Origin of the sequence: Planomicrobium stackebrandtii (assembly GCF_030814955.1) — a bacterium.
GTDB classification, from domain to species: Bacteria; Bacillota; Bacilli; order Bacillales_A; family Planococcaceae; genus Planococcus; species Planococcus stackebrandtii.
The window spans coordinates 115,344-230,686 of record NZ_JAUSWB010000004.1 but is presented as its reverse complement, the minus strand read 5'-3'; the positions used below and the strand labels follow the sequence as shown (position 1 = coordinate 230,686).

The following is a 115,343-nucleotide window of genomic DNA, read 5'->3' as shown; positions in this document are numbered from 1 at the left end:
CCTGGATTTTCTGGCGCAGGTCGGCGATTGAATTTTTCAATTCCAGCTCCTTCGCTACTTTCCTTAATATATCCGAGCTTGTCGCAAAGCTTGCATAAGCCTCAATAATCTGTGAATCTATCCGATTGCTTTCCACTGCCCGATGTACAGTCGCCGGTGCTGACTCTTCAATGAGTATTTGGCTTGATGCCTGATACTCCGGATCAAGAATAAAAGCAAACACAGCCCATACTGCCAGCATAAGAAAAAGTGAGATTGAGACAGCAAACCTGAATTGATTGTTATTTTTTTGATATACCTGTTTTTTTGCTTTCGTGCCAATCATCCGGCCACTCCTCCTTTCATCACGACAGATGGATTTTTAGAATTTATTTCTAAAAATTCAGATTATTATAGTTCATTTATATCATAGTTTTTTGGTTCAATCTACACTTTTAAGGATATTTTTTTAATTATTCTCAAAAAACATAAGTCCTTAGTCTGCATTATAAAAAAATATTATAAATAAATCCTTAAAATTAGTATTTTATACCTAATTAAACTTTTTGCATGTCTAGCCTTAAGGCACACTTAATCTTTGTTAGTATTATGACAGCAACTTTTCACTAAAACTGATCAACTTTCTATAAATTCCTATTTATTTAACACCTGCGCAATATTAACAAAATAAAAAAGCATTTCTCATTTTAATGAAAAATGCTTCTGGCGCGAACCATTCCTAAGCGACCGCAACGAGTATTTCTACACACAAAAAAAGACTGCAGCCCTCCTCGAATGAATCGAGGTTGTCTACAGCCTGAGCATTTCTCATTTTACTGAGAAATGCTCTTTTTGTTATTCTTTCCACAAACCGATAATACCATTTCTGCGATAAATTATTTCTTTCGACTCAAGCGTCTTTAGTACTTTAGTTAAAGTTTGATGTGAGATATTGATGTCCGTCGTGATTTCCTTGATAGTTTTAAATAAGACACCTTCTGGTGAAGCATTTTTCATAAAATACTGCATGAATCTTTCTCCAATTTCCGCTGTTTTTTCAGTTTCTGATGAAAAATATTCACGACATTCATTTAGAATTTTCTCTTCGGAAAAGATTTTTGTATTTCTGCTCACTCGATTTTCCATTACTTTCATCTAACCACCTCCAAAAATTACAGCTCTTTAAGGCATGCTTATAATTTATATACCCTTTCTTTTTAAAAATATACATAGAATTTCAATAAATACTGATAATTCCAATATTAATTTTTATTATCCAGTTTAAGGGTTTTATTGTGTATTAAAGCCGGGATCTTAAAAATAAAAAAAACAGGAAAAACGTTCTTTTCCTGTTTTTCGTATTTTTTTATTTTTTCATTGCATCTTCAATAAAATCCTTCAGTACATGAATGCCTGTTATACAGTCATTTAGCGAAGACCACTCTTTCGGATTATGGCTGATGCCATCCTTGCTTCTGACAAATAGCATGGCCACTGGAATAAAGCGTCCGAGATTCATGGCATCGTGACCTGCCCCGCTTGGAATATAAATCGGCGAAATCCCAAATTTATTCAGCGAAGAAGCTAAGCGATTCTGCAGGTCTTCAGCGATCGGTACCGGCTGAATACGCGTATTCAGTTTAATATTGCTGTGGATCTCATGTTTCGCAGCAACTTTTTCCGCCTGTTCGATCACCTGATCGATGAGACGGTCTCTCGGTTCTTCCTTGATGTCCCGAATATCAACAAGCATTCTTACTTTCTCTGGTATGACATTCGCTCCATTCGGATAGACATCCATCTTTCCAACAGTTGCTACGGCTGTATCGCTGATTCCTTTTGGAAACTCAGGAATTGACTGGAGAAAGTCTGCCGCTGCTACGAGGCAATCCTTCCTGCCGATCATCGGTGTATTGCCAGCGTGTCCGGCTTCTCCTACAAATTCCACTTCGAGCCAAGCTGGTCCAGCGATGCCACTGACGATTCCGACTGGTTCATTTGCTTTTTCCAATTTCTTTCCTTGTTCAATATGCACTTCCACGAACAATTCCAGCTCGCTTATATCTCTTTTAGCTGCTCTAAAAGCATCCAGCGTACTGCCGTAATGCGCTAGAACCTGTTCGAGGGTCTCTCCGTTATAATCCCGCAGCTGTGCCATTTCTTCTTCTGAAATAGCTCCGGTCATTGCTTGGCTTCCTGTTAATCCACTGTTGAAACGAGAGCCTTCTTCATCCGAAAAAACAATGATTTCATATGGTTTTTCAGGGATATACCCAGTTTCCTTCCAGGATTCCACGACTTCAAGAGCCGATAAAACTCCAAGAGGCCCATCAAAATTCCCGCCATTTGGAACACTGTCAACATGAGATCCAGATGCGATTGCCGCCCCTTCGTTCTTGCCTTCCAACCGAGCCGTGATATTGCCTGCTCCATCTTCAGAAACCGCTAAACCCGCACTAGCCATCCATTTTTTCACCAGTGTTTTTGCTTCTTTTTCTTCATTAGAAAAGCCTGGCCGTTTCACACCGCCAATCTGGACAAATCCAATCTTGGATAATTCGAACAACCGTTTTGCAATACGCTCTCCATTGATGCCCGAATGATCAAGGCTGTTATCATAGTCTTTCATTAAGTCTTCATATAAAGGATTGTCATTGTCTACTGGCATAGTTTCCTCCTTGATTTTGGCTATCTTATTTAGTTAAAAATGACCATGCATACTGGGCGTAGAGTTCTGCACCTGTAGCCATTGCATCTTCATCAATATTAAACTTTCCGTGGTGATGTGCCCATTCGGTATCTTTTTCCGGATTTCCGCTTCCTACCAATGCAAAGCTGCCTGGCACTTCATCGAGATAAAATGAAAAATCCTCTCCACCCATAGTCGGTTTTTCATCATAAATCGAATCTGCACCAAATGCCTCAATTGCCACTTGCCTTACCAATTGGGCACTTTCAGTACCATTAATCACAGCTTGCGTTCCTCTAATGTATTCAACTTCTGCAGTTCCGCCATATATTGCAGCAGTATGGTCAGCATACACCTTTAACTGCTTTTCAATATGGTCGCGGATGGAAGGGTCAAAACATCTGACAGTGCCTTCAATTTCCGCATTTTCCGCGATGATATTAAAACGGGTTCCAACGACCATCTTCCCAACGGTTACTACCGCCGACTGCTGAGGATCAATTGTGCGGGAGACCACCGACTGCACATTCATAACGAATGAGGAAGCGATAATTGCTGCATCGATGCAGGCTTGCGGCATCGCTCCGTGACCTCCCTGCCCTTTAAAATGCACCTTAAAAATATCTGCCGAAGCAAATGAAGCTCCAGGATTGCAGGAAACCGTGTTCGAAGAGCTTTGAGACCAGATGTGAATGCCGAAAACATCATCAACACCTGCTACTGCACCTTGCTCAACCATGGCCTTAGCTCCAGTTGCAACTTCTTCGGCAGGCTGGAAAATAAACCGGACATTTCCTGGAATCTCTTGCTTCACACTAACTAAAGCTTTTGCTGCAGCCAAGAGCATCGAAGTATGCGCATCGTGTCCACAGGCATGCATCTTCCCTAGTTCTCTTGATTTGTATGGCAAATCTACATTTAATTCCTCAACAGATAATGCGTCCATATCGGCACGAAGTGCGACCGTCTTTCCTGCTTTTCCACCCTTTAGTTCTCCGATTACACCGGTTGGCTCTGTTTTGCGTGCTTCAATTCCAAGTTCCGTTAAATAATCGTAAACAAATTGAGAAGTTTGGAACTCTTCCCACGATAACTCCGGTTCACTGTGAAGCTTGCGGCGATTTTGAATCATTTCTTCGTTGTTTTCTTTAATGGAATTTTTTATCGTTTGGTTAATCACGTTGAATTCCCTCCAATTCTATAGGAAGCCGACGAATATGCCGGCCAATATAACAGAAACGATGGTTACGGTGATAAAACCTGCCACAAGCATTGGCGGCAGCATATGGCTAGTTAAAACTTCGCGTTCTTCTTCGTCTTTTGTCAACGAATTGATCACTTCCACAGTGATGATATAATCTGCAGGGAATCCATAAAGTGCAGTCAAAGAAACCGCAAAGGCCATTTCTTTGCTGACTTTAAGAAGTTTTCCAATAATAAATGAAAAGATGTACATGCCGACTACACCAATAACGATACAGCCGATTAATGGATAAAGAATTTCCAGCATCATGCTTGGAGTTGCATTTTTTAAACCGTCGAAAATATAAAGCAACAAACCCATAATTGCAAACCCAAAACCGTTCGCTTTCTGAAGCGGGTGGCGTTCCAAAAAGCCGATGCTGCGAGCAATAACACCAAACAGCAAACATAGGACAAACGGGCTGATTTCTACAATTGGTGCAGCAAGCGTCGATGTCAGGTAAGCCAGGTATCCAACCAATGCCAACCGGAAAAACTTAAAGAAATCGGTATTATACTTTTCCGGCATATTCGCAAACATGCGCGGTTCCTTGACAGTTTTGCCAGTTGCCCCTTTTTGTTCACCAGGCAATTGTTTTGCGGTCAGTTCATTGTTTCTGTATTTGTTTAGTAAGTTTTGCCCTTCTTTTTTCAGCATGATCGAAGTCAACGGATATCCAGCAAATCCTTGCACCACATAAATTACGATTGCAAAGACTGCCAAAGTTGGAAGACCTGCGGCAGCTGCTCCCTCTGACATGATTAGCGCAGATACCAATCCACCGACTAACGGCGGGATTGCCACTACAACTGTATTAAAATCGAACAGCAAAATCCCGATACTGAATAATGCTGCAATAATTCCGAGTATGCCGGCTAAGGCAATCAAGATGGTTTTCCACTGATTTTTCAGTTCTTCTAAAGATAACAAAGTACCCATATTCGTAATTAATAAATAAATGAGCATGACGGCTACCGCAGGTGGAATACCTGCGATTGCAACGATTTCAGGAGGAAAGAACGTCCAATATCCCAGTAGGAACAGAACCCCACTGACAAAAATGGAAGGAATCCAAGCTTTGGTGCGAGTAGAAATTGCCTCGCCGATAAATAATACAAGAATCAAAATTGTTAACGCGAGCATCTGAGCCATGTTTTGTTCCTCCTCTTTCTTTCTCAAATAGCAAATACACTATTCTCTTCAAAGCTTTATATTGAAGATTTTAATAATGTTGCAATAGTAGCACAATATCGCAGCATAATAAATAGAATAAAACGACTATTTTGAAATAACATTAAATTGAATAATCATTCATTTTCTGGCGTTTTTAGTTTTTCACTCTGATATATGGCTTGTCCTTACTTCCTAAAAAACTTTATAGCTCTTTTCCTGGCTGTACCTCAAACGTTTACTTGCCAGACATTAGAGGTATTTATTAGGATAAGTGAAAACTCAAAGGAGGAGTCAAGCAAATGAATGGCAAACACTATATCAATGGCGAGTGGACAGAAACAGGCGACGGAAAGATTGAAGTAACGAATCCGGCAACCGGCGAAATTGTGGGTTCAGTACCTAATGGGGGCGAGGAAGAAGCTACAGCAGCAGTTGAAGCTGCTGCTGCCGCCTTTCCGGAATGGTCGAAGACGACAGCCTATCACCGCGCTGAACTTTTGATGAAATGGCATGATCTGTTGCTAGAACATAAAGAAGAGATTGGAGAAATCCTGACAAAGGAAATGGGCAAACCTTTAGCCGAAGCTATCGGTGAAATCGAGTATTCAGCTTCATTTGTCTCCTGGTTTGCAGAAGAAGGCAAGCGCATGTATGGCCGGACCATTCCAGCCAGCAAAGAAGGAAAACGGATTCAAATCAACAAACAGCCGGTCGGTGTTGTGGTATCCATCACGCCATGGAATTTCCCTGCCGCAATGATGGCCAGAAAAATGGCACCCGCTCTTGCTGCTGGCTGTACATTTGTTGCCAAACCGGCAAAAATGACTCCATTAACTGCTGTTAAAATGTATGAGCTTGCAATTGAAGCTGGATTTCCTAAAGGTGTCATCAATCTGGTGACGGGCAGTGCCAGCAAAATCGGCAAAGTATTTACCAGCCATCCGGATGTCCGAAAACTGACCTTTACCGGATCGACTGAAATCGGCAAGGAACTGATGAAGCAGGCTTCAGAAACCATGTTGAACCTGTCTCTTGAGTTGGGCGGACATGCTCCAATCATCGTTTTGGAAGATGCAGATATGGACCTGGCGGTTGAAGGAGTCATGGCTTCAAAATTTCGGAACGCCGGACAAACCTGCGTTTGCGGAAACCGGATTTATGTGCAGCAAAGCATCGTTAAAGAGTTTTCACAAAAGCTCCAGAAGGCAGCTGGCAACTTAAAAGTCGGCAACGGATTGGACAAAGGTGTCCAAATCGGACCACTGGTTGACAAGGACGGCTATGAAAAAGTCGAAAAGCATGTCAGCGATGCAGTCGAAAAAGGAGCTACCGTTCTGGTTGGCGGCGACGGCCGTTCAGAGAACAATGCCTATTTCTACAACCCGACAGTTTTGGTGGACGCCACTTCGGATATGCTGGTCATGAACGAAGAAACTTTCGGCCCTGTCGCTCCGATCATGTCTTTTGAAACAGACGAAGAAGCTGTCAAACTGGCAAATGATACGCGCTTTGGCCTGGCAGCTTACTTCTTCACCCAGAGCATGTCCCGCGGCACTTATTTATCCGAGAATCTCGATTATGGAATTGTCGGATGGAATGACGGAGCCCCATCTACAGCACAAGCTCCCTTCGGCGGAATGAAAGAAAGCGGCGTCGGGCGTGAGGGCGGACAAGAAGGCTTGGATGCATTCCTGGAAACGAAATACATTTCTATAAAAGTATAAGGAGAACATCTGCAATTTAAAACAAAAAGAAGCGATCCGGATAGCTCGGATCGCTTCTTTTTCATTTATACAACTGTTTCACCAAGTTTAATGCCTGTAGAAGAAGGTTTGGTAGCAAGACTTTCGTAGAGCGGGAATTTTTCTGCCAATTGTGCAGCAATCCTGATTTCCTGCCCTTTTTTTACTGCGATGAACAGGGATGGCCCTGCTCCGCTGATTGCCGATCCATAAACGCCCAACTCACGGCAGCTCCTTTGGATCGCATCAAATTCAGGGAACCTGTCTTTGCGGTAGGGTTCGTGAAATAAATCTTTCTGCATCATTCGCCCTGCTGTGTCCCAGTCCCCTTTTGCTAAAGCCGCTGCCATAACATTTCCAGCTGCACTGCCGCGTATGGAGGTTTTATACGCCAAAACTTCCGGCAGCAAATTCCGGGATTCCACTGTCAGAAACTCGGTCGGTGGAACAAGAATGACCACTCCGATCTCCACTTCCGATACATGGACGATCTCCAAATCTTCTTCATCAAAATAGGAGATTGTCAAACCGCCAAGCAGGGAAGCAGAAATGTTGTCGGGATGGCCTTCCATCTCTGTGCCGATTCTCAGCTTTTCCTTCATAGATAGCTTTAACCCGATCAGCCGGTCTGCAATTTCAATGCCCGCAGCGATTGCTGATGCACTGCTGCCAAGGCCACGGCTCAAAGGAATTTCTGTCTCCACCACCAATTTCGCGCTGGGCAGCGTACGCTCGTATTTGTCTGCAACGGCTTGCGCAGTGGCGACAATCAGATTGTCCTTGCCGCTGGCAATTTGCTGATAGCCGGAATCTTTGTACTCGACCAGCCAATCAGCAGCAGGCGATGCGTGAACAAACATATGGAGATCCAATGCCAGACCGATGGAATCAAATCCAGGACCGAGATTGGCCGTTGAAGCGGGCACAGTCACTGAAAACTCTTTCCAGCTCATATCTTCACTCCTTTTTTTAAATCCTCCCAGAAACGTTCCATGTCTTCCGGAACAAGAAGCGCTTTATGCTGATTGACTGAAATCGCTGTTTCAGGATCTTTTAAACCATTGCCTGTCAGTACAGCAACCACTTTCGACCCTTTTTCGAGCATGCCGCTTTCCACCTGTTTTTTGATTCCTGCAATGGAAGCGCACGATGCAGGTTCAGCGAATATGCCTTCGGTTGATGCCAGCAGCTGATATGCTTCCAGAATTTCTTCGTCTGTTGCCGCTAAAATGGTGCCGTTTGATTCGTCGAGGGCGTTAAGCGCAAGCTGCCAGCTTGCCGGATTGCCGATGCGGATGGCAGTTGCTACTGTTTCCGGATTTTCTACGACTTTATTGTTGACGATTGGTGCTGCCCCGGCGGCCTGGACACCTAAAAGTGTCGGACGTTTTTCGCCAGAGCGTTCTGCATATTCCGTGAAGCCTTTCCAAGACGCAGAGATGTTGCCGGCGTTGCCGACTGGCAATGCGAAGATGTCCGGTACTTGGCCAAGCTGGTCAATTACTTCAAAAGCGATGGTTTTTTGTCCTTCCAGACGATACGGATTGACGGAATTGACGAGCGCAATGCCCGCTTCCTGGCCTACCTCACGCACTATTTGCAGTGCTTCATCAAAGTTTCCTTTAATTTCGAGGATTTCCGCTCCGTACATTTTTGCCTGAGCCAGTTTCCCAAGCGCAATGCGCCCTTCAGGAATGACAACGATAGTCCGCATGCCGGCTCTTGCACCATAGGCAGCTGCTGAAGCAGATGTATTGCCAGTTGAAGCGCATATCAATACCGTTTTGCCTTCTTCTTTGGCTTTTGCAACAGCCATCACCATGCCACGGTCTTTAAACGAACCGGTCGGATTTGCTCCTTCCAGTTTTACGTAAAGGTCAATTCCCCATTTATTTGACAAACTCTCCAAATGCACCAGTGGCGTATTGCCTTCCTGCAATGTTAGTGAAGGCGTATTTTCTGTAACCGGAAGCCACTCTTTATGTTCTTCGATCAGTCCTTGCCATCTCATGCGGTTTCCTCTCCTTCTATGCGGTAATGGCTAATGACGCTAGCCGTACCTTCCAAATCATTTAATACATCTAAATGCTGCTGGCGTGAAATTTGGTGAGTCAGCAGCACCAATTCGGCTTTGTCATCATCTGCTGCCGGTGACTGCATCACCGATTGGATACTTGCCGCGTGCTTGCTGTAAATGGAAGTCATTTTTGATAAGACACCGACTTCGTCATTCACCAGCAGGCGATGGCAATATTTCGCAAACCGTTTCGACTCCGGTTTTATGACTCGCTCATGCTGTGCAGCATGTGCTCGTTTACCGTTAACGCCCAGCTGCAAGTTGCGGCAAGCAGCGATAATATCGGAAACCACTGAAGTCGCAGTCGGCAATGAACCGGCCCCAGGACCATACAACATCGTCTCGCCTACAGCATCACCATATATGTATACTGCATTGAATTCATTGTTAACAGAAGCTAGCGGATGCGAATTTGCCAGGAAGATCGGTTCTACCGAAACTTCGATTCCATCTTCATCTTTAGTTGAAGAACCGACCATTTTCATGGTATAACCAAACTTATTCGCAAGCTCCAAATCGCCATCGCGAATTTCTTTCATGCCTCTGACCAGCACATCATCCAGGTGAACTTCTGTCGAAAATGCCAGAGAAGACAAAATGACCATTTTCCGCGCTGCATCAATGCCATCGACATCTGCAGACGGATCTGCTTCGGCGTAGCCCAGTTCAGTGGCTTCAGCCAACGCAGCTTCATAAGTCATGTTTTCTTTTTTCATTTTTGTCAAAATGAAATTTGTCGTGCCGTTGACAATCCCCATCAAACTGGAGATCCGGTCAGAAGCCAAGCCATCTTCAAGCGTACGAATAATTGGCACGCCCCCGGCAACACTTGCTTCATAGAAAAGGTCGCACTTTTCAGCATCTGCCAATTTCAACAATTCGTGGCCATATTCCGCCATGACATCTTTATTGGCAGTAACGACCTGTTTGCCCGCTTTTAGCGCTTTTTCGATAGCAGATTTGGCTCCGTCCATGCCGCCCATCACTTCAACTATGATATCGAGAGAAGAATCATTCAATATTTCTTCTATATCCGTCGTGAATACACTCGGATCTAAACTGGAGAGCCGGTCTTTTTTTGCATCTCTGACCAACACTTTCCCGATTGAAACCTGGGCACCTAATTTATGATGCAAATCCTGCTGATGCTGCTGGATGATTTTAGCAACTCCGCTGCCCACCGTTCCAAGGCCTAATAATCCGATTGAAATTTCATTTTTCATTGACGATTCCTCCCATGGTGTGTACACTGTGAAAAAACAGTTGTTTTTGTCATAGGGACATTATAGTATTATATCTTAGTTAAAACAACCCTTTTACAGACTATTAAAAAAGATGGGACTTGATTGGATGAAAGTGAGCAAATTTGGAGGTACTTCAGTAGCTAGTGCACAACAGATAAAAAAAGTCGCTGCAATCGTGAAAGCAGAGCCTTCCCGCAAGATTGTCGTCGTCTCTGCTCCAGGCAAAAGATTCGATGGTGACGTAAAAGTGACAGATTTGCTGATCCAATTATCAGCAGCAGCACTTCGTGATGAACCGACCGAAGCTGCTCTTGCCAAAGTTGTGGGACGATATTCGGAAATTGCGGATGAGCTGGAGCTTGGCAATGATATCAAAAAGATCATCGAAACAGACCTCATAAACCGTCTTCAATCGGATAAAAGTTCTCCCCCTCTTTTTGCTGATCTGATTAAAGCGAGCGGCGAAGACAACTCTGCAAAATTGATTGCCGCTTACTTGACATCCATCGGCCTCATTGCCGAATACGTCAACCCGTTCGACGCTGGTTTGTTCGTCAATGGATTGCCAGAGCGGGCTCAAGCTCTTCCTGAAGCCTACGATCTTCTGGCCGACCTGCGGCATAAAAAAACAATTACCGTCTTCCCTGGATTTTTTGGTTATACAAAAGAAGGCGTACTGCGGACATTCGAACGCGGCGGATCAGATATTACCGGTTCAATTCTTGCAGCTGCAGTCAAGGCGGAGCTCTACGAAAACTTTACTGACGTTGACTGTGTTTTCGCAGCGAACCCGCGTGTCGTTGAAAATCCGGTCGAAATCGAACAGATGACATATCGCGAAATGCGCGAACTGTCGTATGCCGGATTTGCCGTGCTTCATGACGAAGCCTTAATGCCTGTTTTTAAAGCAGCTGTTCCTTTATGTATCCGCAACACCAATAATCCGTCCGCTCCGGGTACAATGATTGTCGCAGAGCGTGACCATTCGCTGCGACCGGTGACAGGAATTTCAGCCGATAGCGGCTTCTCGACATTATATGTCAGCAAATACCTCATGAACCGTGAAATCGGTTTTGGGCGCAAACTTCTGCAAATACTGGAAGATGAAGAAATTTCCTATGAACATATCCCGTCAGGCATCGATAATCTGTCTGTTATTCTGCGCAGCCACCAATTGACGGCTGTCAAAGAGCAGCGCATCGTAGAACGTGTAAAATCGGAACTGCAAGCGGACGATGTTCACATTCGCAATGATTTCTCAATGATTGTATTGGTTGGAGAAGGCATGAATAATTCAAAAGGCCTCACTGCCAGAGCAGCAAATGCGTTCGCCAGAACCGGCGTTAACATTGAAATGATCAATCAAGGTTCTTCTGAAGTAAGTTTGGTTTTTGGCATTTTAAAAGAAGATGAGCAAAAAATATTAAATGAATTGTACAAAGAATTTTTTGAACCGGCTATGGTCCATTAATCTGCACTCCCATCTCCAGCTCTTGAGCCTACCAGCTCAGGAGCTTTTTTAAATGCCTCTATACCATTATCTGAAAATTGTGATATTATGGAATTATTCTGAAAGGGGGAAAATTGATGACTGGTATTATCAAGCCAAATCCAAAGCTTTACGTAATGGACAATGGCACATTAAGTATGGATAAGAATTACATGATTTCAATGCACAACCCGGCAAGTATACAAAACCCGAATCCGCCGGGAGAGATGGTGACATTTCCCGTCTACACAGTATTGATCGACCATCCGGAAGGCAAAATTTTGTTCGACACGGCCTGCAATCCAAATTCCATGGGTGCAGAAGGCCGTTGGGGCCAAGTGACCCAATCCCTGTTTCCAATTGACATGCCAGAGGAATGCTATTTGCATCACCGGTTAGAGGAACTGAACGTCCGGCCAGAAGACATCAAATACGTAGTGGCTTCCCATTTGCATCTGGATCATGCCGGCTGCCTTGAGCTGTTCACCAATGCGACAATCATCGTCCATGAAGATGAATTGAATGGCGCCTTGCAAACTTATGCCCGGAACACCAAAGAAGGGGCTTATATTTGGGGAGACATTGATGCATGGATCAAAAATAATCTGCAATGGCAAACCGTCAAACGGACCGAAGATGGGCTTCAGCTTGCCGAAGGCATCAAAATCCTGAACTTTGGCAGCGGCCATGCGTGGGGAATGCTCGGACTGCAAATTCAACTTCCGGAAACCGGGGGGATTATACTTGCCTCTGACGCCATTTACACAGCAGAGAGCTTTGGGCCGCCAATCAAACCGCCAGGCATTTTATATGATTCCGTTGGCTATACTTCAGCTGTCGAAAAAATCCGCAGAATCTCAAAAGAAACCAATTCCGATGTCTGGTTTGGTCATGATGCCGATCAGTTTAAGACATTCCGCAAATCGACTGAAGGCTATTACGAGTAATTAATAAAAGCAGGAGTTTCATAACTCAAAAAGCCCTTCGCCAGGGACTGGCAAAGGGCTTTTACGGGTTCTATGTCCACTTTTCGATAACCGGCCCTTCGGTGCCGAAAACGGGATCGTTTTTTGGCAAAGGCGTGTTTTGGATATCTTCCAAAACATAGGGGCGTTCTCCCGGTTCACCGGTCTTTAAGTTATAGGAGACACCGCCTGGATAAGCGCCGACAATTTTAAAATCTTTGCTGGCTTCCAGTTTCTTGTGTCCTGTCCCTGCCGGCAGCAGCACAACATCACCTGCTGCCACGGCCAACTCTTTCCCCTGCTCTCCGCCAATCTGCAAAGTCGCAGAGCCGCTCTGTACACCCAGCACTTCGTGCGTGTTGCTGTGGTAGTGGTGGTATTCGAAAACACCGCCAGTCCAGCTGTTTGTCCAGTCATGACTGTTGAAGACCGTTTCAATTTCTTGCGGATTTTCTTTAAAAGCAGCTGGATAGACTATCACTTCAAGTGAAGGGTTATTTGGAATCGCTCCATCATCTTCAAACCGGTAAAACTGTGAATTTTCCATGCCGTTCAACTCCTTGTCGTTTAAGGAACTTTACCCGCATGATCATAGATTAAATCACAAATATAAATTGAGCTGAGTAAAACTGGCCACTGCACTACGCTTCGGCCGCTTTGGGAAGAGTTTTCGCAAGAAGCGATTCCACATCTTCACACTGCATTAAAAAGATGTAGAGCAGGCCAACAGAGACTCTAAACAATCCATTAATCAGTTAAGCTATGAACAAACTTCTCCAATCGATCCATACCTTCTTCAAGTACGGGCATGCTGTAGGCATAAGATATCCGTACAAACCCTTCTCCGTATACAGTGAATGCCGAGCCTGGCACTGCAGCCACGCCCCCTTCTTTCAATAAACGCACAGCAAATTCATAGGAAGTCATGCCGAACTTTTCAATTGAAGGAAAAATATAAAATGCGCCTTTGGGCAGTACGACATCAATGCCCATTGCGGTTAAGCGGCTGTAGACAAAATCTCTCCGCTGAACATATTCTTTATTCATTTCAGCGGGAATGTGGCGCTGATTCTTCATCGCTTCGAGTGCTGCAAATTGACCCGGTACAGAAGCGCAGATGGCATTATACTGATGAACCTTCAAGACGTGCTTCATATACATTTCCGGCCCCAGAACAAAACCAATTCTCCAGCCTGTCATCGAATGTGATTTCGACAAGCCATGGACTAAGAATGTGCGGTCGCGCAATTTTTCAAAGCGTGCAAAAGTAGAATGTTTTTCGCCGTATGAATTTTCACTGTAAATTTCATCGGTAATAATAAAAACTTCATGTTTCTCAAGTACTGCTGCAACTTGTTCGAGTTGAGCAGACTCCATTGTGACACCCGTCGGATTGGATGGGAAGTTCATCAAAACCGCTTTTGTGCGGTCGGTGATCAAGCTTTCCAGGCGCTGTGGATCTGGCTGAAAGCCGGTATCCGAAGTATCCAGATAAACCACTTTCCCGCCGCACAAGTTGATGATCGGCTCGTACCCTGGATAAGCGGGTGCAGGCAAAATGACTTCATCGCCTTCTTCCAGAATAGCCCGGAAAAGAGAATCCAATCCTTCACTTGCCCCATTGGTGACAATGATTTCCGTTTTGGAATTGTAGTCCAATCCATACGAATCGCGGAAAAATGATGCGATTTCCGCCCGCAGCTCCAATAATCCTGCATTATGTGTATAACTGGTCTGGTTGTTTTTGATTGCCTCGATTGCTGCTAGTTTGACAGCCTCGGGTGTAGGAAAATCGGGCTGCCCGATTGTTAAGTTAATGGCATCCGGAAAATCGATCAATTGATTGGCAAACTGGCGTATGCCTGAAATCTCAATGGACTCGATCCGGCTATTAATTGAAATGCTCATGAGTGACAACCTTTCTCTAATTATAAATCTTCGCTATTCATAAAGTCCTGGCAGCCATAGGGAGAGAGCCGGAATAAATGTGATGATCAGCAGACAAATAACCATCGACAGCAGGAACGGCAAAACCGCATAGGCGATTCGCTCAAAGCGGACACCGCCGACACTTGAAGCCACAAAGAGGTTAACCCCTAATGGCGGAGTAACAAAACCGATTGCCAGGTTGGCCACAAGGATAACGCCAAAATGGATCGGATCGACGCCTACAGTCACGACAATCGGCAACAGAATCGGAGTCAGGACAACCAATGCCGAAATAGTATCAATGAACATGCCAACTACAAGCAGCAGTAAATTGATTGCCAGTAGAATAACCAGTGGATTAGTCGATAAAGCCGTCAAGTAATCGGAGATTTCACCTGGAATCTGTTCGATGGTCATAAAGTACGCAAAGGACACTGACAAACCGATGATGATCATTGTGGTGGCATTGATGACGATTGCCTGTCTGAAGCTTTCATATAGCCCCTGCCAGGATAATTCCTTATAAACGAATTTGCCAATAATTATAGCATACACCACTGCTACAACGGCTGCTTCTGTCGGAGAAAAAATACCACCATAAATTCCGCCGAGAATAATGACTGGGATCAGCAGAGCCCATTTCGCATCCCAGAAGGTCTTCAGCACATCTTTGAATTCAAATGACGCCGCTTCTCCAGGTTCTGGCTTATATCCGCGCTTTCTGGAAATAATGTAAGCTGTAATCAATAGTCCGCCTCCGATGATCAACCCCGGAATGATCCCCGCAAGGAACATGCTGCCGACTGACACCCCTCCGATAACGCCATAAAGCACAAATGGAATACTCGGTGGAATAATAACACCGATAGATCCGGCAGAAGCTGCGACTGCTGAAGCAAAACCGCCATCATAATTCCGGGCAATCATCGCCGGAATCATGAAACCGCCGATAGCTGCGACAGTTGCCGGGCCTGAGCCTGAAATTGCCGCAAAAAACATACAGGCCACAATCGTCACCATACCCAAACCGCCGGTCATCCAACCAACCAAAGCAGAGGCGAACGCCAGCAGCCGTTTGGAAACACCGCCTTTGCCCATGAGGATCCCGGCAAGCATGAAGAACGGAATTGCCAGCAAAGGGAAAGAATCGAGTGAAGTAAACGCTTTTTGAGTGATGATGCTCAGAGGCAAAGTCGTGCCGAAATAGATGGCTGTCAAAGCAGAGACGCCCAGCGCAATCGCAATCGGAACGCCAATCAATAAACAAATAAATAAAGTGCCGAATAATAGAGCTATTGTCATACCGGAAGGTCCCCTCCCTTATGCATCTCGTAATCGCCTTTCCAGATTTTAAACAGCTGCTGAATCAGCCTGATGCACATTCCGATCCCGCCCAATGGAATGGCTAAAAATGGAATCCACATCGGCAGCTGCATCGCTGGAGTAACCTGCCCATTGGAAATGCTGCTCAATACTAGATCTGTTCCAAAATAAGCCAAGAACAAAGCCATCGTGAACCAAATTGCCAGCGTAATCGTTTCCAAAATTTTTCTCGGCAATCCTTTAAATCGGGTAATGAATGCTTCCACGCGTATATGTTCACGTAATTTCACGGCATAGCTGGCACCTATCCATACCTGAAAAATATGGATATAGCGCGCCATTTCTTCTGTCCAGCTTGGTGCATCAGAAAAAACATAGCGTCCAACGACCTGGCCAAAGATCAAAACTACCATGACTACTAATGTCAGAACCAGAAAGATTTCTTCTGCTTTTTCAAACTTCTTGATCATCATGCCACTTCCTTTCACAAAAAAACTTCATTAGAATTAGTTTCATTCCTACTAATTGCTAAAGCCGAATAAAATGAAAAATCAAGGAATTTCTCCCTTGATTCTTCAACTGGTTTTTAAATTATTCTTCGTTTGCTGCCAAGGCTTGATCGATAACATCTTTGCCGATCACATCCTCGTATTCTGTATAAACAGATTCGGCCGCTTCGCGGAATTGATCGCGCTGTTCATCCGTCAAATCGTTGATCTGCATGCCTTCTGCTTCCAGCTGCTCAAGGAATTCAGCATCTTGCTGCTGAGCCATTTCACGTTGCTCCGTGCGGAATTCTTCGGAAGCTTCTGTGATAATGCCTTGAAGGTCTTCCGGAAGGCCGTTATAGAAATCGTTGTTCACTAATAACGCAGTTGCTGCGTATACATGTCCCGTCAATGTCAGATAATCCTGTACTTCATAGAATTTATTGGTGTAATAAAGAGAAATCGGACAATCCATCGCATCATAAGTGCCTTGTTGAAGTGCGGTGTAAAGCTCTCCAAATGCGAACGGAGAAGCATTTGCGCCAAAAGCATTAAAAGTGTCCGTATGCAAAGGGCTTTCCAATGTACGCATCTTTAGCCCTTCCATATCTTCCGGTGATTCAATAGGCCCTTCATTGTTGGAAACATGGCGGAAGCCATTTTCACCAAAAACGAGACCTTTCATACCGTTGTTCTCAAGGTCAGCCAATAGCTCCTGGCCAAGTTCACCGTCCAGCGCCCGGTATGCTGCTTCATTGTTGTTAAACAGGAAAGGCAAATCAAACACTTGGAACTTTTCGTTAAATGACGCCATTGCCGCTACAGCTGGAATCGTCATCTCAACATTTCCAAGCTGAACCGCTTCAATCGCTTCACGGTCAGATCCATATAACTGGCCGTTCGGATAGAGCTCAACTGTTAAGCGGCCATCCGATTCAGCTTCAAGTTTTTCCTTAAAAGCTACTGCCGCAACATGGGAAGATTGCTCTTCCGGCACTAAATGGGCCAAACGGATTGTGAAGGTTTCTTCGCTGCTTTCACCGCCTTCAGAAGTCGTCGTCCCACTATCCGGTCTGCCGCAGGCAGAAAGAATAAACAATCCAATAAGAAATAGTCCGAGTAGTTTTTTCATAGTTCCTCCTGTGTGATGTATTTCAGCAGCCGGCTTTCAATATTGTCCAAATGGATGGCCAACTGCTGCTTGGCTTTGATCAAATTTCCCTCTTCAATTGCATGGAGAATGGCAAGATGTTCTTCATACGCTTTTTTTGCGCTGTCAGCAGCTGTATCCGAAAGCAGCAAAAATGCTCTGCTGCCGCCGCTGTTAATGCCTTTTATCATTTCTTTCAAACGGTTGTTAGTGTGGTTTTGATAAAGGAAAGAATGAAATTCCTGGTCCAAATCCATAAACTCCACAACCCTCTTTGCCTCTACAGCGAGCAATTGGCGATTTACATTTTCCTTAATTCGCTGCATGACAGGCTGTTGATCTGCTTTCGACAGATTTTCAAGCCCGTGGATTTCCAATAGCCTGCGAAGCTCCATAATCTCGATGACGTCTTGATAAGTAAAAGCTGCAACTACCGCAGGCTTTGGTTTTCTTAACTCGATAAGCGCATCAACAGCCAGTCTTTTTAGTGCTTCTCTTAAGGGAGTGCGGCTGATGCCAAGTTCCAGGGCCAGCTTTTCTTCAGGCAATTCCTGTCCCGGTTTCAGCTTTCCGGTAATAATCATTTTCTTAATGTATTCATATGCTTGATCCGCCAATGTGGCTTGTTTTACGATTTTCTCCATAATTCCTCCTCTCTACATACTTAATGGATACAGTGTATACTGTATACAGAAAGTATAGAATAGACAGATTCGTTTGTATAGTTAAAATTATAATTTTCTAATAATTTATCATGCAAACTCTTTAAGCCGAACTAATAATCTTTAGCAGCTACTATTTCTCAAAACAGGGGCGTTGTGTTTAAAATAATTCGGAATTTTAAGGTATGCACCAGCAGGATTTTTTTATCTGCAACATCCTTTCCTATATGATTATTCCGGACACCCAGCAGATCTTTTCCCTACTTACCTAACTGAAAATTCCATATTAAAAAACCAAGAATGGCTTCTTGGTTTTTTGTTTCCTTATTCATTTGCTGCCAGCGCGCGGTCGATCAGCTCTTTGCCGATTTGGCTTTCGTATTTGTCATAAACAGATTGTGCGGCCTGGCGAAATTCATCGCGCTGTTCAGCCGTCAGATCGTTGACTTGCATCCCTTCAGCTTTTAGCTGTTCTAAAAATTCAACGTCCTGCTGCTGAGCAAGTTGGCGCTGCTCATCCCGGAATTCCTCAGAAGCTTCCGTGACCAATTCTTGAAGGTCGGTGGGCAGGCTGTTATAAAAGTCGTTGTTAGCCAAAACGATTGCTGCTGCATAAACATGGCCAGTCAAGGTCAAATAATCCTGGACTTCATAAAATTTATTTGTGTAGTAAAGGGAAATCGGACATTCCATTGCATCATATGTTCCCTGTTGAAGAGCAGTATAAAGCTCTCCAAAAGCAAACGGTGAGGCGTTTGCGCCGAATGCTTTGAACGTATCTGTATGGAGCGGATTTTCTAAGGTCCGCAATTTCAAGCCGTCCATGTCTTCCGGTGATTCGATCGGCTTCTCATTATTGGAGACGTGGCGGAAGCCATTTTCGCCAAATGCCAGACCTTTCAAATCATTTTGCTCTAAACTGTCCAACAATTCCTGTCCCAAGTCTCCATCCAATGCGCTATAGGCCGCTTCGTAGTCATTAAAAAGAAATGGCAGATCGAAAACTAAAAATTTTTCATTGAATGAGGCTAACGGAGCTACTGCCGGAATGGTCATTTCCAAGTTACCCAGTTGCACTGCTTCAATCGCTTCACGGTCAGAGCCGTATAATTGGCCATTGGGATAGAGTTCAACTATTAATCGCCCATCGGATTCTTCTTCCAGTTTTTCTTTGAATTTTACTGATTGGATATGTGCGGAATGCTCTTCCGGCACCAGATAGGCCATTCGGATGGTGTAAGTTTCTTCCCCTTCACCTTGCTCTGTTGAGGTGGATTGATCATCGGGCCGTCCGCAGGCTGCCAGCAGAATCAAAAGAATCAATATAAATGCGATAGTTTTTTTCATAGTCCCTCCCTGTTTGATTTTTTAGTTTCTTTACCCCCATTTGAATTTATGTTAAACCTGCACAGAGATGCAGAAATTTTTCAGCACGTACATTTTATTTAAAGGAGCCTGTTTACATGACAAAAGACTGGATTACCCAACTACAAAATACTTTAAAAGCAGATCAATGCTCAACGAGCGCCAGTGAATTATATCGGCATAGCCACGATGAATCCGACCATGCACCTGTGGAACCGGAAATCGTCTGCTTTCCGGAGTCGACAGAAGACGTAAAAGCTATCATGCATATCGCTCGTGAAGCTTCCGTAGCCATTACGCCATTCGGTGTTGGTTCAGGTCTCGAAGGCCAAGTAATTCCTTTGAATGCCGGCATTTCAATCAACTTTGAACGCATGAACCGGATAGTGAAGTTTTCACCAGAGGATTTATTGGTTACAGTCCAGCCGGGTATTACGCGCCTGCAATTAAATCACATCATTAACCGGCACGGCCTTCAATTCCCGATTGATCCCGGCGCAGATGCATCAATCGGTGGCATGGCAGCCACCAATGCCAGCGGCACGACCGCAGTCCGCTACGGGGTCATGCGCGATCAAATTGTCGATTTGGAAGTCGTATTGGCCGATGGCACCTTGCTGCATACCGGTACAAAAGCCAAAAAATCGTCTTCCGGCTATCATTTGACCGGATTGTTCACAGGATCAGAAGGCACGCTTGGCGTCATAACAGAAATCACGTTAAAACTTCATGGAATTCCGGAACACACCATCGCAGCCAGCTGCACATTTGAAACTCCGCACCAATGTGCAGAAGCGGCGCACACAATCCTTTTGAGCGGCATCCCAGTCCAGCGAATGGAATTTGTGGATGCATACAGCATCGCGAAAGTCAACGTCTATGGAAATTATGGACTGCCCGAGAAGCATTCGCTGTTCTTTGAGTTTGCTGGCATGAAAGGCGCAGCTGAAGAAGAAGCTGCCATGGCTAAGGAACTGCTGACTGACTTGGATTGTGAAAACTGGCGGGTTGCGGCCGATTCAGAAGAACGCGCATTGATTTGGAAAGCCCGCCACGAAATGGCCTACGCTTACCGTCATCAGGCCGGAATGACGATTACTGGCGGCGACGTTTGCGTCCCCATCTCAAAGCTGCCCGAATTAATTGATTATGCACGGGAGCTAATTGCTGAAAGTGGACTAGAAGGCGGCGTTTTGGGACATATTGGCGATGGCAACTTCCATACTTCGATTGCCTATGATGCCAAAGATCCGTCCCAGCAGCTAGCCGCTGAAGAAATCAATGAACAGCTTGCCTACCGCGCAATCGAATTGGAAGGCACTTGTACGGGTGAACACGGCGTCGGCCTTGGCAAGATGAAGTATCAAAATGCTGAACATGGTGCAGCCGTTGCTGTCATGAAAAATATGAAACGGATGCTTGACCCCAATAACCTGCTCAATCCCGGAAAAATTTTTCCATAAAAAGACCAGCTGGAAGGATTCCAGCTGGTTTTTTTGTATGATGAATGCAATCAAAAGCCTAGCCGTTCTCTGACGCTTGCTGCATAATTTTGGCTGACCGGCAAAATCGAGCCGTCTCTTAGCGTCAACTGGTAATTTGAAGCGATGTCTCGGGATATTTCTTCTATATAATTGATATTGACGATATAGGAACGATGAATCGGCAAAAAACTGTCCGGCAATTGATGCTTCAGGTTTTTCAAGGTATGAATGGAACAATAGGTTTCATTGTCCGTGTAGAACCAGGTTTTCTTCTGGCTGCTTTCGATATGGGAAACTCTATCCACCGGAACGGGCCGCCATGTTTCATCAAGCTTACCAGTCAGAAATCGGATTGGCTGTTTTTTGCGGACAAGGTAATCCGGCGGAAGGATGATCACTAATACCCCTCCTTTATCGCCAAGCCTCATGGGATATCCAATACCGTAATAAGCTGTTCCCAAAATCGACTCTTCGACAAACATTTCAATCCGGTGCCCTTCCTTTTTGGCGCGTGCAGCAATGCTGCCGGGAAGCACCGGCTGGCCTTCCTGAATCTGCAGATCATGGACACCCGCTTTATAGTAGATGTAGCGGTCCTCCACAGCAATAGCAATTGACGCTTCTTTTGGAATCCAGTCCCCAATGATAAAACCCATTTGCTCCAGCACATTGTTTTCCATGCCCCAATTCCCCTTCCAGATGTATTTATCACCAAATAATCGCTCCTATCGCTGAATATTCCTTTCCATCCTCTTTGCAAGACAGTTTGCCCTTTCTGTTATATATTAATATACAACAAATAAAACTGTATTAATACAGTTGTAAAAAGTTTTTTTAGAAAGGGATGATTCGTTTGTTAACGAAATCGACTGTAACCATAAAAGGTGAAGAAATACTGGGAATGGAATCCATACTTACTCCCGAGGCGCTGGACTTTATTGAAAAACTGCATACGACTTTCGATAAGCGGCGTGTCAAGCTTCTTGAAAAACGCCAAACGCGCCAAAAAGAAATCGATGGTGGAAAAAAACTGGATTTCCTGCCTGAAACCAAACATATCCGAAACAACGATTGGACCATCGCCCCTCTCCCGGAAGATATGAAAGACCGCCGAGTTGAAATCACCGGACCTACCAATCGAAAAATGCTGATCAACGCATTAAATTCCGGCGCCAAAATGTTCATGGCAGACCTGGAAGACGCGACCGCCCCTAATTGGTTTAACGTAATCGACGGACAAATCAATTTACGTGACGCGGTTCGCCGCCAAATTGATTTTGAAGCGCCCGAAACCGGAAAGAAATACGCATTGAATGAAAAAACTGCCGTACTGATGGTGCGTCCTCGTGGATGGCACTTGATGGAAAAGAATATCCATATTAACGGTCAGCCGATTTCCGGCAGCCTTGTCGATTTCGGCTTATACTTTTTCCACAATGCACAAGAATTGATGGACCGCGGCACCGGCCCTTATTTCTATCTTCCCAAGATGGAAAGCCATTTAGAGGCCCGCCTGTGGAACGACGTTTTCATCTTTGCACAGGATGAACTGGAGATTCCGCAAGGCACAATCCGCGCAACGGTATTGATCGAAACCATTCTCGCCGCATTTGAAATGGATGAAATCCTGTACGAACTGCGTGACCATTCTGCCGGACTGAACTGTGGACGATGGGATTACATCTTTAGTGTCATCAAGCGGATGCGCAATCTGCCCGAGTATATTTTTCCGGACCGCTCACAAGTAACGATGACCGTCCCGTTCATGCGGGCATATACCCAGCTGTGCATCAAGACCTGCCATCGGCGCAATGCACCGGCTCTTGGCGGCATGGCTGCCCAGATTCCAGTCAAAGGAAACGACGAAGCAAATGCTGCGGCATTCCAAAAAGTTGCGGAAGACAAACGCCGCGAAGCGATGGACGGCCACGACGGAACATGGGTGGCGCACCCTGGCATGGTCGCAATAGCAATGGAGCAGTTTGATGAACATATGCCGGCGCCGAACCAAATTGATAAAAAGCGCGAGGATGTCCAAGTGACTGCCGAACAATTGGTGGCAGTGCCAACGGGTACGATTACCGAAGAAGGCCTCCGCTCCAATATTTCAGTCGGCATCCAGTATATTGCTTCCTGGCTGTCTGGCAATGGTGCCGCTCCAATCAATAACCTGATGGAAGACGCGGCTACTGCTGAAATTTCCCGCTCTCAAGTGTGGCAATGGATCCGCCATCCGAAAGGCATTCTGGAAGATGGCCGGAACATTGATGTTTCTTTGTTCCATGAAGTCATCGCAGAAGAAACAGCCAAAATCCAACAGGCGGTCGGCGAAGCAAACTATTCGTCTGGAAATTACGTGGAAGCCCGCGAGTTGTTTACAAACCTTACCTTGCAAAGTGATTTTGCTGAATTCCTGACACTGCCTGGGTATGAAATACTAAACTAAGCGATTGGAGAGGATTATGATGAAACTCACACAGCCTTATGAAACTCGCTCAAAAAAGGAATGCCGGGAATGCGGATGCGAAATTAAGGAACAGCGCGAATCGATCATTTATGAATGCGAACGCTGCATGGGGAATAAAGAAGAATAATATTGAGTAGAGGGCGATCCGTTAGCGGGTCGTCCTCTTTTTTGGGAGAAGGTTTAAATAAATTATATCTATTCATATCAAAACCGCCCAAACAGGATCCGGGCGGCTGCTTTTATTGCTGATCCGATGATTCAAATCGGTAGCGGGTATCTTCTTCGAGTTTATTGAAAACCTCTATATAGCGGGTACCGCCCTGTGCCGTTTCAGTGGGTGCTTCATCTCCATCAAGGATTTCGGCAAGTGGACGTGCATCAGGCTCAATGATCACCGAATCGAAATCTTCCATCAACCCTTGAAGCTCGCTATAGTTTTCAATATCTTTGTCCTTTTTTACTTCCTGAAACAACCGGTCCGACTCTTCCTGTGTCAATTCGACATATCCAACTGTAATGCGCTGCTTTTCCATTGTAAAACCTCCTGGGGCTTAATTATTCATTTCTGTTTCTATACCCTTCAGTAGAAATCACATAAACCTGCAGCTGCCATTCGCTGGAAGCGGACTCCAATTTCCGTTATGATGGTTGCAGCAGAAAAATTTGAGAAACCGGAGTTGATCGCCTTGCGCGTAGCCATATTTGATTTTGATGGAACCTTGTATTCAAAAGAAACTTTCCAGCTGATGATGGATCACTTAAAGAACCATCCTGAACACAGCAGACGCTACCGCCAGTTTTACCGTGCCATCATGCCGCCATATATCGGCCATAAGCTGAAAATCTATCCGGAACGGAAAATGCGCGAACGCTCTGTCCAGGCATACTTATCTGCGCTCGAAACTTTTTCGCAGACAGAGCTCGAGCAGTATTTCGGTGAAATCGCCGACCGGATGCACGGCGACATGAATCCGAATGTCGTCGAACGGCTAAAAAATCATGTGGCCAACAACGACTACGTCATGCTCGTGTCCGGAGCTTTCACCCCGCTTCTTCACGCAGTCACAAAGCAGTTGCCGATCAAAACCATCATTGGGACCGAAATTCTTTATAAAAATGAAATCCTGGATCACCGGACACCTATTTCACATATCCAGGGACCCTTGAAAACAATAAAAATCAAAGAAGCACTCCAAGGGCAAGACATCGACTGGGCCAACAGCTATGCGTATGGCGACAGCCACTCTGATTTGCCTGTACTTGAACTCGTGGGGAACCCGGTGGCAGTTCAACCAGAACCCCGACTGCGGACCGTCGCTACAGAGCGTAATTGGGAAATTATTTAGAAGGTTAGTTAATGGTTCGGATTCAAGTGGATGCAAATAGAAAAGCGAATCGCAGCTGCGATTCGCTTTTTTCATGTTTCGTCCAATGCCTCGATGCAGATTCGAATGCCCCTTAATAGATCGTCATGAGACCAGCTTGGAATCCGCCCATGCTGAATCGCCAATTCGTGCGACGCTGGAATATGGATAAATCCTGATGGCATATCCGGCTTATGTGTTTTAGCATAGTGCAATCCTTCGTACATTACGTTATTGCATAGATATGCACCCGCCGTATTGGAAATAGTTGCAGGCAAGCCATTTGCAAGCAGGCTATCAACCATTTTTCGGATAGGCAGTGTCGACAAATATGCCGGTTCCCCTTCTTCCCGGATCGGTTCATCCACAGGTTTGTTGCCTTCATTGTCCACCGCACCATCTTTAAAATTGATGGCAATCCGTTCCGGGGTAATCTTATAACGCCCTGCTGCAAGGCCAAGCGAAATCACGGCATCCGGATTTTCTTCATCAATAAACTTGAGCAATGCGGCTCCGGAAGAATTGAAATCCACTTGCATGATCTTCCCTACAATCTGATAACCGCCAACTTTGGTTCTATCCAATGCTTCCACAATTTTCATCGTTGGATTGACCGTGAAATCCAAAAACGGTTCGAATCCCGTCAATAATAGCTTTTTCACTTCTATCGCCTCCTACCCGTTATTATACGCATTTCTTCCCAGTTTCATACAAACTAAAATTCTGAAAACATAAACTTTTTATTTGGTCAGAAAAAAACTTCCCAAAATTTTTTCGTTGTGTTAAAATTCATTTTAATGAATAAACATACAAATAACAGGGGGAAACAATCATGATTATGAAAAAACCATTTATCGCTTTGTTCGCATCGTCTGCTTTATTGCTTGGTGCTTGTGGAAGTGACAGCTCGAGCGAAGGCGAATCAGGTTCTTCAGAGGAAAAAGAAGTACTGGAAATGGGCACATCAGCAGAGTTTGCACCTTTTGAATCACGCAATCCCGAAGGTGAAATTGTCGGTTTTGACATTGACCTTGCCAACCATATCGCAGACGAACTTGGCTATGAACTTGAAATCACGGATATGAAGTTCGATGGCTTGATCGGGGCTTTGCAAAATGATCGTGTGGATATGGTCATTGCGGGCATGTCCGCAACCGACTCACGTAAAGAAAATGTTGATTTCTCTACAGAGTACAATCACTCCGGCGAAATGTTCGTTACACCTAAAGGTTCAGAACTTACCAGCCTTGATTCACTGGAAGGAAAAGTTGTCGGCGTTCAGCTTGGTACCATCCAAGAAGAAGGTGCAAAAAGCATCATTGCGGATGAGGGCATTAATTTCGAATTGAAAGCTTTGGATGATTCCGGCGCATTGATTCAGGAAATCCTATCAGGCCGCATCGACGCTGCCTACATGGACAAACAAGTTGCACTCGGCTACATTGAAGCGCAGGACCTTGGGGCATTTGATGACCCGACAACGGCTTCACCAGGTATGGCTGTCGCTTTTCCTAAAGGCAGCGAACTTGTAGAAGATGTTAACGGTGTATTGGCTGCGATGGAAGAAAGCGGCGAATTGGACGAACTGAAAGAAAAATGGCTGACTGACGAAGAGTAAACTTTCCTTTAGAAAAGAGTTGTAAGTTATGAACCTGGATTTCTCACAAATAGTTCCCTATATCCCCTTCATGCTGGAAGGGATATGGGTCACCTTAAAATTCGTATTCTTCGCCATCATTCTTGGATCGATTCTTGGAACTTTGCTGGCCCTATTCAAAATTGGCAGCATCAAACCATTAAGATGGTTCGCTGATGCCTATACGTCGATATTCCGTGGAACACCGCTGATTTTGCAACTGATGATCATCTACTATTCGATTCCCCAGTTGACCGGCTATGACATTTCACCATTCCTGTCGGCCATCCTGGCTTTCGGACTGAATTCATCGGCTTATATCTCGGAAATTATCCGTGCCGGCATCCAGGCCGTCGATAAAGGACAAATGGAAGCAGCACAAGCTCTCGGTGTACCTTACCGCGCCATGATGAAAGACATTATTTTGCCCCAGGCCTTGAAAAACATCCTGCCGGCTTTAATGAATGAATTCATTACTTTAACAAAAGAATCCGCCATCGTCTCGACCATCGGCTATCTCGATCTCATGAGACGGGCTCAAGTGGTTGGCGCCGACTTGTTCCGTAACTTCGAACCGCTCCTATTCGTCGGCCTCATCTACTGGTGTCTCGTAATGGGCTTGACGATGATCGGCAGAGTTTTCGAACGGAGGCTGAAACAAAGTGATTAACGTCCAAAACCTGTATAAAAAGTTTGGCACCAATGAAGTACTGAGCGATATTTCCACATCTGTGACAAAAGGTGAAGTGGTATCCATCATCGGTCCTTCTGGTTCGGGCAAGTCAACATTCCTGCGCTGCTTGAACTTGCTGGAAGTCCCGACTTCCGGCACGATCGAAATCAACGGCAAGAATTTGACGGCATCTAAAAAAACGATCCATAAAATCCGCCAGCAAATCGGTATGGTGTTTCAGCATTTTCATTTATTCCCGCATTTGACGGTACTTGAAAATCTGACCTATGCGCCAATGAAAGCAAAAGGCATCAAAAAAGCCGAAGCGGAAATGAAAGCCCGTCTCCTGCTGGAGCGTGTCGGCTTGTCTGAAAAAGAAAAAGCTTACCCAAACAGCTTGTCAGGCGGCCAGAAGCAGCGAGTTGCAATTGCACGCGCCTTGGCCATGGAACCTGAGCTGATGCTGTTTGATGAACCGACTTCAGCGCTGGACCCTGAAATGGTCAAAGAAGTATTGGACGTTATGAAAGACTTGGCGAAATCCGGCATGACAATGGTCGTTGTGACGCATGAAATGGGCTTTGCCCGTGAAGTTGCGGATCGCGTTCTGTTCCTGGACCACGGTGTCTTGGTCGAAGAAGGCCAGCCAGTCGAATTTTTCAGCCATCCAAAAACCGAACGTGCCAAAGATTTCTTGGATAAAGTGTTGTAACAGGCGTCTCTAGGATGCCTGTTTTTTTGATGTTTTTCACTTTCTATGTTTGTTCATTTGATGCTCAAATATGGACAGGCTGCTCACCACCTGACCATGTTATAATCAGTTTTGGCAAACATGCAGAAAACAGAGGTGAAAATGTGTTTAGAAAAATCGTTATTTTAGTGGGAGTCGTATTTTTCATGTCGCTGATCGTTTTTACAGCCGTCATGTTTTTAAAAAATGAAGTTGAGCTTTATTCGGAAAATAACGTTTCTTTATCTGTCGATAAACCGACTTTTATTACGCTTAGCGAACCCGAAGTCAGTGAGAGCGGCACAGACCTTAAGCAGGTATACAATATGACGTTTCTTGGACTGGACGTCGGTACATATACATTGGTTGACCGCTCGCTGCAAAACGGTACATCACTCATTTTTGAAGAAATCAACAACACCGGCTGGATTCCCTATACATTTTCATTGAATGTCAATGGCTTGGAAGATGCTGAATTTAAATCCTGGAATCCCGAGCCGACAGTCAGGCTCGATGAAGCGCTTTATGGCCCAGATCCCACCACCAATCCTTATGGGGTGTTTACAAAAGACAATAGCGAAATTCTTGTAGGCAACGTCTATGTATCCCGCACCCTGCAGCTTGGCAATGGTGAATGGGTACGGGAGCTGCGCCATGAGATTGCCGAATTTACCACCGAAGAAGGCGTACTGTCGAAAAACCTGTGGCTGCCTCCCAAACATTCCAGCCAGACGTGGCTGATGGCTGCCCAAGAGCCATTATTCGAAACCGAAGAAGCGGAAGATGAATGGATTTCCTTTTCACTTGAAAACCGTTTGTCCCAATTAAACTGGCTGACTCCAGCAGGTCCGTACGTCAAACTCGAATTGACAGATGACCCGCGAACAGAACTTGCGTATGGTTATATTGAAAAACGTACGGCAGACTTAACTTCCCTGGAATGGAATGAAAGTTCGCCTTCCTTATTTTTCGAATCCATGATTTTAAACGCCCAAACTAATCAGCAATAAGAACACAACAAACGATAGAGCCTTTGCTCTGTCGTTTTTATACAAGAGTTCCCTTTAAAATAGTCTATGGGATTCTAAGTTACTTCCCTTTCTATTTGACAGAATAGTCTGTATACTATAAGTGAGAAAGGACTCCGCCTTTATTGCCATACGGCTGCTGAATATAGTACAAGGAGGTTGGTCATAATGGAACGCAAAGTACTCGATCCACGAGATGCTGAACTTCGTTTAGACGATGATTTCAATGCGGTTCTGAATATGATTGGCGAAGGCGCACCTGATTATGCAGCCTATGAAGAAGACGAGATTCCAAAACAACGGCAGCGTGAAGAAGAAAAGGCGAAAGACCTTCACTGACGCCGAATAGTCGCCTCTCTGTAATGGAGAGGTGATTTTTTATGCCATAAAAAACCCCGTTCAGAGAACGGGGTTTTGTTTAGTCCATCATTTCAGCTACGTAGTCGTACGAACGCAAGCGATCTTCCTGGTGGAAGATCGGCGAATTGACGATGACTTCGTTGGCTCTCGTTTTTTGGATAAAGTTTTTCAGCTTTTGTTTGACGACGTCTGGTGTCCCGACAATCATCGATTCAGAATCCAGCTTGTCACGGAAAATCGCAATTTCACGATCTGTCCAAACCTCTTCCAAGTTGTCAATCGGCGCCTGGAATGTCGTCGGTTCCCCTCGCATCAACGAGAACATCTGCTGCTGCGAAGAAGTCGCAAGCCATTCGGCACGTTCCTGTGTCTCCGCAGCGATAATATTAACACCGAGCATGGCGTAAGGCGAAGCCAAGGCCGGTGATGGCTTGAAATTCTGGTGATACAACTGCAGTGCCTGCATCATGTAATCCGGCGCAAAATGGCTGGCGAATGAAAACGGAAGCCCTTTAAGCGCCGCAAGCTGGGCACTGAAGCCGCTTGATCCGAGCAGCCAAAGTGGAATCTTCAAATTGGTTCCGGGATAAGCACGAACACGCCCAACCGGATTTTCCGAAAAGTAATTTTCCAGCTCCGCCACCTGTTGCGGAAAATCATCTCCGCTGCTCTGCAAAGTCCGGCGCAAAGCATAAGCGGTTGCCTGATCGCTACCCGGTGCACGGCCTAGCCCTAAATCGATGCGGCCTGGATAAATTGTTTCCAATGTCCCGAACTGCTCGGCAATGACAAGCGGTGCATGGTTTGGCAACATAATTCCGCCGGAGCCCACACGAATAGACTCAGTCGCTCCTGCAATATGGCCAATAAGAACCGATGTTGCCGAGCTGCCGATGCCTGGCATATTGTGATGTTCAGCCAGCCAGTAGCGATTAAATCCTAATTTTTCAACATGCTGCGCCAACTCTACACTATTTTTAAATGCCTGAGCCGTTTCTGCACCTTCGTTGATCGGTGCCAAATCAAGCACACCCAACGGTATATTTTCGAATTTCTTAATCTCCATATCTATTTCCACTCCTATCCATTCCATTGTAGCGATGTTTCCTAAAAACGTCTTATTTTTTGCTCATGAAAGAAAAGTGAAAGTGCCTGTTCAGCTCTGACAGGTGTAAGACGCTCTGGCGAAGCGGCGTGTTTCAGCCGCACAGCCAGAGTGGCTTACATCCCGAAGAGCTAGGCACTTGCAACTGGACATCGGAGTGGCTTATGACCCTAGGACCTGGGCGCTGGAGTCTAGACAATGAAGAAAAGCGCAAGCAGCCCAACAGCTGAAGCTAACCTAAGAACACGACTTCCTGTCGCAACGGTTAGCTGACCCGCATCCTGCGGGCCTCCGACAAGCGCTGGAAGCCTTACCCGTAATGGCGGGCTGTGCCATTGCGGGTAAGGCTGAAGCGACTCGAGGGGCTGGCTGCTGGAGTCTGGACAATAAGAAAAGCGGAGGCAACCGGGTAGCTCTGACAGGCATAAGACAGACCGGCGAAGCGGCACTCTTTGCCGCATAGTCGGGTTGGCTTATGACCCGAAGAGCTGGCTGCCGGAGTCTGGACAATAAAGAAAAGCGCAAGCGCCCATATAGGTCCTCGTCCGCTTTTCTTCCCATAAAAAACCCGAAGCGATGCGCTACGGGTTTCAACCATATTTATATAAGAAGCTTGCGTGAAGCCAGGACTGTTTGCAAAGAAGAGACAAAATGCAAATCGTGGCCCTTTTTCAAATGATGAAGCTGCAGTGCATGCTGGGGTTTGATTCCTGTGACAATCCCATGAATCCCCATAACTTTGAAGGTTTCCATCAACGATTTCAAGTAATCTGCGCCTCCCTGCTCTAACTGCTCCATCGCGGTCAGGTCCATTATGACAGTTTCAGCACCTGTTTCATAAACTTGTTTAAGGATATGAAAACGAATCACTTCGATCTTCCGGGGATCCAAATCACCAAACAACGGAATCAATACATGCTTTTTGCCCAGGTCAATGCAAGGGGCTGATAATTGCCGTACTTGCTGCAGCAGTTCTTCGGTCCGCTCCTTTTCAAGAAGCAGATCGTAGTTAGTTTCCTGAAGACGTGTCCGGAGACTCAGCAACTGTCCCGTTATTTCGAGGAGGCGATTGCCCTTTGGCACCACTACTATGTTCAGGCAAAAATCACTTTCCCTTTTGCTGTAAACGTCTCCCAGGAACAACTCCTTGGACACTGAGATGAAATTCAATTCCAATGGTTCAGAGGGCCGATCGCTCGAAAGAAATTTACGTGCCTTTTCCCTGCTTCCTTCATCAAGAACTTCCAGAAAAGACGAGCAATCGCCAACCAATTTCTTCGCTTCTTCGGAGTATTCAACGATTGCCAGTTTGCTATTCAATTTAAAAGCTGGCAGCGGCCATTCATCCAATTGAGATGCTGAAGTCATTGTCAGATTCCTTTCCAGTTTGGATCCAGCTTTTCAGCTGATCCAATTCTTTTACGATGACGATACTTTCTGTTTCAGAAGCTGGCCAATTCGCCATGGAAACCGCACGCCCTCCTAAAATAACGGTCGGCTTAAAATCAAGAGACGTAAAAGTCTCCGCGTATTTTTTTAGAATGGGAAGTCGGTAAGCAAGCGCTGCTGATAGGGCGATAACATCCGGCTTCCAGCGTTTTGCAGAATCGATGGCGGCATCGAGCGGCAAATTCGGTCCTAAATATTGAACTTCCCAGCCATTTTCCTTAAATAAAGAAGCCACCATCTTCAATCCGATATAGTGATCTTCTCCTTCAGGGCCAAGGACCATCACTTTCTTTTTGTGGATATTTTGTAACGGTCGGCGCACTTCCGTCACAGATACCACAAAATCGCATATGGCAGTGGCCAAGTGCTCATCTGCCACTGTAATAATATTCTTTTCCCATAATTCCCCGATCCAATACATCGCAGGAGTCAATACCAATTGGTAAAGCTCATCTTTTGTATGCTTTTCCAAGTATTTCTGAACTAAATGCAAAGCCTGATCTTCATTGCCTGCCAAAAATAAATCGGCCAGTTCTTGTGATTTACTATTCATATAACCCTCCCTAACCTTATGAAGGGCTTAACACCGCAATTGCACTTGTTAAACAACGCAGCATAAAGGCTTCTTCATCTTTACCTATATTCCCCGGAAGAACCTTTTGTAAGCGTTCAAAATTATCAATAATCAATGCTGTTTCGACGTTGCGGCTGGTCAAGACGGTTTCCAGCCAGATAGCGTAGTCGACAAATACCTTTGCATCATTTAGGGAATACGCAGTCTCCAAATGATCCAAGTGGTGGTGATTGTCTTTTTCGGTATGTTCAAAGCCGCGCACTCCAAAGCGCTCCCAAAGAGTCGGGTACGCAGCGTATATGCTTTTGGCTGTTTCAGAGGCGATTTTATTTTTGATTTCCAGCTTCATTCTGCCACCACTTCATACTGCCTGACAGTTGGAATAATTTTAGCCAATTCCTGGTCCGGGTAGTTTTTTTCAAGGTCGTGAATTTCCTTGAACTCCTGGCTTTTCACCCAAGCCATATAAGCGGCTTTTGTGTGCCATTCCATATGAACCGTCAGTTCGTTTTTCTTCTTGGTATTTTGGATAAGCCTGAATAGATGGAAGCCATCCGCCAGATCTACACGGCGTGAACGGTTTTGATAGATCCCGATAACTTCTTCGGTTTTTTCAGGCGGAACAACCACCGTCGAGGTGACAATATACATTCGTTTTCCCCTTTGCATACAAATTTCATTCAATTATCATACCATTTTGATAAACGAATTAAAAGAATCCCCGTGCTTAGCATAGAGTCGGCCGAGGCGGCTTTTAACAGGAATTGTTTTCTTCAACTTGTATACTTATTATCTTTTTATTTCAACTATTTGGTTTTCATCCTTGCATTCCCACTTCAAATGATTTAAGATTAGAAACATCGAAACAGAACGACTTATAATTTAATAAGATATTTCTTATCTAGAGAGACGGAGGGACTTGGCCCTGTGAAGTCTCAGCAACCAGTCTGACGAAGACTACGGTGCTAATTCCAATAGGCTTTGCCTACCAGATGAGAAGAATGCGTTTCCAGACAGGGGCTTTCTTCTTTTGAAGAAGAGCCCCTGTTTTTTTATTGTTGAGAGGATGAGTGGAATGACAAAACACAGCTTGGAAACTTTATTGGTTCAAATAGGCAATCGCAGCGACGCTGCAACAGGAGCGGTGAACCCGCCCATATACTTATCAACGGCTTTTGAACATCAAGGGCTTGGCCAATCAACCGGCTATGATTATACACGAACAAAAAATCCGACACGTTCAGTCCTTGAAGAAGGATTTGCGGAACTCGAAGGCGCAGATGCCGGATTTGCCTGCAGTTCTGGAATGGCAGCTATCCAACTGGTTTTGTCTCTTTTCCGTCCCGGCGATGAAATATTAGTGCCAGAGGATATTTATGGCGGAACCTACCGTCTGCTGGATCATTTCGCAGCTGCTTACAATATCCATCCAAAATATGCTGAATTTAAAGATGTATCAGATACCGAAAAAAAAATTACGATAAATACCCGGGCGCTCTTTATTGAAACGCCGACTAATCCGCTCATGCAGGAAATCGATCTTGTTGCTTATGCCGCATTAGCGAAAAAGCATAATCTACTATTGATTGTTGACAATACCTTCCTTACGCCTTTCTTCCAGCAGCCTATCGAACTGGGAGCAGATATTGTCATCCACAGTGCTACAAAATATATCGGCGGACACAATGATGTCCTTGCCGGCCTCGTTGCTGCAAAAGGAGAAAGCATCTGTGAAAGGCTGTCGATGTTCCATAACGCAGTTGGTGCAGTTCTCTCGCCTTTCGATTCCTGGTTATTGATCCGCGGATTAAAGACGCTTCCGTTGCGCATGCGGCAGCATGAGGCAAATGCAAAAGAAATTGCAGCATTTCTTGCCCAGCAATCAGTCATTTCCGATGTACTGTATCCAGGAAAAGGCGGCATGCTGTCATTCCGGTTGCAGGAAGAAGAATGGGTCGGGCCATTCCTCGAGAATATCAAGCTGATCACCTTTGCCGAAAGCTTAGGAGGCGTTGAGAGCTTTATCACTTACCCGGCTACCCAAACCCATGCAGATATTCCATTTGAAGAACGTACTAAACGAGGTGTTTGCAACCGGCTATTGCGTTTCTCGGTCGGCGTCGAACTCGCTGAAGATTTAATTGCTGACTTGACACAGGCATTTTCGAAATTGAAAAAGGAGGTTGTTGAATATGACTGATCGTATTGAAACCAAGTTTATCCACTCTACCGGAGTTGACCCGCAAACTGGGGCCGTTAACGTACCAATCTATTTATCTTCCACATTTCATCAGAAAAGCCTTGATTCGTTTGGGCCTTTTGATTACAGCCGTTCTGGAAATCCGACGCGTCTGGCATTGGAAGAAACCATTGCCAACCTCGAAGGCGGCAAACGCGGATTTGCTTTTTCTTCGGGAATGGCCGCCATTTCTTCCGCTTTCATGCTGCTGTCTTCAGGCGACCACGTCCTCGTCTCAGAGGATGTCTACGGCGGAACATATCGTTTCATAACAGAGGTATTGGATAAATTCAATATTGAGTACACCTTTGTCAATATGACCGATCTGAACGAAATGGCCAACGCGATTCAGCCAAACACGAAAGTGGTTTATTTGGAAACACCATCCAATCCGGTCATGAACATTACTGACATTGAAATCGCTGCAAAATTGGCGAAAGCCAATGGCTGTCTGACATTTGTCGACAACACATTCATGACGCCGCTTTACCAAAATCCACTGGCGCTTGGTGCAGACATCGTTCTCCACAGTGCAACAAAATTCCTGTCAGGGCACAGCGATGTCATCGCTGGACTTGCCGTAACTAAAGATGAAGAACTTGGAAACCGCTTAGGCTTTATTCAAAATACCTTTGGTTCGGTTTTAGGCGCACAGGATTCTTACTTGCTGATTCAAGGCATCAAGACTTTGGGTGCCCGTTTGGGACAGTCGTCCGAATCTGCCCGTACAATTGCTGAGTATCTGCATAACCACCCATTAATCGAAGAAGTCTACTACCCAGGGTTTTCATTTCATCCGGGCAACCCCATTCACGAACGCCAAGCGAGAAGCGCGGGCGCCGTCCTGTCCTTCCGTTTAGCTGATAAAAAGTCGGCCCGTGTTTTTGTGGATCATTTGAGAATTCCGGTATTTGCTGTCAGCCTTGGCGCTGTTGAGTCGATCCTATCTTACCCGGCAACGATGTCCCACGGCTCTATGCCTGTCGAAGAACGTGAAAAACGCGGAATCACCGATGGCTTGCTGCGTTACTCTGTAGGCCTTGAACACCCGGATGACTTGGTGCAGGATCTTAGCCAGGCATTGGCGCAGGTTGCTCGCCGCAATGGATTGAGCATTGCCAACTGAATAAAAAATCCATAAAGAGAAAGAGGGAAGAATGACATGACAACGACTAAAACGATCACTGCCCCATTTAAGGCAGACCACGTAGGAAGCTTGTTGCGTCCGGCTTCCTTACATAAAGCAAGAACCGCATTTAAAGCAGGTGAGATTTCAGCAGAAGATTTGCGGAACATTGAGACAAAAGAAATCAAACACATCGTCGAAAAACAAATTGAAGTCGGCTTAAAGGCAGTCACCGACGGCGAGTTTAGGCGCTCCTGGTGGCATTTGGATTTCATGGAGCACATCAACGGCTTTGAAGGCTATGTGCCGGAATCGGGCTATCAGTTTGCCGGAGAGGAAACGGAGCGCTATGATGTCCGGAATATCGGCAAAATCTCATTTGATGACAGCCATCCGTTTATTCAAGACTTTCTTGAATTTAAAGAGATTGTTGGCGGGAGGGCCGTTCCAAAACTAACAATTCCAAGCCCCAACCAATTTTTCAATGCTGGAATCCGTGACACTGCGATTTATCCGGATATTGAAGAATACGCGCAGGCCATTATTCAGGTTTACCGCGATGCGCTGCGGGCTTTCTACAACGCTGGTGTCCGTTACCTGCAGATTGATGATGTCTACATCGCTGGCCTTTCTTCACCGGACATTCCCTTCAATGAAGGTGCGCACTCAAGAGACTATTTGATTGATTTGGCATTGCGCGTAACCAATGGTGTACTGGAAGGAAAACCGGATGATTTAACAGTAACTACGCACCTGTGCCGCGGCAATTACAAATCAAAATGGGCGTTTGAAGGCAGCTATGCCTTGATCGCCCCTACCCTTTTTGCAAAAGAAAAAGTTGACGGATTTTTCCTGGAGTATGATGATGACCGCTCAGGCTCTTTTAAACCCCTTCAGCACATCCCAGCTGGTGGCGCAAAAGTAGTGCTCGGTGTCTTCACATCAAAACATGGGGAACTGGAAGACAAGGAGTTAATCAAGAAACGCGTTGCAGAAGCCGCTGAATTTGTACCGCTTGAGCAATTGTGCATCAGCCCGCAATGCGGCTTTGCTTCAACACACCATGGCAATGAACTGACAGAACAGCAGCAATGGGACAAATTGAAATACATTGTTGAAGTTTCTGAAGAGATTTTTGGATAAGGAATTATGAAAAAGCCTTTTTGCTAAATTGGCAAAAAGGCTTTTTTCTATTTTCCCCACATGTTATACATATATTGGCGTTTATCACATCAATATAAAAAAATTCAATGAACAACACCTGATGAGTTTCTCCTATTAAGTTACTGTAAAACTTAACATAGCTGCAGATAAAGAAAAATCGTATTAAACAGCCTAGCTCCTTGCTATCCTTAAAAGAGTAAAAAACTAGATATTTTTAACTATCCCCTTCTTTGAACCTACACTAAAATATAGTTTTTTTAATATACTTCACCAAATCCGATTGACATTATCAGTTAGCCCCTTATAATTGAAAATGAGAATGATTTTCAATTGAATCATTAATAACACATCAAAGGGAGAGACATTCATGAACAAACTTATTTACCTCGTTTTGGCTTTTTTACTTCTTGTTTTAACAGCATGCGGAAGCAACGATACATCTGCCCCCGCCACAGAGGGAGCTTCTGAAGAAGCCGAGGAAAGCACAGAAGTTAACTTATATACTGCAAGACATTATGATGTAGATGATGAATTATACAAAAAATTTGAAGAAGAAACAGGCATTAAAGTCAACCTTATTAAAGGTGAAGCTGATGAGCTGCTTGAACGCATCAAACGTGAAGGCGATGGCACAGAAGCAGACTTGTTCTTGACTGCTGATGCTGGCCGTCTGTTCCGTGCAAAAGACGATGGCTTGCTGCAGGCAGTATCAAGTGACCTTCTAAACGAACAAATTCCGGAAAATTTCCGTGACACTGACCAAATGTGGTACGGTTTAACAAAACGTGCACGCGTCCTTGTTTACAACAAAGAAACGGTAACACCTGAAGAATTATCAACATACGAAGCGTTGACAGAAGATGAATGGAATGGCCGCGTGTTGATTCGTGGTTCCGAAAATGTCTACAATCAGTCGCTGCTTGCTTCATTCATTGAGTTAAACGGTGAAGAAGAGGCAAAAGAATGGGCAGCTGGACTCGTGAACAATTTCGCGCGCGATCCTGAAGGCGGAGACCGTGACCAAGCCAAGGCAATTGCAGCAGGGATTGGTGATGTTGCGATTATGAATAGTTATTATTTCGGACAAATGCTGAACTCTGAAGATCCTGCAGAAGTTGAAGTGGCAGAAAGCCTTGGCCTATTCTTCCCGAACCAGGAAACAGACGGAACTCACGTTAACGTTAGTGGAGCCGGTGTTGTCAAATCATCCCAAAATAAAGAAAATGCGATAAAATTATTGGAGTTCCTATCTGCTCCTGAAGCACAAGGAACATTTGCAGAAGCTAATTATGAATACCCAGTAAATGAAGAAGTAGAACCATCTGAACTGTTAAAATCATGGGGTGAGTTCAAAGAGCAGGATATTTCGTTATCGGCTCTTGGAGAAAACAATGCCAAATCAATTTTGATCTTTAACGAAGTAGGCTGGAAATAATCAATAGGCTCGACCCTTGCTGTATTTTGCAGCAAGGGGTTTCTTGTTATTGGAAAGGTGGACAAAGCGATGCAAAGAAGATTGGCAAACGTAAATATTTGGACGGTTACAGCTATGGCCATCATTGCTGCGTTATTTTTGCCGAATATGACGATCGTGACGGGGCTGTTTACTCCCTCTAATGAAAACTGGGAGCATATGAAAGAGTTCGTTCTGTGGTCGTTCATCAAAAACTCATTGATTCTCGTTGTTGCTACTGCCGGCGCAACGATATTCATTGGCCTGAGCCTGGCTTGGCTGATTGCCCAGTACCAGTTTCCTTTCCGGCGATTTTTCAAATGGGCACTAATCCTCCCTCTTTCCATACCACCTTTTATCGGAGCTTATACGTACCACGGGATTTTCAATTATACGGGTGTGATACAGACCACACTTCGTGACCGTTTCGGCATGGAGCTGAATCCTTCTCACTTCGATATAATGAATTTGCCTGGTGCAATTTTTATTTACACAGTTTTTCTCTATCCTTATGTCTACACCATCACACAAGTTTTCCTGTCGCAGCAGTCTGCTTCCTTGATAGAAAGTACACGCCTTCTTGGAAAAGGCCCATGGCGTACGTTTTTCCAAGTGGTTGTACCGATATCCCGTATTTCCATTATTGCTGGCGCCAGTTTGGTCATTCTAGAAGTATTGAATGATTATGGAGTTGTGAAATACTACGGTATCCAGACGTTTACAACGGGTATTTTTCAAACTTGGTTTGGTCTGGGAGATATTGAAACCTCCATTAAGTTGGCAGCTTCACTCATGGGCTTTGTGATTGTTATTCTGCTGATTGAAAAAGTTTTGCGAGGCAGACGCCAGTATAGCTATTCTTCCACCAAGGTTCGCCCGTTGCCATTGATCCAATTAACTGGTTGGAAAGCAGTTGCTGCCGCGGGTTATTGTTTAAGCATATTGGCATTAGGATTTTTCATACCGATTGCCCAATTGATTGAATGGACGATTTTGACGTTTGGAACCATTCCATTAGATGAATTTATGTCCTATATGAGAAATTCAATTGTCGTAGCAGGCTTAAGTGCGACAGCCATAATTGTGTTTGCGTTAATTGTTGGCAATTTTGCGCGCCTGGTCCAAGGAAGGTTCGCTAAGTTGTTGCCAAAACTGACAGTTCTCGGTTATTCTATTCCTGGCGCCGTTATAGCGGTGGCAGTCGTAACTGCCTTTGTCGCATTGGATGAATTCTTGGCGCCGTTGTATCAGTTGGCTGGCATGAACACTACGCTGGTTCTCAGTGTCAGCATCATCCTACTCATCACCGCTTACATCATTCGCTTTTTCGCCATTGGCTACAGTTCTATTGAAACCGGTTATGACAAGATCGGCACTGATTTTCAGGATGCATCTCGCCTCCTTGGAGCTGGGCTGACAAGAACCTTTTTAAAAGTGGACATGCCCATGATGAAAGGTGCCATCATTAGTGGATTCATTCTTGTTTTTATCGATGTGCTGAAAGAAATTCCGTTGACTTTGATTTTGAGGCCTTTTAATTTTGATACCCTCTCTACAAAAGCTTTTCAATACGCAAGTGATGAAAAAATTATGGAAGCTTCCCAAGCTTCTTTATTGATAGTAGGCATCAGTGCCCTGGCCATTGTGATCTTTTATAAGTTTCTCGAGAAGGAGATGGACTGACATGTTTGTATCAATCGAAAATCTTAGTTTTTCTTATGCCAATACGAAAGCAACTGCACTCGATAGTTTTTCATTGCAGATTAAAAAAGGCGAGGTCATTTCGATTCTAGGGCGGAGCGGCAGCGGCAAAAGCACTGTTTTGCGCCTATTGGCTGGACTTGAAAAACCTTCTGTCGGCAAGGTTTCTATCCAAGATGAAGTCCTTGTGGATGACCAGACTTTTGTACAGCCTGAAAAGCGCGGCATCGGTATGGTCTTTCAAGATTACGCACTTTTTCCGCATTTAACGGTTGCCGATAATATTTTATTTGGACTTTTCCGCATGAAACGGTCCGCAAAACAAACTCGCCTTCAGGAAGTCTTGGAGCTGGTGGAATTGCAGGGTTATGAAAAGCGCTACCCACATCAATTGAGCGGTGGACAGCAGCAGCGTGTAGCGATTGCCAGAGCGCTTGCCCCCAATCCTCACCTCTTGCTGCTTGACGAGCCATTTAGTAATTTGGATGCAGAACTGCAGGAAAAAATACGCAAAGAATTGCGAGATATTTTGAAAAAAGCAAACATCACCTCCATTTTTGTTACCCACGATGAGAAAGATGCCCATATCCTGGCAGACCGCATCGTCAAAATTAAAAATGGACAGACTGAGTTTATCGGTCGCCCGTGTGACCTGATTGATGTCTACCGGCAGGAAAAGCAGAGTTTGCCGGCTGTCTCAGAAGAAAAAGAACTAATATATACGTAAAAATAGCCGGCATCCGCTTTGGAACAAGCGATGTGCTGGCTATTTTTTATTGCCTCTTACATTTTATTCGAGTGTTGGGCATTGGCAGTCGTTTAACCTGTTTTATGGTCGTTTAATAGAATTTCAGGCGCTCAAATGAATTTGTCGCCGTTTAGCACGATGTTTGGTCGCTCAATGAAATTTACGATTGTTCAGAAAAAACGTAAGAAACCCATCCGCCAAAATAAAATCGGATGGGTTTCTTCTATTATAATGTGCGGTTGTCTCCAACTGCTGACAAGCTGGCTGTTTTTTGCTGTATATCATCTTTTTCGATTGTTTTGCGCGCGACCCCGGTCTCAATTGCCGCTTTGGCAACCGCTGCTGCAACCGCTGAAGCGACGCGCAAGTCAAATGGTTTTGGTATGACGTACTCTTCATGCAGTTCATCGGTCTCCAACAAGCCTGCAATTGCTTCGACAGCAGCAATCTTCATCGCATCGTTGATGTCTGTAGCCAATACATCCAAAGCGCCTCTAAAGAGCCCTGGAAAAGCTAACACATTATTTACTTGATTCGGAAAATCAGAACGTCCTGTGCCGACCACCCTTGCCCCAGCCTGTTTGGCCAAATGCGGCAGGATTTCAGGATTCGGATTGGCCATGGCAAAGATGATGGCATCGCTGTTCATGGTTCGAACCATTTCTTCCGTCAACGCACCTTCAGCCGAAACGCCGATAAAGACGTCTGCACCCACAATGACATCAGCCAATAGACCTTCTTTGCGTTCATAATTGCTCATTTCAGCCACTTCTTCTTTATATGGATTCATGCCGTTTTGGCGTCCTTTGAAAATGGCCCCTTTTGTGTCGCACATGATCAGATGCCCAAAGCCGAATTTGCTTAGCAGCTTGACGATTGCAATCCCTGCAGCTCCAGCACCATTCACCACAATTTTCGTCTCCTGTACGTCCTTGCCAACCAATTTCAGCGCGTTAATCAAGCCTGCCAAGGTGACAATGGCCGTACCATGCTGATCATCATGAAACACCGGAATTCCCATTTCCTTTTTCAAACGCTCTTCCACTACGAAACAAGTAGGGGCTGAAATATCTTCAAGGTTAACGCCTCCAAAACCGGGTTCAAGCAATTTCACCGTTTGGATGATGGTTTCTGCATCTGTTGTATCCAAACAGATTGGAAATGCGTCAACTCCTGCAAATTCCTTAAACAATATGGCCTTTCCTTCCATGACCGGCAATGCAGCTAGTGGTCCAATATTGCCTAGTCCCAAGACAGCTGTGCCATCCGTCACTACGGCAACCATATTGCTTTTCATTGTATAGTCATGAACTTTTGCTGGATCGGCAGCGATTTCCCTGCATGGCTCAGCAACTCCTGGAGAATAGGCAAGGCTCAAGTCCCTTTCGTTTTCAACTGCTACTTTCGACCGAATTTCCAATTTCCCTTGATGCGTTCTATGCAACTGCAGCGAATCGTTTTTCAGCTTAGACATTTGCCTCATCTCCCTTTGTTTATAATTGTTCATTATAAAGGGTATTCGATGAATTGAAAGAGTTTTCGCTTAATTCTGTCATTTTTCAGACTTTAGGCGGATAAAGCGGGAAACTTCAAACGATAAATCGCCTTATGCTCCAGCTGTGAAATTTTAGAAAAAAAAAAGAACTGCAGTTGCTCCAGTTCTCTTTTCACCCCAATTAAATCGCTGTCCAGCCGCCATCGACTTTGATGGTTTCGCCGGTCACAAAATTCGCCAGATTGGATGCCAAATACAGCACTGCTCCAGAAATATCTTCCGGCTGTGACAAGCCGTCCAACAAAATTCTGCTGTCGACATCCTCTTTAAATTCCTGGTCTTCAAACATCCTGGCAGTCAGCTCGGTTTCGATGAAAGTCGGCGCCACTGCATTAACGCGTATCCCCTGCTTTGCCCACTCCACAGCCAAAGCCTTGGTCATTTGCACCAGGCCGCCTTTGCTTGAGCAATAGGCGGCACGCTTTACATAACCGACAAACGCCATCTGAGAAGCGATGTTAATAATGCGCCCACTGTTTTGTTGGAGCATATACTTGGCTGCCGCCTGACTCGCAAAAAATGCTGACTTCAGATTCAGATCGAGTACTGTGTCCCAATCCTCTTCCGTCACTTCCATTGCGGGTTTGGCAATATTGACACCAGCATTGTTTACCAGCACATCAATCGTGCCAAACTCGGAAGCCGCTTTGTCAATCAGCTTCCGGACTTCTGCGATATCGCTCAAATCTCCTGAAACCGCAATACACTTTGGATTGTGCATCTGCAACTCCAAAAGCGCGGCATCAAGAGCTGTTTTATCTCTTCCTGAAATCACCACATTAGCTTTCAGTTTTGCAAAAGTCAGTGCGATGTCTTTGCCGATGCCTTTGCTCCCGCCTGTAACCACAACGGTCTTGTTCGCCAGTTCAGAAAAATAGCCGTTCATTGCCTTTCACCCGCCTTTAAATCATTTTTCAGGAAGTGGATCAAGGTCTGTTCCCGCTCTTCATTCAACTTTGCTGAAATTTCCGGCTCCCACGAATAAAACCCTTCGCCGGTTTTATCCCCCAGCTTGTTTTCCGCTGCGAGTTTGGACAGGGTTTCGCCTGAGCGTTGATCTGTCGCCAAATCTTCAAATAAATAGTTTGAGATGGCCGAAAAAACATCGAGCCCTCCCATATCCGCAGTCATGAGCGGCCCAGTCACCGGCAACCTGCGTCCGATGCTGTAAGTCACTGCTGCATCAATATCTTCCTTTGACGCAGCTCCCGCATCCAGCAGCGCTTGAGCTTCCCGGAATAGCGCATACTGCAGGCGATTTCCGATAAAGCCTGGAATTTCTTTGTTGAGCAAAATTGGCTTCTTATTCATGGCTTTCAGAACATCCATTGCCCGTCCCACTGTTTCGTCATCTGTCTGTTCGCCTTTGACCACTTCCACTAAGGGAATAAGATGACCCGGATTCCAGAAATGCGTCACCACAAAACGGTTGGGAAGCCTCATATCTGCCGCCAATAAACTCGGCTTAAACCCAGAAGTATTGCTGGCAATAACGACGTCGTCAGCCACCAGCTTTTCTAATTTAGTGTATAAATCTTTTTTCAACTCCAGAACTTCCGGCACTACCTCGATAATGAAAGTCGAACTCGAAATTGCTTCTTCGAGGGAAGTCGTCAACCGGATGCGTTTCTTGATTTCTATAGCTTGTTCGGCAGTAAACAACTCATTGTCTGCCATAACTTTAAGTTTGTTGTTCAAGCCTCTGTCCGCGTTTTCAAGATCCTGCTCATTGATGCCATAGACAGTTACCGGTTGTTCGGACCACGCTGCGGACAACGCAATGGAATGTCCCATCGTTCCTGCTCCAAGAATTGAAATTTTCTCCATCATCTGCACCTCTCCATCTTTTGACTGCATAACGCAAATTGCCCAACAAACACTGTAGCTTAAAGTTTGTTGGGCAACTTATTTCATCTTATAATCCAAGTGAGAATAATACAACTGCCAATGCAGCACCAATCAGAGGAACGACAACGGTCAATGCACCAAATGCCGGATAGGCATCTTTATGTGTTTCACCTGCAATCGAACGAATCGTCGTTACCACATATCCGCCCTGCGGCAATGAATCAAGCGAACCCGAAGAAATCGCAACCGTTCTATGCAAAGCTTCCGGATCGACGCCCATGTCCAAATAATGCGGTGCAAGCAGCGGCAAAGCGATGGCCTGTCCACCGGATGAAGAACCGGTCAAGCCGGCAATAACGGCGACTGCCAGTGCCCCGCCAATCAACGGACTGCCCGGAATACCGGTCATAACGTCGACGGCTGCTTCAAAAGAAGGCGTCACTCGGACAACTCCGCCAAAACCGACAACTGCGGCCGTATTGGCGATTGCAATCACGGCTCCTAATGCACCTTCACTGAAAGCATGTCCAATATCGCGGAAATATTTTCGATTGATCACATAAGTTGCAAGAATTCCGCCGCTTAACGCGATGATCAATGCAGAAGTTCCAAGCGAATCATGGAAAACAAACGAAATGGCCAAGACCACAACTAATGGGATCATGCTAAGCAATGGATTTGGCAATTCTTGGCGTTCTTCTGCCGAAGGATCTGTTTTGCGGGCTGTAAACCGCTCTCCTTTTGCCATAGCTTTGGAGATCATCTTCTTCAGCCACCAATAGCCGAAGACCATCATGAACAAAGCCACGATAATACTGACTTCCCATCCAGCGTAAGGAGTAGTTCCCAAAAACTCGATTGGAATCCAGTTTTGGATCTCCGGTGAACCGGCAGAAGTCATAGTGAAAGTAGTGGATCCAAAAGCAAGTGCTGCCGGTATGAAACGGCGCGGCAAGTCGGCTTGTCTGAATAGGCTGAGCGCCATCGGATAAACTGAGAAGGCCACAACGAATAAGCTGACGCCGCCGTAAGTCAAGACCGCACAAGCCATGACAACAGCCAGAGCAGCCCGCTTCATGCCGATTTTGCCGACGATCCATTTCGATACACTGTCAGCTGCTCCACTGTCTTCCATCACTTTACCAAAAATCGCACCGGCCAGGAACATCAAATACCAAGAGGCGATAAACCCTGTAAAACCGGTCATGTAATTTGTTAAAAAGTTGGCTGCGCCTTCCTCAGCAAGCTGAGGAAACATAGGCAACCCATTCATTAATGCCACAAACAAAGCTGTCAATGGTGCTGCAATGAGCAAGTTCATCCCGCGCATCGTTAAATAAATCAATAAAAGCAATCCACCAAACATCCCAATCATGCCCAGCATTTAAAATCCCCCCATACCCCTTAAGTTAAATTATTTATTGCCGTATCTTCTAACTCTGAGGAGCGCTTGTTCTGCGTGTCCTGCGAAATTTTCAAGCTGGCATAGGCGTGCTGCGTATTCGCCGATATAGGCACTCGCTTCCGGTGTCACTTTCTGATAGGTGACTGTCTTAATGAATTTCCCGACCCACAATCCGCCGGTATAGCGTGCTGCGCCTTTTGTCGGCAAGGTATGGTTGGTTCCAATTACTTTGTCTCCGTAAGCCACATTTGTTTCCGGCCCAAGGAACAGACATCCGTAGTTTGTCATGTGCTCAAGGAAATAATTTGGATCTTCTGTCAGGATTTCAACATGTTCGAATGCTAAACGATCCGCCTCAATGCGCGCTTCTTCAATGGAGTCGACCAGTAAAATCTGACCGTAGTCTTCCCACGAAACCCGTGCAACATCTGCAGTAGCCAATGTCTCTAATTGGCGTTCAATTTCTTTCACTGTTTCATTTGCCAACTCTTCTGAAGTAGTGATTAGAGCTCCTGGTGAAGTCGGTCCGTGTTCGCCTTGCCCCAACAGGTCTGTAGCAACCATTTCAGCATCCGCAGTGTGATCTGCAACCACTAAAGTTTCAGTCGGTCCAGCGAATAAATCAATTCCGACGCGTCCATATAATTGTCGCTTCGCTTCTGCTACAAAGGCATTACCCGGCCCGACGATCATATCGACCGACTCGATTGTTTCTGTGCCAATTGCCATTGCTGCCATCGCCTGGATTCCACCAAGAAGATAAATTTCATCAGCACCTGCCAGCGACATTGCTGCAATTGTCGCATTCGGAATTTCGCCGTTGATCGGTGGCGTGGAAGCGAATACACGTTTGACCCCAGCAACTTTGGCAGTCAATACACTCATGTGTGCAGAAGCAACCATTGGATAGCGCCCGCCTGGAATATAGCATCCTACACTATTAACCGGTATGTTTTTATGGCCCAGGATGACACCCGGAATATTTTCAACTTCGATATCATTCATAGAAGCCAGTTGCGCTTCTGCAAACTCACGGATGTTCTTTTGCGCAAATTTAATGTCTTCAATGACACTGTCCGGAACTTTGGAAACGATTTCATTTATCTGGTCTTGAGTTAAGCGGAAAGATTCTGGTGCCCATTTATCAAATTTCTCGGAAAGTTCACGGACTGCTTTGTCTCCATCTGCTTCAACAGCTTTCAAAGCTTCCGATACAATTAGCGATACTTTAGAATCGTTAGCGCTTACTTCTTCCTGCGATTTTCCTGTTTTTAAAACTTTCATCATGCTAATTCCTCCAATTTCATATTTTGAATACGTATGCAAAAGTGAAACTATTTAGAGAATAGGTGAATTCACAGAGAATGTCAACACCTATTATGTCGTTTTCCGCTTAATAAGTGTTCCTTCCACTTCGACAGACTGCGCCGATCCTGTGTATCCAGCCATTTCTGACAATAAATATTTTACCGTCTCTTTCACCATTTTTTCTATGGGCTGTTCCCAGGTCGTCAGTTCATATCCCGGCCAGGACGCCATTTCAATATTATCAAAGCCAATCACTTTGACCTGCTCCGGTACGGCTACGCCTTTTTTTTGCAGCGCATCCAAAACGCCTAACGCCATGATGTCGTTTGCCACAAAAAAAGCGGACGGCAATTCTCCAGCTTCGATGATGTCTAATGCAGTGGCATAGCCGCCTCCGTATGTATAGTCCGAAGCATGCTTTTTATATTCCAAGTTATGCAGTGCCAATACTTCGCTAAAGCCTTTTTCCCGCTCCAGACTGGTTGACGTATTTTCATTTCCCGATATATAAGCCATATTGGCTGATCCCTGCATAAGCAAATATTCCGCTATTGCACGTCCGGCATTCAAGTTATTGCAGCAAACTGAATAGAAATCCGAGCTGCTCAGTTTCCGGTTAAAAAACACCAAGGGAATATGATGTGCACGGAAGCTTTCGGCTACATTCAACGACATGGTTGCATCCGTAATAACCACCCCGGCAACATTGTAATTCAGTAAAGTTTCAACATCTTCCGTTTCGATTTCATCGTTATTTGTATGGACGAACAACACACTATAGCCGTACTTTTTAAAAGCAGCAGTAAACTGTGTCAACACTTGAGGATAAAAAGGATTTTGCACGCCTTTCATCACCAGGCCGATGATTTTTGTCCGGTTGGTGATCAGGCTTCTTGCAAATTCATTTGGCCGATAGCCAAGCTCTTCTGCAGCAGCCAGTACTTTTCGGCGTGTTTTTTCCGACACTTTAGCGCCCTCAAAATAAACTCTGGAAACAGAAGACTGCGAAACGCCTGCAAGCTTTGCCACATCTTTTGCATTGATGGTAGATTTCATTCTATTCAATCCTTTTCAACTAATCTCGAACTCTAGCTTACACCATATTTATTCTCTTCGCATCCGTTGTTTGGCTGCATAACAAAAAGCCTGCCGTTCATACGGCAGACTGACATTGCGAACTGCTTTATGATAAGTGAAATGAATCATCATACAGCGGTTTCATATGCAAAACATATTCTTTTTTCACTTCTTCAATATCATAAATTTTGCCCGGATGTTCAGGGCTGCTCATTTGTTCTACTTGTTCATGCACCAAATCGGCAAAATACTTTCCACAGGCTACATCTTTCGGGTATTTTGCCTTTACCTTGGCAACAAGCTCATCGTTTAAGGTTTGGTTAAACGCGTGATACATGGCGGCATTGACAATCGTCAATGCATTTTTGGAAGCGTAGGACACCATATAATAATTTCCGTAACGGTCCTTCAGCAAATCTCTCTTTGCTCTAATTTCCATAACTTCGCCCTCCTTCAGTTCTATACTGTTCCATACCCTTCCGCATCTCCAAAAAAACAGTCCGGAAAAATATCCCGGACTGCATTCATGTCAGTAGTCTTTATTCGGCAGATAAGACAAGGAAACTTTCAAGTTGGCGTTGCGTTCCCGTATCTGATCCAGCAGGTCACGGTCTTTCGTATCGGGCTTGCAGCGAATAGAAAACGTATACAAAATCATCGTCCCTAAATTTGTCGTCTCTACTTGGCGCAAATGGTGGTCTACCGTTTTGTCCTTTAGAATATCGTCGATCAGATTTTCATGATTTAAATTTTCCGGGACCGTTACTTTTAAAATCTGTGTATCCCGTCCTTCTGCGTAATTCGTTTTGAACAGAAAATAGAAAACCCCACATGCGAATAAGGTCAACAGAATCGCCAGCTGGAATTGAAACAAACCACAAGTCATTCCTACACAAAGACCGAAGAAAATATAGGCGATGTCTTTAGCATTGGTAACAGCACTGCGGAAACGAATCAGAGAAAAAACGGCAAACAGCCCGAAAGCCACACCTGCATTTCCGCTGACCACATTCATGACTACTGAAACGACTACGCTCATCATGATGATGGTATGGACAAAATCCTGCGAATAATTTTCTCCGTTAAAAGTATACTGATAAACTGTGGTGATGATTAGGCTTAAAACTAAGGCTATGGCCATTGCTGCCAGGCTCATCCAAATGGTGGACTCCCCTGTTTCTGTATTGTAGTTAAACAGCTCATTAATGAATGTCATGTCAGTTTCCTCCTATTGTGGTATTTTCAAATTCTGTTTCCATCGGAAAAAGTTCACCATCGAGCAATTCTGTACTCGTACAGAATTTTGACGCACTGCGCTGTTCGCAGTCGAGGCTCTGCAGGACCCGAACAAGCCACAAAGGCACGCTGTGGTCCACCTTCACTTCCAGTACCACCAGATTCAGATCGATAAAAGGGTCGCCATAAGCGCCGTGCTCGAGATGCAAATCCTGCTTGCGGCATCTTAAGTTAAAATCGAAAGTGATGCGGAGATCTTCATCGTCCACTCCATGCAATGCATGCCGGTCGTAGCTGACAATCATTTCGGGTTGAAGGCCGTAATAATTTATAAAGTAATCAATTTCCTTCAATACTTGCCGGTTCGATACGTGAAAATGGTCTAACCCATCCCTGCCGCCTTCCTCCAAATAGCGATACGCCTCAGCAAGGGGAATCACTGCACGGCGTTTATTGACAACGTCTTTATGCTTTTGTTTTACTTCAAAAAACGCGGTCCCAGCCAAATCAGTGTCTCCGTATACACGCAGCCGAAGTTTTTGCCGATACTGCAATTTGTTCTTTGTTTCAAAATAGATTTGCTTTGCCTCATTTTCAAAATAAAGGCTGGTGACTGTATATTTTCCGTTATCCCCATTTTTGTCGCTCCTCATGCGATTGCCCATTTCTTCAATCAATCGGTTGTACTGTTCGTTGCTGATTAAATACTTTTGCTCTTTTCTGCAAAATATTTCAATAGCCAAAATCTTCGCCTCCTTTTTGATTACTTAATAGCTTTATAAAATTAGTTTAGCCTCCGTTTCTGTGAACATCGTGAGACAAGTATTAAAATTTCCTGAGTTGCCTATAAATATGCATAGAAAAACCCATCTGCATGACGCAGATGGGTTGGGTGATTCTTTAGATGAGCATCGCCTTTGTTTGGATACAGAAAGTTACAACCGCCACAACCGGATTTTTTCCGGCTTTTTCTTTACATCAAGGGTGCCTTTAATATCAAAAACAATTCCCTGCTGTCCGATCAATAGGCTTTCAAATTGCTTCCATCCACTTTCTTTGTATTGCTTATGCGGGACAGCGAGAATAATCGCATGCGCCGGCTCCAATTGCTGATGAGACAGTAGCTTTGATCCAAAATGGCTTTCCGCATCTTTCGCACATGCATAGGAATCGGCGAGCTGGACATTCATGCCGGATTTTCTCAATTCCTGAACAATGCCAATCACTTTGGAATTTCGCAGATCAGGAATGTCCTCTTGATAAGAAAGTCCCAATACAATGACACGCCCATCAGCCGGACTGATATTGTCCTGGCTCATCTTTTTTATCAGTGACTGTGCAATGAAGCTGCTCATCCCTTCGTTAATGCTGCGTCCTGATAAAATCACTCTGGAACTGCAGCCGATCGATTCCGCTTTGTTTGCCAAATAAACAGATGCCAGATCAATTCCTTGCCCTCCCACCAAACCGGGTGCAACCTTTAGAAAATCGCGCTTGCTGCCGGCTGTTTCCAACACTTGCTGTGTATCGATTTTTAATCTTTCACAGATCAATGCCAATTCGTTCATCAGTGCCACATTGACATCGCGTTGGATATTTTCTATCAATTTCGCGGTTTCGGCGACCCGGATGGATGGCGCTTTATGTATTCCCCCACCAACGATGCTTCCATATACCATAGCTAAAAACTCCGTGACTTCTTCGTTTTGGCCGGCAACTACTTTTTTTACTTTTGTAAAATTGTTTTTCCTATCTCCGGGCACAATTCTTGCCGGGGAATAGCCGACAAAAAACTCTTTGCCGCTCTCATAGCCTGAGTACTTTTCCAGCAGCGGAATACAAATTTCTTCTGTCATTCCCGGTGCCACAATTGACTCGTAGACTACAACCGCACCTTTTTTCATATGTTCTCCTACACATTTACTGGCTTTTTCCAAAGCAGATAAATCAGGCAAGTTATCCTGGTCAACAGCTGATGGTACGGCAATAATAATAAATCCTGCTTCTTTTAAATCCACCGGATCAGCCGTAAAAATGATGCTTGTTTTTGCAAGTTCTTCACGGCTTACTTCGTTGGTCTTATCAAGCCCTAATGTTAAAGCCTGAATCCTTTCTGTATTTATATCGTAGCCGGCGACAGGATATTTTTGGTTAAAGGCGACTGCTATCGGCAATCCGACATACCCCATTCCAACTACTGCTATTTTCAAGTTTTGCAACATGCTGACGTATGCCCCTTTCCCCGCTTTTTTCAATAGTCTATCCGCATACACTTGTCCGATCAATTCCCTTAAAAACAAATCAAAGCAGGTTGTCTTTTTCCATGAGGGTATTGATCAGGATAGCTTGGCCGTATATATCCAATGCCAGCTTCCACGAAATTACATCGTCCACTTTATTATTTATATGCAGATCGATGGCAAATGCTTTGAGGCGATCGAAATGTGGAATTCTGCTTCCAGCAAAAACAAACCGTGTTTGTGGATGCTTGTCGATTTTCTCAAGTGTCTTTAAGTCATAGGCATATGACTTTAGATTCCCTTGATGATCCACTCCACATGAAATTCCGCCGATTTCATCTGCATATCCCGACATGCTTTCGGCAGTCCCTATTTCTAAGCTTCCCGAAAGCAAGGATACTGTATTATTTTCGCAATAAGTCACCAAATGAATGGTGTTTAGGGCATATGGATAAATTTTGTTCAGGAAAGGATGCTGCATAATAATATCGTCGTTTTGAAATGAAAATTCTGTACGAAGTTCATGTATATCCTCTTCAAACCGGAATTCAGTAGAATGCTTTTGTGCCCCCATTTTCTTCCATCCCTTCATTGTTTATTGCTTTATAAATGAAATAACCAGTTTCCGTGCCTCGTCTTCTTTAGCCGTTTTCAATTGTTTCAACAGGCGTGCCAATTCTATTTGGCTGAGCTCTGTCTGCTTTTGGTATGCCGGGCGCAATACTCCATCCCTTTGCTGGAACAGCCCGCCTTTGTTGAATCGTGTGTCTGCACTTCCAGCCTGAAGTATATTTTGCGCTGCATAAACAATGGGCGCTTTTTGCTCAAACATGAGATTCGAATTTTTGGCTAATTGCTTTACATGAAGATTTTCAGGCAACCTAACAATTGTATACCGGGTTAAGCTCGTCGCCGCAATGCTTTCCGTCGTCATTTCTGCCAGTCTTTTAGCTGCTTCTTTCAGATTGCGCGGCTTTCCTGCCTGCTCCGAAGAAACCATTACAAATGTACCGACCCGATAGCGATTTGCAGCTTCCGCAATATTATTTGTACCAAAAACGTTGGCGTACAAAGTTTCTTCTGCTTTCTCTTCTGTAACATCCATTTGGTGGTGGCCAGCTGTATGATAAATGATTTCTGGATTATATCGGCCAACTGCTTCAAAAACCCTTTTCTTATCTTGAACATTGATAATAATAGGAATAATTTCTGTATGTCTTTCCAGCAGTTTTTTTAGTTGGCCATCAAGCAAACTGACCGATTTCGCTCCATCTCCGACCAGTAAAATTTGGGCAGGTTGAAATTGAATCAGCTGGCGGCTAATTTCTGAACCGATCAGTCCTCCAGCTCCTGTTACCATAACAGTCTTGCTTGTTATATGAGGTGCTGCCGGTAAAGCCGCATGCTCAAGTTTTTCTTCGATATGTTCAAATCCCTCTAACACGAATGTACGAAAATGGCGGAATAGAACAAGAAAAGGCACCAAAGATTGATGAAGAATTTTGAGTATTTGCTGCTTATCAACCTTCATGCCCTTTCTCCCTTCCTGCCGTATCAAGCTAGTTAATCATTATAATTGTGGTAATAATAGTTTTCTTTTGTCATTGGATAATTATTTAAAACGACTCCTAAAATAAAGGCTTTTGCAGTTGCTAACGAATCGCGTGCTTTTTCAACACTGACTTTTTCGGACTTGCCGGTATTGACCACCAGCACTGTACCGTCGCATTTGTTTGCCAGAATTTTGGAATCGGTGACAGACAAGATCGGCGGGGAATCAAAGAGGACGTAATCATACATTCCGCGCATTTCCTCCATCAGTTCATCCAGCGCATCCGACTCCAGCAGTTCAGCTGGGTTCGGAGGAATTTGTCCACTCATTAGCAAATCCAGGTTTTGAATGCCGCTCGCTTTGACAGATTGTTTCAGCTTGCCTTTTCGCAGCAATAAATTGGACAGTCCAATATTATTGCCAAGCTGAAACGTCCGGTACAAAGTCGGCCGCCGCATATCTGCGTCGATCAGCAAGACTTTTTTGCCAGTCTCGGCAAAAACTATCGCCATATTCGCAGCAGTCGTCGACTTTCCTTCTTCTTTTGAAGCGGACGTAAACAAGATGACTTTCGAATCCAAACCGGGAGTGGAGAAGTTGATGTTGGTTCGGATCGTCCGATATTGTTCCGCTGCAATCGATTGCGGATTAGTACGAGCCACCAATTTTCGCGGCATTAACCTTTTTGTCTTTTTCGTTGTCCGCATGCAAATCCTTCTCCAATCTATTTGTTAGATTTAACGGTTTTTCCATTTTTAAATTGCTGTCCACTGGGCTGACGACACCTAAAACGTGAAGTCCCATCATTTCTTCGATGTCCTCTTCTGAACGGACTGTTGTATTCAGTTGTTCCAGAATCAACGTGATGCCCATTCCGAAAACCATGCCCGCAATCGCCCCAATCGCCATGTTAAAGACGGGGTCTGGCCGAATCGGCTTCGAGCTTCCAGTGCCTTCTGCTGCAGCTAAAATACTGACATTGTCCACTTTCATCATCTGCTGAATTTCTTCCTGGAACACTTTAGCAGTCGTATTGGCGATCAGCGCGGCCTGTTCGGTTGAAGAATCCTCGACTGACAAGCTGACCACTTGTGAACTTTCAATATTGTTGACAGTGATTCGCTCTGTCAGGGACTGAACCGTGTCGTCCAGCTCCAACTCCTCAATCACATTGCCCAAAATCGCTGGACTTTTAATGATGACATTATAGGTGCCAATCAATTGAAGATTCGTACTGATGTCCAGACTGTCAAAGTCCTGGCTGCTGACAGAGTTTTGATTGATCAAAATCTGAGTGGTCGCTTTGTAAACCGGCTTCATGATGGTATAGCTCGCAACAGCACTAAAGACAATAAAAGCCAGAGTGACGAGGATGATCAATGCTTTTCTCTTGCGCATCGCTTTCAGGAATTTATTCAGATTGAATGTACTCTCCATAATTAGATCCTCCTAATGTTTATCCTTTATGATGCTTATACTAAAGTGCAAAGGTTAAATAAACGTTAAATAATCTTAAAATTCAAATAAAAGTGAAAATTTTTACATAAAGTATTTATTCACAAAAAAAGCATCTGGCCAATTTCAGCCGAATGCTTTTCACTCTAAAATGAATTTATAACCAAAGCCCCGCACCGTCTGGATAAATTGTGGATTGGCCGGGTCCTTTTCGATTTTTCTCCGCAAATTGCTGATGTGCACCTTTACAGTTCCAACGTCTCCCTCGGAATAATAGCCCCATATTTGATCGTATAATTGTTCTGCTGTCCAAACGCGATTTGGCGTCTGTGCCAGCAGCAACAGCAATTGAAATTCCTTATGATAGAGTTTTACCGGAACTCCTGCAACATAAAGCTCACACGCATCCACATGAATATGAAGATCATCATATTTCAGGATATTGAGCTGGTCCTGCTCGCCGCTCTTCCAGCCATTTCTTCGAAGAATTGCGCGAATGCGTGCCTCCAGTTCATTGAAATCAAACGGCTTGGTGATGTAATCATCCCCACCCGCTTCGAGACCCTGAATTTTATAAACCAGCTCTTTTCGGTAACTGACGAACAGAATCGGCAAAGTTGTCTTCAGACGAATTTTTTCACACACTTCCAGTCCGTTCATGCCGGGCATTTCGACATCAAGCAAAATAATATCCGGCTTTTCCTTTTCCAGCAGTGCCAGTGCTCGAAGGCCGTCTTCCGCCTGAAGAACGCCATAGCCTTTTTTCAGCAGGAACAACCGCATTAATTCACGGATTCCTTCGTCATCTTCTACGATTAATACAGTAGCAGCATTCATTTATCTTCCTCCTGTCCTTTAACGGAGAGCCAGCGGCAATACGATGATAAAGACGCTGCCTTTTCCTTCTGTGCTATCCGCCCAAATCTGTCCTTTATGCGCTAAAACAATCTCTTTGGCAATCGCCAATCCAAGTCCGCTGCCTTTATAGCCGGCAGAACTGTCAATTTTGTAAAAGCGTTCAAAAATATGGGGCAACGCTTCTTTCTTGATGCCACAGCCATTGTCTGCAATCCGAAGGACTATTTCTCCATCCACTTCTTCGGTAAGCGACGCATCTTTGTTATTATTGGCCAGCATTTCAGCAGATAGCGTAATCTTGCCTTCTTCCGAGGAAGTATGCTTAACGGCATTCCAGAGGATATTGGAGATAACCTGATCGAGGCGATGCAAGTCGACAGCCAGGAATGCCTCAGTCATTTCATCCGGATCTTCTGTTCCAAGAAACTCGAAAACACGTCCGCTCTGCTTGACGTCAGATGCCATCGAATCCACAATCCGCCTCAACCATCCGTGCAACTCGTTTTCCTCAAAACGCAAGGTCATATTCCCAGACTTGTATTTAGTCAACTCTACAAGATCCTCAGTGAGCCGCTCAAGAAGCAGCAGCTTTTTGTGAATCATGTCCAAATACTTTGGATTATTTTCTTCGATCAAACTTTCTTTAACCGCCTGTATATAACTGTGGATCAATGTAATGGGTGTTCCCAGTTCATGCGAAATTGCTGATAGCATGTCGTTGCGGGACTTTTCGATTTCCTGAATTTCATCATTTACTGTCAACAGGTTCATATTGGTAATTTCGAGCGCCATGGTCCGTTCTTTGACATTGCGTTCAAGAAAATAGTTCAGATTGGTGATTTCCTGTGTCAGGCTCCGCATGTTTGCCAAAGTCTCAATCCGCATAAGAAACTCTTCTTTGTCACATGGCTTCAGCAAAAAGTCATTGGCTCCCGCTGTAAATGCATCCTTTTTTTCTTGAAGGCTATCCACATTCGACAGCATGAGAATCGGCAATTCCGTCAGCGTATAGTCCAGCCGGATGCGGCGGCATAGCTCATCGCCTGACATGTCAGTCAGATAGCCATCCATCACTACCAGCTCTACCTGCTTATGCGACAGCAGTGCCATCGCCGCTTTCCCATCTGCTGCTCCGAACGCTTGATAACCTGCTGACATCAACTGGCGCAGCAAAACCAGGCGGTTGATTTCTTCTGATTCAATCACAAGAACATGCAGACTTTTCTTTATCGGCCGCTGTTTTAATATGGAATCCGCTAACTGCGGTGCAGTCAATTCTTTAACCTCAGAATCAAAGCTATTTAAAAATTGTGCAGTTTCTTCGTCCTTTTGAATTGGCAAAGTAAAACTGAAAATGGAACCGCTGCCTGCCTGTGATTCGACCTTCAAAGAGCCACCTTGAAGTTCAACTAAACTTTTGGTAATCCGTAAACCTATACCCGGATTGTCCAGAGAATTCTCCAATGGCATGTCCCATTCAAACAGCGATGGGATACGTTTCTCCTGTATGCCGATTCCCGTATCCTTCACCGAAATTTCCAGCAGATTCCCAATAACTTGTGCCGATACAACAATCTCTCCTTCACGCGTATGCTGAATGGAGTTGTCGACCAGATTGTATAAAATCTGCTTAACGCGGTCAGGATCGGCGAGTACTTTTGGCAATGAGTCTGGAACTGTATGATAGAGCTTTACTGAGTTTGTCTGCAAAAGCGGCCGGCACATCGATAAAACCCCATTGCACAATTCATCAATCGCTACCGCCTCAGCATGAACCTGTAAAGGAGATTGTTTGAGTTTAGAAAAATCGAGAAGCTCGTTGACCAAATGCGACATATTTTTGCCGCTGGCCACCAGGTCCGTTAATTGATTGGCCATTAAAGGAGACATTTTTCCAGCCGCCGATTCCTGCAGTGATTCTGCGATGCCGATCATTCCGTATAGAGGCGTTCGCAAACCATTTGAAGTAAACGCCAAGAGTTCATCTTTCCTCCTGTTGGCGTTTTTTAAGGCTTCAATTTCCACCCGCTGGCGATCTTTTGCTTGCTGTTCCAGTTGCTCGTTCTTTTTGGCATTCAGCTTTTCTTTTGTTAGCAGTGCTTTCGCTGTAAATAATAAGCTAATTCCACCTGTGAGATACAAGCCATAGTGAATATTTTTTCCATAGGGAAAAATCGTTGCCGCTGTGAGAAATAAAACGATCATGGCAGCCATTGCTAAAAATGATGCAACTGCGTAATGCACGGCAAAGATCCGCCCTTTCTTGCCGGCATGCAATGACAGGCTCCAAGATAAGGCAATCGATAGAAACATCGAAAAAAACAGGAGCAAGTTGGCTATCTGATCTGAGAAGTAAGAAAAAACGATTGAAAACAACAGGAAAACAGCCGTAATTTTAGTAGCTTTAGAAAACCATCCCAGCTGCATAGCATCTTCAAATAGACCTTTGGTAATAAATAAAATCGAAAGACTGGCAATTCCTATGAATACTCCTGAGATTTTTCTATTCCACCATCCAAGTTCCGGCCATATCACGACCCAGCTTAATCCGGTTCCGAAAGAAAAAACAGCCAGTGTCGTTAATGCCAGCATAAAAAGATGCAGGAAGTTCTTTTGGCGGTAGTTGAAAAACCATTTGATGCAATAGCCCATAAACAAAAAACTCAGTCCTGTCAATAACCCGATGATTGCACTTGTCTGCCGGGACTGCGCTTCAAATGCTTCATGTCCCCAGATTGTCAGAGGGAGATGCATGAACCCCTGAGACTCGACTTTCAAGAAAAATGTAGTTTCCTCGCCTTTCTGCGTAACCAGCTCAAACACAATATTATTTTGGCGAAAAGCACTTCCAGAATCTGCTATGCCTTCCCCCAGTGCAGCAGCGGAAAATTCTCCTGAAGGTTCCGGTGAATAAAGAGTGGCTTTATCAATGGACGGGTTGTCCAGCACCAGGAGCCATTGCTGATCCTCCGATAGGTCCGAGACAGTAAAACGCAGCCAATAGACGTCCGATGTAATCCCGCCGTTTGGAACCTCTTGTTCATTTAAAACAAACTTCCAGTTGTGCGGCGGCTGCAGCAATTCACTTATTCCAAGTGTGCCCTTCGTATCTCTTAAAATCTCCAGGTGAGCTGCAAGAGGCATTTCCCTGGTATCAGAATTTAAAATGGCAGCATCGGCTTCGATCGTATTCGCAGATGTTTTTTCGATGCTAAGAAAAAAGAAAGAAATCCACAAAGCAAAACAAATTCCAATGACAATAGAAATTCCACTACTATAGGATTCTTTCATTTCTTCACCTCAATTATTCAAATAATCAATTTTTAAAATTAAGTCTCCAACTCTACTATCGATGCTTTGCCACAGAATATCCTGCCATCCATCAAAGAATGAAGGTATATATGATTATAATAATATCCATTTTATGTATATTTAATAGGTTTTATGATTTAATAAAATCATAACATTTTTCATAGAAAAAGAAAACTTATTTTATTTCTGAAAATTCAAATATAACTTAATACCTACTAATTTTTCCATATATACTTTAGTTAACAGAAAAAAGACACATCAACACAAAAAACCACCCACGGCAAATATTAACCGTGGATGGTTTTTATGTTTATTTTTTGGGAGCCAATTCTACAGCTTGCCGCAATGCTTCAACTAAACTTTGTTCATCAGCAATTCCAGTTCCTGCAATATCAAAAGCCGTCCCGTGATCTACGCTGGTACGGATAATCGGAAGCCCTACGGTGATGTTGACCCCCGCTTCCAAACCAAGGACTTTAACTGGCGCATGCCCTTGATCATGGTACATAGCAACGACTATATCAAAATCCCCACGGACTGTTCGGAAAAACAAGGTATCTGCAGGTAATGGCCCTTGCACGTCTATCCCTCGTGCAATTGCTTGTTCCACAGCTGGAATAATTTTCTCTTCTTCTTCGCCGTTTCCGAATAAACCATTTTCTCCAGCATGCGGATTAATGCCACAAACCGCAATTTTCGGATTTTGAATTCCTGCTTTTGTTAAGGTATCGTGAGCCAATTGAATAACATACAAAACGCGCTCTGGATTAATCATTCGGATTGCATCAATGATTCCTACATGCGTAGTTACATGGATAACTTTCAAGTTTGGTGCAGAAAGCATCATGGAGTAATCTTTTGTGCCAGTCAAGTCTGCTAATATTTCTGTATGGCCCGGATACATGTGTCCACCTTTTTGCAAAGCTTCTTTATTTAGTGGTGCTGTACAGATAGCATCAATGTCACCATTGTTTGCTAAAGAAATTGCTTTTGACAAATATTGAAATGCCGCATCTCCAGCAGCAGCTGAGACTTCGCCAATCTGCAAATCAGCCGGCAATAGATTTAAATCCAGACAGTCAATTGCTTCTTTGTCAAAGCCGGCTTCAGATGGATGCTTTATGCGATTAATTGTTTTAGTGCTCCCAGTAAAATTTTTCGCCCGCTCCAATATAGCTGCGTCTCCTATGACAAACGAACGGCTTGTGTCATGAACGATGTCATGCTCAAAGCTTTTTAAAATGATTTCTGGTCCAACGCCTGCAGCGTCCCCCATAGTAATTCCGATGACCGGTTTATGTGTGCTCATTTAATCCCGCTCCTTTCAAAAATTCAACAGCATTGACCAATGAGGCAGGATTTCCAAATCCTCCTGCTTTAGTTACTGCGATTAATTCTTTTCCGTTCCATTTTACCATCCCGAGCGGCAGCCCTGCTTCAATTTCAAAGCGGAGTTCCATATCCGCAACGCCAATTTCCTTGCAAATGTCTTTGGCAGTATCGCCGCCCGTCATAATAAGTGCATCGAATCCGCCATTTTTCAATGCTAAATTCACGAGTTTCCCCAGACCCTGTGAGATTCCTTTGCCTGTCTGATTAGCAGTCCATTCTTTCAGCAATCCCCATTCTGCTACCTGGTCCCGGTTTGTCTGAGAGGGTTCCACGTATATCACCGCACTGTCCCAATCGGCAGAATGATTTAACGCTTTGATTGTTTCCCCTTCTCTTTCAGGATCTTCCAATAATCTTGCTGGGTTAATTTCAATCATCAAGGTTTGAGGTCTCTGTGCTAAATTATCCAGTTGTTCTTTTGTCTTTCCTGACAAACTGCCTGAAACCACCAAAACCTTGCCAGTACTGCGAGCCGGTAGTTCAAATTCTTGGGATTCAGCTGAGACTGAATACAAATAATTTATCAGTCCTGCTGAACCTGCCCATCCTATTTTCACATCCAGTTTATCTTCCAGAGATACTAACTGAATAAAGTCTTCCTCAACGACCGTATCGCAAATAATCCACTTTACACCACTGTCTATTTGCTGCTGCACCCACTGTTCTGGATTTTTCCCACTCAAGATTTCGTGAGTCAATACTGCGGTAAAAACATCTTCTGATGCCAGTAAGTCCGGAATATAGCTGTGCAGCACTGGGGTCTTTGGATCATTGCCGAATTCTGTTTCACCTACAGGGATATCATTTACATATAGAATTCCATCTCTTACCGTACGTCCAAGAGTCGGGAACGCTGGTGCAATAAAAATAATTTCTGCACCAGCACAATCGTGCAATGCTTTTAATTCTGCTGCTACACTGCCGCGAAGTGTCGAATCCACTTTTTTATAAAATGAGGAAACCCCTCTTTTTTTCAGTCGTTCGATTTCCGAAGATACAATATTATAAGCCTCTATTGGTTCCATAGCCCGACTATCTGTATCAACAATCCAAACGTCTATATTTGGATCCGTATTTTCATCTTCCCTTCCAGCCAAAATCACGCGAGCTCTTAACCCTTTTTGTGCCAGTCTAACACCGGAGTCATTGGCTCCTGTAAAATCATCTGCAATGATGCCGATTTGAGTCGCCACAATTTGTCACTCCTTTAAAGCTTCTTTTCTTACTATTTCCCCACCAGTAAATACAAAGCCTTTCTTTTCAATACGTCTCACTAAAAATGCGATATAAAGCGGCAACAATATAGCCGTTGTTACAGTCGAAGCTGCAACTTGGACTGTCGCTATATCCACTACCGAAGAGAATCCGGCACTAGCCGCCGCAATAGCTGCAGGTGTCGCCACTGCATTTCCAGCAGTAGAGCCTTCAGCAGCTCCTACAATCGGATTCCATTTTAGCGCTTTAAAGACTAAGTAACCAGCTGTCCCCGTTAAGAAAACAGTCATTAGGCCAAGGACAATTCCGCCTAGTCCCCCTGTAATAATTGCATTAAAGTCAATTCCCATACCTAGAGCAAAGGCAAAGAAGGGAATCAGCATAGAGCTTCCTTTATCTAAGAAAGTTCGCATATCCTCATCTAGATTACCTAAAATCATACCGATTAAAATAGGCAATAACACAGCAATAAAAGAAACTGGTGAAAACAGACCTTCAACAAATCCCATCGCTCCAAAAATCGTCAATGCCACCATAGTTAAGAACGGGCCGTCATTTAGCGCCAGCAAAGAATAAGCTGCGCGATCTTCTTTGTTCCCGTATTGTCCTACTAATGCAACAAACAAACCGCCATTGCTGTTTGTCATAGCTGCTATTACAGCAATCGGAGCAATACCTAGCCACAAGCCATTATCCCCGGCAAACATATAAGCTAAAAGTCCAAACAATGCCCCGACAATCCATTTAGTCGCAAGCAGTGTTCCGCCTTTGGCCAAAGAAACGCCGAAAGTCTTCACATTAATCTGTGCACCGGTACATAGAAGAAACAAAGCGATTAAAGCGTTTGCACTATCAACAAATAAGGCTTGCGTAAAGCCGCCTATTCTCAATAAATCAGGGGCTATCGTATTGATTGTTGCTGCCAATAATAACGGTACTACCATCATTCCGCCTGGAATCCGTTCCATGGTTGCTTTAATTTTCATTAGTTTACCTCTTTTCGTTTTTTTATTTTTCACTCTACTTTAAGATAACGCTTTCATTAACACTATAAAAATTTAAGTATAATAAAGCAACACTTTTATCTATATAAACACATAAATCTGATAAATAGTATAATAATGCAACACTTTTAATCATAAAAAAACGCAAGCTCATTTTTTGAGTTTGCGCCATAGAGTAGCCCGGTTCATTCCTAAACGCTGAGCCGCCTTTGTTTGATTAAAGTTTTCTTCCTTAAGAACTTTTTCAATGATTTTTTGTTCAATTTCCTTTAATGTTTCATTTTTCTCTAATGCCACTGTGGTTTGTTCAGGTTTCACGTCGGAAACAAAAGGCAGATCACGAAGCAGGTTTTCTTCAATGACATAGCCACTTTCGGCCAATGCCAGTTTTTTTATATATGCCTTTAAATCGTTGTATTACCTGGCCACTGCATGTTCTTCAAGTATTCAATCGCATTTTTCCTCACTTTAATTGGTTGTGTTCCTAATTCCTGGTGAAATTCCATGAGGAACTGCTGCACTAATGTTTCAATATCTTCTGTTCGCTCTTGGAGACTCGGCAAGTGTATGATAACCGCTTCATCCATCCCCAAATTAATCTTCAGCTCCTCAAATACTTCCTGCTGTGAAAAGATTATTTGCACATTTTTTTGTTCCGCAATCGCCAAAATATGCTGAAGTTCGTTCACTTTTTTCAGCTCAGGAACTTGGCTAAGATGAATAAATACAGTATCGATTTTCGAATTAGCAAAACTTTCTTCAACCTGATCCAGTTTATCAAGATCCACAGAAACAAAAAATCCATTTTTTCCATGAACAGCATGGATATAGCGGGCGAGTTCTTTTTTGCCGACGCCTGCTTTGCCGATTAAAACAATATTTTCTTTAGCCATCAACGGTTTTTCTACTAAATTTTTAATCCGTTTCATAGCTGCACTTTCAGTTACGATATAAGGCAATTGATCAATTTGCTCGATTGTGATATTAGGATAAGCAGTTAAGAGGTCTTCGAAAAGAATCATCGCTACTTTTTCTTCCTGTTCCTGGAATAGATCAACTCTAATTTGAAAAGTATCTACCGTGCGAAAGATGGAATTGCCGGTTTGGAAAGCTTGATTGACGAGCTCAATCCATTCGTTCTGCGAAATAGGACTTCCTGGAAATTTAGACCAATTTTCAAAAATAACATCTCCTTGCGCCGTTGCAATTAACATGTCCATTTTTCTGGCTCCCAAAAAATAGCGCATTACATTAACCAACCGCTGGCTTTTTTGCTGATAGACAAATTGCCTGCGCGCTTCTTCAAATGCTTCCATAATGGATTCACGGCCCGATTGAATAAGAAAACCGCTCATTCCCAGTCTTTGGGCAGCAGCAACAGTTACCACGTCTCCTAAGACAATTGTGTGTTTTTCGTCTTTAAGTGACTTTAAAACCACATCGACTTCATTGGCGTCCTGTATAGTGACAACGGTCATGTCAATCTCCAATAGGTTGATTATCGAAGCCGCTCCCAGTGTAATATTCGTAAAGCCGACCAGAACTTTCTTTTCTTTGGAGTGGCCCTCTGTCAACATAATCGTCCTTAACAAATCATACCCTGACATATGTACATCGATTACCGGAAGAGAAATTGCATTTCGAATCAGCCCGGCTGTTCCCCCTCGGCTAATGATCAAATCATATCCTGAACGTTCCATTTCTTTTGCGTACTTCACGCCTTCTTCTAAGTTACCTACCTTTGTGGCAACCTGCAAATCTTCTTGTTTCTCTCCTAACTCTTCTACCATTGGAACCATGGCTTCATAAGGAGAAATAAAGCCAATTTTAATTTTCCGCATATAATAGCCCCTCTTTAATGTACCTTTTATTCAATTATAGCAACCACGTTCCCTACAGGCTATTCTGCTCCTTTGGGATGAATCCAGACATACAAAACTATACCTTTACGATGCTTACGTAAAGTCTTTTTTCATTATCTGCAGGCGCACAAGTATGCAAATGCACTATAGAAGATCTATTGACACTTTGGGTCAATAAAAAACATGAGCCTTTACAGCTCATGTCGGACTTACTTGGAATGTATTTTTCTCTTGCTGCTTTGCTTTATACATCGCCATATCGGCGCGCTTCATCATAACAGAAATGGAGACCTTTTCGGAAGGTGCAAGAGCAATTCCCATACTGATTGAAATGTTCAGTGATAAACCTTCCACTTCTACCGGCTCTTTCATCACCTGATAAATCATGTCGGCAACTTCTGCCACTTGTTCTTCGGTTTCGGTATCTGCCAGCAAAATGACAAACTCATCTCCCCCTAAACGTGCAGCCATATTCTCTCCATGCATGCAATTATTCAGCCGGAAACCAAACTCCTGAATGACTGCGTCCCCTGTTTCATGCCCCCACTGATCATTGATTTCCTTAAAATCATCAATATCAAGAATGAGAACAGCTAAACTTCTTTGGCTATTTTCGTTCAGTTCCAGCCTTTCAGTCGCATATTCCTGAAAATAGCGGCGGTTCGGCAGCTCTGTCAAGGAATCATAGTAAGCAAAATGCTTGAGTTGGCTTTCATACTCTTTTTGAATCGAGATATCTCTTGCCACCATCACCATATGATTAAATTCTTTATTCTCTCCAAAAACAGGAGTCCCGCTGATTTCTGACCAAATCCAGCCGCGTTCATTGTGGAGCAGGCGAATTTGTACCAGATAAGTAGAACCATTTTTTGCTGCCTGTTCAAAAGCCTTGCTTATATTGGGGATATCTTCTGGATGTACATTGAAATAAGGCTCCTGACCGATGATTTGGTCTGGTCTATAGCCGAATATCGTTTCAGATGATGGCGATACATAAAGATACTGTTTATGATGGTTCATCAATATGATGACGTCATGGACATTTTCTGCAATGATCCGAAAGTTTTCTTCTCCCGCCTTATATAGGCTCGCAATTTTGTCCAGTTCTGTCATGTCTTTGGCAATCATATAAAAACCGGTGATTTTACTCTTCACATTAATTGGAATGAACTTGACGATACAGCAAACTACATCGCCAGTTTTATTTAAGATTTGAAGGCGGCTGTCTTTAATATTACCTAAAATTGAAAAATGGAAATTTTCTTTTGCCTGCACTTTATCTTCAGGAACAACAAAATCAATAAAGTTTTTCCCTGCCAGCTCATTCATATAATATCCACTGAGCTTGTATCCTGCAGAATTCCCCCCAGTAATACGGCCATTAAAATCAACCGTGAAAATGGCATCAGCATTACTGTCAAACAAAGATCGATAGCGCGCACTGCTTTCTTCGAGGCGTTCTTGGATTCCTTGGCTTTCCAGTTTCGCTATTTTCTCATCGGTGATGTCTTTTACCAGACTAACTATATGAGTACATTTTCCTAAGTCGTCGAAAAGGGGTGTCAGCAGGGTTTTTGAATAATACAGTTTATTGTCGGCAGAATAAAATGAATCCTCATAGCTTGTACTTTGATTTGTCTGGATAACTTCACTATATTTTTCATTTAAAAATTTTGCCATGAACTTGGAATGAATGTCATCAAAGGTTTTTCCGACTGAACCAGGCCCTAACAAGGTTTTTTCCATTACTGCTTTGTTAAGAAACTCATAAGTGAAAGAACAAACGTCATCAACTTTCACAACAAATACCATTTCTTTGATGCCTTCCATTAATACACGCGTAAAAGATAATGAAGCTGCTTGGTTCATCATGGCCGTTCCCCCCTGATCCCTATATATTAAATCACTTTCAAGAAAAACTCTTTTAACAGTGTAGCAGAAAATACTTCCAATTGAAACTTTTGACCTAGCAATAATCCGAAATTTTCTAAAATATATTTTTATATTATATCAATAGGCCATGTGTGGGACAAACTTTTTAACCAGTAAAAACCATCCTTTTTCAAAATTGATTTTTGCTCAAATACTGGCCGCACCCAGTTGCCTTATCCGCACTTAAAATGTTTAGCGCTGAAAGCTCTTTCTGTTAACAGAACGCTTGATTGTATATAATAAATCATAAAGGGGAAAAAACATGTGCCTCATCAATTTGCAATTCAGGAAACACCCAACATACAAACTGATAGTTGCTGCTAATCGAGACGAGTTTTATGGACGCCCTGCTGCGCCAGCCCACTTTTGGGATGATGAACCCCATATTTTGGCGGGGCGAGACTTGACTGGGATGGGTACATGGCTTGGCGTTACAAAGCAGGGCCGCATTGCCGCATTAACAAACTTCCGGGATCCAACCAACCTGGAATCTGGGCGTTTGTCCAGAGGGGAAGTTGTCAAAAACTTTTTGGCAGGCACAACCTCACCCAAAGAATATTTGCAGACGATTGATCCGAAACAATACGCAGGATTCAATATTATTATCGGCAATGCTGAAAAGCTGGTTTACTATAACAACATACAGGAAGAATCTTATGATATTCCACCCGGCATACACGGGCTCAGCAATCATTTTCTGAACACCCCATGGCCCAAGGTCACAAAAGGCAAAGAAAGACTTGCTTCCTATATGGCCGAAACCGAAAAAGCTGACCTGGACAAGATTTTCACAATGTTGACGGATGATGAACACGCCCCGGATACCCACTTGCCCGACACCGGTGTAGGGCTTGATCTCGAGCGAATGCTTTCACCTATGTTCATCAAAACACCTGACTATGGAACACGTTCTGCAACTGTCGTGCTGGTCGCCCATGATGGAACCCTAACTTTTGCCGAAAGAAACTATGAAAAAGGGATATTTAAGGAAGACAACCGGTTTGAATTTAAGATAAAGTAAAAGTTGGCGCGGCAACACAAGAAATTAAATACGAAGAAGCCTGGCAATCCTGTATGAAACAGATTGTCAGGCTTCTTTCTTTTTTAAAATTTCGTTCTGCGAATTCTGTCCGATAAATTATTGGGTTTTCAAACATTTTCGGCAGTTTCACTTCGGCTTAAGCAATTTGATGATCTGCAGCAGTAAGACTATTGCAGTCCGTATAAAGGCAATCCTTCTTCTTTCACCTCAATACGCCACACTTCATTTTTTGAGGATACAGTGATATACAGGTAGGGTGAGTATAAAACTACGAGAATAATTGTCTGAGAACTCCAAGAAATCAGTAGCTGTTTATCTGTTTTAATAATTTTTTATTTGTTAGACTAAAGAATTATGCGTCTACTTCGAGGCTCCATAAATATAGTGCTTATAAGCGTCAGCTAGTGTATCATCTAAAAAAAGTACGGTATAGATTATGTTGTAAGGAGTGTTTTGAGTGGCACCATTAAAAGAAACAGAAAATGAATTTGAACACATTGCAGATTTAGATAAGTTCAACGAAAGCTACCAGATAGACAAAGTTGTCAAAACCACTTCACTCTACACCATAAAACTTATTTCCGGCAAACAGACGCCTGATTTTTGCCGCGAGGTTTTATTGCTTGAACATGCTCCTGCAAATCCAGTGCAGGCTTACCTGTGGACGCACAAGGTCAATGCCAATGACACACAGATTGAAGTCATGCGAAAAATCAGCACCGCTTTGGAGACCCGCTTTGAGAATGAACGAAAAAAGCTCATGTAACTTTAGAAGTTATTCACAGCATTAACTAGAACTGAATACTTTAAACGCGAGGATTAACTATGAAAAGATGGCATTTCAATTGGAGCCGGTTTAATTTTGGGGCTGGTGATTTCTTATTTTGTCCTGCAGTATGGCGGCGGGAAATTGGTTTCAATCGGAAGAAATGGCGAAACTACAAATAGAGTCAATGCTTTCGGATCATTTTAATTTCCATAGCCGCGATATACAGTTTGTAGACTTTAATCGGTAAAAACAAAAAAGAGCGCTCATAAAAGTGGCTATGCCACTTTATGAGCGCTCTATATATCTCCTCGTTTCAAAGCCAGCGCAGGCTTCGGTCCGCTTCCCCCTCATCTCTTACTTTTCAGCGGAATCCAAATTTCAGAAACGTAGTCTTCGCTGTAAGGATCCCCTTCCGGATAAACCTCCAGTTCAGCGGTTCCCGCATTTTCATATTGATTGGACGGGAACCATTCCGAAAAAATTTGCTTCCAAACTTTTGGCATTGCATCCGGCATTGCACCATGCACTTCGAAGACTCCCCATTTTGATGCAGGCACTTCCAACCGGGAGAAACCTTCAGGGACACTTGCCGTACTTTCAGCAGCAATCCAATAATCCATTGTCCCACCATCCTGATAGTCGGCACAAATGCCCAGCAAGCCTTTTATATCCCCATCGTTCAGCTGGGCTATAGTGCTGCTCGTGCCAGCTTGATTCAGTTCCTGCCACATTTGCGGAATGCCTGCCATATTCTCCCCATTGCTCAGTGAGAATTCACGCTTCATCCCAACAGCCTGAAAACTTTCCTTCTCTACAATTCGGTATTTCATTGGATCCACCCCTTTCAAATTCACCTGGATCACCAGGCGGTTAAAAGCTTGCAGCTTTCCCAAATTTTTTCTGGCTTCACTCGGTGTGACACCGTGCTGCCGCCGAAACGCTTTTGCAAAAGCCTCGGGAGTGTCGTAGCCATATTTATAGGCGATGTCGATGATTTTCCGATCAGTGGCTGACAGCTCTTGGGCTGCCAAAGTCAGCCTTCTTCTGCGTAAATATTCAGCGACCGAACAATCCGTCAATATGGAAAAAGTTCGTTGAAAATGAAAAACAGAAGAGTTTGCCTGCTTGGCAATTTGGTCTATTGTAACCGGATCCTCCATATGCTCTTCCATATAATCAATGGCACGCTGCAACGATTCCACCCACCCCATAGCTTTCACTCCTTTAGTTGATATTACCAAGCGCTACTCGAGCCGTCCTGTCCGTATGTGCTGACTGCGGACAGTCTCCAGCACTAAACAAAAAACGTTCGCAAATGCTGAAAAACATTTCACGAACGTCTACCAATTGCGCTATAAAATTGCAGTTAAATTATATTTTTAAAAAACCCAAAATAATCGCGTCAGCTCCAACTCTATTGGCCTTTATTCAAAAGAAACACGCATGCTTTCAAACAGCCGCTTGTATTCCGGGTACCAATGTTCCCATTCCAATGTCCGGTCAATCCCCTTTTTATCGAGAAGTGCTTCCAGCACATCCAGGCATACATGCCAGCCCGCTACATCTTTTGGTGTGTGGTCTGTCAGCACCTTTATGGTTTCCACCATCCGAAGCCGGGTCCCGCCTTCTTCAGGGGTAACTTCGAAAGAAACATGGTCTTCTCCCCACTCAAAACCTAATTGCTTATTCTCTTCAAAGTCTGTGATTGCCATTTTTTCAAAGTTGCCATTCCCCATATCAAAAGATAAAAAGCCGTCTTTCCCCGGCTTTTCCAGCTGCAATCCTGAAAACCATTGGTGAACTTTCTGATTGTCCGTCAGCATCTGCCAAACCTGTTCTGGTACATGAGCCAATTTCCGGTCGAAAGTTGCCACATATCCTTGTTCGGTCTGTGTAACTTCTGCAATCATTAGAATTCCTCCTCTTGGATTATTTCTATTATTATACCCCAATAGGAGGAATGCAATCCGTGCGGGAAGGGTATAATAGGAGCAAGGAGCTGAAACAACATGAGATTAGGTTATGCCTGCATGAATACCGAATTGAAAACAATATTTAGAACTTTGCGTGTAGCGACTGCGGAAGCAGAAGGCACAGGAAAGATAAAAGAACTGACGATGAAAAATTTTGAGACCACACTCGAAATTCTCGAGTGGAACCTGGAAAATGACATTTATTTTTACCGGGCTTCCAGCTCTATCGTCCCGCTTTCCACCCATCCGATAAACGATTGGATATGGTGGGAAGATCCGGATGTAGTGGCCATCACAGATAAAATCCGCCTGCTTGTCGAAACACACAAGGTGAGAGTTTCTGTTCATCCTGGCCAATACACCGTCCTCAATTCACCTAAACCGGAAGTGGTCCGGAAATCGATTGAAGACCTGGAGTATCACGACAAGCTGATTCAATTGCTCGGCGGCTCCGATATCATTCTCCACACCGGTGGAGCATATGGAGACAAAGAAGCAGCGAAACAACGCTTTGCAGAAGCCTATCTGGCATTGTCGCCCAGCATACGGCAGCGGCTGCGATTGGAAAATGACGATAAGACATTTACCGTCAGAGACGTTCTGGACGTTCATTACATGTGCAAAGTGCCTATCTGCTTTGATATCCATCACCACAACTGCAACAATGAAGGCGAACCAGTCGATTATGCTGAAATCCTGAAGACCTGGGAAGGCTATGGCACGCCCAAAATTCATATCAGTACAGGCAAAGAAGGATTTACCGATCTTCGCCACCATGGATTGGTTTCTGAAACGGACTTTCAGGAACTGTTAAGATTATTGGGCGGCATTGATGCCGATATTATGTTTGAAGCCAAACTGAAAGAACAATCGGTCCTGCCTTTTGTCCGCCAATTATCACATAAATAAACTATCAGCTTATGTGGAAGATTTACTCAACACAAAAATAAACCATCGGCCTCTAAGGCTGATGGTTTATTTTTTGGGAGATGCGGAGAAATTCGGAAATTCCAATGTAAACTCGGTACCTTTGCCTTTCTCAGAATCCACCATGATTTGGCCATTCATTTGGCTGACGATGCTGTATGTGACCATCATGCCAAGTCCAGTCCCTTTGATTTTATTTGAAAAATAAGGTTCCCCTAAACGTTTTACTTCTTCTTTTGTCATGCCGATGCCTTCGTCAGTCACTTCAATCCACACTTTGGCCGGCGATGTTTTCACCGCAACAGCCAGTGTCCCTCCGTCCGGCATCGCTTCAATGCCGTTTCGGATGATATTGACCAGCGCCTGCTGGAATTTCTGGCGATCGATAAGAATTTCTGCCTGTTCGTCCATATCTGTTATTTGCATTTCTACATCTTTTACGTTGGCATATGGTGCCATAATTTTCATGACGTGCTGAATTTCCGCAGAAACCGTAATGGACTCGAGCTGTCCATAGGTTGGTTTGGCATAAACGAGATAATCGTCAATCAAATCTTCTGCAGCATTGATTTCTTTTAAAATCAGGCTATGAAACTCCACTTGCTTTTCGCGGCTGTATTCATATTCTTTCATCAGTTGAATAAATCCTTTGATGCTTTGAAGCGGATTGCGCAATTCATGTGAAACCGCAGCTGCAAAATGACTGACGGTTTCCATTTTTTCATGCTTCAACAGCGAGTTGTACATGTATTCCTGACGCTGCATATGTTCAATCAGCAAAGCGGTTAACACGATGATCGTTCCTTGATTGATCATTAGCATCACCCAAATGCCCAGGATATCGCCGAGCGGGTCTCCAAAAAAGTAAGCGCCCGCAAACATGTTGAATAACAGGGAAGCAATGGAGATGGAAAACACCAGAACAATTTTCCCCAGCCTTTTAACTCGCATGTACAGCGGACGCAGGAATGGAACTCCCGCTGCAATGGCAAATTGGTTCAGGATCGCGATGTACATTCCGTCTCCGCCGATGAAAAATCGGCCAACAGAAGATACAAGAAACAGCATGGCTGAAACTAGTGGGCCTCCGTATAATGCTCCGACGATCATTGGAACTTGGCGCAAGTCGAAAATATATTGGTCCGTTAAAAATTGATAAGGAAAAAGCATACAAAGTATGATGGAAATCGAAAAAAGAACAGTCATTGTAACACGGTGGCTAACGAAGAAATTTCGTTGGCCGGCTGTCGCCAGCATCTGATAGACGATGATCGGAAATATGATGAAGAAAATATTATTGATCATGCCCGTCATCATTGCTTCCATATGATTAATCCCCATTTCTTTCTGCCGCGTCACTTATTATACAATTCGATTTTGTTCGCTACCACCTTTTTCTGAATCCTTCATGCTGCCGACTTCTCGCAGTTTCCGCTTATGCTACTCCTTGAACGGATGATGAGTCGCTTCCCTCAGCTTTTTTAACAGCCGCTCGCGCCTTTTTTTCATACCTGCAAGTGAAATTTTTTCACTTACTGCCAGATCTGTAAGCCTCCTTCCCTTTACGTAAAGTGCTTCGAGCAGCCATTTTTCATGGTCATTAAGCATGCTCACATCCAGCCAATCGGGCAATCCTTCTGATATTGCTTCTCCACTTTCCATTTTTACATTGCTCATATGGGTTGCCTGGTCATTCTTTCTCGTCTCCCGCTTCAGTTCATCGAGCATCGCGCCACGAATGCTGCGATAAGCAAAAGGGGTAAAGTTTCCTTTTTCGTCTTCGAAACGCCGCCATGCCTGCCAAAGCGCAATGTTGCCGATTTGGCGATACGTATCGTAATCACGGTAGATATGAAGTTTGCGGATCATAGCAGAAATCATTGGCGCATATTGTGCAGCCACTTCTTCAAAATCTTTCATTGGTTTTGTCCTTCTGAACGTTCGTTGATTCCCGGGTCCATTCAGAATACGTTCTGAAAAGAGCAGTCGCCACTTGCCCTCTATGCTATTTGTCCTTACGATACACGCTTTATCATTAAAACAAACAGGAATTTAGGCACATAAAATTGTCAAAATAGTACCTATTTTCAGAAAAACAGATTGCCTGTAAAACGTGTGAATGGTAAAATTTTTTATGTGTTGAGAAAGGGGAGCTTGTGATAGTGAAGAAGTATGATGAGAAGTTAATTGATCGATCAGTGTTGTTTGTTGAAAGTTATTTTGAAACAGAGAAAAAATCAAAAATTGTGACGAAAGATGACGTTTTTTATTCCCGTGATTCGGTTCTGTCATTGATAGATAAAACTTGTATGATGTATGCATCCACATACGAAGGACGTGTGAAAGCTACACGGCACAATCTTAAACAGCATAAAAAAACACCCCTTCTCATTTCGGAAAACGGTTTAGCCGCTTACCCCACAAAGTCTCCTGGCAACCCTGACTGCGTTTGGATTTTCAACCACCACTACCGGCTGGAAACCATTGCCCGGAACAGGACCCGCGTCCTGTTTGATGAGTTCAATGTATCAACAGAAGTCAATGTCTCCATCGGTATTCTGCAAAAGCAGCGAAGCCGCATGTATGAAATGATTTATTACTATTCCAACGTTCGTGAAAAAAATAAGCAGTAAGCAAAATAAGACACCTCTCTCTGCAGTGGCCACAAGTGCCACTGCAGAGAGAGGTGTCTTTCTTCTATAATAAACTGAACTGATGGTCCTCACGTATCGATATTCGGCAAAACAGCATTCCTGAAGCAACTTTAAGAAAAAATTTTTTGTTCAACTTTTATAATTACACTTGTTGTTTTAGATCAGCTGGAACTACCACAACTGCTTCCGCAAGAAGAACCGCCGCCGGAGTCTCCAGAGCCGCCCGAATCGCTTGAGTCAGATCCGCACCAAGCTTCTTTTGAACTTTTCGGCTTATCTAATACGGTTCCGAAAAATCCAGAGTTTCCTCCATCGGAATCCGACTTTATTTTTTTATGGGTTTTGGCAAGTCCAAGTGATTCGGAATACGTTGCACCCGTGTCCCCTGCTGCCCAGATTACGTAAGGCAGTGTCAGTTCATTGGATGTTCCTGGTGTGGGATAAGAACCCTGGACAATGCGGGATTGCTTTTCCAGAAATCGGCTGTACTTCCCTTTGTTCATTGCAGATTCAATGTCACTCTTGATCTCACGAATCAATCCGTATACAGAGCGCCGGGTTTCGCTCCTGTCAAAAAAGTATTGGCTTTCGAGCAGTGATATGTCTGAATCTCTCCATTCCGCGAGGAAACTGGCACTTGGCACCATTTCATAAAATGGAGCACCCCATGATTTGGCCGAAGAAGGTTTCTCGATAAACAGCTTTTTGTACGCCATATCGAATAAAAACTTATCGTCTACCCCATCTGTTCCGTCCACATTTGGAGCGTGGTGGATAAACCGGCCGGCAAACTTCTCTGTGAAATCCCGGTACTCATTGGTGAACATCAACTGTTGGTGCCAAACCTCGTCTACCGCTTTCGAAAACATGGGCACTTTTTTCAGAATAGATGCCATCAGCAAAAACCGCTTTTGTTCAAACATCAATTCGAGAATGGTTGCCTGGCTGTACCTTGTTTCTTTAACCATTCGGTTGTAGATGTGCAGCTGATAATCAAGGGGATAAGCAGCTTCCAACTCTTGTGCGCAGGTTCGAAAGCTAGACTCCGTACCTTCTACGAAATCCAAGTCCAATTCCTTTTGTTTTTTCAAGAACTCATCTTGTGTCAGCAACAGCAATTCCCGATTTTCATTTTTTAATGCGGATTTCGTCTTATGGGAACTCCAATAAATTCCTATGCCAACTAACCCGAAAATAATAATAGCAACTCCAACAGACCCCATCATCCCATCGCCTCTTTACTTTAGTGTGTATCTTTCCTGCAAGCTTCTTATTGCACACTTTAAGCCGCATCGTCTCTCATCAGCAAAAAGGCGATCCTGATTGCCCACTTGTTTAAATCAGGTTCTGTTTCCGGATCGGTCACATAAAACTCAAAACGTCCGTTCCAAATTTCTTCCTGCCCTTCCCATCGCTTGTCGATATCCAGTTCTTCCTGCAACGCCCATTGTTCCAGTGCTGCGAGAGATTTCTCCAAATTGTCGGGATGCCCTTTATGCAGCGCCGATAAATAAGATCCTCCCGGTATGAAACTGGCGACCACCCGGTCATCCCCGCTCACCATCCGTTTGACCGGCAAGCCCACTTCCATTTTGTATTTACCTTCAGAATCTCCCAGGCACCAATAACGGAAAAATGGAGTTCCTGCCGGTTTAATGCCTTTGCCCTTCAGCCAGTCAAAAAGCTCGCCGACGAGGCTATTCACTTTATCCCATTCCGCCAGCCCTGCCAATATCGGAATTCCGACATAAGGCTGTTCAGCCCGCTCCTCGACAAATGGTTCACTGATATACTTTTGCACCATTCAATCCTCTCCTCTGTAAAACTCTTCATTCTAATACTTACTAGTATTCTATACCTGCAAGCATAGTCCTCTAAATCGCCGATGAAAATTTCAATAGATTGGAGACATTAAGTTGTCACAAAATCCAAAGCTCATCAAATTGACTTTGCTCACTGTAAGCTATAATCTGGAACAAGTGACCAACCAGTCATTAAAAGTGACCAGTCGGTTTAGGAGGGCTCGAATGGACAAAAGAACTGAGTTAATGAAGCAGGCTGTACATTTATTTTCTTTAAAAGGCTTTCATCAAACTTCGGTGCAGGAAGTAGCGCAAGCCGTAGGCATTTCCAAAGGTGCTTTCTACAAGCATTTCGATTCGAAGGAAAATTTATTCATCGAAATCTTAAAGCAGTACCATGAAGAAATCACGGAGGCAATCTCCAGTTCTCAGCACGCCCCGGGATCCGATCACAAGGATGTTTTCAAAGAGAAATTGGCGATTGAGATTGAGCGTACACTTTCCAATCAGGATTTTTTCATGATGGTATTCAAAGATTTTCCGCTCAGTGACAGCGACAAGCTGAAATCATTGTTCATGGAACTGCGCCAGTCGACTATTACGCTGCACAAGACCATCCTGCTGGATACCTACGGAACTCCCGTCGAACCATTTTTGGATGATTTGGTGATGGTGCTCGAAGGCATAATGCAGCAATACATCATTACACTGGTTATCGAACAAAAACATGTGCCGATTTCCAAGCTGGTCAATTTCGTCACAGCGGCCATCGATGCAATTGTCGCTAATCTGGAGGATATGGAACCTGTTTTAACCGAGGCGCGTTCGTCGCCAGTCACCATTGACGAACTCTTTCTCCACATAGCAGAAAAAATTAAAGCATCTGAACCTCATCCCGACAAGTTGCTGGCTTCACTCAATTTATTGAAAGAACAAGTCGCCAAAAAAGAACAAGAGGAGTTTTTAATTGAAGCCTTGCTGGTTTATTTAAAACAGTCTCCTTCCATTAAGAACGACGTGCTATATCTGGAAAATTTCATTTGAGAAAAAGGAGCTAACCACTTGAAGAAAATTATCGATTTTTCCTTGAACAACAAGTTTGCAATATGGATTTTGACACTCATGATCGTTGTCGCTGGCCTTTATGCCGGCTTGACCATGAAACAGGAATCCATTCCCAGCATCACCCTTCCGGCTGTGACCGTCGTTACTACATACCCTGGTGCAGCACCGGATGAAATTATGGAAGAAGTCACCATTCCGATGGAGCAGCGGATCCAAAATATGAATGGCGTTGAACTTACAACGTCCACATCGATGGCCAATGCTTCGACCATTCAAGTTCAATACGACTTTGAAGTCGATATGGACGAAGCAACCCGTGAATTGGAAGATGCCTTGTCACAAATTTCAATTCCCGAGTCTGCCAACGCCCCAGAGGTTTCGCGCATCAGTTTGGATGCATTCCCTGTTCTAACATTGAGCATCAGCGATTCTGAGAGTTCACTGGAAGAACTGACGGCCAGCGTCGAAGAAAACGTAATTCCTGCTCTTGAAGGGGTAGCCGGTTTGTCCGAGGCACAAGTTTCGGGACAACGTGTCCAGAAAGTCACGATGTCCTTTGATCAGGAAGCACTGGCACAATACGGCTTGACTGAAGATACAATTCAGCAATTGATCCAAGGATCCAACCTGACCTTTCCGTTAGGATTGACCGATTTTGACGGTGAACTGAAAAACCTGGTTATTGATGGCGATATCACCTCTGTCGATGATTTGAGAAGCCTTCAGATTCCGGCTGTTCCTGCAGCGGCCACTGATGCTCCAAGTGCTGCCCCAACTGCTCCTGGATCTGAAGAAGCTGGAACGGAAGCACCGGCAGCTCAACCACCAACAACTGAAGCACCAGCGGCTGAAACTCCAACCGCAGCTGCACCATCTGCGATTCCGACAGTTGCATTAAGCGAACTGGCCGAGATTGAAGTGGTCAGCGAAGCAGAATCGATTTCCCGTACAAACGGTGAAGAATCTATCGGTATTTCAATCGTCAAATCACCCGACGCCAATACCGTTGAAGTGGTCAATGGCGTCAAAGACATCGTTGCAGATGTTGAGGAAGAATACGGTTTGACCGTCGCTTCCACATTTGACCAAGGCGAACCGATCGAGACATCGGTTGAAACGATGCTCAGCAAAGCGCTATTCGGTATTTTATTTGCTGTCGCAATCATTTTGCTGTTCCTTCGCAGCTTTAAGACAACGGTTATTTCTATCATCTCTATTCCCTTGTCATTGCTGATGGCGATTTTCTTATTGAACCAAATGGATATTACGTTAAATATCATGACACTCGGCGCACTGACCGTCGCAATCGGACGCGTTATCGATGACTCGATTGTTGTTATCGAAAATATCTATCGCCGCATGGCTTTGCCCGGCGAAAAACTGCGCGGCAAAGAACTGATCCGTGAAGCAACACGCGAAATGTTCGTACCGATTTTCTCATCAACGATCGTTACCATCGCAGTATTCCTGCCGCTTGCACTTGTCAGCGGACAAATCGGCGAATTGTTCCTGCCGTTCGCTTTGGCAGTCGTCTTTGCTTTGTCTGCATCCCTATTGGTTGCAGTTACCATCGTTCCGATGATGGCGCATTTGATGTACCGCAAGCAATTGCACAACCTGGACACTAATAGCTCCAAACAAAAAGAACACAAGCCAGGCAAAATGGCAGACAGCTACAAACGCATTTTGGAATGGACCTTGAATCACAAAATCATCACGTTTGGAGGAGCGTCGTTGCTCCTTGCCGCAAGTCTGTTCTTGATTCCGGTTATCGGCGTCAGCTTCCTTCCTGAAGAAGAACAGAAAACGGTGATGGCTACCTATAGCCCGGAACCTGGCCAGACACGCGAAGATGTAGAAGCCGTTGCACTTGATGCAGAAGGCTCTATTGAAGGCAGAGAAGGCGTAACGTCTTACCAGTACTCACTTGGCGGCGGCAACCCAATGTCCGCAATGGGCGGCGGCGGAGACAATTCCGCATTGTTCTATATTGAGTATGATGACGATTTTGAAGCATTTACTGATGAAAGTGAAAAACTGATTGAAGACTTGAACAGCTCTACAGAATCCGGAGAATGGGCTAGTATGGATTTTACTGCAACTGGAGGCAGCGGACTGGAAATGTTCGTCTACGGTGACAGTGTCGAAGACATTCAATCGGCTATTGATCAAATCCAGCCGTTAATGGAAGATAACGATGGCTTGGAAAACACAGAGTCCAGCTTAACCGAAGCTTATGACCAATTCACCCTGGTCGCTAATCAACAAAGCTTAAGCGAAAATGGGCTGACGGCTGCACAAATCGGCATGGCGTTAAGCAGCGTTGGCGAAGCACCGGTCTTGACTACAGTCACCCATGAAGAAGAAGACATCAATGTTTACATTGAAACCGAAGAAACACAATATGCAGGTATTGATGATGTAACAGATGTCGAAATTCCCACAGCACTTGGGACGACCGTCACAATCGGTGAGGTCATGGAAGTGGAAGAAGGCCAGTCACCGGATACCATTAACCGCAGAGACGGCCAAATGTTTGCTTCCCTGACTGCAGACGTCCTTGGCAACAATGCCGCGGACATAACTGCAGAAATTGACGAGCAAACTTCAGAGCTTGAACTGCCGGCTGGTGTAACGACTGACCACGGCGGTGTGACTGAACAAATCAACGAATCGTTCACTCAGCTTGGCCTGGCCATGCTTGCAGCCATTGCGATTGTTTATTTCGTACTGGTAGTAACATTTGGTGGTGCACTTGCTCCATTTTCCATCCTGTTCTCATTGCCATTCACTGTTATCGGTGTACTGGTCGCATTATGGATTACTGGAGAATCATTGAGTGTCAATGCATTGATTGGTGTATTGATGCTGATCGGTATCGTTGTCACCAATGCCATTGTCTTGATTGACCGCGTCATTCATATGGAGAAAGCCGGTTTGAGTACACGTGAAGCACTGCTTGAAGGCGGTGTAACTCGACTGCGCCCAATCTTGATGACTGCCCTGGCAACAATCGGCGCGCTCATCCCGCTTGCCATTGGAGCTGAAGGCGGAGGCGGCTTGATTTCACAAGGCCTCGGCATCACGGTTATCGGCGGACTGATCAGTTCCACACTGTTGACATTGGTCATCGTGCCAATCGTCTACGAAGTGGTTTCGAAATTCCGCAAAAAAGAAGTAAACTAAAGAATAATTAGAAAAGGCAGCTCATCGTGAGCTGCCTTTTTTGTGCGTATTTTTAGCCGTCCGCACCTCGTTTGCCGATAACCGCACCCCAAATGGACAAGAGCGCACCTCGCAGGCTCCGGACCGCACCTCGATGCCTCATAACCGCACCTCAAACGCAAAAGACCGCACCCCACATAAAAAAGCCTGCTCAGCATAACTGAACAGGCTCCCAAACTATTGCTTTTTCAAGTATTTCAACACCGATTCATCAATAAGCGCTTCTTCTGACCAGTGGTCATCAAAGTTCTCACGCAACACAAAAGTTTTCAATGCCTCTTTCACTTCTTCGTCATAGCTGCTGTGATCGAGCGACTCCAGCAATTCGACCTTTACCAATTGCTCTACAACTGTTTCCAACACATTTTCTTCAATGGCTAGTTTTTCCTCGGAAGGTGCAGCATACATTTTGTGCAGTTCATACAGCCGCCGCAGTTCTTCGATCGGCTCCGGATGATCATCCACGCGTAAATCAACTTTGACATCGTTGTAGCCGCCGTATCCTGCGCCTTCTTGCAGCACATAAACTGCAGCCGACTGTTTGCCTCTGCTGTCGCCTCCAGCATGTTGAGCAGCCGATATAGCTATCAGCAGCCGTTCCGCAAGCGGGCCTTCCGATTCCTCAAAGGCTCTGCTCATTTCACTGACCGTCTCCTCACTTACCAGGATGTTGCCTTGGCAGGAATGATGCTTGCCTATTTTATGTCCTGCCCAGTCGTAGCATTCGTGCCCTGTAAAAGCGCTCGCCTCACCATCTGCGTTAACGACGGCCACTTGGCGCAAACTTCTGCCTGGATCGTCAGCTATCAGCTTGTCTATTACCTCGTCAGGCGACAAACCTTTTTCTAAGAACTCAAGTCCTTCTGGTCCATATGCCGTATTAGCCCAGGACTGCGTGGCCACCGCTCCGACGTTTGCTTTTGCCCATGGAACGACTGATCCGACTGCCAAAAACTTCGATTGTACGGCCACACCGACTTCTCCCGTTTCCGGATTTGCAGCGACAATGGAAAATGTCGCAACCAGCTTGTCTTTATCCATTTTTTTGTTCATATAATTGCCCCCTTTCTTCTACTGTAATTCAATCCGGTCAAAATTTCTTCTCTGACTGATTATTCACACGAAAAAAACCTGCAGTCCTTTAGAGGACTGCAGGTTCTTCGTTTTTCTTGGATTGCCGATTGAGTGCGCGGGTCCGGTATTTTTTTTTGTCTGTTTTCGATAAAGCTTTGTATTCTTCCAGAAAAGACTCGTATTTGGATAGGACTTCTTTGGTCGCACCGTACTCCTTGACCACACCAAACTCCAGCCACAAAATTTGATCACAAAATCTTCTCATCTGTGAAATCGAATGGCTCACAAAAAACATTGTTTTGCCTTTTTCTTTGAATTCCATCATTTTGTCCAAACTCTTTTCAGAAAACGCTTTGTCTCCTACAGACAAAGCTTCATCCACAATCAGAATGTCGGGATTTACACGCACCGATATGGAAAAGCCCAAACGCGACTTCATGCCGCTCGAATAAGTTTTCACTGGCTGATCAATAAACTTCTCCAGTTCGGCAAATTCAATGATTTCATTTTCCATAGCGGTTATCTCTTTTTGGGAAAAACCAAGCATCAGTAGTTTGAGTTCGATGTTCTCACGTCCTGATAACTTGCCGTCCAATCCTGCGTTCACCGCGATCAAAGCCACATTGCCATTGCTCGTCACTTGGCCATTGGTCGTTGGAATAACACCCGCAATAATATTTGCTAAAGTCGATTTTCCTGAACCATTAATGCCAACAAGTCCGACAATCGATCCTTGTTCCACTTCAAAAGAGACATTTTGCAAAGCGAAAAAATCTTCTCCGTAATCTTTATAAGGAACCAGCAAATCAAGAATTCGTTCTGATTGTTTTTTATATAATTTATAGCGCTTAGAGACATTTTTGACTTCCACTGAATTAATCAAGAGTTTCACTTCCAATTTTTATAAGAAGTCAATGAATTGACTTCTAAATTTCACATGAAGATAAGCACCTATCAGGAACGTGAGTGCAACCACTCCAACAAAATAAAGCGTATAGACAGGATTCTCAATAAAATACCAGCCCTCTCCAAGCAGCGAGTAGCGGTATCCTTCGATTACATAGTAAAACGGATTGAGTTTCATAAAGGGCTGCCATGAATCCGGCAGCAAAGTCGGCGGCCATAAAATAGGCGATAAGTATAGGAGCATACGCATAACCGACTGCAGCAGCATTTGAACATCTCTAATGATAGTCGCCAAAGTGGACGTTATCAAAGCAAGACTAAACAAAAATACGAGTAGGCCGATGATATAGATCGGCAACTGCAGGTAATAGATGGAGATTGGAAATCCGATAAACTGCAATATCACCATGCCAATAGCTAATAATATCAGATGGGGATAAAACTGTGCAAAGATTGTGTAATTCGGAATAACACTCATCGGAAAATTCATTTTGGAAAGCATCCGGATTTTGCTGTAAATGGACTTGGATGATTTCATAACACTATTGTTAATAAAGAACCAAACCAAAATTCCCGCAAACATCCATTGGAAATACGGAATGTCGCCGACATCTTCACGCTGCCGGATTCCAAAACCGAACACAAACCAATAGATGAGAATCTGGATAGCCGGATTGATGATTTCCCAAGCTGCGCCCAAGTAATTGCCTCTGGTTAAGCTGCGCAGTTCATAAACAGATAAACGTTTAACTAAATAAAAGAATTGAACTTGCTCTTTAATGACTTTTATAGCTGATTTCATAGGTATCCTCACTTAATCACTTTTTGACTAGTTAAATCGCGAGCAATAGCTCTGCTTTTTTAAATTCAACTTATATATCTTACTTTAAAAAAGCTTTTACTGCACGTTCTGCTGCCAGACCATCTTCAAGAGAAGAAAAACGGCCTTTAAACTCAGAGAAAATCGGGCTCAACTGCACATCGGCCTCTGTCATTGACTGTATTGCCTGAAAAAGCTCCCTTTCCGTCTGTACAATAGGACCAGGTGCATCTTTTTCAATATCCATATAAAAGCCGCGCAATTGATCGCGGTAGTTCTCCAAGTCATACATAAAGAAAATGATCGGCCGGTTTAAAATGGCATAATCGAAAAAGACAGAAGAATAATCTGTTATCAGCAGATCTGAAGCTAAGTACAGATCCCGGATATCAGGATAAAGCGACACATCATATACCATACCCTCATATGCCGAGAAATCAAAGTTTTCAGCAACTAAATAGTGCATACGGGACAGCAGCACCCATTCGTCGCCAAATTCTTTCTTCCAGTTTTCCAGATCGAATTGGAATTTAAATTTGTACTTCCCTTTTTGATAAAACTCATTGTCTCTCCAAGTAGGGGCATAAAGCATAACTTTTTTGTCTTCGGCAATCCCTAAATCCTTTTTCAGATTGCTGATCAACTGATTTGAGTGATTTGTCAACACATCATTACGGGGATACCCTGTTTCAATGACCTTTCCATTATAGTGGAAAGCGCGCTTAAAAATCTCGGTTGAATATGAATTTGGAGAAATCAGGTAATCCCATTTCTCGGATTCCAGCGTGAAATTCTTTTTATAGGATTCTGTTTCTGTATTGGGCATGTGAATTTCTTCAATATCCAGTCCCAGTTTTTTCAAGGGAGTTCCGTGCCACGTTTGAAGGTATACAGTATTTTTGGGCTTTGGCATCCATCTAGGAAGCCGGACATTGTTGACCCAGTACTCGGCCCTTGGAAATGTCCAAAACCACGGGATCGTGAATCTGCGGATATATGGCACATTAAATTCTTCAAAAAGCTTGATTGCACTCTTATCAACACTCCAAAGAAGTTTAAATTCTGGATAATGTTCTTTCATATGCTCATAGATGGCTCGCGGATTGTCGCTGAATTGTTTCGCGTGAAAACTTTCAAACACGACCAATTTTTTCTTTTTCGGAAGTTTTCCCAGGATTACAAATACCGCCCGAAAAAGTCTTCTTGTGTAACTGCTATCTTTAAGACCTTTGATTTTTTCGAAAACGCTCAAATTATTCACCTTACTTCTTTCTTGAAAAGCAGATTTGGCAGAAATTTACTATAAATGATAGCATCCCGTTTCTAATTATTTTATACTGAAACGAAAAGTAAACCAAGCAACTTAAAACATGCATCTTTTTCTTAATAAATGCGTCTAATACCTCATACATACCTATATTTCCAATAGCTATTACACATGATAACATATAAGATAGTATCATAGCATATTGTCAAACAAATCGAAAATAAGCATTTTTGGAGTGAACATATATGAAGAAAGTAATAACTTACGGGACCTTTGACTTGATTCATCATGGCCATATAAACATATTGAAACGGGCAAAAGAGAACGGGGATTATTTAATCGTGGGCTTATCATCCGATGAGTTTAATGCGATTAAAGGCAAAGCTGCCTATCACTCTTACGAAGAACGCAAATTGATACTCGAAGCCATAAAATATGTGGATGAAGTTATTCCGGAACACAATTGGGGACAAAAAGTGAGGGATATCCAAAGCAATAATGTGGATTTATTTGTAATGGGTTCTGACTGGGAAGGCAAGTTTGATGAATTGAAGGATTACTGTGATGTTCTTTACTTGCCGCGGACAGAAGGCATTTCGACAACAAAAATCAAAACAGACCTTTATAACAGCCAATGATTAAAGAAGTTGGAATTTCCATCTATCTATTTTTATTCAAACTTTTATTTGCCCTGTTCAAGCTTTTCCCCATGAAAAATAAAACCGTTTTTCTGTCTTCTTTTGGTGATAACGCTTTTTTTATAGCGAAAGAATTATCAAATGCAAAACACCATCAGATCATCTTTATTAACCAAGCCAAATGCAAAATCGATTTTACGGCTGTTCCTACAAGCAACAAGAAAATTTACAGCTTTGAAACATCTAATATTGCAGATACTTTTTTGTCCATCTACCATTTAGCCACTGCAAAATATGTCTTCGTCGATAATTATGCCGGCGTTCTTTCGGTCATTAAATTCCGAAAAGAAGTAAAATGCATTCAATTATGGCACGCGGCTGGAGCCATTAAGAAGTTTGGCTGGAGCGATCCTGAAACTTCCGGCAGAAGCGAGCGGGCAAAAGCGAGATTCCAGCAGGTGTATGATCGCTTTCAATACATTCCTGTAGGCTCACAGCAAATGGCAAATATTTTCTCTGAATCTTTTCATGTTGACCAAAGCCACTTTATCTACACGGGAGTGCCTCAAACTGATTTTTACTTTGATCCAGTTGCTAAAGAAAAAGCTTTTACGACTTTATTGAAATTATACCCGGCCATTGCTGGGAAAAAAGTGGTCTTGTATGCACCTACTTTTCGGAAAAATTCATTGCACAGAATGAAGGTGCAGCTGGATGTAAAAGAAATGCTGGAGAAACTGGATGATCAGTATGTGTTGTTAATCAGGCTTCATCCTTCTGTCCAAGAGGTCACGAACTTCACAAAGCATCCGCGTGTACTGCTGGTCAATGACTACCCGCATCTCAACGAATTGCTTATTGTCAGCGACGTTTTGATCACTGATTATTCATCCATTCCAGTAGAGTTTTCTCTGCTTGGAAAAAAGATGATTTTCTTCACTTACGACCTTATAGACTACGGAAAAACTCAAGGTATTTGGGCCGAGAACAGCCTGTATTTTCCTGGTCCGATTGTAAAAACAACCAGTGAAGTGATTCACCATATTCTGGATCCTAAGATGGACGTTGAAAAAATCGACCAATTCCGCAATCACTGGAATACATATTCGACTGGCCAAAGCACATGCCAACTCATCACTGTCATTTATGATCCAAAAGATCTTTAATTTAAAAGCCAGCATTCCGTTTCGGGAATGCTGGCTTTTTTACTACTTAATAGAAGTCTGCTCTTTCAAAGCTATTGCATCAGTTTCTTACAAATATTTTCATAATATTCAGTTTATAATAGCGCTAATTGCTTATATGCGTGGTATAATAGGAGTATAAAATTTACGTAAGATTCTCCTTTTATTTTCCTCCACTCATTTATGCCCGATTGATCCCATACATACGCTGGCTCTGTCCAGCGCACTAACTAAAGGGGTGAGAAAGGTGCTTTCCAAATGGATTAAAGTCTTAGCAGCCGCATTATTAATCCTGTTCACCGTGTTGTCCTTCTCTGGCCAGTCACAAGCAGCAAGCTCCACTTACATTACGAAAGGCAGCACGACCAGCAAAGTGGTTGCACTGACTTTTGACGACGGGTCAGACGGCACAAACATCAACAAAATTCTGGACATTCTGTCTGCCAATAATGTAAAAGCGACGTTCTTTCTAACAGGTTCCGGGGCCAAAAACCACCCTTCGTGGATTAAGAACATATCTGCCAAAGGCCATCAGCTCGGCAACCATTCTTATTCGCATCCTGATTTCACAAAACTGACTGCCGCAAAAATGAAAAGTGAACTCGATACTACTGAAACCACTATTAAAGGGATCACCGGAAAATCGACCAAGCCGATTTTCAGAGCCCCATTTGGCGCATCCAATGCTGCCGTCTTGAAGGCTGTCGGGGATGCAGGCTACACGCATACAATTCAATGGAATATTGACACCATTGACTGGAAAGGCATCTCAGCCACGGAAATCACCAATAAAGTCGTAAATAATATTGTGCCGGGATCCATTGTTTTGATGCATACTGGTGCTGGCGCGTCTGGAACTCCAGGTGCTCTGCCAGGTATGATCAGCAAGTTGAAAGCGAAAGGATATAAATTCGTCACAGTCTCAGAGTTATTAAAATTGCCTGCCTCACCAGTGAGCGGCACGAAGTATACTGTCAAAGCCGGAGATACACTCTATAGCATCGCGAAAAAATTCAATGTCACTGTTTCAGCGTTGGCTAAAGCCAATAACATTACCAATTATAATCTGATCCGTGTTGGACAAGTATTAACAATTCCAGGCAAGGCGACTCCTCCACCTGCTGTTTCTGTCAAATACACGGTTAAGGCCGGGGATACACTATACAGTATTGCCCGCAAATACAATACGACCGTTGCCAAAATAGCTGCCGCCAACAAGATCACCAATGTTAATGCAATTCGTGTTGGACAAGTACTGGTAATTCCCAGATAGCAGTAAGCCCAATCCCTGAGTTGTTATTAACCAAATAAAAAAGGAGCTGGAATAAATAAATTCCAGCTCCTTTTTATATAGTTTATGGCTTGTATAGAAACCTCCGGTAAAGCTTAAAAATCATATACGCCATGCCAATCAAAAAGAGAACCGCCAGGAATGGAACAATAAATATTAGAATCGGCACTAATGTAGCCGTGGCATCTTCTGCTGCAGAAACGGCCGGACTCATCAATGCCGTTTCACTCACTCCTTTGACCGCTGTAATGGTCGCGTGTGAAACTGTAGCTACTCCACCTCCGCCGATGATGGCAATGCTCCATTCAAGAAAAGGGCTCATATCCCCAATAAAAGAGGCAGTCAGCAAGATACCTGCCAAAGCGGCAATTGGTGTTGAAATCATTTTCATGAAGGATCCTACAGCGGGAATATAATTGACGGCAATTTCAAAAAGGGTGGCTGCCGCAAATGCGACAATTGCTGGTGTACTGCCAATCCAACTGAAACCTTCCGAAAGTGTCAGCCAGTCCACATGTACGAATATTCCCGTAATCAGCAATGGCGTAAAAATTCTAAAACCCACCGTTGCACTTAATGCCAGTCCAATGCATATTGCAAGAATGGTTTCCATCACGTTGACCTCCGTTGCCTTTGTTTTCTTTTAGTATACATGAGCCTGTTCTCTCCTGATACTCACACAGCACATATCGTAGCTGCGAAGAAATCCCTGTTCCGTTTTGCTGCTTGTTCCATTACTTCAAGCGGTCCCTTCTTTTTTCCTCGCGCAAAATCTTTTCGAAAAGCTTTAACAGCGGTTTTTTCAGCTCGGGACGCTTTAAAGCAAACTCAATCGTTGTTTCAATAAAACCATATTTTTCTCCAACATCGTATCTGCGCCCTTCAAACTCAAATGCATAGACATTTTGAACTTTATTGAGTTTTTGAATGGCATCCGTCAGCTGAATTTCTCCTCCCGCTCCAAACTGGTGTTCACCCAAAAATTTAAAAATATCAGGAGTCAAAATGTAGCGACCCATGATTGCATAATTGGAAGGAGCTGTTCCGAGTACCGGTTTTTCTACAAAATTTCTGACTTTCATCAATTGACCATCCACTGACAGTGGATCGATAATTCCATATCGGTAAGTTTCTTCTGGCGGAACCTGCTGTACCCCAATAATCGAGTTACCGGTTTTGTCATATTGATTTATCAGTTGCGCCAGGCACGGTTCTTCGTTTACTACAATATCATCCCCTAACAATACAGCAAAAGCTTCATCACCAATAAAGTTGCGCGCAGACCAAATCGCATGGCCCAATCCAAGTGGATGCTTTTGGCGAATAAAATGGATTTCTAGTTTTGATGTTTCAAGAACTGTTTCCAGCATATCCATCTTCCCTTTTTCCAGCAATGTCGCTTCCAGTTCATGCGCGTGGTCAAAATGATCTTCGATTGCCCGTTTCCCTTTGCCGGTTACAATAATGATGCTTTCAATTCCAGATGCGATAGCCTCCTCTACAATATACTGGATCGTCGGCTTGTCCACGATAGGCAGCATCTCTTTTGGCATCGCTTTAGTGGCAGGAAGAAATCGTGTTCCCAGCCCCGCAGCTGGAATGATGGCTTTTTTGATGGACATCAGTGGCTCCTCCTTTTGTTCTGAACGCTTTTATGCCTATCATAACATTTATCAGAATAATCAGTTCAATCAGTTTGTCTTTTACGATTCACTATAGAAGAGACACTCAGTAATTTGTGGAAATTTCTTCATTCAGAGTGATAACTTTAATATTATTAAAATTACCTTTAAAATTCAATTTATATAAACATATATACCTATATTATTTAAATTAAACCAAGACTATAATAATCTAGATATTCCATTTATTATACACAGGGGGAAGAAAATGAAACGTTTAGCCGTATTTTTATTAGTTTTAGGGTTTTCATTTAGCATGATGCCACTCTCGGCATTTGCCATCAAAGCGGACGATGCTAAATTTGACCAGTTTTTAACAGAAATCAACTGGGAAAAACAAGATTACCTTGACTATTTGGACAGCAAAGATTGGTCGTTGGACGAATTTGATCAAGTTGATGAGTTAGGTACGCCATTAACCGAAGAAAATGTTCAGTCGCTGGCAAATAAGTTAAAATTGTCCCGCACTGAATTGAACGAAGTGCTTTATGAATACGGCGACATTGATTACGGTATGGATGTGCTTGATGGTACCTATTTGATTTTCATCGAAGATGTCGAATACTACATTGATTTTTATTTGGATGACTATATGGGAACGCCAATTAATGAAACAAACTTGCAAGCGCTTATGGAAGAGTACGGATTCTCCTCCGAAAAAGAGTTGGAAGCATTTTTACAGGAATATGATGATTCTCTTTCATACTACGACTTCATTGAAGATTTAGAGTCATCCATTATTTTCTATCAAGACCCAGGCTACTTTGACATTGACATTGATGTTGATGGCCTTTTCACTGAATTGGGCTTGACTGAAGAAGAAAGTGACAGATTGGTCGCTCACATGGAAACACTCGATTATGAAGATCCTGCTTTCGAACAAAAACTGACGGAATTAAGCGATCGCATGATGGCAGTCGGCGAATTTGAAACTGCTGATGAACTGACAGCAGAACAGATTGCTGAAATCATGGATATCTACAGTGACATGACCGATTTGCTTCAATTGAAAACAACTTATTACTTTGTCAAGGATGATAAAAAAACGCCTGTTTCTTTAGCCACTCTCATGACACTCGAATCAACTGAAGGCGCTGATTTATTGATCGAGATTTACAATTTGGAAGATGCATTCCTTGCAGACATCCTTATGACGGCTGAAATGTTCGGGTCTGACGTAATCGTGGACACCGGAAAAGGCTTGGAGACTGTGGAAAAAGTTATTACAGCACCAACTGTGATAGAAAAACCGGTTGCAACCGCTCCAACAACACCATCTGCAACTCAAACAGTGAAAGGTGGAAAATTACCGGCTACAGCTTCTGATTTTGCAGGAAATGCTGTTTTCGGACTGGTATTGCTTTTAGCCGGCATTGCATTATTCCGTCGTATTAAGGCTGAACAAGCCGAATGATGAAGGACAAACATGAAAAAAAAAGAAGCAAAAAACCGCTTCTTCTTTCTCTATCCATCGCCCTTATCATACTTGGCCTATGGTTCAGCACTACCAGCACGGCAACTTTTGTAAAAGGTTATATGCTTTATAAAACTGGAAACGTCGAGGCAAAAGACTTCAGCAATAAACCAGAAGCCCAGCCTCCTGCACTTGCCGAAGAACTGGAGATTCCTGAGGAACCTGAAGCAGCTGAGGAACAAATTGAAGAGCCAACCACTGATTCAGTGCTTCATTCCGAATATCCGAAAACACCCGAAATCGGCGACTTGATGGGTGAACTGATCATCCCGAAACTTGAAGCCAGTCTTCCAATTATACATGGTACAAACGAAGATGAGCTGGAAAAAGGCGTCGGACATTTTGCTGAAAGCGTGCTGCCCGGAGAAAATGACAATTCCGTATTGTCCGGCCATCGCGATACGGTATTCCGTGAGCTTGGGGAAGTCGGCAAAGGCGATCTTTTGATTGTCAAAACCCATTCCGGCACTTTCACGTATAAAGTTCGGCAAGTACGAATTGTAGACGAAGACGATCGGACCGTAATTGTCCCGAAACCCAAAGCTACTTTAACCGTTTCGACCTGCTACCCATTTGATTTTGTCGGATATGCACCGGACCGTTATATTTTAGTAGCGGACTTGGTTTCCAGCGAGTAAAAGAAAATATAAGAAAAGAGCGGTGAGATTTACTTCACCGCTCTTTTCTTATGCATACAGTCTATTCATCTGTTAAAAGGCCTAGACTTTTGTAGCTTTTTTCACTTCGATCAGCTTTTGGACTTCGTCATAGATGCGTCGGCTATTTTGCTGATCCTGATGTTTGATGATGCCGGTAATTTCGTATTCGAAATTAGCAAAATTACTCTTAATTCGATCTTCAATAATTGTTACAAGCTCTTCTTCATAAGTGCCGATGCCGCCAATGAAAGTTTCTTCAATCGGACGCAGGATGCCTTTGCGGAAAAAGCGGTCTACATCAAAATGATAATAGACGACCGGTTTATTGAGCAGCGTGAAATCAAAGCTGACGCTGCTATAATCCGTGATGAGCAAAGCATGATCTATCAGTAACTGTTGAACAGTCTGCGACCCCAGCGGGATGAATTTGATGCGTTCATGCATATTTTCAATTTCGCTTTGGAAATAGTCCTGAGCCCGGTAATGCGGATAAAAATTAATGTTGACGTTATATTCTTCCAGTAAACTGAGCAACTTTTCATTTTGGATCAAGTTGGCATACGCAAGAAAATATTCACTCTTTAGAAATTGCTCATCCGTATTGATCCAGTCGCGCCAGGTCGGCATCAGCAAAATGTCTTTTGGAAGATTAACCTGAAGCAACTTATCAAAACGCGCCAGACCAGTTGCAGCAACTTCATGATCCTCATAACCCATCTCATCCATTACGATGACTTGCTTTTCAGGGTCCGAACTGACAATGAATAAATCAAATGGCATATCATAATTCTTCTTGTGGTATTCAACGTTTTTTCGGCCCAATACGCCATGCTGAAGGAAGATTTTCACAGTTTCTTCGTAGCCGAAAAACCCCCTCGCCGGCTTATAAGGCAAAATATTTTCCAAATCATGAGTCCCAAGCAAAACTTTAGCTTTGAAAGCAATTTCGAAATGCTTGTCTGAACCAAATATCAAGACGTTTGGAATGTGTTTGATGTGTTCATAGTCTGAACTGTCTTCTTCTATTACATAATAGGATTCAATGGATGTATTTTCCTGCAGCCATTTGAAAAAGACGATTCCATTGTCCTGGGCTGTGTTCGTACGTTCGCCCATCAGCCATATATTTTCATCTTTTGCTTCGACATCCACTGGGATCTTCACGTGGCTTCGGATAGTGAATGATTCGACTTTTACGTTGTTAAACGGGGTAGTCGTAATCATAAAGTGATGTTCATTGCCTTGATCGTCATATTGCTTTTTGTAGCTGTAATAATTGTCTTTCTTATAACGGGCTTTGTTGTACCTAATTTTTTCTTTTCGGATAATTTCTCCGGAGACATTTTCAATAACGACAAAAAGGTCGAGAACCGTTTTGTCTTTACTTTTGATCCCAATCAAATCCAGACTGTTGAGATCGACTGTAAATTCCCCAGTAATCGGGACTTGAAGTGAATCTTGAGACAATCGGTCTTCAATCATCAAATAAGCTTTCGAACCGATAAATTCTTCAATCGATCCTATCACTCCCTTTAATTGAAAGTCATTAACTTCCCGGATTGCTTTCTTCAGTTTAGCTTGAGTCATTGCCAGACCTAATGATAAATCTTTACGGCGATAAAACCGCAGCTTTACGAATTGCGAATTCGATATAATTTTGTAATGTGTCGTTGTGTCATTCAAAAGCTGCTTATCCATGCTGAACCTATAAACTTTAGGTTCTTCACTGTGCTCGACAAGGAAAAAACGTTTCACAAAAAGGTTTTCCAGCAACTCCTTCATCGGCAGCCGGGTTTGAAGGCGCTCGTTCTGCCGCTTTAGCGGATAAGATTTTAGCATTCCGCTTTTCGGTTCATCTACTAAAAGTGAATACTCAAAACCAGTGTTTCCGCCAGAGAGGGCAAGCGATACAAGGTATTCATAATTTTGCTTTTCCTCAATTAAAAGAGAATCGATTTTAACCGAATGGGGAATCAACTCCAAGTAAAACACCGAATTCCGGCTCAAAATCCGGAGCTGATGATGGTAAGAGCTGAATGGTTCGGCAAAAGGCTCCAATAAGTTCAGGGGATACAATTTGTTATCCACATGGATGAACATCCGCCACAGTCCAGCTGCCATTTCAGAAAAATCACTGAATACAATAATGTTCTTTTCAGCATCCTTTGTACCAGTTAAGATGCGGAATTGGAAATTATTAAAAGCATATAATTCAATTTTTGCAGAAGCTTCTTCCGCCGCATCCGGCAAACTTAAAGACAGGGTAAGAACATCGTATTGCACGGACTGGATTCGGGACTCAATCGGAGTCTCCATAAAGTAAAAATCAGCAAACCGGTTATTGATGATGATATTCCGCTTAACTTTTGTCGACAGAAATTTATTGCCAATCAATATGGCTTCCTGAAAATCGCCGGCTTTATACAGTTCGTGTTCTGTAATCCATATTTTTTTGTTATTGATTGTCAAACGCATCTTTGAACTTGAAGTTACCAACGCTAGAAGATGCTCTGGTATGGTTATAATCAAGCGATTATTATTCAACATCTCATTGCTTAATTGATGAACTTCCTCGTTTATTAGGAATTCGGCTTTGATATTCTTCTTCATAACAAAAAAGTTTGATAACTTAAATTCAAAATGTAAATTACTTTTTTCGAAATAATATTTTTCTACTTCAACTCTTTTTACTAACATTTTTTTAAACTTTTTCGAAAACTTCTTTAAAATCATAAACATTAATCTCCCAAACAATTTTATTATTGCAACACCTTATATTATCTATCCTGCTAATATCTGTCAATTGAAATTTATATTTGTGACAAAAACCAATAAGTAGTACTTATATGTTATGTACCTTTTATTTAATAGGCGGTATACAATTATTCCTATTTTTTCCTAAAGTGTGGAGACACCCTCATATTAATAGTTATCATTTATATCATCTATGCTACTTTATGCTCGTCTCTACTCGTCAAGCTCCTTTACTTTATTGTCGCATTTTATAAAAGACAATACTATGAACAACTTATCACATTTTAATCGATAGAGTTTGAATGCCTATGTTTATAACTATTATGGCATTTCTCACACTTTCATCTTGTATCGGAGGTGCCTTCTTGTTGTACAAAATGGTATTACACGGCTATTCACAGGAAAAATTAAGTACTTGGAGCCCACTGTTAAACAAAAGTTTATTTAACAAAGATCCCCAAAATATTACTTACGAGCAATAAAGGCTAACTTTATGAAAATATAAAAAAAGACTGCCGAATGTTTCTCGACAGCCTGCTAGCCCTTCCTTTAAGGAAGGGCTTTTTTATTCTTTGCCCAAGGGCAAAACCTTCTTAATCAACGATTTTAAGCGTTGAGGTTTTGAGATTTTGGAACTTAAGTTTCCAAAGTTTGTTCGGTACAGCACCATTCTTTGGCGTCCGATTTTAAGAAACTCGTCCGTTTCGCCTTTGGAATGGAGCCTAACTCTGGTCCTTGGCGATTGGGGATACTGATCCAGTTTGAAATAGAAATCGTAGGTGGCGTCTTTTTGGGCTCTCCTCATCGGATCCACGTCCAACTCCAACGAAAAAGATTGCTCTTCACAAGGATATATTTTTTCTTCATCAACTTGGTCCAATTCGAGAAAAGCTACGGGCAGGTCTTTATTGTTGTTTCTGTCTCTTGCATAAATGTATCCTGTAAAAGAACCGCTGGCCTTTGGCACCCATACCTTCCCAGATACTCTCCAATTGTCTTCCCGCTTTTCCATCGTTTCTATAATCATCTTTGGCTTATTAAATTTCGTGATGTCATATTCTGCTTCGATTCCCTGAAAAACAAATCGGCTGTTTTCCTGTTTCACAAGCGAAGATTTTTCAGTATTTGTCAGCAACTGTGACAATCCCATTAAATCCTGTTCTTTCTCTGCCATTGCTAATTGATAGAGCAGTCTCTCTTTATCTGGCAGCTTTTCAGCAATGGATGGTGGAAATTTTTTCAAATACGGTAAAACCAATTCTTGCCACTGCTGCCTCTCTTCATCTGCAATCAAGGCAAATTTAAGGACATGCAGACGGATTACATCCAACAGGCTTTTCAGATCATGTTCATCAATGATTCGGGGTGATCTGCCTGTCGCTGTCAGCCATTGCCGATTTTCACTGAGCGCTTCAAGTCGGTGCGCCGTATTCTCCAGCTTCATTTGCTGCTGTGTAATGGACGGCATAAACTCTTCTTCCCGAATTCTCCATTTATAGACCACTTCATCAATAACCTGGATTTTCGTTGATAACACAGCCGCTTTTAACGTCACAGATAGGTCTTCATAATATTTCCCTTCTTTAAAAGCAAGCTTGTTTTTAGTCAATAGCGCTCTTTTCCAAAGCTTGTTGCAGGCAATGCTGTCCTGCAAAAGCTCCGGACTTTCCTCCAGCGTCGTTAGTTTCCGCTTATTATATAAACCGAACTCGACATGACGCGGTGGGGCATACTGCCGCTCCTGGTCAAAGCGAATGACTTTTCCTACCACGTAATCCGCGGCACTTTTCTCTGCCGCATCCACCAATGATCGAATCGCTCTTGGCGGAATGATATCATCCGAATCCAAAAAGAAAATATAATTGCCGGTGCTTAACGAGACACCGCGATTGCGGGTAAAGCCAAGGCCCTGGTTAGTCTGCGAGTATACGTGAAACCGTTTATCGTTTTGGGCATATTGCTGCAGCACTTGTTCACTCAAATCGGTGGATCCGTCATTAATGGCTATTACTTCAAGGTTTTTGTAGGTTTGCAGAGCCACCGATTCTAAACAGGCTTCTAAATATGGAATTGCGTTATATACAGGAATAACGATAGAAACAAGAATTGCCATACCCTACCCCCTTTATTTCTTCCCAAAAACGCTGTCAATCACTTTAGCGGAAGCTTTTCCATCTTCCAGGCTTCCAAACTCCTTGACAAACCGGTCCAGAGCCCCCTCAAAAGCTGCAAGTTTTTCTGGATGTCTAAAGTATTCAAGCAACTCATCCATTGTTTCACAGACAGGGCCAGGCGCATTTTCGGCAAAATCGAAATACATGCCGCGCCGTGTAATGTATTCGTCCAAATCATAGCAATACAGCAAAATCGGCCGCTTCAGCAGCGCATAGTCGAACATGACGGAAGAGTAATCTGTAATCAGCAGGTCGGCCAACAGGTAAAGTTCTTGTATGTCCTGGTAATTGGAGGCATCCACAATATTTGGCGGCAATTCGAATTGAGAAATTTTATCCGACAGTAAATAATGTAGCCGAAGAACGAGGACTTGATCCCCATGCAGCTCTTTACTTAAATACTGGACATCATCCAATACCCGTTGAAACGAGTCGGGATCCCAGTCTCTAAATGTCGGCGCAAAAAGGACGACATGCTTTTCTTCAGAAATCCCCAAACTCATGCGCGCCTTTTCTTTGATTTCTGGCGGTTGGCTAATGAGGATATCATTTCTCGGGTAGCCGGTCTCCAAAATTTCACCTCCATATCTGAAGCCTCTTTTTAACACTCGGCTGGTGTAGCTGTTAGGTGATACGAGGTAATCCCATGCGTCGGTCTGCTTTTTCAAACGCGTCAATTCCTGAATGGAAGGCTGTTTCTTTTGGTCGTAACCCATTCTTTTCAGCGGTGTACCATGCCAGGTCTGAATATAAACTTGCTGATCTTTCTTTTCAGCAAGATGCGCCATTCCCTGGTTGTCGACCCAAAACTTTGCACGGTTCAAATAATAAAGATGCTTCAAGCTGTTTCTCTTCACTTTAATAGCCGGACCCGGCAGTTCCACCGCTCCCGGCTCCTGGAACGACCAAATGTATTTATAGTTTCTGCCTGTCTCAAGCAACTGCTCATAAATATATTTAGGACTGTCACTGTATTGCTTGCCCATATGGCTTTCAAATAAGACCCAATTGGAGCGGACCGGTAATTTGGGGATCCAGCGTTTCGCCCATTTTTGAAAAGCAGATTCTGTGTTCTGCGTTTTTTTAGCCTCTTGGGTCTTTCTTCGCTGTTTCAGTTTCCATTTAACTTGATCCACACTCTTCACGGGCTGAACACGGATAGAGAAGGAATTCTTTTCATTGATGTATATGCTTTTTGACAAACTATCCGTTTTGACTTCAATATTCGGCAAATCGGCTATTTCCGACCCTTTCGCCAATACTTTGTGAAGATTCCCCATATGGTTTACGTATAAGGAAAGATAATAATTCCCTTCTGTCATGTTTTTCACATGGAAAGTGTATGTTCCATCCCCCGACTGCTCTGAAACGAGTGTCACACCAGTTTGACGGTTTCGCAGCATCCAGAAAGAAGTAACGGTACCTGGATCAATCGAATAGACGTTGACAGACGCATGAAACGAAAATTGTTTTTCATCCAGCTGAACATCTGAAATGCGATAGGCAATTTCCGGCCGCTGCATTTTCAAGAATTTATGATTCCCGGCTATGGAAGCACTGAAATAATACTGGCTGCCGACATTGTGGATCCGATATGTTTTCGTCTCAAGTCCGTTGGTATAAGCGATCCAATCATCAAACGCGTCACGGTCTCCTATGTACAGCAAATAATAGAGAATCCGATCTTTTTCAGCCAGATTCAGAAAAGCATATTCATCCATTGTTTCATGCAGGTAGTCATGGATTAACACATGGAACTTCTCTTTGTAGTCTTCATCAAAAAGCAGGTAGTCATTGGTATAGAGTTTTAAATCATGACGGAGAAACTTATTGTTCTTTTCTTTCTGATACAGCGAAGCTCCGCTTTCTTTCAAAAATTGATCAAAATAGCGATGGGCGATGATGCGATTCTGAAAGTTTTCAAACTCAAATCGCCGGTTAGTGATAGACTTCACATCACTGTTTTCCACCACTCGCCAATAATAGACCGGTTCTGGAATGATGCTGAAGGATTCAGCGAGGAAATAAGCTTTGCCCGTAAACACGATATCTTCATAGTGGATACCTTCTGGAAACCGCAGATGATGGGCATCCAAAAATGAACGCTTGTAGATTTTATTGACGGACAGGCTGTCAAACAGCATTCCCATAAACTCGCGAATGTTCAAATTGATGCGTTCAATTGAATACAATTGCTTGTGGTACCAGATTTCATAATTGTTCGTACGGATCACCTGTCCCGCCACAAAATCTGAACCGGTCCGCTCGATCGCTTCCACCATTTTTTCACAGGCTGATACTGTGTACCAATCGTCTCCATCCAAAAACATCACATATTCTCCCGTTGAGTTGGCGATCCCGGTATTTCGAGGCGTGCTGCAGCCTCCGCTGTTTTCCGGCAAATGAATGGCTGTAAAATTAGCTTTCCCTTCAACAAAGCGATCGATCAGCTCACCTGTCCGATCGCTCGAAAAATCATTGACCACCACAACTTCAAAATCGGTATAAGTCTGTTCCTGCAAGGATTGCAGAGCCTCTTCTATATACAACTCATTATTGAAGGCAATAACGACGACAGAGAGTTTCGGCCGTCTCACGGTTTTTTGCTCATTGACCATCTCTTCGCCCTCCCAACTCTTCAAACAGTTTATACCATTGCTGCTTGATAACTTTTTTATCAAATTTCAAACTGTTTTCATACGCATTCCTGCTGTAGGAGTAAAACAGTTCAGGATCTTCAGCCAGGCGTTTGATGTGCCTGCCAAGCAAATGGATATCTCCTACAGGTGCAATAAGGCTATCTTCATACTCCGTTAAAATTTCACGGATGCCTGGAGCACAGTCTGTAGACACGCAGGGCAGGCCGCACGATTGGGCTTCAATCAATGACATTGGAAGGCCTTCAGCTTTCGATGACAGGACAAAAAAGCTTGCCTCTCTCAAAGATGCTTCAATGTCTTCAGTCTGTCCTTCCAAAAAGACGCGCTCTTCCAGATCAAAAATACGGATGAGGCTTTGCAGTGAGTCTTCCGCCGGCCCTTCTCCGTAAATATGCAGCGTCCAACCGGGAATTTTCTCAGCCACAGACGCAAAAGATTCGATTAAAACGTCAAATCCTTTTCCAGCGACCAGCCTGCCGGAGGAAACAATCTTTTTATGATTGTACAAAATTTCTGGAGGGGTAAGGTGACGGAATGGCGAGGGGTTGTACATTACTCCTGTATTCTTGAACCCGGCCTCTTTAAAATGCTCTTCATCTTTTTGTGTCAGAAGCAGGAATTTTGAAACTTGCCGGTAATGGCTAAGTATCCGCTTATAACGCTGAGAACTTCTGGCAGCTGCCACACTTTCATGGCTTTGCCCGATTACTTTAATGTTTTTTTGATAAAGAACCGGCTGCATCCATTGCATCCCGTATACTTGAATCGCTATGACGAATACCTCTTCATCACCAAATGCCTCAAAAAACTTTTTGACATCTGCCCGCTGCTTTTGAAGGCGGTAACGGCGGTTCACCTCTTTTGATACCTTTATTAGTTTCCCCTGTTTTAAATTGGAGGAAAGTTCAATCGCCGCAGGCGGACGATAATCGTCTTTATGGATGAGTGTGACTGGCACCTCTTTGGAAAAGTAACTTGGGGCCTTTTTCTGCTGGTTGACACTTAAAATAGAAACGTTATGGCCATCCCGCATAAATTCTTCCGTCAAAATAGAAGCCACCCGCTGCGCACCGCCATGGTTATTGAATTCATTGATTAAAAATACGATATTCTTTCGCTCCATATGATTACCCCTTGTAAATAGATTCACTTTCATCAGCCGTAGCTATAGCTTGGCCCTTTTCTCGAGCCGCAAGTATTTATTGGCGGTTTGAATGTGCGCTGTATAGGCACTGGCGGAATAGGGCTCTGCTGGATATTCAGAAGCTTTTGATGCCCATACTAGATTCAGCAGCTGATGCTGCGGTTCTTTTTCCATTATGTAGCTTAAATGGCTTTCAAAGCTTCCAATCTCAAGTTGTCTGAGGTCTATTGCTACTTGGAAACGCGAGAAGTTATAAACTTTCCCTTGCGGATTGTACGCAGGGTTTTCTGTTATCTCTTCCGTTTCGCTGATGGTCACTGGGAATGCATGGCGCTTAAAGGTGTTGAGTTCCGTTAAATAAAACTTCATCGCAAGGTCGTCTGGCGATTTGGTTTCATAGCCTCGTACAAATGCTATGCCATCGATATGGAGCAGCTCGTCCTCTATCCAGATCCGATTAACCTGCTGCTCGACTTTCTCAATGTTTTCGATGGCCAATTGCAGGTTGTTCTGCTGGACGTTGAAATGGTAGCGAAAACGGTCATAGCCGCTTGATGGAGGTTCGGAGATGGCTGCGTTTCCTGCCCAGATGGAAAACTCCACCTCTTTCTCTTCTGCCAACTCCTCGTGCAGCCAAAAGCTGAACTTGCCTGGCTTGAAAAAAAGGGGAAATTCTTTTTCACTAAAATCAACTGTAAAGCCCTGGTTTGCTGAACTGAGATTTTCCATAATGGTTTCGCCTGTCCGGTCATCCCGGATTGCCAGCTGGAAACGTTCGTGAACGTTTTTCCGTTGCTGATTCCGCAAAATCCCTGTTATTTGAAGGCTAAAGCCATTTTCCTTAGTAGCATAAGCTACCTGGTTGATGGCATGCTCGTATTGAATTTCAGCCAGTATAGACTCGATCGGTTTGCGGCCACTCATGAATTCACCATACATGGACCCGACAAATTTGGCATCGCCGTACGTAATGAGTTCTCCTTGATGAATCCATGCCGCTTTAGAGCAAAACGATTCGATTGCATGGTTGTCATGGCTGACGAAGATAATTGTTTTTCCTTGCAGCTTAAAATCGTTCATCTTTGCCATGCATTTTTTCTGAAACGAAGCATCTCCTACTGCCAGCGCTTCATCGACAATCAGAATATCCGGATCCACATTGACCGAAATCGCAAACCCAAGTTTCGCTTTCATCCCGGAAGAATAATTTTTAACGGGCTGTCCAATAAACTCCCCGAGCTCCGAAAATTCGATAATATCATCAATCTTTGTCAGCATGTCCTGTTTTGTATAGCCCAGCAGCGTGCCTTTCATAAAGATATTGTCATATCCGCTCAGCTCCGAATCAATTCCTGAGCTGACATCAAGAAACACAATCGAACCCTGGACATCTACTTTTCCAGAGGTCGGCTCCGTAATGCCCGTAATGATTTTCAGCAAAGTGGACTTGCCGGATCCGTTCTTTCCTAAAATGCCAATGGATTCGCCTTTTGGAAAATCGAGTGTCACTCCGAGGAGGGCAAAAAAGTCCTTATGCAGTTTTTTCCGTGTTGCCACTTCTTTGATCGGACCCCATGGATCTTTATACAAACTGTATTTTTTTGTGATATCTTTGACACTTACTGCTATATCCATGACAATCCGCCTTTCGGAAATCGAGCTTACAGAGTATCGAGAAATATTGGCTTCATCCGCTTATGCAGGTAATTTCCCAAAAGAAAAAAGATAAGGACCAGGATCCAAAAATAGAACGTGTATACCGGCTGTTCCCAGAATCCGGTTTCATAGAAAAACGAATCCCGGTAGCCCTGGACGATGTAATGGAATGGGTTGAGCTTGATAATCCAGTCATACATGCCGAGATTGTCGGCTGACCAAAAAATAGGAGTCATCCAAAAAAGGAAGACGAGAATCGTATCCAAAAAACGGCCAAAATCCTTGCTGACAGCAACCAACGGCGCAGTCATCGAGCCGATGCCCAGAAGCAGCATGACAGCTGCAAAATCGTAGTATAGTAGCTGTAAATTATAGAGGGAAACGGTTTGAAGAGACAAAGCGGTTAATAGAAAAACGACCGCCAACAGGATCAAATGAATATAGTACGAAAACAGAATTTGGACTGCAGGCAATATGGCAATTGGAAAAGGCGTGTTCTTAATAATCGACCTTTTGCTGCGAAATGATTTCTGCGTAAGCCGGAAACCATCATTTAAAAGAAACCAGGCGACCATGCCAATCGCAAGCCATGCAAAATAAGGTGCCCCGTCCACCGGTCCGCCAGCTCTTGCCCCTACACTGAATACAAACCAGAAGACTGCAATTCGCATCAACGGATTGACTAGACCCCAGACAAATCCAAGCAAGGTGCCTGCATATTCTCTTTTTATTTCCTGAATGGAAAGAGACTGGATCATTTTCCGGCGTTTCCACATTTCCTTATAAATATCGAACATAACTCGACCCCTCTGCACCTTGCATGAAAACAATAGGATTGTTAGTGAAACCCATCCGGATTTAGAACTTGCCAATTCCAGGAGTCACGGCACATCTCTTTTAAACTTTTCTCGGCCTGCCAACCAAGCAGTTTTTTTGCCTTTTCCGGATTGGCATAGCAGACTCCGATATCACCAGGTCTTCTGTCTGTAATTCTATAGGGTATTTTTTTCCCTGTCACTTCGTTAAAGCTGCGTAAAATTTCCAATACACTGTAGCCGGTGCCAGTCCCAAGATTGAAGGTTTCGATTCCCTCATGGTTGTCCAAATACTCAAGTGCCTTGATATGCCCTTTTACTAAATCCACAACGTGAATGTAATCACGGACACCTGTCCCATCGCTCGTATCGTAATCTCCTCCAAACACTTGCAGCTCCTGCCTTTTGCCAATTGCAACTTGGGTAATAAACGGAATCAGATTGTTTGGCACTCCTCTTGGATCTTCGCCTAATTTGCCGCTGGGATGGGCACCGATGGGATTGAAGTAGCGCAAAATAGCAATCCGGAAAGAAGGATTGGAAACTGCCAAATCCCGTAGAATTTCTTCAATCATCAATTTAGTGCGTCCGTAAGGATTTGTAGCTGACAAAGAAAACGATTCTTCGATCGGCACTCGTTCCGGCTGGCCGTATACCGTTGCGGAAGAACTAAAGACCAATTTCTCCACTTTATGCTTCAGCATAATTTCACATAATGTCAGCGTACCGCTAATATTATTGTTGTAGTAGCTGAGCGGCATTTGGACCGATTGCCCGACTGCTTTGTACCCCGCAAAGTGCATGACTGCAGATATATCATACTGGGAAAAAACATCGTCCAAAGCTTGGTAATCCAGCAAATCCACTTGGTGAAACACGAACTCTTTGCCAGTCATTTCTTTAATGCGCTCTATTGATGCCAGTTGGCTATTTGATAGATTATCTACAACCACCACTTCATAATCATTTTCAAGCAATTCGACCGTTGCATGGCTGCCGATAAATCCCGCTCCCCCAGTTACTAACACCGCCATATACATCCCTCTTTTTTAAAAGTTTTTTATAAATTGGAATATTTAGATAAATACAATTGATTCTATTATACTGTAAAAAACACATCTTGCCACAAAAACATGCGACTTTCCGATTCTTTTTAGCAACAAAAAAGCCGCCTCGTAGAATCAAGTGATTCTACGAGGCGGCTTTGGAATCAACAGATCCCTATTCCTTATTAACTATATCGGAAACATAATAAAATCCGTATTCATCCATTACAATGGTATAGGTTTTATTGCGCTTCTGAACGGACCATTCACCAGCTGCATTTTTTTGATCAAATGCTTCTTCCGTGTGGACAATTGCGTGGTCTTCGAAAATCTCGATACCGGCAATATCCAGCTGTGTGAAGTTGAACTCCATTCCCTGCCCTGCGATGTCTGTAATATACTCTGAAATACCATTGTAAATCTCGCTCTCATAGACAAGAAGATTCTGCACGTAGAAAAAGTCTTCTTCTTTCAATGAGGTTTCATAATAATAGCGGAAATCACCGATGAATTCACTTAAATTGGTTTCATCAAATTTCATTTCCAAATCAATATCGTATTCATATTCTTCGTCTTCATAGCCGCTAAAGTCGTCATAGACTTGGAATAAGGCTGCAACTTCCTCGGCCGACATCGGAGCAGTCACCCACTGTGACAATTGGTCATGCATCGAATACATTGGAATCGAAAAGCCGATCGAATCGCCTTCTTCAATCACCAGTGAATTGATGCCGATGACTTTGCCTGTTGTTGCATCAACCAGCGGACCGCCGCTGCTGCCCGGGGCAATTTTGGCGTCAATCTGATAGATGTCCTCGTAAGTAAACTCCTGGTAGAAATCACGGTCAATTCCGGTTAAGTAGCCCATCGAGGCTGTGTTTTCCATGCCTGCCGGGCTGCCAAGTGCAATGACTTCCGTACCCACGTCAGTCGCTTCCATTTCAACTTCCAATGGAGCAATGCCTTCAAATGCTTCAACATGGATCAATGCAATATCGGATTCATCAGAAATGCCGACGACTGTCCCCGGGTGATCCTGGCCGTTGATGTTGCGGACTACTACATCCGTGAAACCTGCTACAGCATGCGCATTGGTTACGACCATTCCGGTATCAGAGAACAGGAATCCTGATCCTTGTCCACCTTCCGTCAAAATGGTATAGACTTTTTGCTGCGATTCTTTGATGATTGCTGTTTTTTCTTTTTTCTTCGGTTCTACTTTTTCTGGCTGTTCGGAAGGCGGCACAACGTTTTCCACTTTCGTTACAGTACCTGCTGTTTCCTCTTCCGCTGGAACCGTTTCTTCAGGCTCTTCAACCTTTTCCACTATCCCTGGCTCTATTGCTGGCTCTTCTTCAGGTTCTTCTTCCACTTCCGGTGCTTCTGGTTCCGGCTCTGGTTCTATTTCAGCAGTCAGTTCTTCTTTTGGCGGTTCTACTGGCTCTGCTTCGTCTTCCATTAATTGTGCAGAACCAATGCCTACACCTAATAAAGTTAATACCAATACGATTGCGTACATTAAGTTACGCTTTTTTTGCTTTTTGTTTCTTCTTTGCATGAGTGAATTCCCACAATCCTTACAGAATTTTACGCCTTCTTCATTTTCTTTCCCGCACTTATTACATGTCATCGCTGTACCTCCTGATGGACTAGCATAAATCCCATTAATTTCTTCCATTATAAACCTTATAACGTCAAACAACTACTCAGGGTTGCAACTTGTCATGAAGTCTTCCTATTTGTAATAAATCTATCTATTCAGAAGATGATTTTATCATAGATAGCAAATTAATAGTTAACAAAACAAGCTAAATGTAAAATATTATTAAATTTGCAGTATTAATTATCATTTTTAGTAGGTATTATCAGATCTGAAAAATACCATATTTTAGGTATTTTTTGAGCAGAAAATTTTTCATGAATATTGGGAAATACTTTCGTTTTCAGTGACAGATTATAGTTCTGGGAATATTTGTATTAGGCTTGCTTTCATTTCGTAATTTTTATAATTTTGAGTCATGAGCAGGTCTGTAAATAACATCTTGAACAGGACTCTTATGAGCACCCAAAGAAACCGCAGCTGTCAGAGTGGCAGCTGCGGTTTCTTTGGATTTATCATCTATTTCACGTCAATTTCATGGATCTTTTCCTGAACAATCAGCAGTTTTTGAAAGTTGTGGTTTATGGCTGGAGATTCTGATTCTATCTCCTGGGACACCGTATTTAATTTCATGATCAATCCGTCCAGTATGGTCTGGTACTCTTGATATTGCTCAAAGCTGATAGTTTCTTCATCACCCAGTTCCGCAACCAGTGCCTGAAGATCTTCTTCGAGTGCGTCTAATTGTTTCTGATAAGGACCTAATTCCAAGGTACCTGTTACTGGCTTGCCGGCTTGCTGTTGTTCTTCGGAGGCCGGGGCTTTTAGTGCAATGTAAGCCTGGGTATTGACTTGCGGCATCAAAACAAATCCAAGGGCGAGAACAGGAACAGACATTTTCAAAAACGAAGTTTTCAAAAGATCTTCCTCCTTCAAGGTGATTAGGCTCTACAGTCAGCATATACCATCTGCCAAACGCCGCAATCCCTTTTCAGGAGTCTTTAGAATTTCTTAACCTGCACTTTACAAAGAGAGTATGAAGAAGCATCTTTTGCTATTGAAGTGCAGACCACTCGCTGAAAACTTCGCCGGATCAATCTTACTGGGCGTTCCTGCAGAAACCGCAATCTGGTTTACTTTATTACTCTTTGAGGTGCGGTCTTTGCCCTTCGAGGTGCGGTTATCCCCCTTTGAGGTGCGGACTTTGCCCTTTGAGGTGCGGTTAACTCACTTTGAGGTGCGGACTTTGCCTTTTGAGGTGCGGTCGCCCGATATTTGGACAGAAAAAAGACAGCCATCCCGGAAGGAAAGGCTGTCTTTTTTAATTGGACCGCGTCAATCTGCGGCTGCGGCCGTCGTATGGCAATTTAGCTTTAGAACGATTTTCTTTTTCTTCGATTTCACGCACACGGTTCTCAATCGCTGCTGAAACCAATCCAAGAACTGTACCAAAAGCCGCGCCGGCAACTACTTCAACCGGCTGATGGCCAAGAAGTTCCTTTAGATCCTTTTCGCGTTCAATAAATTCAAAACTCGGGAATTCTCCAGAGAATTTTACAAAGCTGTCTTCCAGGTCATTAACCAATCGTGCAATCTCTCCAGTATGGCGGCGAATGCCTTGCGCATCATACATGACGATTACGCCAAAAACAATGGCCAATGCTGTTTCCGTGTGGCGCGCCCCTTTATTGGCGGCGACATATGAAGCCAGTGCAGATACTCCTGCTGAGTGGGAACTCGGCATTCCACCTGTTGTAAAGGCTTGTTTCCAATCCCAGTTTCCTGTCACTGTTTTATGGGTGACAATTTTTAATGCCTGAGCCACGCCAATTGCACTTAATGAGGTAATCATTCCCCGGTTCATCTTTCTCATCTGCTCATCCTCCAGTTTCAACTTGGCAACTAAGCAGTTGCCGTTCAATATACTTCTTTACCCATTATCGCCGAATATTATGTAAGGATATACTAAATTCTTTCTTCAAAATCATCTTATTTCACTTAACCTTCTTGGCCACAGCAGTTACTGCTGATAAATACCTGAATTTCATGTATATTAATAGCTAATCCAGCAAAACACAAGTTGCCATCAATCGTTTAAACGAGGTGTCGTTTTCATGCCAAAGAAAATCGATTTCCATCTTGTCTTGCTCATAATTCTTGTTTTGTTTATAGGAGTTCTAATTTTTTATAAAATTCCTGCCAACGGCTATTTTTTCCTAGCAGCTGGTGGCGATGCCTCCAATCAATACGTCCATTTTTTCAATTTGTTCCATGATCTCATCAGAACGGGCGTGTTGCCGTTTTGGTCCTGGAATTATGGCCCTGGCGGCAGCTTCTGGAATGATTTTGGCTACTATATGCTCGGCGATATTTTTTTATGGCCATTGCTGCTGTTGCCAAAAGCCTGGTTTCCCGGATCATTTGTTCCAATGACACTCTTCAAAATCCTCCTGATTTGTGCAGGAACATACTTGTTGTTGAAGAAACTCGGCATTAACCGGAATATTGCTTTGGTGGCTGGCATTGCCAACGGCTTTGCTTTGTTCAATTTCGATCATTTTTATACCCATTACTTTTTCATCAATGCCACGGTGTATTTTCCGTTCATCCTGCTGGGCTATGAGCGTTTTTTGACGCAGCATAAGCCCGTCCTGCTGTTCAGCGTTCTGGTGCTTGCCAGCATCAGCAATTTCTATTTTTTGTTTATGATCACGCTTGGATTGATTTTTTACAGCCTGTTCCGGTATTTCACCGCAGCAAATACTCTTAAAACCGGTAAAGCATTTCTGCATTTTCACCTTCGGTTATCGCTTCTTTACTTGCTCGCTCTTGGCACTGCAATGATCATTTTCCTGCCATCCGTTCTAAGCCTGTTTGGATCCAGTGCACTGGAACGTGCCCCGCAGCCTATGGCCGATTTAGTTTTGGGTCCCGATGAGTTGACCCGCAAACTTCTGTGGGAAGGCGGCATGCATTTTTTGCCCCTCTTGGCCATTCCGCTTTTTTTCATCAATGGCTCCAAAAATCGATTTTGGCTCTATGGGACTGCAGCAAGTTTACTGATTGGCATATTGATGGTTGGGTATATCCATTTGCTTGTTGGCGGTTTTAGTTCTCCATTTGAATTCAGGGCTTTTTTCATCTTTAATCTCTTTTTTATCATTCTCGCCGCCCGTGCATTCAATGACACTTCCTTTAAAAAATCAAAAAATGCTTTTCTTTTGATTTCCTTGTCGCTCCTCCTTTATTTTTGGCTCGATGCCAACCCGTTTACCCATTATGCAGAATGGATCAAATTACTGCCTGCAGCATTTGCCATTTTGTTTATTGCAGGGCAGTTTTCTGAAAAGGCACAGGTGAAAAGTCTATTGCTGTCTTTTGCGGCTGTATCAGCTATAGCCTACAGTTTCCTGCTTCCGCATAGCCTGATGACTGATTTGATAGCTAAATCAGATGGAGAAAAACTCACGGACACCCACAAAGGAGTGTGGGGCGTACTAAGCCTGATGGATAAAGAACATTACCAGACCCGTTATAATAATGAAGAAATAAAAACGGGGCTTGCAGCTATTCAAAATGATGCCGGCCTTTACCGGATCAACATCAATTACCCCGGCATCCTTGGACCTAATGCCTCTATGAGCTATGGCTATCGATCTTATGTAGCGTATCAGTCCTTAATGGATTGGGACCTGCAAAAGTTTGAGATGGACTATTTAACAACAGCCAGCAGCCGTCGACTGAATGTCACCCAAGGATTTCCATCCAGCACATTTATAAATACACTGCTGAATAATAAATACAATGTCACTTTTGCTGAACCCTACAACACATATGGCTACGAAAAGGTCTATGAAAATGAAAACATCTCTATCGAAGAAAATCAGTTTTTTCTTCCGATTGGCTTCCTATATGAATCTGCTATGCCGATATCCGCTTTGAACGGGCCAATGGATCCGCTGATTGATGAACGCATGCTGCGAAACGCCATACTGCCGGATGACTATTTCGAAGCAGCTGGGTTAGCACCTGAAGAGTCCACTGTGTCCCGAACAATCGGCACTCTGGCAGACGCCGCTTTTGATGATAATACTCTCGTTGAAGACCGAGCAGACGGGGTCTGGATAGCATCCCAAACACCGATCGAAATCACCATTCCCGTTCAGACGCACTCACTTTCTGAGTTGACTGTTTTTGCCGACATTCTTCCCTACACAGAAAATAACGGCTTAACGATACAAGCCGCTAATAATCTGGGAGCAAGCTTTGCCCTTGAAAAAAATATGCGTTCTAATCGCTACGAAATTGACCAATATACTTACAGCCATGCGAAAAACCAAGTCTTGTTCCGTTTTGGAATGGATTTAGATACTGAAACTATTCAATTAACCATTCAGCCCGGGGAATTTTTGCTCAAAGATATTCAAGTAATTGCAGCCGATTACGGAGCCTACGAAGAGATTATCCGTGGTTACCAGGACAACAGCCTAAAGGGCATCAGCTACGGCAATAATTATGTAACAGGACAATATTCATCTGAAGAGGATGCCGTTTTATTTTTATCGATCCCTTACTCACCCGGCTGGAAAGCGAGCATTGACGGACAGCCCGTCGATACATTTCCGGTTCACTCTGCCTACACAGGCATACTTGCCCCTTCCGGAAATCACGCTGTTGCGTTAAAATATAGACCGGAAGGATTCACAGCTGGATTTTTGATTTCTCTTCTGAGTTTTCTGGGAGCCGTTTCCCTATATATCCAAAACCGTGGATTTATCAAATACAAGACCCTATTGCACAGAAATATTATTTTGCAAATCATTAATTATTTTTTAAAGTAAGATCGGAGAATTCAATGAAGAAATTGTTATCAAAAGACTGGCGCAGCATACTCATGTATTTAATCATGGGTGGTTTTACCACTGCCGTCAACATTGCTGTCTACTGGATCTGCGAAGAGCTGTTCCATCTGGATTACCGCATTTCGACAACCATCGCCTGGCTCTTCGCCGTCGTTTTTGCTTTTTTCGTCAACAAGCGCTATGTCTTTAAAAGTGTCACCACCAATTGGCGCGACCGCTTTGCGGAGATGGGATCTTTTTTCGGATTCCGTGTGCTGTCCTTTTTTATGGATTTGGGTACGATGATGATATTGGTTGGATTGCTAAGCATGAATGGTACAATCTCCAAAATATTGGCCAATGTTATCGTACTGGTTGCCAATTACATTTTCAGCAAGAAATTCATCTTCAAAGACCGTAATGCTCCCATTGCGGAAAAAGCTCAGTAACAATCAAAAATACCGGACAAGGGTTTTCCTTGTCCGGTATTTTCAGCGTTCTTTATAAATTTTCATAAATCCGAAGCGCTTTACTTCCATGTCCATAATTTTCGGCAGCCTGTACAGATAGAGTGAAAGCACAAAAGTCCAGAGCTGTAAGGTGAATATAATAAGACGTTCGACAAGTCCAGCATACGGCAACTCATTATTCAAGACAATCGGGGTTGCTACTCCGGCCAAGACGATAACGATTGCACAGACAAGCGTAAACAAACCGATAGCCCAAAAGTTTTTAGTCAGCCATAGTCCGTAGCCAATGGCAAATAATGCACCCACCGTTGTAATCACCACAATGGCTGTTATCGCCAAATGCATGAAGTTGCCAAAAGTCAGTACTTCACCCCCTTGCTCCAATGGAAAGAGGCCATAGCCAATCAGCGATGCCGCATGCATGACCAGCAGCAGAATAGCTCCAAACTGAGCAATTCGGTTGACTTGATGTTTTCGGAATAGCACGTAGACAATCACTGAAAAAATGACCGCAAGGATTCCGTAGCCAGTTGTTAAAAACCTTAGCATTTCGGCGTCAGGTGCTCCATTGCCTGTCAGTTCGCTGATTGTCTGCCGCACATGGCTGTAGCCATCCCATAATATGCCGCCCATAATGACGTGGACTATGTAAATCAGTGCACTGATTGCCCCACTCAATACTCCTATTTGCCAATAGCTTTTCTGCCGCAGCTCGACCATGCTTTCACCCGCCTATTAGTTTTCTGAACATTCTGTTATTATATAGGTTATTTAAAAAGACTTCCACATTTCAAAAGCCTTAATTTATCTAACATCGTGAAAAAGCCGCGAATTGCTTCGCGGCTTTTTCTTAGTTTTTCAGCGCTTTTTTGGCATTGACTCGGCCATGCCCGTAAACATCGTCACGCCCGGCTTTTCCTAAATCATCCGACGATGAAAAAATCAGCTTTTCAATTTCTTTGTTGCTGAGGGACGGCTGGTCGGCTTTGATCAATGCGGCCACACCAGAAACAATCGGCGCTGCCATTGACGTGCCGCTCAGTGGGCCAAAAAGATTGTTCGGCAAAGAGGAGTAGACTTCCGTTCCCGGAGCTGTAACATCAATGGACGGCCCTTTATTGGAAAATAATGAACTGGTGTCATTGTTTGTTACAGCACCGACAGAAATGACATTGGCCAGGGAAGATGGGTAATGTGCGCTGCGCGTTCCGTCATTTCCTGCGGCTGCCACAATAACGATGCCTTCTTTATGTGCTTGCTGTATTGCCTGATCCAGTGCTTTGCTGTAATAATAAGAACCTAAACTCATGTTGATAATATCGACATTTGACGCTATAGCGTGTTCGATGCCATGAATCAAATCGGAAGTATAAGCAAATCCGCCATCGTCAAACACATCGATCGGCATGATTTTCGTATGCGGCGCAACTCCCGCACCCCATATACCGTTGTCTGCTGAACCCGCTATCAGGCCTGCAACATGCGTACCGTGGAAGCCAGGGCTGATGGTTCCTGCCTGCTTATTAAGCGCATCGTACGGGGCAATAAACTGATTAGCCAGTTCGGCATGCAGCAGATCCATTCCATCATCGATCACTGCAACTACCACGTCAGCTGATCCTTTTGTCTGCTTCCAAGCAGCAGCCGTTCCAACTTTTTTATGATGGTATTGAAGTTTGGCAAATTCCGGATCATTTGGTGTATAAGCCAGCTCAATGCGGTAATCCGGCTCGACAAATTCCACATCCCCTTTTGCTTTCAGCTCTTGCATAAAAGAAGCCGCAGTTTTGCCTGCAGGCACCTCAAGTGCAGCCATATCCGTCTCGTTATTCAGATTGGCTGACTGAGCTTCAGCGGCTGCAGACTGAGAATTTTCCTTGTATTTCACTATGACCTGCTGAGGACCTTCTTCCGCAAAAACTCTATTTTCATTGGCTGTGAAAACCGTGAAGAGCAGCGGCAAAACAAGAAAAAGACTTATTGTTTTCTTCATGGCAAGGCTCCTATTCCTTTGATTTTAAAGTCACAATATTACGTCTAATCAGATATTTTTAATAAGTATAAACCCAAAAGAATAATTTTTCCAGTCTATATCAAAAAAATCCCGCCTGCAATCAATTTAATGATTGTAGGCGGGATGGAGTTGAATTAGCTTAAGCTCTGAGAAGATACCTCCACAGGATGAACGGCTTCGTGCAGCAAGCCTTCCAGTTCAGCGCGATAATCTGCCACCTGCTCATCAGTCCAGCCAAGCACCTTGCCCATATAAGCGATGGTTGATTCTTTATATGCTTGCACCCAATGGATGTCGAAATACAAAGCACCCGTACGGCGAATAAAGAAATCGATCGGCTTGTATGATGCTTCGTATTCCATTGAATAGCGCAGCATCGCGTAAACCAGTTGATTCAGCCCGGCACGTGCCGCTTCTTCTAATCCGGTTGTATAGAAGTGAAGAACCTTGTCCACGTTTGCCCCGTAACGATTGACAAGCATGCGCATAGTATCAGGAGCCAGCCCCATGCCTCTCGATTGATGGATACGGTCCGCCATGAACGTTTCAAAACCTTTCGATCCACCCACTTCGCCGCCCGAAATCGGCAAACGCTTGGTCGAGCTTTTCGGGTAGTTGACTCCTTGTTCTTTCTTCAATTGCTCTGCCACCAGATTGATGATGTGTTCGCCCATTTTACGGTAGCCGGTCAATTTGCCGCCCGCAATTGAAATCAAACCGGAATCCGATACAAAGATTTCGTCTTTCCGTGAAATCTCGGATGGGTCCTTGCCTTCTTCGTGGATCAACGGACGCAAACCAGCCCAACTGGATTCGATATCTTTTTCTGTAATTGCCACTTCAGGGAACATAAAGTCGATGGCTTTAAGGACGTAGTTGCGGTCCTCCAGCGTCATCGTCGGATGTGCGATGTCCTGCTTGTAAACCGTATCTGTCGTACCTACATAAACTTTGCCTTCACGCGGAATGGCAAATGCCATCCGGCCGTCCGGCATGTCAAAATAGATCGCTTGCTTTAATGGGAAGCGAAGGCCATCAAAGACCAAGTGAATGCCTTTTGTCAGCTGAAGCGTCTTGCCAAATTTGGAATGGTCTTTGTCACGCAATGTATCAACCCATGGCCCTGCTGCATTGACGATTTTTTTCGCATACAGCTCGTGGATCGTTCCGTCAATTTGGTCTTCCATCTGAACTCCGACAGTCTTGCCATTATCGTAAATAAAGCTTTTCACTTTTGCATAGTTCATTGCCAAAGCGCCTTTTTCAACTGCTTTTTTCATGACTTCCATCGTCAGGCGTGCGTCGTCGGTTTTGTATTCCACATAATAGCCGCCGCCTCGAATATCTTTTTTCTTTAATAAAGGCTCGCGGCGCAGGGTTTCTTCTTTGCTCAACATTTTGCGGCGCTCGCCTTTTTTGACGCCAGCCAAAAAGTCATAAACACGCAGGCCGACATTGGTGCTGAGCGGCCCAAACGTTCCGCCTTTATAAAACGGCAGCAACATCCATTCTGGAGTCGTCACATGCGGTCCATTTTCATAAACGATTTCGCGTTCTTTGCCGACTTCGGCGACCATTCTTATCTCAAATTGCTTCAGGTAGCGCAAACCGCCGTGCACCAATTTGGTCGAACGGCTGCTTGTACCTGCCGCAAAATCCTGCATTTCCACAACAGCAACATTCATGCCGCGCACTGCTCCATCAAGTGCGATGCCCGCACCTGTAATTCCGCCCCCAATAACAAGGACATCCAATTGCGTTTGTTTCATGTGTTCGTAGCGTTCGGTTCTGTTTAAGCTTGAAAATTTCATAAGTTGATCTGCTCCTTTTTTGTCTGTGGATGGAATAAATATGGAAAGACTGCATAAAGAAAACTGATTTGCTCCTGCATTAGTACCCTATTTTGCAAAGCACTAAGCTGATTTTTTTCACCCAAAGCGGTGTAAAACTATGTTCTTACTCAACCCATACAGCCGTTTCTCCATATAAAAAGAGAGATCCAGGCACAGCTGCAGAATTTCTTCTGCACATCTGGCTTGGTCTCTCATAGTCTCCGGCCGTTTATCTCTCGATATTAACTTGTAGGTTATTTCACTGGTTTAAATGAACGTGTTGCTGCTACAGCGTTTTTCCAGCCTGCGTAAAGTGTTTCACTGTTTTCAGCTGGCATTTCGCTGGTAAAGGTTTTGTCGATTTTCCATTGCTGGGCAATTTCTTCTTTGTCTTTCCAGAATCCGACCGCAAGGCCTGCTAGATAAGCTGCACCAAGTGCCGTTGTTTCCTGGATCATCGGGCGTTCCACTGGAACATCCAGAATGTCGCTTTGGAACTGCATCAGCAAATCATTGCCGACTGCTCCGCCATCAACACGCAAAGTCTTTAATTCAATCCCTGCATCTTCTATCATAACATCTACAACGTCTTTTGTCTGATATGCGAGCGCCTCAAGCGTTGCACGGATGAAATGTGCTTTTGTTGTGCCGCGTGTCAGGCCGAAAACGGCACCGCGTGCATCGGTATCCCAGTAAGGTGTTCCAAGGCCGACAAATGCCGGAACCATGTAGACGCCTTCTGTTGACTCGACTTGCATCGCATAGTCTTCGCTTTCCGGTGCATTTTCAATGATTTGCAGACCGTCGCGCAGCCACTGGATTGCTGAACCGGCGACAAAAATGCTGCCTTCAAGTGCATATTCAACTTTTCCGTCAACACCCCAAGCAAGAGTCGTCAATAACCCGTGCTCTGATACAACGCCTTCTTCGCCGGTATTCATCAACATAAAGCAGCCTGTTCCGTAAGTATTTTTTGCCATGCCTTTTTCAAAGCAAGCCTGGCCGAACAATGCGGCCTGCTGGTCACCGGCCATACCGGCAATCGGCACTTCGTGGCCGAAGAAATGATAATTGATGGTATTGGCATAAACTTCCGACGACTGGCGTACTTCAGGCAGCATGCTCTTCGGCACTGTCAGGATGTCCAACAGCTCCTGATCCCATTCCAAATCATAAATGTTGTACATCAAGGTACGGGATGCATTGCTGTAATCTGTCACATGCGCTGCGCCGCCTGATAGCTTATAAACAAGCCATGAATCGATCGTCCCGAACATCAAGTCGCCATTGTCTGCTTTTTCGCGCGCTCCTTCAACATTGTCCAAAATCCATTTTACTTTTGTTCCAGAGAAGTAAGCATCGATCAGCAAGCCTGTTTTCTTGCGGAACAATTCGTTCAAGCCCTGCTCTTTCAAGTCGTTGCAAATGCCGTCTGTTTGGCGCGACTGCCATACGATCGCTTTGTAGATCGGTTTGCCTGTGTTGCGGTCCCAAACGACTGTCGTTTCACGCTGGTTGGTGATGCCGATGCCGGCAATTTGGATCGGATCGACATCCGATTTGCGCAGCACTTCTGCGATACAGGCTAAAACAGATGTCCAGATTTCATTGGCATCATGCTCTACCCAGCCCGGTTTCGGGAAAAACTGCTGGAACTCCTGTTGGGCTGTTTCAAAAATTTCACCTTTATGGTTCAATAATACGGCACGTGAACTTGTAGTGCCCTGGTCTATGGATAAAATATAATCTTTAGTCAAAACAATCTCCTCCAATGGGTTATGAAACGATTTTTTCTTCTAATTTATCAGCGGTTGT

Annotated in this window: 103 protein-coding genes and 1 riboswitch (2 of these 104 cut by a window edge); of the genes, 31 read left to right on the top strand and 72 right to left on the bottom strand. The window is 43.8% G+C overall.

Going from position 1 to position 115,343, the window contains the following annotated elements; genetic code table 11:
- The 5 genes from QOZ98_RS08965 to QOZ98_RS08945 all read right to left on the bottom strand — a co-directional run.
- Window positions 1-325, bottom strand: partial view of a YveK family protein gene (locus QOZ98_RS08965; protein ID WP_308787139.1) — the beginning only. The gene continues 344 nt to the left of window position 1, outside the view; only the first 325 of its 669 coding nucleotides appear in the window; it begins with the start codon at window positions 323-325; its stop codon lies beyond the left edge, outside the window.
- Between the two features lie 509 nt (window positions 326-834).
- Entirely contained in the window at window positions 835-1,134 is a 300-nt protein-coding gene (locus QOZ98_RS08960; RefSeq protein WP_308787138.1) for a hypothetical protein, read from the bottom strand.
- Between the two features lie 211 nt (window positions 1,135-1,345).
- Window positions 1,346-2,647 carry a Zn-dependent hydrolase gene (locus QOZ98_RS08955; RefSeq protein ID WP_308787137.1) on the bottom strand — a complete coding sequence of 434 codons (1,302 nt, stop codon included), beginning with the start codon at window positions 2,645-2,647 and terminating at the stop codon, window positions 1,346-1,348.
- A 25-nt stretch (window positions 2,648-2,672) separates the two neighbouring features.
- Window positions 2,673-3,800: an amidohydrolase gene (locus tag QOZ98_RS08950; RefSeq protein ID WP_308787277.1), complete on the bottom strand. Its 1,128-nt coding sequence runs from the start codon at window positions 3,798-3,800 to the stop codon at window positions 2,673-2,675.
- Window positions 3,801-3,866: 66 nt separating this feature from the next.
- Window positions 3,867-5,063, bottom strand: coding sequence for a hypothetical protein (locus QOZ98_RS08945; protein WP_308787136.1), 1,197 nt, complete (start codon window positions 5,061-5,063; stop codon window positions 3,867-3,869).
- Window positions 5,064-5,383: 320 nt separating this feature from the next.
- Between QOZ98_RS08945 and QOZ98_RS08940 the strand changes: the two genes are divergently transcribed.
- The gene (locus QOZ98_RS08940; protein ID WP_308787135.1) at window positions 5,384-6,808 is read left to right on the top strand and encodes an NAD-dependent succinate-semialdehyde dehydrogenase; all 1,425 of its coding nucleotides are present in this window, start codon (window positions 5,384-5,386) and stop codon (window positions 6,806-6,808) included.
- A gap of 65 nt (window positions 6,809-6,873) precedes the next feature.
- Here the strand turns inward: QOZ98_RS08940 and thrB are convergent, their stop codons facing one another.
- Genes thrB through QOZ98_RS08925 form a run of 3 tightly spaced genes read right to left on the bottom strand, consistent with a single transcriptional unit; the run spans window position 6,874 to window position 10,126 of the window.
- Complete coding sequence (gene thrB / locus QOZ98_RS08935; protein WP_308787134.1) at window positions 6,874-7,779, bottom strand: homoserine kinase; 906 nt, start codon at window positions 7,777-7,779, stop codon at window positions 6,874-6,876.
- Window positions 7,776-8,837 carry a threonine synthase gene (gene thrC / locus QOZ98_RS08930; RefSeq protein ID WP_308787133.1) on the bottom strand — a complete coding sequence of 354 codons (1,062 nt, stop codon included), beginning with the start codon at window positions 8,835-8,837 and terminating at the stop codon, window positions 7,776-7,778. Before thrC ends, thrB begins: the two co-directional genes overlap by 4 nt.
- On the bottom strand, window positions 8,834-10,126 hold the full coding sequence (locus tag QOZ98_RS08925) for a homoserine dehydrogenase (protein ID WP_308787132.1): 1,293 nt from the start codon (window positions 10,124-10,126) through the stop codon (window positions 8,834-8,836). Before QOZ98_RS08925 ends, thrC begins: the two co-directional genes overlap by 4 nt.
- Window positions 10,127-10,253: 127 nt before the next feature.
- On the opposite strand from QOZ98_RS08925, the gene QOZ98_RS08920 reads away from it, so the two are divergent.
- Window positions 10,254-11,618 (top strand): aspartate kinase, encoded by a 1,365-nt coding sequence (locus tag QOZ98_RS08920; RefSeq protein WP_308787131.1) that lies wholly within the window; start codon window positions 10,254-10,256, stop codon window positions 11,616-11,618.
- Window positions 11,619-11,734: 116 nt separating this feature from the next.
- Complete coding sequence (gene ahlS / locus QOZ98_RS08915; protein ID WP_308787130.1) at window positions 11,735-12,583, top strand: AhlS family quorum-quenching N-acyl homoserine lactonase; 849 nt, start codon at window positions 11,735-11,737, stop codon at window positions 12,581-12,583.
- A 70-nt stretch (window positions 12,584-12,653) separates the two neighbouring features.
- Here the strand turns inward: ahlS and QOZ98_RS08910 are convergent, their stop codons facing one another.
- The 7 genes from QOZ98_RS08910 to QOZ98_RS08880 all read right to left on the bottom strand — a co-directional run bounded on the left by QOZ98_RS08910 (window position 12,654) and on the right by QOZ98_RS08880 (window position 19,500).
- Entirely contained in the window at window positions 12,654-13,148 is a 495-nt protein-coding gene (locus QOZ98_RS08910) for a cupin domain-containing protein (protein WP_308787129.1), read from the bottom strand.
- Window positions 13,149-13,348: 200 nt separating this feature from the next.
- Complete coding sequence (locus QOZ98_RS08905) at window positions 13,349-14,509, bottom strand: aminotransferase class I/II-fold pyridoxal phosphate-dependent enzyme (protein ID WP_308787128.1); 1,161 nt, start codon at window positions 14,507-14,509, stop codon at window positions 13,349-13,351.
- Between the two features lie 33 nt (window positions 14,510-14,542).
- Window positions 14,543-15,832, bottom strand: coding sequence for a TRAP transporter large permease (locus QOZ98_RS08900; RefSeq protein ID WP_142826045.1), 1,290 nt, complete (start codon window positions 15,830-15,832; stop codon window positions 14,543-14,545).
- Window positions 15,829-16,323, bottom strand: a complete 495-nt coding sequence (locus QOZ98_RS08895) for a TRAP transporter small permease (RefSeq protein WP_308787127.1) — start codon at window positions 16,321-16,323, stop codon at window positions 15,829-15,831. Before QOZ98_RS08895 ends, QOZ98_RS08900 begins: the two co-directional genes overlap by 4 nt.
- A 121-nt stretch (window positions 16,324-16,444) precedes the next feature.
- On the bottom strand, window positions 16,445-17,473 hold the full coding sequence (locus QOZ98_RS08890) for a TRAP transporter substrate-binding protein (RefSeq protein WP_308787126.1): 1,029 nt from the start codon (window positions 17,471-17,473) through the stop codon (window positions 16,445-16,447).
- On the bottom strand, window positions 17,470-18,135 hold the full coding sequence (locus QOZ98_RS08885) for a GntR family transcriptional regulator (protein ID WP_308787125.1): 666 nt from the start codon (window positions 18,133-18,135) through the stop codon (window positions 17,470-17,472). The genes QOZ98_RS08890 and QOZ98_RS08885 overlap by 4 nt, the downstream gene beginning before the upstream one ends.
- A 342-nt stretch (window positions 18,136-18,477) precedes the next feature.
- The gene (locus QOZ98_RS08880; protein ID WP_308787124.1) at window positions 18,478-19,500 is read right to left on the bottom strand and encodes a TRAP transporter substrate-binding protein; all 1,023 of its coding nucleotides are present in this window, start codon (window positions 19,498-19,500) and stop codon (window positions 18,478-18,480) included.
- A gap of 116 nt (window positions 19,501-19,616) precedes the next feature.
- Here QOZ98_RS08880 and QOZ98_RS08875 point away from each other — a divergent pair, with 116 nt between their 5' ends.
- Complete coding sequence (locus QOZ98_RS08875) at window positions 19,617-20,981, top strand: FAD-binding oxidoreductase (protein WP_308787123.1); 1,365 nt, start codon at window positions 19,617-19,619, stop codon at window positions 20,979-20,981.
- 50 nt (window positions 20,982-21,031) lie between these two features.
- Here the strand turns inward: QOZ98_RS08875 and QOZ98_RS08870 are convergent, their stop codons facing one another.
- The gene (locus QOZ98_RS08870) at window positions 21,032-21,682 is read right to left on the bottom strand and encodes a LytTR family DNA-binding domain-containing protein (RefSeq protein WP_308787122.1); all 651 of its coding nucleotides are present in this window, start codon (window positions 21,680-21,682) and stop codon (window positions 21,032-21,034) included.
- Window positions 21,683-21,846: 164 nt separating this feature from the next.
- On the opposite strand from QOZ98_RS08870, the gene aceB reads away from it, so the two are divergent.
- Both aceB and QOZ98_RS08860 read left to right on the top strand, forming a co-directional pair.
- Complete coding sequence (aceB, locus tag QOZ98_RS08865) at window positions 21,847-23,448, top strand: malate synthase A (RefSeq protein ID WP_308787121.1); 1,602 nt, start codon at window positions 21,847-21,849, stop codon at window positions 23,446-23,448.
- A 16-nt stretch (window positions 23,449-23,464) separates the two neighbouring features.
- Window positions 23,465-23,596: a YhfH family protein gene (locus QOZ98_RS08860; RefSeq protein ID WP_407676703.1), complete on the top strand. Its 132-nt coding sequence runs from the start codon at window positions 23,465-23,467 to the stop codon at window positions 23,594-23,596.
- A 112-nt stretch (window positions 23,597-23,708) separates the two neighbouring features.
- Here QOZ98_RS08860 and QOZ98_RS08855 read toward each other — a convergent pair whose 3' ends face one another.
- Complete coding sequence (locus QOZ98_RS08855; RefSeq protein WP_308787120.1) at window positions 23,709-24,002, bottom strand: hypothetical protein; 294 nt, start codon at window positions 24,000-24,002, stop codon at window positions 23,709-23,711.
- A gap of 108 nt (window positions 24,003-24,110) precedes the next feature.
- Here QOZ98_RS08855 and QOZ98_RS08850 point away from each other — a divergent pair, with 108 nt between their 5' ends.
- A complete protein-coding gene (locus QOZ98_RS08850; protein ID WP_308787119.1) occupies window positions 24,111-24,815 on the top strand; it encodes an HAD family hydrolase in 705 nt (234 codons plus the stop codon).
- Window positions 24,816-24,886: 71 nt separating this feature from the next.
- Here the strand turns inward: QOZ98_RS08850 and QOZ98_RS08845 are convergent, their stop codons facing one another.
- Window positions 24,887-25,495, bottom strand: a complete 609-nt coding sequence (locus QOZ98_RS08845; RefSeq protein WP_308787118.1) for a pyroglutamyl-peptidase I — start codon at window positions 25,493-25,495, stop codon at window positions 24,887-24,889.
- Window positions 25,496-25,665: 170 nt separating this feature from the next.
- Here QOZ98_RS08845 and QOZ98_RS08840 point away from each other — a divergent pair, with 170 nt between their 5' ends.
- From QOZ98_RS08840 to QOZ98_RS08820, 5 genes are all read left to right on the top strand, one after another.
- Window positions 25,666-26,451: an ABC transporter substrate-binding protein gene (locus QOZ98_RS08840; RefSeq protein ID WP_308787117.1), complete on the top strand. Its 786-nt coding sequence runs from the start codon at window positions 25,666-25,668 to the stop codon at window positions 26,449-26,451.
- A 28-nt stretch (window positions 26,452-26,479) separates the two neighbouring features.
- Complete coding sequence (locus QOZ98_RS08835; protein WP_142826033.1) at window positions 26,480-27,139, top strand: amino acid ABC transporter permease; 660 nt, start codon at window positions 26,480-26,482, stop codon at window positions 27,137-27,139.
- On the top strand, window positions 27,132-27,854 hold the full coding sequence (locus QOZ98_RS08830) for an amino acid ABC transporter ATP-binding protein (protein ID WP_308787116.1): 723 nt from the start codon (window positions 27,132-27,134) through the stop codon (window positions 27,852-27,854). Before QOZ98_RS08835 ends, QOZ98_RS08830 begins: the two co-directional genes overlap by 8 nt.
- Before the next feature lie 143 nt (window positions 27,855-27,997).
- Window positions 27,998-28,882, top strand: a complete 885-nt coding sequence (locus tag QOZ98_RS08825; RefSeq protein WP_308787115.1) for a hypothetical protein — start codon at window positions 27,998-28,000, stop codon at window positions 28,880-28,882.
- A 186-nt stretch (window positions 28,883-29,068) separates the two neighbouring features.
- The gene (locus tag QOZ98_RS08820) at window positions 29,069-29,239 is read left to right on the top strand and encodes a hypothetical protein (protein ID WP_308787114.1); all 171 of its coding nucleotides are present in this window, start codon (window positions 29,069-29,071) and stop codon (window positions 29,237-29,239) included.
- A 79-nt stretch (window positions 29,240-29,318) separates the two neighbouring features.
- Here QOZ98_RS08820 and QOZ98_RS08815 read toward each other — a convergent pair whose 3' ends face one another.
- The 5 genes from QOZ98_RS08815 to QOZ98_RS08795 form a co-directional block, all read right to left on the bottom strand.
- Window positions 29,319-30,326 carry an LLM class flavin-dependent oxidoreductase gene (locus QOZ98_RS08815; protein ID WP_308787113.1) on the bottom strand — a complete coding sequence of 336 codons (1,008 nt, stop codon included), beginning with the start codon at window positions 30,324-30,326 and terminating at the stop codon, window positions 29,319-29,321.
- 639 nt (window positions 30,327-30,965) lie between these two features.
- Window positions 30,966-31,733, bottom strand: coding sequence for an STAS domain-containing protein (locus QOZ98_RS08810; protein ID WP_308787112.1), 768 nt, complete (start codon window positions 31,731-31,733; stop codon window positions 30,966-30,968).
- Window positions 31,708-32,367 (bottom strand): cobalamin B12-binding domain-containing protein, encoded by a 660-nt coding sequence (locus QOZ98_RS08805; RefSeq protein WP_308787111.1) that lies wholly within the window; start codon window positions 32,365-32,367, stop codon window positions 31,708-31,710. Before QOZ98_RS08805 ends, QOZ98_RS08810 begins: the two co-directional genes overlap by 26 nt.
- Window positions 32,368-32,383: 16 nt before the next feature.
- The gene (locus QOZ98_RS08800) at window positions 32,384-32,737 is read right to left on the bottom strand and encodes a hypothetical protein (protein WP_308787110.1); all 354 of its coding nucleotides are present in this window, start codon (window positions 32,735-32,737) and stop codon (window positions 32,384-32,386) included.
- Entirely contained in the window at window positions 32,734-33,039 is a 306-nt protein-coding gene (locus QOZ98_RS08795; protein WP_308787109.1) for an antibiotic biosynthesis monooxygenase family protein, read from the bottom strand. Before QOZ98_RS08795 ends, QOZ98_RS08800 begins: the two co-directional genes overlap by 4 nt.
- Before the next feature lie 243 nt (window positions 33,040-33,282).
- Window positions 33,283-33,387: riboswitch (SAM riboswitch) on the top strand.
- A 76-nt stretch (window positions 33,388-33,463) separates the two neighbouring features.
- Between QOZ98_RS08795 and QOZ98_RS08790 the strand changes: the two genes are divergently transcribed.
- The 6 genes from QOZ98_RS08790 (at window position 33,464) to QOZ98_RS08765 (ending at window position 40,798) form a co-directional block, all read left to right on the top strand.
- A complete protein-coding gene (locus tag QOZ98_RS08790; protein ID WP_308787108.1) occupies window positions 33,464-34,588 on the top strand; it encodes a methionine biosynthesis PLP-dependent protein in 1,125 nt (374 codons plus the stop codon).
- Complete coding sequence (metC, locus tag QOZ98_RS08785) at window positions 34,581-35,753, top strand: cystathionine beta-lyase (protein ID WP_308787107.1); 1,173 nt, start codon at window positions 34,581-34,583, stop codon at window positions 35,751-35,753. Before QOZ98_RS08790 ends, metC begins: the two co-directional genes overlap by 8 nt.
- A gap of 36 nt (window positions 35,754-35,789) precedes the next feature.
- Window positions 35,790-36,896 carry a 5-methyltetrahydropteroyltriglutamate--homocysteine S-methyltransferase gene (locus QOZ98_RS08780; RefSeq protein ID WP_308787106.1) on the top strand — a complete coding sequence of 369 codons (1,107 nt, stop codon included), beginning with the start codon at window positions 35,790-35,792 and terminating at the stop codon, window positions 36,894-36,896.
- Window positions 36,897-37,284: 388 nt separating this feature from the next.
- Complete coding sequence (locus QOZ98_RS08775) at window positions 37,285-38,352, top strand: Fe(3+) ABC transporter substrate-binding protein (RefSeq protein ID WP_308787105.1); 1,068 nt, start codon at window positions 37,285-37,287, stop codon at window positions 38,350-38,352.
- Window positions 38,353-38,421: 69 nt separating this feature from the next.
- Window positions 38,422-40,053, top strand: coding sequence for an ABC transporter permease (locus tag QOZ98_RS08770; protein WP_308787104.1), 1,632 nt, complete (start codon window positions 38,422-38,424; stop codon window positions 40,051-40,053).
- 1 nt (window position 40,054) lies between these two features.
- A complete protein-coding gene (locus QOZ98_RS08765; RefSeq protein WP_308787103.1) occupies window positions 40,055-40,798 on the top strand; it encodes an ABC transporter ATP-binding protein in 744 nt (247 codons plus the stop codon).
- A gap of 247 nt (window positions 40,799-41,045) precedes the next feature.
- On the opposite strand, the gene QOZ98_RS08760 is transcribed toward QOZ98_RS08765, so the two are convergent.
- The 22 genes from QOZ98_RS08760 to QOZ98_RS08655 form a co-directional block, all read right to left on the bottom strand.
- Window positions 41,046-42,293 carry an NAD(P)-dependent malic enzyme gene (locus tag QOZ98_RS08760; protein ID WP_308787102.1) on the bottom strand — a complete coding sequence of 416 codons (1,248 nt, stop codon included), beginning with the start codon at window positions 42,291-42,293 and terminating at the stop codon, window positions 41,046-41,048.
- A 202-nt stretch (window positions 42,294-42,495) separates the two neighbouring features.
- Complete coding sequence (locus QOZ98_RS08755; protein ID WP_308787101.1) at window positions 42,496-43,260, bottom strand: SDR family NAD(P)-dependent oxidoreductase; 765 nt, start codon at window positions 43,258-43,260, stop codon at window positions 42,496-42,498.
- Window positions 43,257-44,204, bottom strand: coding sequence for a 3-hydroxyacyl-CoA dehydrogenase family protein (locus QOZ98_RS08750; RefSeq protein WP_308787100.1), 948 nt, complete (start codon window positions 44,202-44,204; stop codon window positions 43,257-43,259). Before QOZ98_RS08750 ends, QOZ98_RS08755 begins: the two co-directional genes overlap by 4 nt.
- A gap of 85 nt (window positions 44,205-44,289) precedes the next feature.
- Window positions 44,290-45,606, bottom strand: a complete 1,317-nt coding sequence (locus QOZ98_RS08745; RefSeq protein WP_308787099.1) for a GntP family permease — start codon at window positions 45,604-45,606, stop codon at window positions 44,290-44,292.
- 30 nt (window positions 45,607-45,636) lie between these two features.
- Window positions 45,637-46,914, bottom strand: coding sequence for a histidinol dehydrogenase (hisD, locus tag QOZ98_RS08740; RefSeq protein WP_308787098.1), 1,278 nt, complete (start codon window positions 46,912-46,914; stop codon window positions 45,637-45,639).
- A 90-nt stretch (window positions 46,915-47,004) separates the two neighbouring features.
- Window positions 47,005-47,991, bottom strand: a complete 987-nt coding sequence (locus QOZ98_RS08735) for a LacI family DNA-binding transcriptional regulator (RefSeq protein WP_308787097.1) — start codon at window positions 47,989-47,991, stop codon at window positions 47,005-47,007.
- A gap of 127 nt (window positions 47,992-48,118) precedes the next feature.
- Window positions 48,119-48,451, bottom strand: a complete 333-nt coding sequence (locus QOZ98_RS08730; RefSeq protein ID WP_142826015.1) for a hypothetical protein — start codon at window positions 48,449-48,451, stop codon at window positions 48,119-48,121.
- Window positions 48,452-48,541: 90 nt separating this feature from the next.
- Window positions 48,542-49,228: a DUF4956 domain-containing protein gene (locus tag QOZ98_RS08725; RefSeq protein ID WP_308787096.1), complete on the bottom strand. Its 687-nt coding sequence runs from the start codon at window positions 49,226-49,228 to the stop codon at window positions 48,542-48,544.
- Window position 49,229: 1 nt separating this feature from the next.
- Window positions 49,230-49,991, bottom strand: a complete 762-nt coding sequence (locus QOZ98_RS08720) for a polyphosphate polymerase domain-containing protein (protein ID WP_308787095.1) — start codon at window positions 49,989-49,991, stop codon at window positions 49,230-49,232.
- 192 nt (window positions 49,992-50,183) lie between these two features.
- Window positions 50,184-51,470, bottom strand: coding sequence for a nucleotide sugar dehydrogenase (locus QOZ98_RS08715; RefSeq protein WP_308787094.1), 1,287 nt, complete (start codon window positions 51,468-51,470; stop codon window positions 50,184-50,186).
- A 79-nt stretch (window positions 51,471-51,549) separates the two neighbouring features.
- Window positions 51,550-52,062 carry a sugar-transfer associated ATP-grasp domain-containing protein gene (locus tag QOZ98_RS08710; protein ID WP_308787093.1) on the bottom strand — a complete coding sequence of 171 codons (513 nt, stop codon included), beginning with the start codon at window positions 52,060-52,062 and terminating at the stop codon, window positions 51,550-51,552.
- A gap of 21 nt (window positions 52,063-52,083) precedes the next feature.
- Window positions 52,084-53,019: an SDR family NAD(P)-dependent oxidoreductase gene (locus QOZ98_RS08705; RefSeq protein ID WP_308787092.1), complete on the bottom strand. Its 936-nt coding sequence runs from the start codon at window positions 53,017-53,019 to the stop codon at window positions 52,084-52,086.
- Between the two features lie 32 nt (window positions 53,020-53,051).
- Window positions 53,052-53,747, bottom strand: coding sequence for a CpsD/CapB family tyrosine-protein kinase (locus QOZ98_RS08700; protein ID WP_308787091.1), 696 nt, complete (start codon window positions 53,745-53,747; stop codon window positions 53,052-53,054).
- Window positions 53,689-54,477, bottom strand: a complete 789-nt coding sequence (locus QOZ98_RS08695; protein ID WP_308787090.1) for a YveK family protein — start codon at window positions 54,475-54,477, stop codon at window positions 53,689-53,691. Before QOZ98_RS08695 ends, QOZ98_RS08700 begins: the two co-directional genes overlap by 59 nt.
- Before the next feature lie 159 nt (window positions 54,478-54,636).
- Window positions 54,637-55,332: a response regulator transcription factor gene (locus QOZ98_RS08690; RefSeq protein ID WP_308787089.1), complete on the bottom strand. Its 696-nt coding sequence runs from the start codon at window positions 55,330-55,332 to the stop codon at window positions 54,637-54,639.
- A gap of 18 nt (window positions 55,333-55,350) precedes the next feature.
- The gene (locus QOZ98_RS08685; protein WP_308787088.1) at window positions 55,351-58,644 is read right to left on the bottom strand and encodes an ATP-binding protein; all 3,294 of its coding nucleotides are present in this window, start codon (window positions 58,642-58,644) and stop codon (window positions 55,351-55,353) included.
- A 331-nt stretch (window positions 58,645-58,975) separates the two neighbouring features.
- A complete protein-coding gene (gene pdxA, locus QOZ98_RS08680) occupies window positions 58,976-59,974 on the bottom strand; it encodes a 4-hydroxythreonine-4-phosphate dehydrogenase PdxA (protein WP_308787087.1) in 999 nt (332 codons plus the stop codon).
- Window positions 59,961-61,250: a four-carbon acid sugar kinase family protein gene (locus tag QOZ98_RS08675; protein WP_308787086.1), complete on the bottom strand. Its 1,290-nt coding sequence runs from the start codon at window positions 61,248-61,250 to the stop codon at window positions 59,961-59,963. Before QOZ98_RS08675 ends, pdxA begins: the two co-directional genes overlap by 14 nt.
- A 6-nt stretch (window positions 61,251-61,256) precedes the next feature.
- Window positions 61,257-62,258, bottom strand: coding sequence for a 2-keto-3-deoxygluconate permease (locus QOZ98_RS08670; protein ID WP_142826003.1), 1,002 nt, complete (start codon window positions 62,256-62,258; stop codon window positions 61,257-61,259).
- 168 nt (window positions 62,259-62,426) lie between these two features.
- A complete protein-coding gene (locus QOZ98_RS08665; RefSeq protein WP_308787085.1) occupies window positions 62,427-62,657 on the bottom strand; it encodes a helix-turn-helix domain-containing protein in 231 nt (76 codons plus the stop codon).
- A 23-nt stretch (window positions 62,658-62,680) separates the two neighbouring features.
- Window positions 62,681-64,117: a sigma-54-dependent transcriptional regulator gene (locus QOZ98_RS08660; protein ID WP_308787084.1), complete on the bottom strand. Its 1,437-nt coding sequence runs from the start codon at window positions 64,115-64,117 to the stop codon at window positions 62,681-62,683.
- Window positions 64,118-64,336: 219 nt separating this feature from the next.
- Complete coding sequence (locus tag QOZ98_RS08655) at window positions 64,337-65,968, bottom strand: sensor domain-containing protein (protein ID WP_308787083.1); 1,632 nt, start codon at window positions 65,966-65,968, stop codon at window positions 64,337-64,339.
- Between the two features lie 364 nt (window positions 65,969-66,332).
- On the opposite strand from QOZ98_RS08655, the gene QOZ98_RS08650 reads away from it, so the two are divergent.
- Window positions 66,333-67,091 (top strand): NRDE family protein, encoded by a 759-nt coding sequence (locus QOZ98_RS08650; RefSeq protein WP_308787082.1) that lies wholly within the window; start codon window positions 66,333-66,335, stop codon window positions 67,089-67,091.
- 478 nt (window positions 67,092-67,569) lie between these two features.
- Complete coding sequence (locus QOZ98_RS08645) at window positions 67,570-67,878, top strand: hypothetical protein (protein WP_308787081.1); 309 nt, start codon at window positions 67,570-67,572, stop codon at window positions 67,876-67,878.
- Between the two features lie 350 nt (window positions 67,879-68,228).
- Here QOZ98_RS08645 and QOZ98_RS08640 read toward each other — a convergent pair whose 3' ends face one another.
- Together QOZ98_RS08640 and QOZ98_RS08635 are read right to left on the bottom strand one after the other, a co-directional pair.
- Window positions 68,229-69,092, bottom strand: coding sequence for an AraC family transcriptional regulator (locus QOZ98_RS08640; protein WP_308787080.1), 864 nt, complete (start codon window positions 69,090-69,092; stop codon window positions 68,229-68,231).
- Between the two features lie 213 nt (window positions 69,093-69,305).
- The gene (locus QOZ98_RS08635; RefSeq protein ID WP_308787079.1) at window positions 69,306-69,791 is read right to left on the bottom strand and encodes an SRPBCC family protein; all 486 of its coding nucleotides are present in this window, start codon (window positions 69,789-69,791) and stop codon (window positions 69,306-69,308) included.
- A gap of 99 nt (window positions 69,792-69,890) precedes the next feature.
- Between QOZ98_RS08635 and uvsE the strand changes: the two genes are divergently transcribed.
- Window positions 69,891-70,763 carry a UV DNA damage repair endonuclease UvsE gene (gene uvsE / locus QOZ98_RS08630; RefSeq protein WP_308787078.1) on the top strand — a complete coding sequence of 291 codons (873 nt, stop codon included), beginning with the start codon at window positions 69,891-69,893 and terminating at the stop codon, window positions 70,761-70,763.
- Window positions 70,764-70,829: 66 nt separating this feature from the next.
- On the opposite strand, the gene QOZ98_RS08625 is transcribed toward uvsE, so the two are convergent.
- Together QOZ98_RS08625 and QOZ98_RS08620 are read right to left on the bottom strand one after the other, a co-directional pair.
- On the bottom strand, window positions 70,830-72,107 hold the full coding sequence (locus QOZ98_RS08625) for a HAMP domain-containing sensor histidine kinase (protein ID WP_308787077.1): 1,278 nt from the start codon (window positions 72,105-72,107) through the stop codon (window positions 70,830-70,832).
- Window positions 72,108-72,221: 114 nt separating this feature from the next.
- On the bottom strand, window positions 72,222-72,701 hold the full coding sequence (locus tag QOZ98_RS08620; protein WP_308787076.1) for a sigma-70 family RNA polymerase sigma factor: 480 nt from the start codon (window positions 72,699-72,701) through the stop codon (window positions 72,222-72,224).
- 242 nt (window positions 72,702-72,943) lie between these two features.
- Between QOZ98_RS08620 and QOZ98_RS08615 the strand changes: the two genes are divergently transcribed.
- Complete coding sequence (locus QOZ98_RS08615) at window positions 72,944-73,414, top strand: competence protein ComK (protein WP_308787075.1); 471 nt, start codon at window positions 72,944-72,946, stop codon at window positions 73,412-73,414.
- A gap of 182 nt (window positions 73,415-73,596) precedes the next feature.
- On the opposite strand, the gene QOZ98_RS08610 is transcribed toward QOZ98_RS08615, so the two are convergent.
- Window positions 73,597-74,661, bottom strand: coding sequence for a glycine-rich domain-containing protein (locus tag QOZ98_RS08610; protein ID WP_308787074.1), 1,065 nt, complete (start codon window positions 74,659-74,661; stop codon window positions 73,597-73,599).
- Between the two features lie 56 nt (window positions 74,662-74,717).
- Window positions 74,718-75,239, bottom strand: coding sequence for a GyrI-like domain-containing protein (locus QOZ98_RS08605; RefSeq protein WP_308787073.1), 522 nt, complete (start codon window positions 75,237-75,239; stop codon window positions 74,718-74,720).
- A gap of 223 nt (window positions 75,240-75,462) precedes the next feature.
- Here QOZ98_RS08605 and QOZ98_RS08600 point away from each other — a divergent pair, with 223 nt between their 5' ends.
- Window positions 75,463-76,281, top strand: a complete 819-nt coding sequence (locus QOZ98_RS08600) for a TetR/AcrR family transcriptional regulator (protein WP_308787072.1) — start codon at window positions 75,463-75,465, stop codon at window positions 76,279-76,281.
- An 18-nt stretch (window positions 76,282-76,299) separates the two neighbouring features.
- Window positions 76,300-79,488 carry an efflux RND transporter permease subunit gene (locus QOZ98_RS08595; protein WP_308787071.1) on the top strand — a complete coding sequence of 1,063 codons (3,189 nt, stop codon included), beginning with the start codon at window positions 76,300-76,302 and terminating at the stop codon, window positions 79,486-79,488.
- 216 nt (window positions 79,489-79,704) lie between these two features.
- Here QOZ98_RS08595 and QOZ98_RS08590 read toward each other — a convergent pair whose 3' ends face one another.
- The 4 genes from QOZ98_RS08590 to QOZ98_RS08575 form a co-directional block, all read right to left on the bottom strand.
- Complete coding sequence (locus QOZ98_RS08590; RefSeq protein WP_308787070.1) at window positions 79,705-80,580, bottom strand: DUF1028 domain-containing protein; 876 nt, start codon at window positions 80,578-80,580, stop codon at window positions 79,705-79,707.
- An 88-nt stretch (window positions 80,581-80,668) separates the two neighbouring features.
- Window positions 80,669-81,484 (bottom strand): teichoic acids export ABC transporter ATP-binding subunit TagH, encoded by an 816-nt coding sequence (tagH, locus tag QOZ98_RS08585; protein ID WP_308787069.1) that lies wholly within the window; start codon window positions 81,482-81,484, stop codon window positions 80,669-80,671.
- A gap of 18 nt (window positions 81,485-81,502) precedes the next feature.
- The gene (locus tag QOZ98_RS08580; protein WP_308787068.1) at window positions 81,503-82,309 is read right to left on the bottom strand and encodes an ABC transporter permease; all 807 of its coding nucleotides are present in this window, start codon (window positions 82,307-82,309) and stop codon (window positions 81,503-81,505) included.
- Window positions 82,310-82,388: 79 nt separating this feature from the next.
- Window positions 82,389-83,588 (bottom strand): CDP-glycerol glycerophosphotransferase family protein, encoded by a 1,200-nt coding sequence (locus QOZ98_RS08575; RefSeq protein WP_308787067.1) that lies wholly within the window; start codon window positions 83,586-83,588, stop codon window positions 82,389-82,391.
- A gap of 251 nt (window positions 83,589-83,839) precedes the next feature.
- Here QOZ98_RS08575 and tagD point away from each other — a divergent pair, with 251 nt between their 5' ends.
- The 3 genes from tagD to QOZ98_RS08560 all read left to right on the top strand — a co-directional run bounded on the left by tagD (window position 83,840) and on the right by QOZ98_RS08560 (window position 86,689).
- Window positions 83,840-84,232, top strand: coding sequence for a glycerol-3-phosphate cytidylyltransferase (tagD, locus tag QOZ98_RS08570; protein ID WP_308787066.1), 393 nt, complete (start codon window positions 83,840-83,842; stop codon window positions 84,230-84,232).
- A complete protein-coding gene (locus tag QOZ98_RS08565; RefSeq protein ID WP_308787065.1) occupies window positions 84,229-85,398 on the top strand; it encodes a CDP-glycerol glycerophosphotransferase family protein in 1,170 nt (389 codons plus the stop codon). The genes tagD and QOZ98_RS08565 overlap by 4 nt, the downstream gene beginning before the upstream one ends.
- A 265-nt stretch (window positions 85,399-85,663) precedes the next feature.
- The gene (locus QOZ98_RS08560; RefSeq protein WP_308787064.1) at window positions 85,664-86,689 is read left to right on the top strand and encodes a LysM peptidoglycan-binding domain-containing protein; all 1,026 of its coding nucleotides are present in this window, start codon (window positions 85,664-85,666) and stop codon (window positions 86,687-86,689) included.
- 82 nt (window positions 86,690-86,771) lie between these two features.
- Here the strand turns inward: QOZ98_RS08560 and QOZ98_RS08555 are convergent, their stop codons facing one another.
- Window positions 86,772-87,320 (bottom strand): DUF4126 domain-containing protein, encoded by a 549-nt coding sequence (locus tag QOZ98_RS08555; protein ID WP_308787063.1) that lies wholly within the window; start codon window positions 87,318-87,320, stop codon window positions 86,772-86,774.
- 121 nt (window positions 87,321-87,441) lie between these two features.
- Window positions 87,442-88,329 carry a UTP--glucose-1-phosphate uridylyltransferase GalU gene (gene galU / locus QOZ98_RS08550; RefSeq protein ID WP_308787062.1) on the bottom strand — a complete coding sequence of 296 codons (888 nt, stop codon included), beginning with the start codon at window positions 88,327-88,329 and terminating at the stop codon, window positions 87,442-87,444.
- A 268-nt stretch (window positions 88,330-88,597) separates the two neighbouring features.
- On the opposite strand from galU, the gene QOZ98_RS08545 reads away from it, so the two are divergent.
- Together QOZ98_RS08545 and QOZ98_RS08540 are read left to right on the top strand one after the other, a co-directional pair.
- Complete coding sequence (locus tag QOZ98_RS08545) at window positions 88,598-89,803, top strand: processed acidic surface protein (protein WP_308787061.1); 1,206 nt, start codon at window positions 88,598-88,600, stop codon at window positions 89,801-89,803.
- Window positions 89,800-90,501, top strand: coding sequence for a class D sortase (locus QOZ98_RS08540; RefSeq protein WP_308787060.1), 702 nt, complete (start codon window positions 89,800-89,802; stop codon window positions 90,499-90,501). Before QOZ98_RS08545 ends, QOZ98_RS08540 begins: the two co-directional genes overlap by 4 nt.
- An 81-nt stretch (window positions 90,502-90,582) precedes the next feature.
- On the opposite strand, the gene QOZ98_RS08535 is transcribed toward QOZ98_RS08540, so the two are convergent.
- From QOZ98_RS08535 to QOZ98_RS08490, 10 genes are all read right to left on the bottom strand, one after another.
- Window positions 90,583-92,997 carry a CDP-glycerol glycerophosphotransferase family protein gene (locus tag QOZ98_RS08535; RefSeq protein ID WP_308787059.1) on the bottom strand — a complete coding sequence of 805 codons (2,415 nt, stop codon included), beginning with the start codon at window positions 92,995-92,997 and terminating at the stop codon, window positions 90,583-90,585.
- An 844-nt stretch (window positions 92,998-93,841) separates the two neighbouring features.
- Complete coding sequence (locus QOZ98_RS08530; RefSeq protein ID WP_308787058.1) at window positions 93,842-95,389, bottom strand: glycosyltransferase family 2 protein; 1,548 nt, start codon at window positions 95,387-95,389, stop codon at window positions 93,842-93,844.
- A 12-nt stretch (window positions 95,390-95,401) separates the two neighbouring features.
- On the bottom strand, window positions 95,402-98,068 hold the full coding sequence (locus tag QOZ98_RS08525; protein WP_308787057.1) for a bifunctional glycosyltransferase/CDP-glycerol:glycerophosphate glycerophosphotransferase: 2,667 nt from the start codon (window positions 98,066-98,068) through the stop codon (window positions 95,402-95,404).
- The gene (locus tag QOZ98_RS08520) at window positions 98,058-99,233 is read right to left on the bottom strand and encodes a glycosyltransferase (protein WP_308787056.1); all 1,176 of its coding nucleotides are present in this window, start codon (window positions 99,231-99,233) and stop codon (window positions 98,058-98,060) included. Before QOZ98_RS08520 ends, QOZ98_RS08525 begins: the two co-directional genes overlap by 11 nt.
- Window positions 99,234-99,275: 42 nt before the next feature.
- Window positions 99,276-100,889 (bottom strand): ABC transporter ATP-binding protein, encoded by a 1,614-nt coding sequence (locus QOZ98_RS08515; RefSeq protein WP_308787055.1) that lies wholly within the window; start codon window positions 100,887-100,889, stop codon window positions 99,276-99,278.
- 26 nt (window positions 100,890-100,915) lie between these two features.
- A complete protein-coding gene (locus QOZ98_RS08510) occupies window positions 100,916-101,707 on the bottom strand; it encodes an ABC transporter permease (RefSeq protein WP_308787054.1) in 792 nt (263 codons plus the stop codon).
- Window positions 101,708-101,748: 41 nt separating this feature from the next.
- Window positions 101,749-102,759, bottom strand: a complete 1,011-nt coding sequence (galE, locus tag QOZ98_RS08505) for a UDP-glucose 4-epimerase GalE (protein ID WP_308787053.1) — start codon at window positions 102,757-102,759, stop codon at window positions 101,749-101,751.
- A 187-nt stretch (window positions 102,760-102,946) separates the two neighbouring features.
- A complete protein-coding gene (locus tag QOZ98_RS08500; RefSeq protein ID WP_308787052.1) occupies window positions 102,947-104,401 on the bottom strand; it encodes a trypsin-like peptidase domain-containing protein in 1,455 nt (484 codons plus the stop codon).
- 489 nt (window positions 104,402-104,890) lie between these two features.
- On the bottom strand, window positions 104,891-105,289 hold the full coding sequence (locus tag QOZ98_RS08495; RefSeq protein WP_308787051.1) for a hypothetical protein: 399 nt from the start codon (window positions 105,287-105,289) through the stop codon (window positions 104,891-104,893).
- Window positions 105,290-105,692: 403 nt separating this feature from the next.
- Window positions 105,693-106,244: a divergent PAP2 family protein gene (locus tag QOZ98_RS08490; RefSeq protein WP_308787050.1), complete on the bottom strand. Its 552-nt coding sequence runs from the start codon at window positions 106,242-106,244 to the stop codon at window positions 105,693-105,695.
- Between the two features lie 241 nt (window positions 106,245-106,485).
- On the opposite strand from QOZ98_RS08490, the gene QOZ98_RS08485 reads away from it, so the two are divergent.
- Both QOZ98_RS08485 and QOZ98_RS08480 read left to right on the top strand, forming a co-directional pair.
- Window positions 106,486-109,212, top strand: a complete 2,727-nt coding sequence (locus tag QOZ98_RS08485) for a YfhO family protein (protein WP_308787049.1) — start codon at window positions 106,486-106,488, stop codon at window positions 109,210-109,212.
- Window positions 109,213-109,226: 14 nt separating this feature from the next.
- Window positions 109,227-109,661, top strand: a complete 435-nt coding sequence (locus tag QOZ98_RS08480; RefSeq protein ID WP_308787048.1) for a GtrA family protein — start codon at window positions 109,227-109,229, stop codon at window positions 109,659-109,661.
- A 42-nt stretch (window positions 109,662-109,703) separates the two neighbouring features.
- Here the strand turns inward: QOZ98_RS08480 and QOZ98_RS08475 are convergent, their stop codons facing one another.
- The 5 genes from QOZ98_RS08475 to QOZ98_RS08455 form a co-directional block, all read right to left on the bottom strand.
- The gene (locus tag QOZ98_RS08475) at window positions 109,704-110,402 is read right to left on the bottom strand and encodes a DUF998 domain-containing protein (protein ID WP_308787047.1); all 699 of its coding nucleotides are present in this window, start codon (window positions 110,400-110,402) and stop codon (window positions 109,704-109,706) included.
- Window positions 110,403-110,532: 130 nt separating this feature from the next.
- The gene (locus QOZ98_RS08470; protein WP_308787046.1) at window positions 110,533-111,675 is read right to left on the bottom strand and encodes a S8 family peptidase; all 1,143 of its coding nucleotides are present in this window, start codon (window positions 111,673-111,675) and stop codon (window positions 110,533-110,535) included.
- 155 nt (window positions 111,676-111,830) lie between these two features.
- On the bottom strand, window positions 111,831-113,507 hold the full coding sequence (locus tag QOZ98_RS08465) for a glycerol-3-phosphate dehydrogenase/oxidase (protein WP_308787045.1): 1,677 nt from the start codon (window positions 113,505-113,507) through the stop codon (window positions 111,831-111,833).
- 275 nt (window positions 113,508-113,782) lie between these two features.
- Entirely contained in the window at window positions 113,783-115,285 is a 1,503-nt protein-coding gene (gene glpK / locus QOZ98_RS08460) for a glycerol kinase GlpK (RefSeq protein ID WP_308787044.1), read from the bottom strand.
- Between the two features lie 19 nt (window positions 115,286-115,304).
- Window positions 115,305-115,343: the final stretch of an MIP/aquaporin family protein gene (locus QOZ98_RS08455; protein WP_308787043.1), read on the bottom strand. It continues 795 nt past the right edge of the window; the window shows 39 of its 834 coding nt (coding positions 796-834); its start codon lies off the right edge, out of view — the gene reads right to left on this strand; its stop codon occupies window positions 115,305-115,307.

What these genes read in the sequence shown, in the direction of transcription:
- QOZ98_RS08960 (WP_308787138.1), bottom strand. Translation starts at nt 1,134, where the DNA reads ATGAAAGTAATGGAAAATCGAGTGAGCAGAAATACAAAAATCTTTTCC.
- QOZ98_RS08955 (WP_308787137.1), bottom strand. Translation starts at nt 2,647, where the DNA reads ATGCCAGTAGACAATGACAATCCTTTATATGAAGACTTAATGAAAGAC.
- QOZ98_RS08950 (WP_308787277.1), bottom strand. Translation starts at nt 3,800, where the DNA reads ATGATTCAAAATCGCCGCAAGCTTCACAGTGAACCGGAGTTATCGTGG.
- QOZ98_RS08945 (WP_308787136.1), bottom strand. Translation starts at nt 5,063, where the DNA reads ATGGCTCAGATGCTCGCGTTAACAATTTTGATTCTTGTATTATTTATC.
- QOZ98_RS08940 (WP_308787135.1), top strand. Translation starts at nt 5,384, where the DNA reads ATGAATGGCAAACACTATATCAATGGCGAGTGGACAGAAACAGGCGAC.
- thrB (WP_308787134.1), bottom strand. Translation starts at nt 7,779, where the DNA reads ATGAGCTGGAAAGAGTTTTCAGTGACTGTGCCCGCTTCAACGGCCAAT.
- thrC (WP_308787133.1), bottom strand. Translation starts at nt 8,837, where the DNA reads ATGAGATGGCAAGGACTGATCGAAGAACATAAAGAGTGGCTTCCGGTT.
- QOZ98_RS08925 (WP_308787132.1), bottom strand. Translation starts at nt 10,126, where the DNA reads ATGAAAAATGAAATTTCAATCGGATTATTAGGCCTTGGAACGGTGGGC.
- QOZ98_RS08920 (WP_308787131.1), top strand. Translation starts at nt 10,254, where the DNA reads ATGAAAGTGAGCAAATTTGGAGGTACTTCAGTAGCTAGTGCACAACAG.
- ahlS (WP_308787130.1), top strand. Translation starts at nt 11,735, where the DNA reads ATGACTGGTATTATCAAGCCAAATCCAAAGCTTTACGTAATGGACAAT.
- QOZ98_RS08910 (WP_308787129.1), bottom strand. Translation starts at nt 13,148, where the DNA reads ATGGAAAATTCACAGTTTTACCGGTTTGAAGATGATGGAGCGATTCCA.
- QOZ98_RS08905 (WP_308787128.1), bottom strand. Translation starts at nt 14,509, where the DNA reads ATGAGCATTTCAATTAATAGCCGGATCGAGTCCATTGAGATTTCAGGC.
- QOZ98_RS08900 (WP_142826045.1), bottom strand. Translation starts at nt 15,832, where the DNA reads ATGACAATAGCTCTATTATTCGGCACTTTATTTATTTGTTTATTGATT.
- QOZ98_RS08895 (WP_308787127.1), bottom strand. Translation starts at nt 16,323, where the DNA reads ATGATCAAGAAGTTTGAAAAAGCAGAAGAAATCTTTCTGGTTCTGACA.
- QOZ98_RS08890 (WP_308787126.1), bottom strand. Translation starts at nt 17,473, where the DNA reads ATGAAAAAACTACTCGGACTATTTCTTATTGGATTGTTTATTCTTTCT.
- QOZ98_RS08885 (WP_308787125.1), bottom strand. Translation starts at nt 18,135, where the DNA reads ATGGAGAAAATCGTAAAACAAGCCACATTGGCGGATCAAGCATATGAA.
- QOZ98_RS08880 (WP_308787124.1), bottom strand. Translation starts at nt 19,500, where the DNA reads ATGAAAAAAACTATCGCATTTATATTGATTCTTTTGATTCTGCTGGCA.
- QOZ98_RS08875 (WP_308787123.1), top strand. Translation starts at nt 19,617, where the DNA reads ATGACAAAAGACTGGATTACCCAACTACAAAATACTTTAAAAGCAGAT.
- QOZ98_RS08870 (WP_308787122.1), bottom strand. Translation starts at nt 21,682, where the DNA reads ATGGAAAACAATGTGCTGGAGCAAATGGGTTTTATCATTGGGGACTGG.
- aceB (WP_308787121.1), top strand. Translation starts at nt 21,847, where the DNA reads ATGATTCGTTTGTTAACGAAATCGACTGTAACCATAAAAGGTGAAGAA.
- QOZ98_RS08860 (WP_407676703.1), top strand. Translation starts at nt 23,465, where the DNA reads ATGATGAAACTCACACAGCCTTATGAAACTCGCTCAAAAAAGGAATGC.
- QOZ98_RS08855 (WP_308787120.1), bottom strand. Translation starts at nt 24,002, where the DNA reads ATGGAAAAGCAGCGCATTACAGTTGGATATGTCGAATTGACACAGGAA.
- QOZ98_RS08850 (WP_308787119.1), top strand. Translation starts at nt 24,111, where the DNA reads ATGATGGTTGCAGCAGAAAAATTTGAGAAACCGGAGTTGATCGCCTTG.
- QOZ98_RS08840 (WP_308787117.1), top strand. Translation starts at nt 25,666, where the DNA reads ATGATTATGAAAAAACCATTTATCGCTTTGTTCGCATCGTCTGCTTTA.
- QOZ98_RS08835 (WP_142826033.1), top strand. Translation starts at nt 26,480, where the DNA reads ATGAACCTGGATTTCTCACAAATAGTTCCCTATATCCCCTTCATGCTG.
- QOZ98_RS08820 (WP_308787114.1), top strand. Translation starts at nt 29,069, where the DNA reads ATGGAACGCAAAGTACTCGATCCACGAGATGCTGAACTTCGTTTAGAC.
- QOZ98_RS08815 (WP_308787113.1), bottom strand. Translation starts at nt 30,326, where the DNA reads ATGGAGATTAAGAAATTCGAAAATATACCGTTGGGTGTGCTTGATTTG.
- QOZ98_RS08810 (WP_308787112.1), bottom strand. Translation starts at nt 31,733, where the DNA reads ATGACTTCAGCATCTCAATTGGATGAATGGCCGCTGCCAGCTTTTAAA.
- QOZ98_RS08805 (WP_308787111.1), bottom strand. Translation starts at nt 32,367, where the DNA reads ATGAATAGTAAATCACAAGAACTGGCCGATTTATTTTTGGCAGGCAAT.
- QOZ98_RS08800 (WP_308787110.1), bottom strand. Translation starts at nt 32,737, where the DNA reads ATGAAGCTGGAAATCAAAAATAAAATCGCCTCTGAAACAGCCAAAAGC.
- QOZ98_RS08795 (WP_308787109.1), bottom strand. Translation starts at nt 33,039, where the DNA reads ATGTATATTGTCACCTCGACGGTGGTTGTTCCGCCTGAAAAAACCGAA.
- QOZ98_RS08790 (WP_308787108.1), top strand. Translation starts at nt 33,464, where the DNA reads ATGACAAAACACAGCTTGGAAACTTTATTGGTTCAAATAGGCAATCGC.
- metC (WP_308787107.1), top strand. Translation starts at nt 34,581, where the DNA reads ATGACTGATCGTATTGAAACCAAGTTTATCCACTCTACCGGAGTTGAC.
- QOZ98_RS08780 (WP_308787106.1), top strand. Translation starts at nt 35,790, where the DNA reads ATGACAACGACTAAAACGATCACTGCCCCATTTAAGGCAGACCACGTA.
- QOZ98_RS08775 (WP_308787105.1), top strand. Translation starts at nt 37,285, where the DNA reads ATGAACAAACTTATTTACCTCGTTTTGGCTTTTTTACTTCTTGTTTTA.
- QOZ98_RS08770 (WP_308787104.1), top strand. Translation starts at nt 38,422, where the DNA reads ATGCAAAGAAGATTGGCAAACGTAAATATTTGGACGGTTACAGCTATG.
- QOZ98_RS08765 (WP_308787103.1), top strand. Translation starts at nt 40,055, where the DNA reads ATGTTTGTATCAATCGAAAATCTTAGTTTTTCTTATGCCAATACGAAA.
- QOZ98_RS08760 (WP_308787102.1), bottom strand. Translation starts at nt 42,293, where the DNA reads ATGTCTAAGCTGAAAAACGATTCGCTGCAGTTGCATAGAACGCATCAA.
- QOZ98_RS08755 (WP_308787101.1), bottom strand. Translation starts at nt 43,260, where the DNA reads ATGAACGGCTATTTTTCTGAACTGGCGAACAAGACCGTTGTGGTTACA.
- QOZ98_RS08750 (WP_308787100.1), bottom strand. Translation starts at nt 44,204, where the DNA reads ATGATGGAGAAAATTTCAATTCTTGGAGCAGGAACGATGGGACATTCC.
- QOZ98_RS08745 (WP_308787099.1), bottom strand. Translation starts at nt 45,606, where the DNA reads ATGCTGGGCATGATTGGGATGTTTGGTGGATTGCTTTTATTGATTTAT.
- hisD (WP_308787098.1), bottom strand. Translation starts at nt 46,914, where the DNA reads ATGATGAAAGTTTTAAAAACAGGAAAATCGCAGGAAGAAGTAAGCGCT.
- QOZ98_RS08735 (WP_308787097.1), bottom strand. Translation starts at nt 47,991, where the DNA reads ATGAAATCTACCATCAATGCAAAAGATGTGGCAAAGCTTGCAGGCGTT.
- QOZ98_RS08730 (WP_142826015.1), bottom strand. Translation starts at nt 48,451, where the DNA reads ATGGAAATTAGAGCAAAGAGAGATTTGCTGAAGGACCGTTACGGAAAT.
- QOZ98_RS08725 (WP_308787096.1), bottom strand. Translation starts at nt 49,228, where the DNA reads ATGACATTCATTAATGAGCTGTTTAACTACAATACAGAAACAGGGGAG.
- QOZ98_RS08715 (WP_308787094.1), bottom strand. Translation starts at nt 51,470, where the DNA reads ATGTTGCAAAACTTGAAAATAGCAGTAGTTGGAATGGGGTATGTCGGA.
- QOZ98_RS08710 (WP_308787093.1), bottom strand. Translation starts at nt 52,062, where the DNA reads ATGGGGGCACAAAAGCATTCTACTGAATTCCGGTTTGAAGAGGATATA.
- QOZ98_RS08705 (WP_308787092.1), bottom strand. Translation starts at nt 53,019, where the DNA reads ATGAAGGTTGATAAGCAGCAAATACTCAAAATTCTTCATCAATCTTTG.
- QOZ98_RS08700 (WP_308787091.1), bottom strand. Translation starts at nt 53,747, where the DNA reads ATGCGGACAACGAAAAAGACAAAAAGGTTAATGCCGCGAAAATTGGTG.
- QOZ98_RS08695 (WP_308787090.1), bottom strand. Translation starts at nt 54,477, where the DNA reads ATGGAGAGTACATTCAATCTGAATAAATTCCTGAAAGCGATGCGCAAG.
- QOZ98_RS08690 (WP_308787089.1), bottom strand. Translation starts at nt 55,332, where the DNA reads ATGAATGCTGCTACTGTATTAATCGTAGAAGATGACGAAGGAATCCGT.
- QOZ98_RS08685 (WP_308787088.1), bottom strand. Translation starts at nt 58,644, where the DNA reads ATGAAAGAATCCTATAGTAGTGGAATTTCTATTGTCATTGGAATTTGT.
- pdxA (WP_308787087.1), bottom strand. Translation starts at nt 59,974, where the DNA reads ATGAGCACACATAAACCGGTCATCGGAATTACTATGGGGGACGCTGCA.
- QOZ98_RS08670 (WP_142826003.1), bottom strand. Translation starts at nt 62,258, where the DNA reads ATGAAAATTAAAGCAACCATGGAACGGATTCCAGGCGGAATGATGGTA.
- QOZ98_RS08660 (WP_308787084.1), bottom strand. Translation starts at nt 64,117, where the DNA reads ATGCGGAAAATTAAAATTGGCTTTATTTCTCCTTATGAAGCCATGGTT.
- QOZ98_RS08655 (WP_308787083.1), bottom strand. Translation starts at nt 65,968, where the DNA reads ATGGAAGGCATCAAAGAAATGGTATTTGTTGTGAAAGTTGATGACGTT.
- QOZ98_RS08650 (WP_308787082.1), top strand. Translation starts at nt 66,333, where the DNA reads ATGTGCCTCATCAATTTGCAATTCAGGAAACACCCAACATACAAACTG.
- QOZ98_RS08640 (WP_308787080.1), bottom strand. Translation starts at nt 69,092, where the DNA reads ATGGGGTGGGTGGAATCGTTGCAGCGTGCCATTGATTATATGGAAGAG.
- QOZ98_RS08635 (WP_308787079.1), bottom strand. Translation starts at nt 69,791, where the DNA reads ATGATTGCAGAAGTTACACAGACCGAACAAGGATATGTGGCAACTTTC.
- uvsE (WP_308787078.1), top strand. Translation starts at nt 69,891, where the DNA reads ATGAGATTAGGTTATGCCTGCATGAATACCGAATTGAAAACAATATTT.
- QOZ98_RS08625 (WP_308787077.1), bottom strand. Translation starts at nt 72,107, where the DNA reads ATGGAAGCAATGATGACGGGCATGATCAATAATATTTTCTTCATCATA.
- QOZ98_RS08620 (WP_308787076.1), bottom strand. Translation starts at nt 72,701, where the DNA reads ATGAAAGATTTTGAAGAAGTGGCTGCACAATATGCGCCAATGATTTCT.
- QOZ98_RS08610 (WP_308787074.1), bottom strand. Translation starts at nt 74,661, where the DNA reads ATGATGGGGTCTGTTGGAGTTGCTATTATTATTTTCGGGTTAGTTGGC.
- QOZ98_RS08605 (WP_308787073.1), bottom strand. Translation starts at nt 75,239, where the DNA reads ATGGTGCAAAAGTATATCAGTGAACCATTTGTCGAGGAGCGGGCTGAA.
- QOZ98_RS08600 (WP_308787072.1), top strand. Translation starts at nt 75,463, where the DNA reads ATGGACAAAAGAACTGAGTTAATGAAGCAGGCTGTACATTTATTTTCT.
- QOZ98_RS08590 (WP_308787070.1), bottom strand. Translation starts at nt 80,580, where the DNA reads ATGAACAAAAAAATGGATAAAGACAAGCTGGTTGCGACATTTTCCATT.
- QOZ98_RS08580 (WP_308787068.1), bottom strand. Translation starts at nt 82,309, where the DNA reads ATGAAATCAGCTATAAAAGTCATTAAAGAGCAAGTTCAATTCTTTTAT.
- tagD (WP_308787066.1), top strand. Translation starts at nt 83,840, where the DNA reads ATGAAGAAAGTAATAACTTACGGGACCTTTGACTTGATTCATCATGGC.
- QOZ98_RS08565 (WP_308787065.1), top strand. Translation starts at nt 84,229, where the DNA reads ATGATTAAAGAAGTTGGAATTTCCATCTATCTATTTTTATTCAAACTT.
- QOZ98_RS08555 (WP_308787063.1), bottom strand. Translation starts at nt 87,320, where the DNA reads ATGGAAACCATTCTTGCAATATGCATTGGACTGGCATTAAGTGCAACG.
- galU (WP_308787062.1), bottom strand. Translation starts at nt 88,329, where the DNA reads ATGTCCATCAAAAAAGCCATCATTCCAGCTGCGGGGCTGGGAACACGA.
- QOZ98_RS08545 (WP_308787061.1), top strand. Translation starts at nt 88,598, where the DNA reads ATGAAACGTTTAGCCGTATTTTTATTAGTTTTAGGGTTTTCATTTAGC.
- QOZ98_RS08540 (WP_308787060.1), top strand. Translation starts at nt 89,800, where the DNA reads ATGATGAAGGACAAACATGAAAAAAAAAGAAGCAAAAAACCGCTTCTT.
- QOZ98_RS08535 (WP_308787059.1), bottom strand. Translation starts at nt 92,997, where the DNA reads ATGCGTTTGACAATCAATAACAAAAAAATATGGATTACAGAACACGAA.
- QOZ98_RS08530 (WP_308787058.1), bottom strand. Translation starts at nt 95,389, where the DNA reads ATGGCAATTCTTGTTTCTATCGTTATTCCTGTATATAACGCAATTCCA.
- QOZ98_RS08525 (WP_308787057.1), bottom strand. Translation starts at nt 98,068, where the DNA reads ATGGTCAATGAGCAAAAAACCGTGAGACGGCCGAAACTCTCTGTCGTC.
- QOZ98_RS08520 (WP_308787056.1), bottom strand. Translation starts at nt 99,233, where the DNA reads ATGGAGCGAAAGAATATCGTATTTTTAATCAATGAATTCAATAACCAT.
- QOZ98_RS08515 (WP_308787055.1), bottom strand. Translation starts at nt 100,889, where the DNA reads ATGGATATAGCAGTAAGTGTCAAAGATATCACAAAAAAATACAGTTTG.
- QOZ98_RS08510 (WP_308787054.1), bottom strand. Translation starts at nt 101,707, where the DNA reads ATGTTCGATATTTATAAGGAAATGTGGAAACGCCGGAAAATGATCCAG.
- galE (WP_308787053.1), bottom strand. Translation starts at nt 102,759, where the DNA reads ATGGCGGTGTTAGTAACTGGGGGAGCGGGATTTATCGGCAGCCATGCA.
- QOZ98_RS08500 (WP_308787052.1), bottom strand. Translation starts at nt 104,401, where the DNA reads ATGACATGTAATAAGTGCGGGAAAGAAAATGAAGAAGGCGTAAAATTC.
- QOZ98_RS08490 (WP_308787050.1), bottom strand. Translation starts at nt 106,244, where the DNA reads ATGAGAAAGATGAACCGGGGAATGATTACCTCATTAAGTGCAATTGGC.
- QOZ98_RS08485 (WP_308787049.1), top strand. Translation starts at nt 106,486, where the DNA reads ATGCCAAAGAAAATCGATTTCCATCTTGTCTTGCTCATAATTCTTGTT.
- QOZ98_RS08480 (WP_308787048.1), top strand. Translation starts at nt 109,227, where the DNA reads ATGAAGAAATTGTTATCAAAAGACTGGCGCAGCATACTCATGTATTTA.
- QOZ98_RS08475 (WP_308787047.1), bottom strand. Translation starts at nt 110,402, where the DNA reads ATGGTCGAGCTGCGGCAGAAAAGCTATTGGCAAATAGGAGTATTGAGT.
- QOZ98_RS08470 (WP_308787046.1), bottom strand. Translation starts at nt 111,675, where the DNA reads ATGAAGAAAACAATAAGTCTTTTTCTTGTTTTGCCGCTGCTCTTCACG.
- QOZ98_RS08465 (WP_308787045.1), bottom strand. Translation starts at nt 113,507, where the DNA reads ATGAAATTTTCAAGCTTAAACAGAACCGAACGCTACGAACACATGAAA.